Annotated in this window: 98 protein-coding genes and 3 pseudogenes (1 of these 101 only partly in view); 58 read left to right on the forward strand and 43 right to left on the reverse strand. The window is 58.4% G+C overall.

Annotation, left to right across the window (positions count from 1 at the left end):
• Window positions 1-63 precede the first annotated feature (63 nt).
• The 12 genes from ACODS3_RS10780 (at window position 64) to ACODS3_RS10835 (ending at window position 12590) form a co-directional block, all read left to right on the forward strand.
• Window positions 64-1035 carry an amino acid ABC transporter permease gene (locus ACODS3_RS10780; protein WP_489034203.1) on the forward strand — a complete coding sequence of 324 codons (972 nt, stop codon included), beginning with the start codon at window positions 64-66 and terminating at the stop codon, window positions 1033-1035.
• Window positions 1028-1813 carry an amino acid ABC transporter ATP-binding protein gene (locus ACODS3_RS10785; RefSeq protein ID WP_201019316.1) on the forward strand — a complete coding sequence of 262 codons (786 nt, stop codon included), beginning with the start codon at window positions 1028-1030 and terminating at the stop codon, window positions 1811-1813. The genes ACODS3_RS10780 and ACODS3_RS10785 overlap by 8 nt, the downstream gene beginning before the upstream one ends.
• A 30-nt stretch (window positions 1814-1843) precedes the next feature.
• Window positions 1844-2791 (forward strand): ABC transporter substrate-binding protein, encoded by a 948-nt coding sequence (locus ACODS3_RS10790; RefSeq protein WP_304574476.1) that lies wholly within the window; start codon window positions 1844-1846, stop codon window positions 2789-2791.
• Window positions 2792-2812: 21 nt separating this feature from the next.
• Window positions 2813-4396: a flavin monoamine oxidase family protein gene (locus ACODS3_RS10795; RefSeq protein WP_489034206.1), complete on the forward strand. Its 1584-nt coding sequence runs from the start codon at window positions 2813-2815 to the stop codon at window positions 4394-4396.
• Window positions 4397-4420: 24 nt separating this feature from the next.
• On the forward strand, window positions 4421-4855 hold the full coding sequence (locus tag ACODS3_RS10800) for a RidA family protein (protein ID WP_304574478.1): 435 nt from the start codon (window positions 4421-4423) through the stop codon (window positions 4853-4855).
• Between the two features lie 121 nt (window positions 4856-4976).
• A complete protein-coding gene (locus ACODS3_RS10805; RefSeq protein ID WP_489034207.1) occupies window positions 4977-7313 on the forward strand; it encodes a TonB-dependent receptor in 2337 nt (778 codons plus the stop codon).
• A gap of 3 nt (window positions 7314-7316) precedes the next feature.
• Entirely contained in the window at window positions 7317-8555 is a 1239-nt protein-coding gene (locus ACODS3_RS10810; protein ID WP_489034208.1) for a dipeptidase, read from the forward strand.
• Window positions 8556-8666: 111 nt separating this feature from the next.
• Window positions 8667-10067 carry a DUF4329 domain-containing protein gene (locus tag ACODS3_RS10815; protein ID WP_489034210.1) on the forward strand — a complete coding sequence of 467 codons (1401 nt, stop codon included), beginning with the start codon at window positions 8667-8669 and terminating at the stop codon, window positions 10065-10067.
• Between the two features lie 159 nt (window positions 10068-10226).
• Window positions 10227-10973: a BamJ family beta-barrel-assembly machinery protein gene (gene bamJ / locus ACODS3_RS10820; RefSeq protein WP_201019310.1), complete on the forward strand. Its 747-nt coding sequence runs from the start codon at window positions 10227-10229 to the stop codon at window positions 10971-10973.
• 357 nt (window positions 10974-11330) lie between these two features.
• Window positions 11331-11783 carry a YkvA family protein gene (locus ACODS3_RS10825; RefSeq protein WP_200999816.1) on the forward strand — a complete coding sequence of 151 codons (453 nt, stop codon included), beginning with the start codon at window positions 11331-11333 and terminating at the stop codon, window positions 11781-11783.
• Window positions 11784-11886: 103 nt separating this feature from the next.
• Complete coding sequence (locus ACODS3_RS10830; RefSeq protein WP_201019309.1) at window positions 11887-12228, forward strand: helix-turn-helix domain-containing protein; 342 nt, start codon at window positions 11887-11889, stop codon at window positions 12226-12228.
• Window positions 12225-12590, forward strand: coding sequence for a hypothetical protein (locus ACODS3_RS10835; protein WP_201019308.1), 366 nt, complete (start codon window positions 12225-12227; stop codon window positions 12588-12590). The genes ACODS3_RS10830 and ACODS3_RS10835 overlap by 4 nt, the downstream gene beginning before the upstream one ends.
• Window positions 12591-12614: 24 nt before the next feature.
• Here the strand turns inward: ACODS3_RS10835 and ACODS3_RS10840 are convergent, their stop codons facing one another.
• The 3 genes from ACODS3_RS10840 to ACODS3_RS10850 form a co-directional block, all read right to left on the reverse strand.
• A complete protein-coding gene (locus ACODS3_RS10840) occupies window positions 12615-14387 on the reverse strand; it encodes a bifunctional diguanylate cyclase/phosphodiesterase (protein ID WP_304574482.1) in 1773 nt (590 codons plus the stop codon).
• Between the two features lie 117 nt (window positions 14388-14504).
• Complete coding sequence (locus ACODS3_RS10845) at window positions 14505-16586, reverse strand: carboxy terminal-processing peptidase (RefSeq protein ID WP_201019306.1); 2082 nt, start codon at window positions 16584-16586, stop codon at window positions 14505-14507.
• Window positions 16587-17050: 464 nt separating this feature from the next.
• Complete coding sequence (locus ACODS3_RS10850) at window positions 17051-18901, reverse strand: hypothetical protein (RefSeq protein WP_489034215.1); 1851 nt, start codon at window positions 18899-18901, stop codon at window positions 17051-17053.
• Window positions 18902-19250: 349 nt separating this feature from the next.
• On the opposite strand from ACODS3_RS10850, the gene ACODS3_RS10855 reads away from it, so the two are divergent.
• Window positions 19251-20213, forward strand: coding sequence for an NAD(P)H-quinone oxidoreductase (locus ACODS3_RS10855; RefSeq protein ID WP_463530691.1), 963 nt, complete (start codon window positions 19251-19253; stop codon window positions 20211-20213).
• Window positions 20214-20318: 105 nt separating this feature from the next.
• On the opposite strand, the gene ACODS3_RS10860 is transcribed toward ACODS3_RS10855, so the two are convergent.
• The 6 genes from ACODS3_RS10860 to ACODS3_RS10885 all read right to left on the reverse strand — a co-directional run bounded on the left by ACODS3_RS10860 (window position 20319) and on the right by ACODS3_RS10885 (window position 25673).
• Window positions 20319-20972: an HAD family hydrolase gene (locus ACODS3_RS10860; protein ID WP_489034217.1), complete on the reverse strand. Its 654-nt coding sequence runs from the start codon at window positions 20970-20972 to the stop codon at window positions 20319-20321.
• Window positions 20973-21111: 139 nt separating this feature from the next.
• Window positions 21112-22101 (reverse strand): ABC transporter ATP-binding protein, encoded by a 990-nt coding sequence (locus ACODS3_RS10865; protein WP_201019302.1) that lies wholly within the window; start codon window positions 22099-22101, stop codon window positions 21112-21114.
• A gap of 1 nt (window position 22102) precedes the next feature.
• Window positions 22103-22900 carry an ABC transporter permease gene (locus ACODS3_RS10870; protein ID WP_201019301.1) on the reverse strand — a complete coding sequence of 266 codons (798 nt, stop codon included), beginning with the start codon at window positions 22898-22900 and terminating at the stop codon, window positions 22103-22105.
• Window positions 22887-23729: an ABC transporter permease gene (locus ACODS3_RS10875; RefSeq protein WP_304574487.1), complete on the reverse strand. Its 843-nt coding sequence runs from the start codon at window positions 23727-23729 to the stop codon at window positions 22887-22889. The genes ACODS3_RS10870 and ACODS3_RS10875 overlap by 14 nt, the downstream gene beginning before the upstream one ends.
• Window positions 23726-24532, reverse strand: a complete 807-nt coding sequence (locus ACODS3_RS10880; RefSeq protein ID WP_201019300.1) for an alkaline phosphatase family protein — start codon at window positions 24530-24532, stop codon at window positions 23726-23728. The genes ACODS3_RS10875 and ACODS3_RS10880 overlap by 4 nt, the downstream gene beginning before the upstream one ends.
• A gap of 73 nt (window positions 24533-24605) precedes the next feature.
• Entirely contained in the window at window positions 24606-25673 is a 1068-nt protein-coding gene (locus ACODS3_RS10885) for an ABC transporter substrate-binding protein (RefSeq protein WP_489034220.1), read from the reverse strand.
• Window positions 25674-26026: 353 nt separating this feature from the next.
• Here ACODS3_RS10885 and ACODS3_RS10890 point away from each other — a divergent pair, with 353 nt between their 5' ends.
• Window positions 26027-26788 (forward strand): UTRA domain-containing protein, encoded by a 762-nt coding sequence (locus ACODS3_RS10890; RefSeq protein WP_201019298.1) that lies wholly within the window; start codon window positions 26027-26029, stop codon window positions 26786-26788.
• An 8-nt stretch (window positions 26789-26796) separates the two neighbouring features.
• On the opposite strand, the gene ACODS3_RS10895 is transcribed toward ACODS3_RS10890, so the two are convergent.
• The 6 genes from ACODS3_RS10895 to minC form a co-directional block, all read right to left on the reverse strand.
• Window positions 26797-26961, reverse strand: coding sequence for a hypothetical protein (locus ACODS3_RS10895; protein WP_200999802.1), 165 nt, complete (start codon window positions 26959-26961; stop codon window positions 26797-26799).
• A 124-nt stretch (window positions 26962-27085) separates the two neighbouring features.
• Window positions 27086-28375, reverse strand: a complete 1290-nt coding sequence (locus tag ACODS3_RS10900) for a M18 family aminopeptidase (RefSeq protein ID WP_489034223.1) — start codon at window positions 28373-28375, stop codon at window positions 27086-27088.
• Between the two features lie 109 nt (window positions 28376-28484).
• Window positions 28485-29120 (reverse strand): RluA family pseudouridine synthase, encoded by a 636-nt coding sequence (locus ACODS3_RS10905; protein WP_117164164.1) that lies wholly within the window; start codon window positions 29118-29120, stop codon window positions 28485-28487.
• Between the two features lie 91 nt (window positions 29121-29211).
• Complete coding sequence (minE, locus tag ACODS3_RS10910) at window positions 29212-29472, reverse strand: cell division topological specificity factor MinE (protein ID WP_025261136.1); 261 nt, start codon at window positions 29470-29472, stop codon at window positions 29212-29214.
• Window positions 29473-30285, reverse strand: coding sequence for a septum site-determining protein MinD (gene minD / locus ACODS3_RS10915; protein ID WP_200999800.1), 813 nt, complete (start codon window positions 30283-30285; stop codon window positions 29473-29475).
• A 232-nt stretch (window positions 30286-30517) separates the two neighbouring features.
• Window positions 30518-31258: a septum site-determining protein MinC gene (minC, locus tag ACODS3_RS10920; RefSeq protein ID WP_200999799.1), complete on the reverse strand. Its 741-nt coding sequence runs from the start codon at window positions 31256-31258 to the stop codon at window positions 30518-30520.
• 121 nt (window positions 31259-31379) lie between these two features.
• Between minC and ACODS3_RS10925 the strand changes: the two genes are divergently transcribed.
• Window positions 31380-32309 (forward strand): lipid A biosynthesis lauroyl acyltransferase, encoded by a 930-nt coding sequence (locus tag ACODS3_RS10925; RefSeq protein WP_200999798.1) that lies wholly within the window; start codon window positions 31380-31382, stop codon window positions 32307-32309.
• 36 nt (window positions 32310-32345) lie between these two features.
• On the forward strand, window positions 32346-33530 hold the full coding sequence (locus tag ACODS3_RS10930; RefSeq protein WP_200999797.1) for a patatin-like phospholipase family protein: 1185 nt from the start codon (window positions 32346-32348) through the stop codon (window positions 33528-33530).
• Window positions 33531-33691: 161 nt separating this feature from the next.
• Here ACODS3_RS10930 and ACODS3_RS10935 read toward each other — a convergent pair whose 3' ends face one another.
• Window positions 33692-34546, reverse strand: a complete 855-nt coding sequence (locus tag ACODS3_RS10935) for a pirin family protein (protein WP_489034227.1) — start codon at window positions 34544-34546, stop codon at window positions 33692-33694.
• 266 nt (window positions 34547-34812) lie between these two features.
• Here ACODS3_RS10935 and ACODS3_RS10940 point away from each other — a divergent pair, with 266 nt between their 5' ends.
• Window positions 34813-37419 carry an autotransporter family protein gene (locus tag ACODS3_RS10940; RefSeq protein ID WP_489034229.1) on the forward strand — a complete coding sequence of 869 codons (2607 nt, stop codon included), beginning with the start codon at window positions 34813-34815 and terminating at the stop codon, window positions 37417-37419.
• Between the two features lie 232 nt (window positions 37420-37651).
• Here ACODS3_RS10940 and ACODS3_RS10945 read toward each other — a convergent pair whose 3' ends face one another.
• On the reverse strand, window positions 37652-38461 hold the full coding sequence (locus tag ACODS3_RS10945) for an alpha/beta fold hydrolase (RefSeq protein WP_489034231.1): 810 nt from the start codon (window positions 38459-38461) through the stop codon (window positions 37652-37654).
• A 360-nt stretch (window positions 38462-38821) separates the two neighbouring features.
• Here ACODS3_RS10945 and ACODS3_RS10950 point away from each other — a divergent pair, with 360 nt between their 5' ends.
• The gene (locus ACODS3_RS10950) at window positions 38822-39181 is read left to right on the forward strand and encodes a DUF805 domain-containing protein (protein ID WP_489034233.1); all 360 of its coding nucleotides are present in this window, start codon (window positions 38822-38824) and stop codon (window positions 39179-39181) included.
• 69 nt (window positions 39182-39250) lie between these two features.
• On the opposite strand, the gene ACODS3_RS10955 is transcribed toward ACODS3_RS10950, so the two are convergent.
• Both ACODS3_RS10955 and ACODS3_RS10960 read right to left on the reverse strand, forming a co-directional pair.
• Window positions 39251-40063 (reverse strand): MlaA family lipoprotein, encoded by an 813-nt coding sequence (locus tag ACODS3_RS10955; RefSeq protein ID WP_201019292.1) that lies wholly within the window; start codon window positions 40061-40063, stop codon window positions 39251-39253.
• On the reverse strand, window positions 40056-41354 hold the full coding sequence (locus ACODS3_RS10960; RefSeq protein WP_200999790.1) for a serine/threonine protein kinase: 1299 nt from the start codon (window positions 41352-41354) through the stop codon (window positions 40056-40058). The genes ACODS3_RS10955 and ACODS3_RS10960 overlap by 8 nt, the downstream gene beginning before the upstream one ends.
• 1134 nt (window positions 41355-42488) lie before the next feature.
• Between ACODS3_RS10960 and ACODS3_RS10965 the strand changes: the two genes are divergently transcribed.
• The 3 genes from ACODS3_RS10965 to ACODS3_RS10975 all read left to right on the forward strand — a co-directional run bounded on the left by ACODS3_RS10965 (window position 42489) and on the right by ACODS3_RS10975 (window position 45521).
• Window positions 42489-43343 (forward strand): glycine betaine ABC transporter substrate-binding protein, encoded by an 855-nt coding sequence (locus ACODS3_RS10965; RefSeq protein WP_201019291.1) that lies wholly within the window; start codon window positions 42489-42491, stop codon window positions 43341-43343.
• Window positions 43344-43554: 211 nt separating this feature from the next.
• Window positions 43555-43866 carry a DUF485 domain-containing protein gene (locus tag ACODS3_RS10970; protein WP_200999788.1) on the forward strand — a complete coding sequence of 104 codons (312 nt, stop codon included), beginning with the start codon at window positions 43555-43557 and terminating at the stop codon, window positions 43864-43866.
• Window positions 43863-45521: a cation acetate symporter gene (locus tag ACODS3_RS10975; protein ID WP_201019290.1), complete on the forward strand. Its 1659-nt coding sequence runs from the start codon at window positions 43863-43865 to the stop codon at window positions 45519-45521. Before ACODS3_RS10970 ends, ACODS3_RS10975 begins: the two co-directional genes overlap by 4 nt.
• 69 nt (window positions 45522-45590) lie before the next feature.
• On the opposite strand, the gene ACODS3_RS10980 is transcribed toward ACODS3_RS10975, so the two are convergent.
• A complete protein-coding gene (locus tag ACODS3_RS10980) occupies window positions 45591-45749 on the reverse strand; it encodes a DUF3309 family protein (protein ID WP_122314699.1) in 159 nt (52 codons plus the stop codon).
• 312 nt (window positions 45750-46061) lie between these two features.
• Between ACODS3_RS10980 and ACODS3_RS10985 the strand changes: the two genes are divergently transcribed.
• The 4 genes from ACODS3_RS10985 to csrA all read left to right on the forward strand — a co-directional run bounded on the left by ACODS3_RS10985 (window position 46062) and on the right by csrA (window position 48152).
• The gene (locus tag ACODS3_RS10985; protein ID WP_489034237.1) at window positions 46062-46439 is read left to right on the forward strand and encodes a DUF2784 domain-containing protein; all 378 of its coding nucleotides are present in this window, start codon (window positions 46062-46064) and stop codon (window positions 46437-46439) included.
• A 104-nt stretch (window positions 46440-46543) separates the two neighbouring features.
• Window positions 46544-47359, forward strand: a complete 816-nt coding sequence (locus tag ACODS3_RS10990; protein ID WP_489034239.1) for an SDR family oxidoreductase — start codon at window positions 46544-46546, stop codon at window positions 47357-47359.
• 89 nt (window positions 47360-47448) lie between these two features.
• On the forward strand, window positions 47449-47781 hold the full coding sequence (locus tag ACODS3_RS10995; protein WP_304574494.1) for a YnfA family protein: 333 nt from the start codon (window positions 47449-47451) through the stop codon (window positions 47779-47781).
• Between the two features lie 167 nt (window positions 47782-47948).
• Complete coding sequence (csrA, locus tag ACODS3_RS11000; RefSeq protein WP_201019286.1) at window positions 47949-48152, forward strand: carbon storage regulator CsrA; 204 nt, start codon at window positions 47949-47951, stop codon at window positions 48150-48152.
• 3 nt (window positions 48153-48155) lie between these two features.
• Here csrA and ACODS3_RS11005 read toward each other — a convergent pair whose 3' ends face one another.
• The 9 genes from ACODS3_RS11005 to ACODS3_RS11045 form a co-directional block, all read right to left on the reverse strand.
• Window positions 48156-48383, reverse strand: a complete 228-nt coding sequence (locus tag ACODS3_RS11005; protein ID WP_489034242.1) for a YheU family protein — start codon at window positions 48381-48383, stop codon at window positions 48156-48158.
• Window positions 48384-48489: 106 nt separating this feature from the next.
• Entirely contained in the window at window positions 48490-49686 is a 1197-nt protein-coding gene (locus tag ACODS3_RS11010) for an osmoprotectant NAGGN system M42 family peptidase (protein ID WP_201019284.1), read from the reverse strand.
• Between the two features lie 101 nt (window positions 49687-49787).
• Window positions 49788-51536, reverse strand: a complete 1749-nt coding sequence (gene ngg / locus ACODS3_RS11015) for an N-acetylglutaminylglutamine synthetase (protein ID WP_201019283.1) — start codon at window positions 51534-51536, stop codon at window positions 49788-49790.
• Window positions 51537-51539: 3 nt separating this feature from the next.
• Window positions 51540-53312, reverse strand: coding sequence for an N-acetylglutaminylglutamine amidotransferase (locus tag ACODS3_RS11020; RefSeq protein WP_489034244.1), 1773 nt, complete (start codon window positions 53310-53312; stop codon window positions 51540-51542).
• 204 nt (window positions 53313-53516) lie between these two features.
• Window positions 53517-54593 carry a lipocalin-like domain-containing protein gene (locus ACODS3_RS11025; RefSeq protein WP_489034246.1) on the reverse strand — a complete coding sequence of 359 codons (1077 nt, stop codon included), beginning with the start codon at window positions 54591-54593 and terminating at the stop codon, window positions 53517-53519.
• Window positions 54583-57063, reverse strand: a complete 2481-nt coding sequence (locus ACODS3_RS11030) for an ABC transporter permease (RefSeq protein WP_489034248.1) — start codon at window positions 57061-57063, stop codon at window positions 54583-54585. The genes ACODS3_RS11025 and ACODS3_RS11030 overlap by 11 nt, the downstream gene beginning before the upstream one ends.
• Before the next feature lies 1 nt (window position 57064).
• A complete protein-coding gene (locus ACODS3_RS11035; RefSeq protein WP_201019279.1) occupies window positions 57065-57733 on the reverse strand; it encodes an ABC transporter ATP-binding protein in 669 nt (222 codons plus the stop codon).
• A gap of 230 nt (window positions 57734-57963) precedes the next feature.
• Window positions 57964-59946, reverse strand: coding sequence for a bifunctional tRNA (5-methylaminomethyl-2-thiouridine)(34)-methyltransferase MnmC2/FAD-dependent 5-carboxymethylaminomethyl-2-thiouridine(34) oxidoreductase MnmC1 (mnmC, locus tag ACODS3_RS11040; protein WP_489034250.1), 1983 nt, complete (start codon window positions 59944-59946; stop codon window positions 57964-57966).
• Window positions 59947-60069: 123 nt separating this feature from the next.
• Entirely contained in the window at window positions 60070-61521 is a 1452-nt protein-coding gene (locus ACODS3_RS11045; RefSeq protein ID WP_201019277.1) for an NCS1 family nucleobase:cation symporter-1, read from the reverse strand.
• A 373-nt stretch (window positions 61522-61894) separates the two neighbouring features.
• On the opposite strand from ACODS3_RS11045, the gene ACODS3_RS11050 reads away from it, so the two are divergent.
• Window positions 61895-62626 (forward strand): aspartate/glutamate racemase family protein, encoded by a 732-nt coding sequence (locus ACODS3_RS11050; RefSeq protein WP_201019276.1) that lies wholly within the window; start codon window positions 61895-61897, stop codon window positions 62624-62626.
• Window positions 62627-62636: 10 nt separating this feature from the next.
• Here ACODS3_RS11050 and ACODS3_RS11055 read toward each other — a convergent pair whose 3' ends face one another.
• The 4 genes from ACODS3_RS11055 to ACODS3_RS11070 form a co-directional block, all read right to left on the reverse strand.
• Window positions 62637-63575: a DUF3829 domain-containing protein gene (locus ACODS3_RS11055; protein WP_201019275.1), complete on the reverse strand. Its 939-nt coding sequence runs from the start codon at window positions 63573-63575 to the stop codon at window positions 62637-62639.
• Entirely contained in the window at window positions 63572-65224 is a 1653-nt protein-coding gene (locus tag ACODS3_RS11060; RefSeq protein WP_236250233.1) for a J domain-containing protein, read from the reverse strand. Before ACODS3_RS11060 ends, ACODS3_RS11055 begins: the two co-directional genes overlap by 4 nt.
• 255 nt (window positions 65225-65479) lie before the next feature.
• Entirely contained in the window at window positions 65480-65704 is a 225-nt protein-coding gene (locus ACODS3_RS11065) for a hypothetical protein (RefSeq protein WP_489034254.1), read from the reverse strand.
• A 19-nt stretch (window positions 65705-65723) separates the two neighbouring features.
• Window positions 65724-66947 (reverse strand): zinc-dependent alcohol dehydrogenase, encoded by a 1224-nt coding sequence (locus tag ACODS3_RS11070; protein ID WP_489034256.1) that lies wholly within the window; start codon window positions 66945-66947, stop codon window positions 65724-65726.
• 247 nt (window positions 66948-67194) lie between these two features.
• On the opposite strand from ACODS3_RS11070, the pseudogene ACODS3_RS11075 reads away from it, so the two are divergent.
• A pseudogene (locus ACODS3_RS11075) lies at window positions 67195-67704 on the forward strand (YciE/YciF ferroxidase family protein); the annotation flags it as partial.
• A 358-nt stretch (window positions 67705-68062) separates the two neighbouring features.
• A complete protein-coding gene (pap, locus tag ACODS3_RS11080) occupies window positions 68063-69556 on the forward strand; it encodes a polyphosphate:AMP phosphotransferase (RefSeq protein ID WP_489034258.1) in 1494 nt (497 codons plus the stop codon).
• A 232-nt stretch (window positions 69557-69788) separates the two neighbouring features.
• On the opposite strand, the gene ACODS3_RS11085 is transcribed toward pap, so the two are convergent.
• A complete protein-coding gene (locus ACODS3_RS11085; RefSeq protein WP_489034259.1) occupies window positions 69789-71768 on the reverse strand; it encodes an AAA family ATPase in 1980 nt (659 codons plus the stop codon).
• Window positions 71769-72344: 576 nt separating this feature from the next.
• Here ACODS3_RS11085 and ACODS3_RS11090 point away from each other — a divergent pair.
• Entirely contained in the window at window positions 72345-72560 is a 216-nt protein-coding gene (locus ACODS3_RS11090; RefSeq protein WP_489034261.1) for a hypothetical protein, read from the forward strand.
• Window positions 72561-73174: 614 nt separating this feature from the next.
• Here the strand turns inward: ACODS3_RS11090 and ACODS3_RS11095 are convergent.
• From ACODS3_RS11095 to ACODS3_RS11105, 3 genes are all read right to left on the reverse strand, one after another.
• A complete protein-coding gene (locus tag ACODS3_RS11095; RefSeq protein WP_489034262.1) occupies window positions 73175-74515 on the reverse strand; it encodes an HlyD family type I secretion periplasmic adaptor subunit in 1341 nt (446 codons plus the stop codon).
• Between the two features lie 11 nt (window positions 74516-74526).
• A complete protein-coding gene (locus ACODS3_RS11100) occupies window positions 74527-76674 on the reverse strand; it encodes a type I secretion system permease/ATPase (protein ID WP_489034315.1) in 2148 nt (715 codons plus the stop codon).
• A 166-nt stretch (window positions 76675-76840) separates the two neighbouring features.
• Window positions 76841-78196, reverse strand: a complete 1356-nt coding sequence (locus tag ACODS3_RS11105) for a TolC family outer membrane protein (RefSeq protein ID WP_489034264.1) — start codon at window positions 78194-78196, stop codon at window positions 76841-76843.
• A gap of 420 nt (window positions 78197-78616) precedes the next feature.
• Between ACODS3_RS11105 and ACODS3_RS11110 the strand changes: the two are divergent.
• Both ACODS3_RS11110 and ACODS3_RS11115 read left to right on the forward strand, forming a co-directional pair.
• Window positions 78617-79030: pseudogene (locus tag ACODS3_RS11110) on the forward strand (retention module-containing protein); the annotation flags it as partial.
• Window positions 79031-80554: 1524 nt separating this feature from the next.
• A pseudogene (locus tag ACODS3_RS11115) lies at window positions 80555-81202 on the forward strand (type I secretion C-terminal target domain-containing protein); the annotation flags it as partial.
• Window positions 81203-81205: 3 nt separating this feature from the next.
• On the opposite strand, the gene ACODS3_RS11120 reads toward ACODS3_RS11115, so the two are convergent.
• Entirely contained in the window at window positions 81206-81607 is a 402-nt protein-coding gene (locus tag ACODS3_RS11120; protein WP_201019265.1) for a YbaN family protein, read from the reverse strand.
• 10 nt (window positions 81608-81617) lie between these two features.
• Complete coding sequence (locus ACODS3_RS11125) at window positions 81618-82205, reverse strand: UPF0149 family protein (RefSeq protein WP_200999758.1); 588 nt, start codon at window positions 82203-82205, stop codon at window positions 81618-81620.
• Window positions 82206-82382: 177 nt separating this feature from the next.
• On the opposite strand from ACODS3_RS11125, the gene recQ reads away from it, so the two are divergent.
• The 3 genes from recQ (at window position 82383) to ACODS3_RS11140 (ending at window position 87296) form a co-directional block, all read left to right on the forward strand.
• Entirely contained in the window at window positions 82383-84512 is a 2130-nt protein-coding gene (recQ, locus tag ACODS3_RS11130; protein ID WP_201019264.1) for a DNA helicase RecQ, read from the forward strand.
• A gap of 93 nt (window positions 84513-84605) precedes the next feature.
• Window positions 84606-85040, forward strand: coding sequence for a MarR family transcriptional regulator (locus ACODS3_RS11135; protein ID WP_200999756.1), 435 nt, complete (start codon window positions 84606-84608; stop codon window positions 85038-85040).
• Between the two features lie 84 nt (window positions 85041-85124).
• Window positions 85125-87296, forward strand: coding sequence for a FimV/HubP family polar landmark protein (locus ACODS3_RS11140; protein ID WP_489034317.1), 2172 nt, complete (start codon window positions 85125-85127; stop codon window positions 87294-87296).
• Between the two features lie 53 nt (window positions 87297-87349).
• Here the strand turns inward: ACODS3_RS11140 and ACODS3_RS11145 are convergent, their stop codons facing one another.
• Both ACODS3_RS11145 and ACODS3_RS11150 read right to left on the reverse strand, forming a co-directional pair.
• Window positions 87350-87760 (reverse strand): PA2817 family protein, encoded by a 411-nt coding sequence (locus ACODS3_RS11145; RefSeq protein WP_489034267.1) that lies wholly within the window; start codon window positions 87758-87760, stop codon window positions 87350-87352.
• A gap of 75 nt (window positions 87761-87835) precedes the next feature.
• Window positions 87836-90283 carry an acyl-CoA dehydrogenase gene (locus ACODS3_RS11150; protein WP_489034269.1) on the reverse strand — a complete coding sequence of 816 codons (2448 nt, stop codon included), beginning with the start codon at window positions 90281-90283 and terminating at the stop codon, window positions 87836-87838.
• Window positions 90284-90442: 159 nt separating this feature from the next.
• On the opposite strand from ACODS3_RS11150, the gene ACODS3_RS11155 reads away from it, so the two are divergent.
• The 10 genes from ACODS3_RS11155 to murB all read left to right on the forward strand — a co-directional run bounded on the left by ACODS3_RS11155 (window position 90443) and on the right by murB (window position 99529).
• Window positions 90443-91066 (forward strand): glutathione S-transferase family protein, encoded by a 624-nt coding sequence (locus tag ACODS3_RS11155; RefSeq protein WP_201019262.1) that lies wholly within the window; start codon window positions 90443-90445, stop codon window positions 91064-91066.
• Window positions 91067-91219: 153 nt separating this feature from the next.
• Window positions 91220-92152: an ABC transporter ATP-binding protein gene (locus ACODS3_RS11160; protein WP_304574508.1), complete on the forward strand. Its 933-nt coding sequence runs from the start codon at window positions 91220-91222 to the stop codon at window positions 92150-92152.
• Window positions 92149-92937 carry an ABC transporter permease gene (locus ACODS3_RS11165; RefSeq protein WP_117167378.1) on the forward strand — a complete coding sequence of 263 codons (789 nt, stop codon included), beginning with the start codon at window positions 92149-92151 and terminating at the stop codon, window positions 92935-92937. Before ACODS3_RS11160 ends, ACODS3_RS11165 begins: the two co-directional genes overlap by 4 nt.
• Before the next feature lie 178 nt (window positions 92938-93115).
• The gene (locus ACODS3_RS11170) at window positions 93116-95332 is read left to right on the forward strand and encodes a DNA internalization-related competence protein ComEC/Rec2 (RefSeq protein WP_489034272.1); all 2217 of its coding nucleotides are present in this window, start codon (window positions 93116-93118) and stop codon (window positions 95330-95332) included.
• A gap of 81 nt (window positions 95333-95413) precedes the next feature.
• Window positions 95414-96088 carry a MotA/TolQ/ExbB proton channel family protein gene (locus ACODS3_RS11175; protein WP_201019258.1) on the forward strand — a complete coding sequence of 225 codons (675 nt, stop codon included), beginning with the start codon at window positions 95414-95416 and terminating at the stop codon, window positions 96086-96088.
• Window positions 96085-96516, forward strand: coding sequence for an ExbD/TolR family protein (locus ACODS3_RS11180; protein ID WP_025261022.1), 432 nt, complete (start codon window positions 96085-96087; stop codon window positions 96514-96516). The genes ACODS3_RS11175 and ACODS3_RS11180 overlap by 4 nt, the downstream gene beginning before the upstream one ends.
• Window positions 96516-97511, forward strand: a complete 996-nt coding sequence (lpxK, locus tag ACODS3_RS11185) for a tetraacyldisaccharide 4'-kinase (protein WP_201019257.1) — start codon at window positions 96516-96518, stop codon at window positions 97509-97511. Before ACODS3_RS11180 ends, lpxK begins: the two co-directional genes overlap by 1 nt.
• Window positions 97512-97528: 17 nt before the next feature.
• Window positions 97529-97714, forward strand: coding sequence for a Trm112 family protein (locus tag ACODS3_RS11190; RefSeq protein ID WP_095067411.1), 186 nt, complete (start codon window positions 97529-97531; stop codon window positions 97712-97714).
• Window positions 97711-98475: a 3-deoxy-manno-octulosonate cytidylyltransferase gene (gene kdsB, locus ACODS3_RS11195; protein WP_489034275.1), complete on the forward strand. Its 765-nt coding sequence runs from the start codon at window positions 97711-97713 to the stop codon at window positions 98473-98475. Before ACODS3_RS11190 ends, kdsB begins: the two co-directional genes overlap by 4 nt.
• A gap of 34 nt (window positions 98476-98509) precedes the next feature.
• Window positions 98510-99529: a UDP-N-acetylmuramate dehydrogenase gene (gene murB / locus ACODS3_RS11200; RefSeq protein WP_489034277.1), complete on the forward strand. Its 1020-nt coding sequence runs from the start codon at window positions 98510-98512 to the stop codon at window positions 99527-99529.
• Between the two features lie 96 nt (window positions 99530-99625).
• On the opposite strand, the gene rne is transcribed toward murB, so the two are convergent.
• On the reverse strand, window positions 99626-102718 hold the full coding sequence (gene rne, locus ACODS3_RS11205) for a ribonuclease E (RefSeq protein ID WP_489034279.1): 3093 nt from the start codon (window positions 102716-102718) through the stop codon (window positions 99626-99628).
• A gap of 724 nt (window positions 102719-103442) precedes the next feature.
• On the opposite strand from rne, the gene rluC reads away from it, so the two are divergent.
• From rluC to sppA, 3 genes are read left to right on the forward strand one after another with little or no spacing between them, the layout of a single operon-like run.
• The gene (gene rluC / locus ACODS3_RS11210) at window positions 103443-104399 is read left to right on the forward strand and encodes a 23S rRNA pseudouridine(955/2504/2580) synthase RluC (RefSeq protein ID WP_200999746.1); all 957 of its coding nucleotides are present in this window, start codon (window positions 103443-103445) and stop codon (window positions 104397-104399) included.
• The gene (locus tag ACODS3_RS11215; protein WP_489034281.1) at window positions 104389-105051 is read left to right on the forward strand and encodes an HAD-IIIA family hydrolase; all 663 of its coding nucleotides are present in this window, start codon (window positions 104389-104391) and stop codon (window positions 105049-105051) included. The genes rluC and ACODS3_RS11215 overlap by 11 nt, the downstream gene beginning before the upstream one ends.
• Before the next feature lie 25 nt (window positions 105052-105076).
• Entirely contained in the window at window positions 105077-106081 is a 1005-nt protein-coding gene (sppA, locus tag ACODS3_RS11220) for a signal peptide peptidase SppA (RefSeq protein WP_201019252.1), read from the forward strand.
• 51 nt (window positions 106082-106132) lie between these two features.
• On the opposite strand, the gene ACODS3_RS11225 is transcribed toward sppA, so the two are convergent.
• The gene (locus ACODS3_RS11225; protein ID WP_489034283.1) at window positions 106133-106711 is read right to left on the reverse strand and encodes a Maf family protein; all 579 of its coding nucleotides are present in this window, start codon (window positions 106709-106711) and stop codon (window positions 106133-106135) included.
• 106 nt (window positions 106712-106817) lie between these two features.
• Here ACODS3_RS11225 and ACODS3_RS11230 point away from each other — a divergent pair, with 106 nt between their 5' ends.
• From ACODS3_RS11230 to ACODS3_RS11280, 11 genes are all read left to right on the forward strand, one after another.
• A complete protein-coding gene (locus ACODS3_RS11230; protein WP_095067405.1) occupies window positions 106818-107345 on the forward strand; it encodes a YceD family protein in 528 nt (175 codons plus the stop codon).
• Window positions 107346-107357: 12 nt separating this feature from the next.
• Window positions 107358-107540 (forward strand): 50S ribosomal protein L32, encoded by a 183-nt coding sequence (gene rpmF, locus ACODS3_RS11235; protein ID WP_003179396.1) that lies wholly within the window; start codon window positions 107358-107360, stop codon window positions 107538-107540.
• A 4-nt stretch (window positions 107541-107544) separates the two neighbouring features.
• Window positions 107545-108567, forward strand: a complete 1023-nt coding sequence (plsX, locus tag ACODS3_RS11240; RefSeq protein ID WP_201019250.1) for a phosphate acyltransferase PlsX — start codon at window positions 107545-107547, stop codon at window positions 108565-108567.
• 117 nt (window positions 108568-108684) lie between these two features.
• Window positions 108685-109623, forward strand: a complete 939-nt coding sequence (fabD, locus tag ACODS3_RS11245; RefSeq protein ID WP_200999740.1) for an ACP S-malonyltransferase — start codon at window positions 108685-108687, stop codon at window positions 109621-109623.
• A 15-nt stretch (window positions 109624-109638) separates the two neighbouring features.
• Window positions 109639-110382 (forward strand): 3-oxoacyl-ACP reductase FabG, encoded by a 744-nt coding sequence (gene fabG / locus ACODS3_RS11250; RefSeq protein WP_200999739.1) that lies wholly within the window; start codon window positions 109639-109641, stop codon window positions 110380-110382.
• Between the two features lie 191 nt (window positions 110383-110573).
• A complete protein-coding gene (gene acpP, locus ACODS3_RS11255; RefSeq protein WP_200999738.1) occupies window positions 110574-110810 on the forward strand; it encodes an acyl carrier protein in 237 nt (78 codons plus the stop codon).
• Window positions 110811-110919: 109 nt separating this feature from the next.
• Window positions 110920-112164: a beta-ketoacyl-ACP synthase II gene (gene fabF / locus ACODS3_RS11260; protein ID WP_489034288.1), complete on the forward strand. Its 1245-nt coding sequence runs from the start codon at window positions 110920-110922 to the stop codon at window positions 112162-112164.
• The gene (pabC, locus tag ACODS3_RS11265) at window positions 112164-112979 is read left to right on the forward strand and encodes an aminodeoxychorismate lyase (protein ID WP_489034290.1); all 816 of its coding nucleotides are present in this window, start codon (window positions 112164-112166) and stop codon (window positions 112977-112979) included. The genes fabF and pabC overlap by 1 nt, the downstream gene beginning before the upstream one ends.
• Before the next feature lie 3 nt (window positions 112980-112982).
• A complete protein-coding gene (mltG, locus tag ACODS3_RS11270) occupies window positions 112983-114110 on the forward strand; it encodes an endolytic transglycosylase MltG (RefSeq protein WP_201019247.1) in 1128 nt (375 codons plus the stop codon).
• Window positions 114111-114129: 19 nt separating this feature from the next.
• Entirely contained in the window at window positions 114130-114762 is a 633-nt protein-coding gene (gene tmk / locus ACODS3_RS11275) for a dTMP kinase (protein WP_200999734.1), read from the forward strand.
• Window positions 114755-115343: the 5' portion of a DNA polymerase III subunit delta' gene (locus ACODS3_RS11280; RefSeq protein ID WP_489034293.1), read on the forward strand. It continues 398 nt past the right edge of the window; 589 of the gene's 987 nt are visible here — the first part of the coding sequence; the start codon lies at window positions 114755-114757; its stop codon lies off the right edge, out of view. The genes tmk and ACODS3_RS11280 overlap by 8 nt, the downstream gene beginning before the upstream one ends.

Here is a 115343-nt window from a genome sequence, read left to right on the forward strand (position 1 = left end):
GCGCCCAGGCTGTTCGACATTAACAAGACGCGATCACGTGTCATTGCGTGCGAGGAACCCGAGATGCCCATTGTCGCCAAACCGTTCGACCTCCGAAGCGAGGAGACTCACTACAAGGTGCCCGAGGCTCAGGCAGCGGCTCCTGCCAGAACATTGCAGATTGTCCCGGCCCGTCATCCGTGGCGTTGGGTAGGCTCTGTCTTTGCCGCACTGGTGTTGTTTGGCATCGTCCATTCGCTGGCCACCAACCCGCGCTGGGAGTGGGATGTGTTTGCCAAGTGGTTCTTCTCGCCGTCGGTGTTGCGCGGGCTGGGGCAGACCTTGCTGCTCACGGTCCTGAGCACGGTGTTCAGTATCCTGCTCGGGACGGTGCTGGCACTGGCGCGCCTGTCGAAGTCGCCGCTGCTGGCGTCACTGGCCTGGGGCTACATCTGGTTTTTCCGTTCGATGCCAGCCTTGCTGGTACTGATCATCCTCTACAACTTTGCCTACCTCTACGATCACATCGTGCTGGGTGTGCCGTTCACCGAAATCGTGCTGGCCGAATGGTCCACAGTCGATGTGTTGAGCCAGTTCACCGTGGCGGTGCTGGGGCTGAGCCTGATGCAGGCGGCCTATACCGCGGAAATCATTCGTGGCGGCATCATCAGCGTCGACAACGGTCAGCATGAAGCGGCCGCAGCACTGGGCTTGCCGGCGCAGCGGCGGATTTTCCGCATCATCCTGCCCCAGGCCCTGCGTTCGATCCTGCCTTCGGGATTCAACGAAATCATTGGCCTGGTCAAGGGGACTTCCATCGTTTACGTGCTGGCCCTGCCGGACCTGTTCTACACCGTGCAGGTGATCTACAACCGCACCCAGGCCGTGATTCCGCTGCTGATCGTCGCCACGGTCTGGTACCTGATCATCACCACTTTACTGACCTGCGCCCAGTACTACATCGAGCGCCATTTTGCCCGGGGCACGGCGCGTGTCCTGCCGCCGACTCCCCTGCAACGCCTGCGTCACTGGTTCAAGGAGAAGACCCATGGCTGAGTCTGCAATGGCGGTACGCGCCGGTCGCATCCAGATACAGAACGTGGGCAAGCGTTTCGGCAATCAGGAAGTGCTCAAGAATATCGACCTGACCATCGAGCCGGGCAAGGTCACGGTGATCCTCGGGCCTTCCGGTTCCGGCAAGTCGACCTTGCTCAGGACCATCAATCATCTGGAGAAAATCGACAGCGGGCACATCACCATCGACGGTGAATATGTCGGCTACCGGCGCAAGGGCGATCTGCTCTATGAACTCAAGGAGAGCGAGATTCTCAAGCGTCGTATCGACGTGGGTTTCGTGTTCCAGAACTTCAATCTGTTCCCGCACCTCACGGCCTGGGAAAACATCGCCGAAGCCCCTCTGGCCCACAAGCGCTGGAGCAAATCCGAGGCCCGCGACCGGGCACTGGAACTGCTGGGCAAGGTAGGCCTGCAAGACAAGGCCGACGCTTATCCACGGCAGCTTTCCGGTGGTCAACAGCAGCGTGTAGCCATCGCCCGTGCCCTGGCGCTCGATCCCAAAGTGCTGCTGTTCGACGAGCCGACCTCCGCGCTGGACCCGGAGCTGGTCGGTGAGGTGCTGGACGTCATCAAGGGCCTGACCCGGCTTGGCGTGACGCTGGTGGTCGTGACCCATGAAATCGGGTTTGCCAGGGAAGTGGCCGACCATGTGGTGTTTCTCTGCGAAGGCCAGTTGATCGAAGAAGGGCCTCCCGAACAGATATTTCGCCAACCCCGCCATCCTCGCACCATCGCCTTCCTGGGCAAGGTGCTGTGAATTTTTCGAGTGTTAAAGGAGTGACTTCGCATGCTTGCAAATACCGCGCGCCTGGCGCTGCTGACGATAGCCATCGGCCTGGCTCAACCCGTGTTGGCCGCTGAGAGCGCTACGCCGCCGACCGTGCAAAAGATCAATCTGAGCCCTGACCAGCAGCGCATCCGTGCGCCGCGCAACGAGGAAGCCATTGCGCAGATTCCACAGGGCTTCAAGTTCGCCCAGCCGGGCAAATTCACGGTTGCCGTCTCTGGAACTGCCGGGCCGCCTCTGGCTCTGCTGGCCTCCGACGACAAGACCACCATCGGCAGCGAAGCCGACACCGCGCAACTGGTGGCTGACAGCCTTGGCCTGCAACTGAATGTGGTTCAGACCAGTTGGGAAGACTGGCCGCTGGGCGTCAGTTCGGGCAAATACGATGCGGTGATCAGCAACGTGACCGTTACCGAGGCGCGCAAGAAGCGTTTTGATTTCGCAACCTATCGGCAGGACGTGCTGGGCTTCTATGTGAAGGCCAACAGCAAGATTACCTCCATCAAACAGGCCAGCGATATTGCCGGGCTGAAGATCATCGTCGGCTCCGGCACCAATCAGGAGAAAGTCCTGCTGGCCTGGAACGAGGAAAACGAAAAGGCCGGTATCAAGCCCGCCTTGTTGCAGTACTACGACGACGTGGCGGCTGCGCAGTTGGCCGTTCAATCGGGTCGCGTCGATGCCACCTTTGGCCCCAATGCACTTTCGGCCTATTCGCAGGCGCTGACCAACGGCATCAAGCGGGTGGGCATCGTCAACGGTGGCTGGCCGCGTCGCGCCGATATCGCAGTGACCACGCGCAAGGACAACGGCCTGATCAAGCCGATCCACACTGCGCTCCAGGGCGTGATTGCCGGTGGGCAATATGACCAGGTGCTCAAGCGCTGGGGGCTGGATGTGGAGCGTATCGATCAATCGGAGATCAACCCGCCAGGCTTGCCGGATTGAGCCATTCAGGGAGGACATGAAATGGGACTGACACGACGTGAAGCGCTTTCCAGTATTGCGGCAGTAGGCGGCGAGCAAGCCGTCAAGGGGGCGCTGGCTGCGCTGGGGCTGGGGCCTTCGTCTCATCGGCGGCCACAACCCTTGAAGCTGAAAGCCGATACGGGGCAGGGCACCAGCGTGCTGGTACTCGGTGCCGGTATTGCCGGGCTGGTCACTGCACTGGAATTGAGCCGCGCCGGCTTCAAGGTACAAGTGCTGGAGGCTCGCAACCGCGTGGGCGGTCGCACCTGGACCCTGCGCAACGGCGATAAGGTCGATTACCTCGATGGCCGCACGCAAACCGCGCAGTTCGATCAGGGGGTGTATTTCAATGCCGGTCCTGCGCGGATTCCGAGTCAGCACCGGACCTTGCTCGACTATTGCAGCGAACTGGGTGTGCCTCTGGAAGTGCTGGTCAACACCAGCCATGGCGCGCAAGTGCGTCCAGACCTTGAGCAGCCTGCTTTTACGGTAGGCCAGGCGATCAACGATGCTCGCGGGCATCTTTCCGGGCTGTTGGCCACGGCGGTGCAACGTGATGCGCTGGACGATGTATTGAGCGCCGAAGAGCGCACTCGTCTGCTGGCGTTTTTGCAGGTCTATGGCGACCTGTCTCAGGAGCTGGCCTACGAAGGCAGCATTCGCTCCGGCCATCAGGATTCACCCAGCCATCCGGGTGCCCTGCCGGGGAGTCTGGCGCCAGTGGCGCTGGATCGGCTGCTACACCCCGAGTTGTGGGGCGCACTCCTGCATTCCGAGTTTCCCGAGTTCTCGGCCACGATGTTTCAGCCGGTGGGCGGGATGGACCGCATCACCGACGCCTTCTACAGCCGCCTGACCGATCAGGTGCAACTGGGCGCACAGGTGCGTCGCATCCGCCAGCTTGAGGACGGTGTGGCGGTCACTTATCACGATCAGCACAGCGGCCGCGAGCAAGTGGTACGTGCCGACTATCTGGTGTCCACCTTGCCGCTGCCACTGCTGGCCAGGCTCGACACGGATTTCAGCGATCCGGTCAAGGCCGCGCTGCTCAGCACCCATAACGGCCACGCAACCAAGGTGGCCTGGCAGTCGCCGCGATTCTGGGAAAGCGAGTACCGCACCTATGGCGGGATTTCCTGGATCGAGCATCCGGCGCGACTGCTCTGGTATCCGAGCAATGATCTCAATACCCGCGAAGGGCTGCTGGTGGCCGGGTATGTCACGGGCGAGGGCGCCGATACCTTCGGCACACAACCTTTCAATACCCAGTTTGCGACTTCCAGAGAGGCGGTTGAATTATTGCACCCCGGTTACTCGCAGCAGTTGCGCAATCCACTGGCAGTGTCCTGGGAGCAGATCCCCTACAGCGAAGGCCCGTGGCTGCAGCGCGAACTGTTTCCGGCACAGGCCAGCGCCTTGCTGGAAGAGGCCCATGGCCGGGTGTATTTCGCAGGCGACGGGCTTGTGCAAAGCGGAGTCGGCATCTGGCAGGAATCGGCAGCCAACTCTGCACGCCATGTCGTGGCGCAATTGGGCGAACGGGTTATCGAGCAGCGACACAAAGCCGCCATTGGCGCGCTATGACTATCCATTGAAGGAGTAACAACCATGAGCGACCAGATCAAACGCACCAGTGTCGGTGACTTTCCCATCTCGCAGACCGTGACCGTTCCGGCATCGGCCAGCCTGATATTCGTCAGCGGCACCTTGCCGGATGTCGCCGACCCGCAAGCCCCAAAGGGTACACCCGCGGCGTTCGGCAATACCGAAACCCAGACCGTTTCGGTGTTCAACAAGATACGCAATATCCTCAGGCAACAGGATCTGGATCTGGGCGATATCGTGCAATTGCGGGTGTTTCTGGTGGGAGCCGAGGAAACCGGTGGCAAGCTGGATTTCGCCGGTTTGCAGGCGGGCTACACGCAGTTCTTCGGCACGACTGAACAGCCCAACAAACCGGCGCGCACTGCGCTGCAAGTCGTAGCCCTGCCATTGCCGGGCGCACTGGTGGAAATCGAGGCCATCGCTGCCAGAACAGCGTAAGGCTTCAAGCTTTTTCCCAGACTTTTTCAAAACCAAGACATCGGATACCGGGGTTCGGGCGCGCAGCGCTCAAACCCTGGCGGGGCTTTGCGTGCCTGCGAAATGCCGACAAGGAAGAGCGATGACTCATCAGCGTGCAGCGTTACAGAGTGGCAGTGTGCAAAGGCAGTCATGGTTGAGTGGCTTGCTGATGATCGGGTTGGCGAGCGAATCGGCTCTGGCGCGGGAGGCCAGTACTCAGGTGTCACAGGATGCCCGTCTGGAAAAGGTCGAAGTGGTGGGGGCGCGAGTGACCCAGGCTGACGAGGCCATCGGCACCGATCAGATCAGCAATACCTTGTCCATTTCCCATCAGGCCTTGCTGTCGGCGCCAGCGGGAACTTCCGGTCTGAAAATGCTCGAAGCCTTGCCGGGCTTCAACGTGCAGGTCAACGATGCGCTGGGTTTATACGAGTTCGGCAACTCGGTGTTCGTAAGGGCCTTCAACTTTCAGCAGATCGGTTTTTCCATCGACGGCGTGCCGCTGGGGCGCAGCGACCAGTTTGGCGGCAGCCCGATCTATCGCTATGTCGATAACGAAAATACCCAGCGGGTGACCGCTTCCACCGGCGCGGGCGACGTCTCGCAGCCGGGCTATACCTCGCTTGGGCCTTACGTCGATTACGTCTCGTCCAACCCAGCTCGCGAAAGCGGGATCAGCACGTCCTACACGCTGGGCAGCGACAGCCTGCGACGCAGTTTCATCAAGCTGGAAACCGGCGAGTACCAAGGGCTTTCAGCTTATTTCAGCCGCTCGAAAATCGACGGTGATTTATGGCGTGGGCCTGGCACCATCGATCGTGAACACCTTGAAGGCAAGGTCCGGTACGAGTTTGGTGAAGGGCATGAACTGCTGTTTCGCGCCGTGCATAACGACTTTTTCGATTACGACTCGCCTTATGTGAATCTGGCGCAGTACAACGGCACCGCCAATGACGAGTTCGGTCGATCCGGCCGCGACTTCGCCTATCTGGGTGAGCTCCCTGATTTGCCGGAAACGGCCGCTGGCGTGCCTTACAGCAACGCCGGCTACAACCAGTATTACAAACAGGCGATCAACCAGCGCCGGGATACGCTCTACAGCCTGACCGGCAATTTCCAGCTCAACCCGGATCTGGAAAGCCGCACCAGCGTCTATTACGAAGCCAAGAAGGGCTATGGTGTTTCACCTGAAGCCTATGCGACATCATTGGCGCTGTATAACGCGCAGAGTGGCAGCGTCGCTGGACTGGTTGCGCCGCGTGGCGTGCAGTACGGGCTCTCCGCGCTCAGCGGTCATCGCTATGGCGCGCTCAGCAGCCTGACCTGGCATGTGGGCAACCATGCCATCGAGACGGGCGTCTGGGTTGAAAAGGATGTCTTCAACCGCTTGCAGGCGCGTTACAACCTGCTGGACGGAAGCCCGGCAGGTACGCCGCTGCGCAATGAGCCCGTGCATCTGCAAGGCGACTTCAGTTCGACCCGCGACTCTGTGCAGTTTCACCTCAAGGACACCTGGACCCTGCTCGATGACCGGCTGAGGCTGCAATACGGTTTCAAACGCCTGGACCTGGATTACCGCATCGAAGGCTATCGCAATGCAGGCGATTACATTGCCAACCGGCAACCGCGCCTGAGCACCTCATGGAACGATCATTTCCTGCCGCAGGTGGGGCTGGTCTATGACGTGACGGCCAACTCCCAGGTGTTCGCGTCCTACTCGGAAAACATGGCGCTGCCGCGTGGTGCCGATGACGTTTTCCGCTCCGCCAGCCCGAACGCTCCGGCACCGGAAGCGGAAACCTCGAAAAACTATGAGGTGGGTTATCGCCTCAACCGGCCGACGTTCAATGCGTCCTGGGCTTTCTATCGCACCGAGTTCGATAACCGCCTGCAGGCTTTCGCATCGCCGGTGGCGGGCAGCAGCACGGTGGAGACGTTCTTCCAGAATGTCGGCAAGGCAGAAGCGTATGGCACTGAACTCAGCGGGCAGTGGAAGCCACCCGTTCTGTCGAACAAGGTCGTGCTCAACGGCAACCTGACCTACAACATCGCCCGCTTCAAGGACGATGCCGCCGGTTTTGCCCTGCGTGACAACGACATTCCCGACAGTCCTCGCTGGCTGGCGCAAGCGGGCGTCACCTACGAGTTGCAGCCCTGGGCGGTGCTGAACTTTTCAGCCCGCCATATCGGCTCGCGCTACAGCAACTTCACCAATACCGAGTCGGTGCCGGGCTACACGCTCTACAACGCCTACCTGGATCTTGGCGGAGACAACCTGCGCTACGGGCCGCTCAAGAGCGTCAAGCTGCGTTTCAACATCGACAACCTGTTCGACAAGGATTACCTGGGCTACATCCTGACCAGCACCAGCGGGCCAGCCTTTTATCGACCCGGTTCGCCCCGCACCTTCCAGACCACCTTGAGTGCGGAGTTCTGAGCCATGACCTGCAAACGTCTTCTGCCTTGTCTGGCACCTCTGGCGCTGGTCATCGCTTCGCAAACCACACTGGCTGACAATGAAGTCCGCGACAGCACTCTGGCGCTGCACAATCGGCTGCTGGTGCTGGACAGCCACCTGGATACACCGATGCAGCTTTCGCGTCCCGGCTGGGACATTCTGGCCCGGCACACTTACCGTGAAGATGGCAGCCAGGTGGATCTGCCACGCATGATCGACGGTGGTCTGGATGGCGGCTTCTGGGTGATCTACACCGCTCCGGGCCCGAGAACCGAAGAGGGGCGGGCCTATGCCAGCAACTACGGCCTTGCCATGCTGGCGCGGATTCGCGACCTGGCCAATCGCTCCCCGGACAAGTTCGAGCTGGCCCTGACGGCCGCCGATGCCCGGCGCATTGCCGCGCAGGGTAAGCGCGTGGTGTTTATCAGCATGGAAAACGCCGACCCGCTAGGGTCGGATCCGCAACTGATCCATACCTATTACCGACAAGGTCTGCGCATGCTGGGCCTGGTGCATTTCAGCACCAATGAGATTGCCGATTCGGCCACGGCCTTGCCCGAGTGGAACGGCCTGAGCCCCAAGGGACGAGATCTGGTGGCGGCGGCCAATCGTCTGGGGATTCTGCTGGATGTTTCCCATGCGTCGGACGCGGTGTTCGATCAGGTATTGGCCACCTCGAAGGCGCCGGTCATCGCTTCCCACACCAGCAGCAAGGCGGTCAACGCGCATCCGCGCAACCTCGACGATGAGAGGCTGCGACAGCTTGCGGCCAAGGGCGGTGTGGTGCAGGTCAACAGTTACGGCGATTATCTGATACCCCAGAAGGTCGACCCCGAACGGCAGAAGGCACTGGCACCGCTCTATGCCCGTTATCGGAACCTGGCAGCCTTGTCGCCCGACCAGGTCAAGGAATTGCACAGCGAGGTCGCCGCGATCAAAAAGCGTTACGGGCCGGCCAAGCCCGATTTTGAAGTGTTCATGAAACACCTGCTGCATATCCTCGAAGTGGTGGGGCCTGAGCATGTGGGCATTGGCGCTGACTGGGATGGCGGCGGCGGTGTGGTGGGGCTGGAAGATGTCAGCCTGTTGCCGAAAATCAGTGAGCGCCTGTTGCGCGCGGGTTACACAGAAAAGGACCTGGCCAATATCTGGGGCGAGAACCTGTTGCGGGTCCTTCAGGCGGCGCAGGATGCGGCTCAGCCACAACAGGCCGGGCTGTGACGCCTGGGTGAGATGACAGGCGCGGATGTCATATCCGCATATGTCATGTTTCCCCTGAGAGCTCCTTACGCTTTGGACTCATTCAGTCCAATGCTATCAAGGAGCTTTCATATGCAACCCAGACTACGGCGTGCCAGGCGTTCTGTTGCTTCTCATCCGCGCATGCCCGCGCTCAGCGGTCCCTTCGATCATCCCGATGATGTGGCGCGTTATGTCCATGAAGTCATCGGCAACAGGCGTGATCGGGAATACGGCGGTTTCATCCTTGTGCGTAACGATGGCAAGTACGTCGCCACCGAACCCATGGCCGGCAATACCTTTGATTTCAATCCCAATGAGGTCTTTCCGAGTTACGGGCAGGATGGGTATGTCCTTTATCCGGCGGGGCATTCCGATTATGCGATCTATCACTCCCATCCTTCGCTGTTTGCCGGCCTCGATGAGTGGCCTGAAAGTGAAAAGGCCACCTACCCGAACAGCCTTTCCGTGGCCGATATCCATGCGGTGATCGACGATCATGAGTTTTGTTCGGTGACTTACCTGTCCGGGCCGGACGGCTCATTGATCAAGTACACCCTGTCGCATTCCGATGCTGAACAAGCCCTGTTCAGGCGAGTGTCCGGCCCTGCGGACAGGCCTCATCAGTACGTGCTCGGCGAAATACACAGGGCCTTGCAGGCGCGAACGCTCATGCCTAGCGATCTGGTCCGGTTGCTGGCCCAGGCCGGGGATTTGCAGGTCGTCGTCACCAGCCGGTTGTGGGGTAAACCCGGCAAGGTGGCGAATGACTGGCAGCCTTGTCCCAGGATACCGGCTCCCGCTACCTGCGAGACGGTCTGGCCGCCGAAGCCGTTGCGCCTGAGCCCGGAATTCTCCAGTGCCGATGACGCCGTACGCTATGTGCATGGTCGTATCGGCGCCCGGGATCATTTCCAGGCCATCGGTTTTCTTCTGGTCGATCCTCAGCGGGGCGTGTACCGGGCGGCGGAGCCGCGTCTGGAGGACGGGAACATGGTCTACGCGCCCTGTTCGGCATTTCATCCCGATGCCTATTACCGGCCACCGTTGCCTGAGGGATATCGCATCGACGGCATGTACTTTTCGCCCGATACCCTGATTGCCGAGGGCGAGCGGCTGGACGGGCGCAACTTCTTTCAGCCGGACGATCTGCATCTCATGTTCGAGTATCGCTACATTCCGGCCCGTCGCTCGAAATGGGTGCCTGTGCGCTATGGCTTCGCGATGTCCGAGGTTTACTTCTCGTCTCCCGATGGAGCGTTGCTGGGCTATACCCCCAGTCATTCGGCCGAGGAATATCAGTTGCTCAGGCGGGTTTCGCGGATTTATTCGGGAAGTGAGTCGGTACAGGCGCAACTGGCCGCAGGCACGCTCAGGTCGGCCGATTTCATACGCATGGTGGCGCAGGCGGGGCGGCTGCGAGTGATAAGCCGCAGTCGGAACTGGCCGCAAGCGGGTGTGATTGTCCCGTCTGCCACCGGACCTGAAAACTGAACTGCGACTGAACGGTGCCACGTAAACCAGAGAAAACCTTTATTTACCTGAACTTATCGAGCATTGGCGCCTCTCATGCCGGTAGCCATTGATCGCGGCGGCCTGATAAGCTCGCGGCTTTACTCGTTTGCCCTATTGGCGCATGGACAAGGAATTAGCATGAAACAGCATCGGTTGGCAGCGGCGATTGCCCTGGTCGGTCTGGTACTCGCAGGTTGTGACAAGCAAGCCAGCACTGTAGAGCTGAAAACCCCGGCACAAAAAGCGTCGTATGGTATTGGTCTGAACATGGGCAAAAGCCTGGCTCAGGAAGGTATGGACGATCTGGATTCCAAGGCCGTGGCCCTGGGTATCGAAGATGCCGTCGGCAAGAAAGATCAGAAACTGAAAGACGAAGAGCTGGTTGAAGCCTTTGCTGCGCTGCAAAAGCGTGCCGAAGAGCGTATGGCCAAGCTGAGCGAAGAGTCGGCGGCAGCCGGCAAGAAATTCCTCGAAGAAAACGGCAAGAAACCAGGTGTGGTCACCACCGCTTCCGGCCTGCAGTATGAAATCGTCAAGAAAGCCGATGGCCCTCAGCCAAAGCCGACTGATGTTGTAACCGTTCATTACGAAGGCAAGCTGACCGACGGCAAGGTGTTCGACAGCTCCGTCGAGCGCGGCAGCCCGATCGATCTGCCTGTTGGCGGCGTGATTCCTGGCTGGGTCGAAGGCCTGCAACTGATGCACGTTGGCGAGAAGGTCAAACTCTTCATCCCTAGCGATCTGGCCTACGGCGCACAGAGCCCGAGCCCTATGATCCCTGCCAACTCGGTACTGGTCTTCGACCTGGAACTGATCGGCATCAAGGACCCGGCTGCGGCACCTGAAGCTGAAGAAGAACCGGCTCCGGCCAAGGCCAAGAAGTAATACTTCGCCCGGTTGTCTGAAAACGCCCTGTCTCGACAGGGCGTTTTTGTATCTGCCGTATTTCCCGAACGCTTTGTTGTCCGTACAGTCCCACTATCAGGGGGCGGTGAGGATTGTCTGACAGTCCTGTGACGGCATTGCGGTAGCCGCGCTAAACATGTAAGTCAACGATTTCATGGGCTTTTTTTATGTGAGTAAAAAATGCCCGATTTAACCTGGACCCCCGTAGAACGGGGCGCACAGGCATGAAAACAGACGCTGTTCACAAGGTTATCCACAGCTTATGTGGATAACCTTTGAACGGAGCAGCAGGCTGGTACTTGTTTACTGACACCACCTTTTTAAACGGGAGTGAACATGAAAGCACCTTGGAACTTCATTCGTTACCTGCCCGGAGCCCGGCGCCTGCTCGCTGCGGGCCGGCTGCCGGGCCTTCTGTTTGCCGTGGCGCGCAAAGGGGCTACCGAAGGCAGCCGGCTGGGGCGTATCAAGGAAGACCTGCGCCTGCTGCAGTCCTTGTGCCTGGCCTACTGGCGCGGTGAGTACCGGGACATCAATCCCAAGGCCATATTGTCCATCGTGGCGGGTCTGATGTACTTCCTCAGCCCTCTGGATGCGATTCCCGACTGGATTCCTGGTCTGGGAATGTTCGATGACATTGCCGTCCTGGCCTGGATCATGAAGAACCTGACCGATGAGCTTGACGCCTTTCGCGCATGGCGCGAGCGTCAGTCGCCGGAGAAGCTCATCGTCGTCGAACGATTGCCTGAAACCCAGGCACTGCTGGAACGTGAAGGCGGTAAACGTTGAACGTTTCAGCGCTGTTACACAAGCTGGGTTAATCCGCTGTTAATATGGCCGCGTATGGAGCAAGCCTATACAAAATGTGTTTTTGTCCTACAGGAGGAAGCGTATGGATCTTCAAGTGATTTCTCGTGATGGAGAGCCGGAATATGCAGTCCTGCCGTGGGCTCAATATCAGGCACTCCTGAATGCAGCGGGCCTTGCGGGCAAGACACGTCCTGAGCCTGTCCAGGCATCTGGCCAAGCCTCAAGCGCCGACTACCCGGGTTTTGATCAGTTGGGTTCCCTGCGCGAGGCCAAGGGGCTTGAAGTCGCAAGCCTGGCGCGCTCCGTAGGCATCAGCCCGTCTTATCTGGAACTGATCGAGAATGGAACCCGTGAACCCGATGCTGCCATCAAGCGCAGCCTGGCATGGGAACTGGGGCTTCCAGGCTGGAGAAGCCAGCCATGAGTGTGCGCATCAGTCGTCAGCATTGGGATGGGCTGTTGAATGAACTGGAACATGCGCGCCGCCAGCGTCATCTGGTGACCTATCGGGCCTTGCTGGAGCGCCTGCAATTGCCCAGCCCGGCCATGCAGACCCTCACCGCAGCCCTTGAGCATCTGGCTGCTCTGGACGTACGTGCCGAACAGCCACTGCGCAGCTCGCTGGTCATCAGTCAGGGCGCGAGTCGTTTGCCGCGTCCCGGCTTCTTCGAGTGTGTAGAACGGCTGGGCAGGTTCTCCGGACCCTCCGATGGCGTCGCCGCTGCCGCCTGGCATGCCTCGGAAGTGGTGCGAGTGTTCGAGTTTTCCTACCCTGAACCGCTTTAGGAGCCAATTCATTCGCGAATCGATTCAGGCGTTGGACAACAAGTCCAGACGCAACGAATCGATCACATGCACGCTGGCACCCGCGACATCCTTGGCGAAGTGCTTGGCCTGCGAGGCCAGGTCGGCCAACTGACTGGCGTTCACTTGCGAGCAGCTTTCTTCGCGCAGATGCACTACACCGATCGATAGCGACAGCAGTGGAAACTCCTGACGCTGACCTTGGCGGTTCAAGGCAATGAAGCAACCCGATTGCAGGTGTTCCGCTCTGTAAAAGCGTCGGCACTGGTTCTGGAAATCATCGAGCAGAGCCTGCAGGCGCCTTTCCCAGTCCTCGAAACCCAGCACCATCAGGAAATCATCACCGCCAATATGGCCGACAAAGTCCCGGCTCGGGTCGATGCGGTCATTCAGGCATTGCGCCAGGCAAAGCAAGACTTCGTCGCCACGGGCGTAGCCGTAGATATCGTTGAAGGGCTTGAAACTGTCGATATCGACATAGCAGATCATCGATGCGCGCCCTTGCTGCAACAGGCGCGTCAGGCATTGCTGGATTGGCACATTGCCCGGCAGCAGGGTCAACGGGTTCGCGTAGCGTGCTTGCTGGATCTTCAGCTCGGTAATCAGCTTCAGGACATCAATCACCCGGCCCAACCCGATGTAGGTGCCGTTGCTGGTGATGATGAAGTCTTCTTCAATACGCTGGCGTGCCCGGCTGGTCAGCAGACGGCTGACCTGTTGGAGGGATTGATTCACTTCCACGGCCAGAAAGTCATCGCTCATCAAGCGGCTGATGGGCTTGCGGGCAAACAGCTCGGTCCCGAATGGCTTGAGCAACACTTCGGACAATGAGTGGCGATGCACGATGCCGCAGGGCCGGAAGTTTTCGTCCAGAACGGCCAGTGAGTTGAGGTTGGCCTGTTTGCGGAAGGCCTCCAGCACGTCGGCGGTCGGGGTTTCCTGGTTTACCGAGGGTTGCGGGTTGAGCAGGGCGCTCAGGTCCGAGGCTTCTTCGTTCAGGGACGTAGTCGCCACCTCGGTCTTGGGCAGCATGACGCGAATGTCGCGTGGCGGGCGTTCTTGCGGGCGGGCCAGGAGATAGCCTTGTACCAGGTCCACGCCCATATCGGTCAGCGCGGCGAGCTCTTCCGGCAATTCAATGCCTTCGGCGATTACGGTGGCCCGTGATGCCTTGGCCATTTGCAGCATGGAGCCGACGAACTCACGCTTGACCGCATCCTGATGAATGCCGTCGATGAAATGCCGGTCGATTTTCACGTAGTCGGGGCGTAGTTCCGACCAAAGCCGCAGGCTGGAGTAACCGGCACCCAGGTCATCCAGTGCGATGGAAAAACCCATATCGCGATAATGGTGCAGCGCGTTGTACAGCAGCTCGAAATCATCCGTGGGCATCTGCTCGGTCAGTTCTATCACCACATCTTTCGGGGCGATGCCGTAGCGTTGCAGCATTTCAAGGGTGCGGCCCGGTGGGTGGGAAATTTCCAGCAGGGATTCGGGGGAGACATTGAGAAACAGCTTGCCCGGCAGTTTTTGCTGGCTGAACCGACGGCAGGCTCCGTCGCGGCACATCAGTTCCAGTTCGCTGAGTCGACCGGCCTGGCGCGCTACGGAAAACAGGTTGATGGGGGAGTGCAACTTGCTGTTTGACGGGCCGCGGCTCAGGGCTTCATACCCCAGAATACTGCGCCCCGAGAGTGAGACGATGGGCTGGAACAGGCTGTGCAAATCACTACGAGCCAGAATAGAACTCAGTGCACTCAACTGCTCATTCATCGTCATGGCGGTCTCTGGATATAAAAAAGGGGCTGAACGCGCTTACGCTCAGCCCCTTATTACACTACAGATCAATGACTGTTTAATGACATATGCCATTAATTTGCCATTAATGAGTAACCGTCACTTCTTTGCTACCGAAGCGCTCAGCCCCAGATAGTCGATCAGAATGCGCCCGGTTTCTGCCAGGTAGGCATCATCCTCGGGTTTAGTCTTCTCGTTCTCTACTGGCAGGGCATCCTCGTCCTCTTTTTTCAGTTCCTTGAGCGGCTCTTCGCCCTTGGCTTTGCGGCGAGTGTTTTCAAGGGCCAGTTGCTTGCTTTCGATCGCGCTGTGTTCGGCACGACGATCCACTTCATTGAGGCTGACGGTTTTTTCGCTCATCAGCTTCTTGGCCAGTGCAAGGCGGTCTTCGATGAAGACAAACTCGGCGTTCTTGGCCGTGCGGGCTTCATGTCGCGACTGCAACTGCGCCAGGAATGGCTTGAACGGATCGATTGCAGGCTTGATCGCCGGTTTGATGCTGTCCCATGGCATGGCCTCGGGCAGGGCACTCTCACCGATTTCCTTGGTGTCGATCAGCGACGGGTAAGTGATGTCCGGTACTACACCCTGATGCTGGGTGCTCTGGCCGGATACCCGGTAGAACTTGGCCAGTGTCAGTTTCAGCTCGCCGTGGTTGAGCGGCTGAATGGTTTGTACGGTGCCTTTACCGAAGGTCTGGCCGCCAATCACCAGCGCGCGGTGATAGTCCTGCATGGCGCCTGCGAAAATCTCCGAGGCCGACGCTGACAGACGGTTCACCAGCAGTGCCATCGGGCCTTTGTAGAAGGCGCCTTTGGCTTCGTCTTCGAGTACATCGACCTTGCCGTCGGCATTGCGCACCAGAACCGTCGGGCCCTGTTCGATGAACAGGCTGGTCAGTTCGGTGGCTTCCTGCAGGGAGCCGCCGCCGTTGTTACGCAAGTCCAGCACGACGCCATCGACATTCTCTGCCTTGAGTTCGGTCAGCAGCTTCTTGACGTCGCGGGTGGTGCTCTTGTACTGCGGGTCGCCGGCACGATAGGCCTTGAAGTCCAGATAGAAGGCTGGGATCTCGATGACGCCGAGCTTGTAATCCTTGCCATCCTGATTCAGGTGCAGGATCGACTTTTTCGCCGCCTGTTCTTCGAGCTTGACCGCTTCACGAGTGATGGACACGATTTTGCTGGTCTGGTCGTTCGGCGCGTTGCTGGCAGGAATGACTTCCAGGCGTACGACCGAGCCTTTAGGCCCGCGAATCAGTTTGACCACTTCGTCCAGGCGCCAGCCGATGACATCGACCATTTCCTTGTCGCCCTGGGCAACACCGACGATCTTGTCGGCCGGAGCGACCTGCTTGGTCTTGGCTGCCGGGCCTGCCGGCACCAGACGCACGATCTTCACGTTGTCGTTGTCGCTCTGCAACACCGCGCCGATGCCTTCCAGCGACAGGCTCATGTTGATGTCGAAGTTTTCCGCGCTGTCAGGAGACAGGTAGTTGGTGTGCGGATCGTAGGACATGGCGAAGGTGTTGATGTACGCCTGGAAGATGTCCTCGGCGCGGGTCTGGCCCAGGCGCGCAAGTTGATTCTTGTAACGCTTGGTCAGGGTTTCCTGGATCTTCGAAGGATCCTTGCCGGCGATCTTCAGACGCAGGACTTCATCCTTGACGCGCTTGCGCCACAGTTCGTCCAGTTCGGCTTCATTCTTGGGCCATGCGGCGTCCTTGCGGTCGACCAGCAGGGTTTCCTTGGCATTGAAGTCGAGCTTGTCGACGCCTTTGTTCAACTCTGCCAGAACGAAATCCATACGCGCCTTGACGCGATCCAGATAACGTTTGTAGATGATGAAGCCAGGGTTCAGGTCGCCGCTCTTGAGGAAGTCGTCGAACTGGGTCTGCCACTTGTCGAACTCAGTGATATCGCTGGCTGTGAAATAGCTGCGAGACGGGTCCAGAAGCTTCAGGTAGCTCTGATAGATGATGACCGAGCGTTTGTCGTCCAGCGGTGGTTTGCTGTAGTGATGTCGCTTGAGCAGCTCAACCACGTTGAGACTGGCAACCACTTCGTCGCGGTCCGGCTGAAGATTGTCCCAGCTGTTGGCGGCAAAAGTGCTGGCTGACATCGGCAACAGGCTAAGACCGATAGACAGTGCAAGGGCGGTGCTTGGGAGTAAGTGCTTCATGCTGATTCGACGTGGTGACAATTGATAACGCATATTAGGCCGTCTTTGAGGTCGCCGGTTCCTTCGGACCCGGCCGCACAATGCAAAAGCCCGGCTAAACAGCTTCGGGCTCAGTCTTGACTCACTATGGCGGCACTGTGAAGGCATTGCAAGGCGTTGAAGCATATGTAGCGGGGCTGAAGCCATCAGGTTCGGTGATGAATGCAGAGTGCGTTCGTATCCGGATGGCTGCCCGTCACGGCACACGATGCAATATATGAGCCTCCGAGGGCTTGACGGGCATTGGAGCCAAGTAGAGTTGATTCAGCCAGCATTCAGCTTTTGCTCAACCCGTGCGCTTTGAAAGCAGGGGCAGGCGGGTCAGGTATATGCCATCAAAGTCCCGCCTGACTCTGGCCGCAGTCCGCCCCGGAATTCATCTGCAATTGCAATGCTGCGTCATAGACTCAGGGGCGGGTGCAGGCTCAAGGGACCCATTCCGTCCAGCGCAGGTTATCCAGGAGTACGGTGTTTTGTTGCTGACCTAGGTATACCTTGCAAGAAAAACACGCCTGGCCCAGGTGAATTTCCTGAGAAACGATCCCGGTGCCAGATTGTAGTGGTGCATCAACGATAAGTTTTTCACCAGTGTCGTAAAAGGCGATGTGATCCCGGGTGGGATCCGCACCAACATGAGACAGCTTCAGGGTCTTGATTAAACCGGAAAAGCGGAGCGTGAACTGGTTTTCTCCTATGGCCTCCAGTGTACGGTTACCGAGGGTTGGATGAACTGTGCTGACGTTTACAATCGAAAGTGGCCTTATATAGATGAAAAGAGTCATGTCATCCGAGCAGTGCACGGTTTTATTGATCGCTAACTGCTGGGTGGGGAAACTTTCCCAGTTCTCGGAACCGCTTACCGGGTAGTAATGGGTAATGCTCAGGTTGTCGACTGGAAACGGCGTCCGGGTCAGCCCTCCATCGAACGATACTTCCATGATCAATCGCATGTAGGTGTGGTGCTTGAGTTTTTGCAGTTCATTCAAGGCTACTTGGGTGCTTTGGGGCGTATCGCTGGTGATCGCGAAGTCCTGCCAGACCGGGTGATCCCACTTATAGGCCGAGCCATCGCGGGCGGTGCCTTCAAAACGCAGCCAGACACGCTGACCTGTTGCGATGAGAGGCCAGGCCTCGACGGTCAGGTCGGCATCACTGTTTAATGGGTTGATGTACAGCAACTTGCTGGGGTACGTGGCTTGTGTGATTTTCGGTGTAGGCAGAGACGAGCCGGGTAATGCCTGTACCTCCAGAGACAGCGCATCTGATTCCTGCTCGTTCGTGCCACGGGCCACGACATAGGTGACCTCCAGTGTTTTCCCTAGCGCGGAGGCAATGGTGGCGGGGGGCACGGTAAATTCGACACTCCCCGCAGGGTTACCGGGCTGGGAAACAGGGGCGGTGGCATCCTCGTTGCCGTCCCAGCGTACGCGGATACTATCGGTTTCAAGCATGCCAAGGTATGCGACCACCACGGTTGCACCTGCCACGGCCTGGAGTGGGTCCAGTACGCCTTCAGGTGCTTCGCTCACCGTCGGAGCGGGTGTGACGAAAATATCGACGGCGGTGAAGGCGGCGAGCGAATAGCCCGACCAGTTGCTTACCTGGTCGCGGATCTCGTAATAGACCGTCAGATTTTCACAGTTGCCAGCCGCTTTCTGCAGCGCGGCGCTCACGATGATGGTTTGCGGTTTGCCCGCCTGCTCTGCTGGCAGCGGCGGGTTCTCGACGAAGAATTCGTTGCTCGCCCAGAATAGGCGGAGGACGTCGCCTTCCTGCATGTTGTCCCAGGCGGGGATGGTCAGCGGCAGGTCTGTTGGCACCTCGATATTCGAGGGCAGATTTTCTACAGGTGCCAGAGTGTCATTGATGTAGGGCGTGTGGTTATCCGTATCAAGGCCACCAGGTACGCTGCGTTTGACCCGTACCTGGCGCACGGGAGAATCCTCGGGTGTACCGCCTGCAGCAGGTGTGATCCGGTAGAACACCTCGCAAACTTCCGGCTCATCGGGAATGTCCTGAGGCAGCGCCGAAAAGTCGATGGAGGCCCGATCAGGGTTTGCGAGCAGGCTCTGGATGACCTTGCCGTTCCACCACAATTCGATGAGGTCGCCTTTGGCCGTACCGACTGGCGTGAACGCAAACAGCGCTACGCCTTTTTGCGGATCCTTGAGTTGGACCCAGCCCAACCCATCGTTTCCGCCGAGGTCGATTGACGGGATCTGCAGAGCGGGCAATTGCCCGGGTTGTTGGCTGAGTGAGGTAAAGGATGTATTCATGAATGGCTCCTGCTATGTCATGACTTCCTTGAAGGTGGGTACACCGCAGCGATACCCGCCGATTGAGTAGCGGGCTGGAGATGGGAGCAGGCCGTGGCGATGCAATCGAACGCCGTGTGTTTCAGATGAGTGCTGGCCATGGCTTGAATCCTCCAAAATCCTTTCCGGAGTCCTGCGATGCGACAGTGTCGGGGGAGTATTTAACCGATGAATCTGCATGTCACTGTCAGAAATGACAGTGCCGGACAGTCGGGCAGATTAAAGGTCGCCCGTTCGTGGACACGGTCGCATAATGCAAAAGCCCGGGGTGGCTGCCTTGGGCTCAGTTCTGACTCACGACGGAGGCACTGTGAAGGTATTACAAGGCGTTGAAGGACGTGTGGAATGGGTCGAAGAGCCAAGTCCGGCTCTTGATGTGGGGCAGGTTCGTATCAAAGTGGCCGCTGCGGGCCTGAATCGGGCCGATTTGTTGCAGCGTGCCGGGCTGTATCCGCCACCCCCAGGCGTTAGCTCGGTTCTGGGGCTTGAGTGCTCGGGTGTGATCGACGAAGTCGGGCCGGGCACTTCCTGGCAGGTCGGAGACCGCGTCTGCGCGTTGTTGGCGGGCGGTGCCATGGCTGAAGAGGTGGTGGTCGACGCGCGTCATGTGCTGCCCGTGCCCGAGGGGCTGTCGCTGCATGAAGCCGCCGCGATCCCGGAAGTCTATGCCACGGCATGGCTGAATCTGTTTCAACTGGCAGGCCTGAAGCCTGGTGAAAAAGTCTTGCTGCACGCCGGAGCAAGTGGCGTCGGTTCTGCTGGCATTCAGCTCTGCAAGGCGTTTGGCAGCCCGGTATGGGTCAGCGTCGGCTCCACCGAGCGTCTGGCGTATTGTGTCGAACTGGGTGCCCAGGGTGGTGTCGTGCGCAGCGACAGTCTGGAAAGCCTGAATGACTTCGCCCCCTTCGATGTAATCCTCGACCCGGTCGGCGCCAATTACGCGGCCCTGAACGTCAAGCTGCTGGGGCTCGATGGCCGCTGGGTGCTGATCGGCTTGATGGGTGGGCGCGAGGCTCAACTGGACCTGGCTCAAGTATTGGGCAAGCGTATCCAGTTGCTCGGTTCGACCTTGCGCAGCCGTGACGAGCAGTTCAAGGCGGACCTGCTCAGTGACCTGGGCCAGCACGTCTGGCCGCTATTCACTGAAGGACGCCTCAAGCCGCAACTGGCCAGGGCCTTCCCGATCAAGGACGCCGAAGCCGCATTTGCTGAGCTGGCGACCAACCAGGTGTCGGGCAAGATTGTGCTGGTGATCGACGAGAGCCTCGTTTAGCGCCATTTCCGTAGGAGCGAATTCATTCGCGAAGGCCCTTCGCGAATGAGCGGAGCGCCGCCCGATTCGCTCCTACGGAAATGCGTTTTAATTCATGATGTTGAATTACTTCCAGGCATGCACCGGCCAGCCAGCCTTTTCGGCATGCTCGCGTAACACGGCATCCGGGTTGACCACATGGGGATAGTCAACCTTGAGCAGCAGCGGCAGGTCATTGCGGGAGTCGGAGTAGAAGCTGGCACCTTCGAGGTTTTCACCTTCGGCGTCCAGCCAGTCCATCAGGCGGGTGATCTTGCCTTCGCGGTAGGTCAGCACGCCGACTGTTGCACCGCTGTAGACACCGTTCTGCACATCCAGATCGATCCCTAGCACTTCATCGATGCCCAGACGCTCGGCAATGGGTTTGACCAGGTGTACGCCAGACGCAGAGATCACCAGAATGCGGTCGCCTTTGGCCCGATGCTGCGCGATGCATTTGCAGGCGTCGCTGTAGATGATGGGTTCAATGATGTCTTCCACCCAGGGGCCGACCAGATGATCGACTTCTTCTGGTGTACGGCCAGCCATGGGTTCCAGGCTGAACGCCATGTAATCTTCCATGGCCAGTTTGCCCGCGCTATAGGCGGCCATCAGTTCATTGTTGCGTTGCATGAACGACTCGGGATCGACCCAGCCCAGGCGGCCCATCTGCTCGCTCCACAAGCTGGCGCAGTCGCCACCGATCAGGGTTTCGTCCAGATCGAAAATTGCTAAAGGCATGCGTGCCTCCTTGGATTGTTGTTCGGTAGTGGGTAGGGCGTGGGCGCGGCAGCTTCAAGTTACAAGCTTCAAGCTGCAAGTGAAGAGCACGCAAAACTGCTTGAGCTTGCCGCTTGCGGCTTACAACTTGCCGCTGCCCCTAACCCACCTCACACAACGCCGAAAGTTCTATCTTGAGGCTCACTCGTCGCCCATCGGGGTGTAGATCTTCTGCGCTGCGGTTGAGTACGTCGACCACCAGTTCCACGTCTCGTGCCTGGACACGATAGCGGATCACGTTACCCAGCAGGCTGTGACTGAGAACTTCGCCTTCCAGTGCGCCGGTCACGCTGAGCTGGATGGCTTCGGGGCGGATCGCGACGCGGCTGTTGATCGGGCGTTGCATCAGGCGGGAGGCGTCATCGGGTTCCAGCAGGTTGTAGTTGCCGATGAAGCCCGCTGCAAAGACGTCTGCCGGCGCGGTGTAGAGGGTTTCGGCATCGCCGCTCTGGACGATTCGACCCTGGTTCATCAGGAAAATGCGGTCTGACATGGTCAGCGCTTCTTCCTGGTCGTGGGTGACGAAGATCGTGGTCAGGCCCAGTTCGCGCTGGATGGCGCGGATCTGTTCGCGCAGGTGTTTGCGAATCCGTGCATCCAGCGCCGACAGCGGCTCGTCGAGCAGCAGCAGGCGAGGGCGAGTGACCAGCGAGCGGGCCAGAGCAACGCGCTGGCACTGGCCGCCGGACATCTGGTGCGGGTAACGGCTGGCCAGGTCGGTCAGCTCGACCAGCTTCAGCACTTCGGCGACCCGCTTGTGAGTGTCGTCGGCGTTGACCTTCTGGATGCGCAGGCCGAACGCTACGTTCTGTTCCACAGTCATGTTGGGGAACAGCGCATAGCTCTGGAACACCATGCCGATGTTGCGCTTTTGCGGAGTAAGCGGCACCAGGTCCTGACCATCGAGCAGGATGCTACCGCTGTTCACTGACGTCAGCCCGGCGATGCAGCGCAGCAATGTTGACTTGCCGCAGCCCGACGGGCCGAGCAGGGTCACGAATTCACCGCGTTCGATCGTGCAGTTGATGTCGCTGAACACCGCTGTGCTTGCGTAGCTTTTCTGCAGGTTTTCGATACTGACAAAACTCATATCAGTCTTTGTCCTTGTTCAGTCGGTTGGCGGCCCAGGTCAGCACCAGCACGAAGAGGAAATAAGAGATCACCAGCGCACTGTTGAAGTGCCCGCTGCTGTTGCGCATGTTGTTGAGGTACACCTGCAGGGTTTCATAGCGGGTCCCGACCAGCAGGTTGGCGAACACGAACTCGCCGAACAGGAAGGAGAACGACAGCAGCAACGCGACCAGCAAGCCTTTGCGCAGGTTGGGCAGCACCACCATGAAAGCCGCCTGCCAGGTATTGGCGCCCAGCAGTTGGGCGGCGTCCATCAGGTCGGTGAGGTTGATCGCCTGCAAGTTGTTGCTGATGGCCCGATACATGAACGGCAGTGCGACGGTGAAGTAGCAGCCAATCAGAATCCAGGGCGTGCCGACCATGGCAAACGGCCCGGAGCCATAGAGTTGCAACAAGCCCACGGACGAGGCCACGGGCGGTACTGCGAAAGGCAGCAGGATCAGGATGTTCATCAGCGCATCCAGGCGTGGGAAGTGGTAATGCACCACGAACAGCAGTGGCAGGATCAACACCACGGACAGAATCAGGGCGCCCACACAGACCAGCAGCGACTGACCGAACGCAGTGAGAAAGCGCGGGTCGCTCCACAGTGCGATGTACCACTTGAAGGTCAGGCCGCTGGGCAGAATGCTCGCCGACCAACTGGTGGACAGTGAATACAGCAGCGTGCCAGCCAGTGGCAGCAGCAGGATCAGGAACAGGACATACACCACGAAGCGGTGGTAGATCCCGGCGGGACCTCTTTCAGCGCGAGACATGGTAGCTCCTCTTCAGCAACCATTGATGAACGACAGTGACCAGCGTCATCAGGCCGACCAGAATCATTGCCAGGGCACTGGCCATGTTCGGATCAAGGCTGATATCCCCGGAAACCATGGCTGCGATGCGGATGGGCAGCACGTTGAAGTTGCCGGTGGTCAAGGCGTAAACGGTGGCATAAGCCCCCAAGGCATTGGCCAGCAGAATCACGAAGGTCCCCAGCAGCGCAGGTGCCAGGACCGGCAGGCCGATATGGCGCCAGTACTGGAAGCTGCTGGCACCGAGCAAGGCCGAGGACTCGCGCCAGTCTTCGCGCAAGGCATCGAAGGCCGGGTAGAGCAGCAATACGCCCAGCGGGATCTGGAAATAGGTGTAGAGAATGATCAGGCCGGTCTTGGAATACAGGTTGAAGTCTTCAATGATCCCGGCCTTCTTGAGCATCAACGTCACGGCCCCGTTGAAGCCCAGCAGGATGATGAATGCAAAGGCCAGCGGCACGCCAGAGAAGTTGCTGGTCATGTTGGCGAAGGAATTGACGAAATCCCGTAGCCGCGAATCCACGTTGCGCAGCGAGTGGCTGCCCAGTACCGCGATCACGATGCCGAACAGGCTGGACCAGAAACTGATTTCCAGGCTGAACTGAATGGCCTGGCGATAGAAGCGGGAATTGAATGCCTTGGCGAAGTTGTCAAACCCCCAGCCTGTTTCGGAGTGCAGGCTGTTGATCGCAACCCAGGCCAGCGGCGCAATTTGAAACACGATGAAGAACAGGGCAAACGGCAGCAGGCATAGCAGCCCGAGCCATTTACCACGATTGTTGGTAGTCAATTGAGGATCTCCCGGCATACCGGTTTGTCGTGGGGCACGCCGAGCAGTTCGCAGACAGTGCCGCATAGCTCGGTTTGTCTGGGGGCTGCCTGGGCATCGAGGCTGAATGCATCGCCCAGCACGAACAGCGGTACTTCACGTTCTTCGGGGAGTAGCCCGTTATGTGATCGATCGTTGTTCATGCCGTGATCGGCGGTGACCAGTACCTGATAACCGGCATCGAGCCAGCGTTGCAGGTAATCGGCAATCAGGATGTCGGCGCTGCGTGCGCTGTTACGGTATTGGGGGCTGTCGAGGCCGTGCTTGTGCCCGGCGTCGTCGATATTCATGGGGTGGATCAACAGCAGATTCGGTGCGTGCCTGACTCGCAGGCTTTCGGCGTCGGCAAACAGGTGCGAATCGGGGTAATGGTCGGCGTAGTAAAAGTGCCCGTGCTGGATCGGCAGCGCCGGATCGTCGGTGTGACGGTCGCGGGCGGCGTCGAAGGGCGTGCGATTATACAGTTCGCTGACCCAGTGATAGGCCGCCGCTGCCGTGGTGAGCCCGGCATCGGTGGCGTAGTGGAACATGCTGCGCTGGTTGGACAGGCGTGAAACCTGGTTGTGCACAATGCCGCTTTCCAGGGGCGTGACCCCGGTCAGAATGCATTCGTACAAAGGGCGCGACAGCGCCGGCAACTCGGATTCAAGCTTGTACAGCACGGCCCGTCCTGCACTGCTGTAAGCCTGGAGATGACCCATCGCATGCCTTGCCACTTCGTAGTTGAGGCCATCGAGCACGATGAGGATGACATTGTGTTTCATGAGCGGGTCGCTCCAACTGCAATCGATACACAGGTAAGGGCGAGCAGGCATGCTGGCTCGCCCTTGGCCTTGATCAGTTCATTTCGACGATGACCTGCTCGTTCCACATCTGAGGCAGCTTCTTGGACGTCGCTTCCCACGCCGCCGCGCTCTTGATCGGGGTGACGCCTTTGTATTGCTCGTTTGGCAGCAGCTTGGCCTGGACCTCGGCGGGCAGGGTAAGGTGCTCGGCACGAATCGGACGTGCGTTGCCTTTTGCCAGGTTGATCTGGCCTGCGTCGCTGAAGATGTACTCACGCGCCAGTTTGGCCGCGTTCGGGTGTTTGGCGTATTTGTTGATGATGGTGGTGTAGCCGGAAATCACCGAACCATCGGACGGGATCAGCACCACGTAATCGTCCGGGTTGGTCATCTTGGCCTTGTAGCTCAGGCCGTTGAAGTCCCAGACGATGCCGACTTCGACTTCACCTTTCTCCATGCTCTGGATATTCGGGTTGTTGAGTGCCAGGCGTTTCTGCTTGGCCAGATCGGTGAACAGTTGCAGGCCTGGAGCAACGTTGCTCTCGTCGCCTTTCATGGCGATGGAGGCCGCCAGCACGCCGTTGGCCGCCTGGGCTGCGGTGCTCACGTCACCGATAGTGACCTTGTATTTGCCGCTCTTGAGGTCAGACCATTTGGTCGGGACTTCAGAACCATGCAACAGCTTCTTGTTGACGATGAAGGCGATGGTGCCGGTATAGGCCAGTGCCCAGTGACCTTCCTTGTCCTTGGCCCAGTCTGGGACTTGTTCCCAGGTGCTTGGCTTGTAAGGCTGGGTAACGCCCTTGGCGACAGCGATCGGGCCGAAGGCTGCACCCACGTCACCGATATCGGCGCTGGCGTTGTCTTTTTCCGCATCGAACTTGGCCACTTCCTGAGCCGAACTCATGTCGGTGTCCATGTGCTTGAGGCCGTATTTGCTTTCGAGGTCGGCCCAGGTGGCTTTCCAGTTAGCCCAGTCATCCGGCATGCCGACGCTATTGATCGCGCCTTCGGTCCTGGCTGCGGCTTCCAGCGTCTTGAGGTCTGTGTCCGCTGCCATGGCCGAGGTGCTCAAGGCAATGGCGGAACCGAGGAGTGATGCCAACAATAGGTGTTTCATTCAAATCTCCTTTTGCACTTCCTTTCGGAAGCGTTCTTTGCGGATAGTTTGGTCTAGATCAGCAATACCTGAGCCAAGTTAGGCTTCTTGCATGACATTTTTGTGTCGAGAGTTGTTTTCTGTTCTATGGTCAGAGCATGTGTGCTGCGTTGCGAGCTAAGCGTAGACCATCTTGAATAGCTTGCTTCCCAAGGGATTTCAGGGTGTTCAAGCGACCATTGGCATGGATCGTGATGCGATTTGTCACATGATGGTCATATAGGCGACCTAGGCTTGAAAACACTTTCAATGGGGGGCTCAAGTCTTGAATCGTGCCCTTTAATGGAGCTGGTCTAGTCCAGGCAGGTATCTCAATGCGCGAAGATGTACCACGAGCGGTAACAACTATTTGCAACGCCTTGCAGGAGCAGATCGAGCACGGTTTGTTACCGTCCGGTAGCAAGCTGCCTGCCGAGCGCAAGCTCAGTGAGGTATTTGATACGACTCGTATCACCCTGCGTGAAGCCCTGGTGCAACTGGAGGCTCAGGGGCTGATCTATCGCGAGGAGCGACGCGGCTGGTTTGTCTCGCCTCCGCGTCTGGCCTATGACCTGATCCGTCGCAGCCACTTTCATGCGATGGTCCAGGCACAAGGGCGCGTGGCTGAAACCCAGATCATTTCAGCGCGATTGCAACCGGCTTCAGCGAAAATCTGTGAAAAACTCCAGTTGCCAGCGCTTTCCAGCGTGATCCAGATCTGCCGGGCGCGGCGCATCGACCAGCGTCTGGTGCTGTATGTCGAGCATTACCTGAACCCTGAGTATTTCCCCGGCATCCTTGATTGCGATCTCAGCCAGTCGCTTACCGAGTTGTACGCCAGCCGTTATGACCTGTGCTATGGCCAGGTGCATTTCGAGATTGTGCCTACGGCGCTGCATGCCGATGCCTGCGCGGCGCTCAAGGTTTCAGTGGGCAGCCCGGGTTTGTGCATTGCGCGGGTCAACTACGATCAGCGCGGTCGCCTGATCGATTGCGACCTGGAATATTGGCGGCACGACGCTATTCATGTCAGTGCGGTGGCGGGGGATTTTCTGTCAAGCCTGCCCACTCTCGGCGAGGCTCAAGTGAGTGCCTAGCCTCATGATCAGGTCAGCTTTTCGAGAATCTTGAAGCCGACCGTGCCGATCACGAAGACCATGCCGATCCAGATCATGAACACACCAGCACCCCGATCCCGGTAACTGAAGCCGACGCTGAGCAACAGCATCCCGATCACGGTAATCATCAGCATTGAATGGAACGGATCCATGGCCCTGTACCTCACTGACTCGGCACCTATGAGTCTAGATGGGTTTGGGGCTGGCGTTTTGATGTAGCGCAATGCGCGAGTGAACGGACCGGGCGGCGAACCGCTCACTCGCGAAGACGGGGAGTTACGGCAACTCGTGGCTGGCGTAAAACGCACTGAGCACTTTCACCAGATGCGACAGGTCATGACTGCCGGCCAGTTCGCGGATCGAATGCATGGCAAAGGTCGGCAAACCGATATCCACGGTGCGAATGCCCAGATGGCTGGCTGTGATCGGGCCGATGGTCGAGCCGCAGGCCATGTCGCTGCGCACCACAAAGCTTTGCACCGGTACTTCTTCGGCCATGCACAGGTGGCGGAAGAACCCTGCGGTTTCGCTGTTGGTGGCGTAGCGCTGGTTGCTGTTGACCTTGATGACCGGCCCGGCATTGAGTTTCGGGCCATGGTTGGCGTCGTGCTTTTCGGCGTAGTTGGGGTGAACGCCATGGGCGTTGTCCGCCGAGATCAGCAGCGACTTCTGGATGGTGCGCACATAGTCTTCGCCGTTGGGCAGCAGGCGCTGGATGATCTGCTCCAGCATCGGGCCGTCTGCGCCGCAGGTCGATGAAGAACCGACTTCTTCGTGATCGGTACACACCAGCAGAGCGGTTTCATCGGTGTCGCTGTTGAGCAGCGCTTGCAAGCCTGCGAAGCAGGACAGCAGATTGTCCAGACGGGCACCGGCAATGAAGTCGCCATTGAGGCCGACCACGGCTGCGCTCTGGGTGTCGTAGAAACTCAACTCGTAATCGAGCACCACATCGGCGTTCAGGTCGTGCTCGCGGGCCAGTTGCTCGGTAAGCAGGGCGCGGAAGTCGGCGCGTTCGTCACCGGCTACTTGGGCCAGGATCGGCGGCAGTTCGTTCTGGGCATTGATCGCCCAGCCTTCATTGGCCGTACGATTGAGGTGGATGGCCAGGTTGGGAATGATCGCGATGGGCAACTTGAAATCGATCAACTGGCTTTCGACCTTGCCATCACGACGGAAGGTGACACGCCCGGCCAGCGACAGGTCACGGTCGAACCAGGGCGCCAGCAGCGCGCCGCCGTAGACTTCCACGCCCAGTTGCCAGAAACCCTGACGCTGTAGTTCCGGCTGCGGTTTGACCCGCAGGCACGGGCTGTCGGTATGGGCGCCGACCATGCGAATCCCGCCGGTCAGTGGCGATTGGCGGCCCATTCTGAAGGCGACGATAGAGGAGTCGTTGCGGGTGACGTAATAACGCCCGCCGGTTTCGACAGCCCAGGTTTCACGCTCGTCCAGACGCTGGAAACCGGCCGCTTCGAGGTGATTTACAAGGGTTGCAGTGGCGTGGAACGGGGTGGGGGAGGCCTTGAGAAAGTCGATCAGGCCTTTGTTCAGCTCTTCGCGCATAAGTAGCTCCAGACAGCAGTGGCGCGAGTTTACCGTATTGGCCTCAGTCGTGCTTTTTCGCGAATGAATTCGCTACGCGGGCGTAGCAGCGAATTCATTCGCGAACACATCAAAACGGTGCCGCACACTCGAACTTCAACCGCTCACCACTGACCGGATGAGTGAAGCTCAGCATGCTGGCGTGCAGGCACAGGCGTGGATAGGCCGCCAATGCCTCGGGATGGGCATACAAGCCATCACCCAGCAGTGGATGCCCGATGGACAGCATATGCACCCGCAATTGATGCGAGCGTCCGGTGATCGGGGTGAGTTCCACGCGGCAGTGAGTGTCGTAGCGCTCCACGATCTTCCAGAAGGTCAGCGCATGTTTCCCGGACTCATGATCCACCACATGCCGGGGTTTGGTCGGCGGGTCGTAGCGCAGAGGCAGGTCAATGCTGCCGCTGTCCAGCGTCGGCTGACCCCAGCACAGGGCGGTGTAGGCCTTTTCTGTTTCGCGGTCATGGAACTGGCGAGACAGTTCGCGATGGGTATCGGCGTCGCGGGCAAGCAGGATGATGCCGGAGGTTTCCCAGTCCAGTCGGTGAACGATACGGGCTTCGGGATAGCCGTTTTCCTGCAGGCGGGTAATCAGGCAGTCCTTGTTGTCGTCGGCGCGACCTGGGACTGAAAGCAGCAATGTGGGTTTATCGATGACCAGAACGGCGGCGTCCTGATGGATGATGCGGATGTTCGACAACGGCATGCAACGGCCTCGAAACGCTGTAAACGCCAACGGCGGCATGGACGGCACTCCGAGGGAAGTGTCGCTCATGCCGCCGTGGGCAACCGCCGGATCAGCGATCTGGCAGGGTGATGTTGAGTTCCAGAATCGAACAGCTGCCCTGGTTTTCCAGAGCGACCTGTACCTGATCGGACTCGATGTTGACGTATTTGCGGATCACTTCCACCAGCTCTTTCTGCAGGGCAGGAAGATAGTCAGGCGTAGGAGTGCTTCGCTGGCCGCGTTCGTGCGCCACGATGATCTGTAGACGCTCTTTCGCTACCGAGGCCGTGCTTTCTTTTTTGCGGTCACGAAAGAAGTCAAAAATATTCATTTAGCGGCCTCCAAAAAGACGCTCAAACCATCCTTTCTTCTGCACATCGACGAAACGATGAGCAACGTCCTTGCCCAGCAAACGATCGACCGCATCGCTGTACGCCTGACCGGCGTCGCTCTGGTCGTCGAGAATGACCGGGATACCCTGGTTGGAAGCCTTCAGGACTGCCTGAGACTCTGGAATCACGCCCAGCAGGCGGATCGAGAGGATTTCCTCGACGTCTTCGACGCCCAGCATTTCACCCTTGGTGACGCGCTCCGGATTGTAGCGGGTCAGCAGCAGGTGTTCCTTGATCGGATCTTCGTTGCGCTCTGCGCGGCGGGACTTGCTGGCCAGCAGGCCCAGCATGCGGTCCGAGTCACGTACCGAAGAGACTTCCGGGTTGGTCACGACAATCGCTTCATCAGCGAAGTACATGGCCAGGTGAGCACCTTTTTCGATACCGGCCGGGGAGTCGCAGATCACGAACTCGAAGTTTTCCTTGAGTTCGTCGAGGATCTTCTCGACGCCTTCGACGGTCAGCGCATCCTTGTCGCGGGTCTGGCTTGCCGCAAGCACGTAGAGGTTTTCCAGGCGCTTGTCTTTGATCAGGGCCTGAGTGAGTGTCGCTTCGTTGTTGACGACGTTGACGAAGTCGTACACCACGCGGCGCTCGCAACCCATGATCAGGTCCAGGTTACGCAAGCCGACGTCAAAGTCGACAATCACTGTTTTATGGCCACGCAGAGCGAGGCCTGTGCCGATGGCGGCGCTGGTGGTGGTCTTGCCCACACCACCCTTGCCGGATGTAACCACGAGAATCTTGGCCAAGGTGTATCACCCCTAGAGGAAAAGGACAGTTAGTCCCTGAAGAGCATCCCTTGAAGCGACGTTAATCGAAGAATGATGGAAATCACGGAAGCTCGGCCATGAAAGATAGCTCTACGCTACTGCTTTCGGTTGATGCAACAGTCGAGAAACAGGTGTTTCTCAGGATTTCCTACAACCTTTACTACGTTTTCGCGACGAGTCAGAGATGCTTTGAAAATTGCGGCAGTATCCGTTAAAGACGAATGATGTTCAACACGTCGCCGGACAGGCTGACTTGTACCGGAGCCCCCCAGAGAGGATCCCTGCGCAAGTCTTCGGAAACCTTGTATTGCCCGGCGATTGAAATCAGTTCGGCGCCCAGTTGCTGGCAAAAGATCCGTGCCTTGGTGTCGCCCTTGATGCCTGCCAGTGCCCTGCCGCGCATTGGGCCGTAAACATGGATGTTGCCATCGGCCAGAAGTTCCGCACCGGGGCTGACTGGAGCCACGACAACCAGATCGCCACCCTGGGCATAAATCTGCTGTCCGCCGCGCACTGGAGCGGTTATCACGCGCGTTGGCTTGACGGTTGGCTCGGGCGGCTTCTCGGGAATCTTTTTCGGCGCCTCTGCTTCGACAGGCTCCAGCACACGTTCCCGGGCGCCGGATGGCGGCAGCACGGGAAGATCGACGGCGATGGCGGCGGCAATGTCTTCAATGCGGTTGGCCCGTATCGCCAGGGTGCGCAGGCCATGCTGACGGCAGACGCGCATCAGACCGGGCAGATCCACGGTTCCTTCATTGGGCGAGAGTTTGTCCAGTGCCAGGATCAGCGGTGTATTGCTGAAAAAATTGGGGGCCTGGGCAACCTTGGCCGCCAATTGACGGTCCAGGGCGTCGAGGTTGTTCCGGGCCAGCTCCATGACGGTGATGGCAAGCATGCTGCCTTTGAGCTGAAACACTGGGTCCGGGTTTTGCGATTCGATCTGGCTCATGGTCGGGATACACAACAGCTTGTCGCTAAAAGTGCCGAGACTTATAACGAGAACGCCCTCGGGCCGCAAGCCGGGTCGAACCGATGTAGAATGCGCAGCCTTTGTCCTGACGGAAGCTTAAATGGATCGCCCGCGTTTTAAAGCCAGTTTTCTTCACCCCCGTTTCTGGCCGTTATGGCTGGGGTTGGGGCTCTTGTGGCTGATTGTCCAGTTACCGTTTCGAGTACTGCTGGTGATCGGTCGGCTGCTGGGCGCGGCGATGTATTGCGTGGCCACTGATCGAAAATATATCGCCTCGCGTAATCTGGAGCTGTGTTTCCCGCATTTGTCTGCTGCCCAGCGCAAGCAGTTGCTCAAGGAAAACTTCGCTTCGACCGGCATTGCCTTCTTCGAGATGGCCATGAGCTGGTGGTGGTCCAGGCGTCGCCTGGCCGGGCTTGCCCGCATCGAAGGGCTTGAGCATTTGCAGCGTGCGCAACAGCAGGGGGAAGGGGTGATTCTCATGGCCCTGCACTTCACCACCCTGGAGGTCGGTGCAGCATTATTGGGCCAGCAGCACACCATCGATGGCATGTACCGCGAGCACAAGAACCCGTTGTTCGATTTCGTCCAGCGTCGCGGTCGTGAGCGGCATAACCTCGACTCCCTGGCCGTCGAGCGCGAAGACGTGCGTGGCATGCTCAAGCTGCTGCGTGCCGGCCGTGCGATCTGGTATGCACCGGATCAGGATTATGGCGCCAAGCAGAGCGTATTCGTGCCGCTGTTCGGCATTCAGGCTGCGACAGTGACGGCGACCAGCAAGTTTGCCAAGCTGGGCCGCGCTCAGGTCGTGCCCTTCACCCAGCAGCGGCTGGCGGACGGTAGCGGTTACAGGCTGGTGATTCATCCGCCGCTGCAGGATTTCCCCGGTCAGAGCGATGAAGAGGATTGCCTGCGAATAAATCAGTGGATTGAAATTGCCATCACTGAATGTCCGGAGCAATATCTCTGGGCGCACCGACGTTTTAAAAGTCGACCGGAGGGCGAACCGAAGCTATACAAAAAAACATAAATAAAAAGAATGGTTGTTCACTGAGGTTCGTTGTAGATGCCAGAACGTGCAGTAGTGACAAATGCAGTGAACGAGAAAGAGTCGGTTACCGGTTTGATTCTGTCTGGAGGTGGCGCCCGTGCCGCCTATCAGGTCGGTGTACTGGCGGGGATTGCCGACCTCCTGCCCGCAGGGGCGGCCAACCCGTTTCCCGTGATTGTCGGCACCTCGGCCGGCGCTATCAATGCGGTGAAACTGGCCAGTGGCGCGCTGCACTTTCGCATCGCCATCCGCCAGTTGACCGAGTTCTGGCAGGCGTTTCGCAGCCATCAGGTACTGCGCAGCGACTGGCCCGGCGTCATTCGTCAGGCGGGGCGTTTTTTCGGACGCAGCCTGACCGGGCTGGGCCGCGACATTCCTGTCGCGCTGCTCAACAGTTCTCCCTTGCGTGACCTGCTCAGTGACCGGCTGGACCTGTCAGGTATCGATGCGGCCATCGACAGCAATCATCTGCGGGCCGTGGCGGTCACGGCCTTTGGCTACGAGTCCGGGCAAGCGGTGACCTTCTATCAGGGCGGAGGCACCATCGAGCCCTGGTTGCGCCATCGGCGCATTGGCCTGCCGACTCAATTGACCGTGGATCATTTGCTGGCAAGCTCGGCGATTCCGCTGCTGTTCGAGCCCGTAAAGATCGATCATGAATATTTCGGCGATGGCGCGGTGCGGCAGTCGGCACCCATCAGCCCGGCATTGCATCTGGGGGCCAACCGGGTGCTGGTGGTGGGCGTCAGTGGCAATCCTCGCGGTGTACAGCCCAATAAACAGATCCATCGGGCTACCAGTGGTATTCAGCCGAGTCTGGCGCAAATCAGTGGCCATATGCTCAACAGCACCTTCATCGACAATCTGGAAAGCGATATTGAATTGCTTGAACGTTTGAACCTGATGAGTTCGTTGCTGGCCGATGAACAGGCCAGACGGCAACCTGGCATGGCTCCCGTGGAGGTGCTGGTGATTTCCCCGAGCCAGCCACTGGATGAAATCGCTGCCCGCCACCGCCACGAACTGCCACCGGCCCTGCGCACTTTCCTGCGCGGCCCTGGTGCGACCAAGACCAGCGGTGCCAGCGTATTGAGCTATCTGCTGTTCGAGGCGGGGTATTGCAGCGAACTGATCGACCTCGGTCGTCGCGATGCCATGGCCCAGCGGGACGAGTTGAAACGGTTCTTGCGGTTGGAGTAATCGTTTTTAAGGCATACCAGTCACTTGTGGGAGGGGCCTTGGCCGCGACGACTTGCTTACCAGCGCCTGAATGAAGTCGCGGCCAAGGCCCCTCCCACGGAGCATGACCTGACTGATCGGAATTACCATCTAAGCGAATTCATTCGCGATGCTTCTTGCTGTCAGGCCGTCAAGCGGTCATCCCTGAAATCCCGTAAGGCCTGTTCGATCTCTTCGCGGGTATTCATCACGAATGGCCCGTATTGCACCACAGGCTCACGCAACGGCTTGCCGGCAATCAACAGCACTCGCGCACCGCTTGAGCTGTTGATCTGCAACTCACCTTCATCGGCCAGCCGCACCAGACGGCTTGCACCAACGGCCTGCGGGCAACCTTCAACTTCGATACTGCCTTCATACACATAGAGCAACGCCCGATGTCCTTCGGGAATGCGCGGGCTGATGCTGCGGCCTGCGGGCAGGTGAAAGTCGAAATACTGCGGCTCGGTATCCGGCCGTTGTACGGCACCGTCCTGTTGAACCTGCCCATCGTCAAACCGGCCTGCAATGACCACCACCTCAACACCGGCTTCGGTGGTCAGGCGGGGAATGTCTTGCGGCTGGATGTCCTGATAACTGGCGTCCATCAACTTGTTCTTGCCCGGCAGATTCAGCCACAACTGGAAGCCGCGCATCACGCCTTCTTCCTGCTCCGGCATCTCACTGTGAATGATGCCGCGTGCCGCCGTCATCCACTGCACGCCGCCGCTCTGCAACAGGCCGACATTGCCCATGTGATCTTCATGGCGCATGCGACCTTCAAGCATATAAGTCACGGTTTCAAAGCCGCGATGCGGATGAGGCGGAAACCCGGCGATATAGTCGTCCGGCTTGTCCGAACCAAACTCGTCGAGCATCAGGAACGGATCGAACTGCTCGACACCCTGGCCGCCAAACACCCGCGTCAGGCGCACACCGGCCCCGTCTGAAGTCGGCTGGCCAGCTTGGATCGACAGCACTTTACGAAATTGAGCCATGAAAAGGGCACTCCTGGTCAGTTGGCAATGGCGACCATGGTATGCCTGTTTGATCGATGGATGGGTTTGAATTTCCCAGCTTAACTATCGGTTTTGTTGATTGGTCTGGCGAATATTTGTATCGGCTATTTTAAAGCTTTGTATCAAACCGCCGACAACGCCGCGTAGGACTCTGACTCGCCAAACGATCGGAGTGCGAAACGCATTCACGGTGGAATGCAAGCTGAGCAGGGCTGCTGCTGAAGTAAATCGATGGACCACAGGCTTTGAACCGGAATTTTCAGAAAACGCTATTGGCACTGATCGTGGGTGCCTGTGCTTGTCAGGCTTTTGCGCTGGATTACGACGTCAGTCAGGGGCGTAATGCGCTGAACAATCAGACCTTGAGTGGCGGGTTCAACCTGATTGGGCAGGTTTCGCTGCAATCGTCCGCGAATGAAAGCGTCTTTCAGTTCAGGCGCTCTGCACTGAGCGGTTCGTTCATCAACGCCGCGGACATTACCATCGATACAGGTGGTTTTGCTGTCAGGGCGCTGGAGTTCGGCGCAATGTTCGATCCTGTCACCGCTGGCGTCAATAACGGTCCCGGTGGCGGCGGTTCGATTGACGGTGATCTGCGCAACGAGGGCTCTATTACGCTCCAGCGAGCCGATAGGGGCGCAGGCATCGATATCAGTAACATCAGTGTCACAGGTTCTGTCGTCAATGCCGGAAAGGTCCTGGTCGTTGAAGACAGCGCATCAAGCCTGTTCCGCGGAGCAGAAGGCATTTACCTGCATGGCTCACAAATCGCCGGTGACTTTATCAACTCGGGCTCCATTGAAATGCACGGAGAGTATGCTACTGGCCTGATCTTTGATTGGCATGGTTCTGCAATGTTGAGCGTGGGAGGGAAACTGCTTAACTCGGGTTCCATCCTGGCCGTGGGTGACAACTCCATCGGTATGGATCTAGAGGCCCCATCAACGCCGCTGCACGTCGAAAACAGCGGTTCGATCATTGCTCGGGGTAATGCTTCCGAAGGTGTCGCCTTGTGGGATGGCACGCTCGATGTCCTGCACAACAGCGGTCGTATCAGCGCCTCCGGGGACGATAATGCACACGCCATCATGATCCAAGGTACCGATTTCACGACCACCAATGCTTCCGGTTCAAGAGGCATCGTAAACACCGGAACCATTACCTCCCAAGGTGATGCGATTGTGGTGACGAGAGATGCCTTGCCCGTCGGTTTTGAAATCAATCAGAAAGCAGGGCTGATCGCCAGTGATTCCGGTGCTGCTATCCGTGGGCGTAACCTGGCCACGCTGAACTGGAGCGGCGGCGAGATTCGCGGTGACCTGCTTAGAATGGCGGCGGTGAATGTTCAGGGCCAGGCGGCTTTCACGGGGACGACCATCGACAGCGATGTTGTTGTCCAGCGGGGCGGCTCCCTGAACCTGGATCGTGCCGGCAGCGCCATTACCGGCAATCTGCAACTTGCCAATCAGGGCGCACTGGATATGCGGCTGTCCGATAGCACTGTAAATACCACGCCTTATCTGAGCGTTGCAGGTGCCGCGAGTTTTGCATCGGGTTCGCGTATCACCCTGAGTGCCAACCCCGGTGATTTCAACCCGACCGCTGAGGGCAAGACTTACGCCTTGCTGTCCGCGGCCAGTGTGCAGAACAGCGGTTTGACCGTGAGTAGCGTATCCACCTTGCTCGATGTTGCCAGCTATAGCGTTGATGCCGATTCGGTTGAGGCCGTGGTCAGGCTCAAGTCCGACCAGCAAGTGAGTCAGGAGTTGGGCAGCGCAGGCAGCGATCAACGTACACAAGGCCTGATCAACCGCTTCAAGAACAACGTGATTGGCCAGCTCGACAGTAATGACCGGGTATTCCAGTCGTTCGCCAACGCCAGCACCGCTCAAGAACTGGATGAGCTTGGCAAGCGGTTATCACCCGATGTCAGTCGTGGTGGAGTGGACGCAGCTTTGGCCGGGCAGGGAGCCAGCAGTTCGGCAATCGATACCCGTATGACGGGCTTGCGCAGTGGGCTTTCCTCAGGCGATGAAGTGGCTGAGAACGGCGTGTGGATGCAGGTGTTGAACAGCAATATGGATCAGGACAGCCGTGGCGGTGTGGAAGGCTACTCGGCCAATGCCAGCGGTGTGGCTGTGGGGATTGATGGTCGTCTTGCTTCCGGGGCTACTCTGGGTTTTGCCTATTCCTATGTGAATGCCAACTCGACCTCCGACATTGGTTACAAGACCGATGTGCAGGGCAATGCGCTGTCGCTGTACGGAAGCTGGGAGAAGGGCAACTGGTTTACTCAAGGCAGCGTTTCCTATGGCCGCAATGATAACGACAGCCGCCGCAATGTGGCGGGCACGCTGGCCAAAGGCAACTTCGACAGTGACGTACTGAGCATCAATACGCTTGTTGGCTATGGCTTGCGGTTCAGCGACCAACTGTTGATCGAACCGCGTGTGGCGGCTCGTTATTCCAAGGTGCAGGTCGACGGGTACACCGAGCGAGGCTCATCCGCAGCTTTGCGCAACAGTGACCAGCGCTTTGAAACCGGAGAGATCGGGGCCGGTTTACGGGTTGCCAGCGAAGCCCCTTTGCTTGGTGGCACGCTCACGCCTGAACTGACACTAATGACCTATCACAACCTGATCGGTGACCGTATCAGCCAGACGTCGGCATTTGCTCAGGGCGGTTCGAGTTTCGTGGTCACGGGGGCAAAATCGGCCCGCGACAGCTACGAAAGTTCTGTTGGCGTGAGTTATGCCATCAGCGCACTGACTCTGGGTACCAGCTACACCTATCAGGGCCGTTCGGGCTACGACGCTGAAACCCTGATGTTCAAGGCGCGCTATGCGTTCTGATATTCGCGTTCGGGTAGGAGCAGAGCAGCTTTTGCAGTGTGTTGAAGGCTGCTCTGCTCAATCCGGTCTTACGGACTAATGCTGGTCAGTCAGGCCATAAATCACTTTGTTGGAGTCAGCTTGCTGGCGAATTCAGCGTACAAACGCAGAATATCTGCCGTTTTTCAGGCCTTTGTCGCCAGCAAGCTGCCTCCCACAAGTTTTGTTGTGCCTTGACTGATCGGCATCAGCCTTACTGACACTGAATCGGGCGGGAAAGCATTTGTCCATCAACGGCCTCCATGAGCGTTGCATGGGAACCTGGCAGGCTGATGACTTCACTGCAATCAGGCCGGGTTCTGGCGAGAAAGCCTGTCAGCAGTACGGGCGGCACAACGGTATCGGTTGTTCCAGCGAAGTGCCGTTGCGCAATCTTTTTGAGTCGCAGGCTGTTTTCCAGCGGATCCAGCGAGCCCTTCAAAGGCGAAAGCTGATGCAGTGCGACCCAGGCGTGAGGATCGACATTTCCGGCGATGGTCTGGATCTGCGAAATGTCGTCTCGCTCTTCAGCGATCAGCAACGCGACCGCAGCCCCTCCCGAATAGCCTATCAACTCGATTGACGAGGCGTTGTAGCGAGTTTTCAGGCGGTCGATCACATCGTTGAACGCTTCAATGACGCGACGGCTGAACCTTGCATCTGTCCACACCTCACTGACACACGCCTTGGACATCACGAACTGGCAGGGCCTGGCAACGTAGACGCCGGCGTGATCCGGGTCCAGAGCCAGGCGAGCCATGTCCGGTTGCCGTGGCGAAGGGTCAAGGCTTGGCTGGCTGCCCGTTGCCCAGGCGCGGCCATCCCCTTCAATGAAAATGCTCAATCGGCCACCTTTGGGTAGAGATCGAGGTGTAACGATTTGCAGCGCAAAGGTGCGGGTTTCAACCACGCTGGCTTCTGCGTCCTTGGCTTGAGCCCATGAATAGAGGTTTTCCTGTTGGCTGGCGCAGCCTGACAAGGTCAAGCTGATTGCCAGAGCCGTTACCCTGATTAACTGCTGCATGGCGCTTCAACGCAAAAGAAAAGGAAGCGATCCTGCGCCTGAATGGAGGCGAAGTCGAGGGCGGTTCTTGCCTGGCTTTTGACCCGCAATTTTCAACCCGGACAGGTTGAACTGGTGGGAGCTGGCTATGGAACATTGCTTATGACCGCACGCTGTCGGGGCTTAACCCCCTGATCTTCTTCCTGCTCCGGCACCGTCCGAAGAATGGAGCATCTTGGTTCTGTTGATTTTTCCTACGGATGTTTCGGAGGGTGACTGCATCCCTATTTTTTTAAATCGCTAGATTGGTCGCCGCCAGGAAGGGGCGTGCTCAGTCATTGACTGGGTATGCCAATACAGCCATCAAGAAGAGAAGCAGGAATGAATCATCTGTATAACGGGTTTGCAAAAACATTCGATTTCAGTGGCCGGGCGTCAAGGATGGAGTTATTCGTCTTCGCCCTGCTTTGTAGCGTGCTTTTCGCGGTGGCAGTGGCGATTGATCACAGTACCGACTGGCTTTATCCGGAGACAGGTATAGGGGGCACGACCGTTCTCCTGTCATTGGCCATGTTCATGACCAATCTCTCTTTGACCGTCAGAAGGCTGCACGACATCAATCTCAGCGGCTGGTGCGTGCTGGTTGGCCTTATTCCAATCCTGGGCCCGCTGGCCCAGATATCCTTGCTGTTCTTGCCGGGCACCGACGGTGCGAACGACTACGGTCCGGCACCGCACTGAAGTTTGAAGGTGTTATGAAAAACGCCCGACCCGGTAACCCGGGCCGGGCGTTTTTGATTGCCGCATTCGTTACTCGGCAATCTGCAACTTGCGCGATTCGGTGTAGACGTAACGCACCTTTTCGTACTCGAACGGTGAGTTCAGCTGTCCGTAACGGAAACTGGTGACATAGCGGCGGTCAATGGCGCGCAGCAGGGTGATTTCCGGGTGGTCGCTGCTGACTTCGGCCACGTTCAGGAAGTTGATCTGGGTTTCTGCGGCATAGTCGAATACCAGGCCGCCGGTGTCACGCAGGTTCGACGGGCCGAACAGCGGCAGCACCAGATAAGGACCAGAAGGCACGCCATAGAAGCCCAATGTCTGGCCGAAGTCTTCGGTCTGGCGCGGCAGGCCCATCATGGTGGCCGGGTCCCACAGGCCGGCGATGCCGATTGTGGTATTGAGCAGCAGACGCCCCGTGGTTTGCATGGAACGCTGGCCTTTGAACTGCAACAGGCTGTTCAGCAGGTTGGACACATCGCCCAGGTTGCTGAAGAAGTTACTTACGCCGCTGCGCACGAAGCCCGGTGTGATGTAGCGGTAACCGTTGACCGTCGGCAGGAAGACCCACTCATCGAAACGGTAGTTGAAGTGGTAGACCCTGCGGTTCCAGGATTCCAGCGGGTCGTAGACTTCCAGGGCATTGATGGAGGCGCGCTCGAATTCGCGCTGGTCCAGGCCGGGGTTGAACTGCAGCGATTTCAACGGCTGGGTAAAACCATCGGCATCGAGCTGGCGTGTCACGGTGGCCGGATGCTGTGCTTTATTGCTGGTGCCCACGTCAGCGGCCTGGGCAGTACCTGCACACAATACGGCAGCAAGGAGTAAAAGACGTTTAGCCACGGAAGAACTCCAGCATGGCGTCACTGTTGACGCGGTAATTGATGTTGCCGCAATGGCCGCCGTATGGATAAACGGTCAGGCGATCACCGAAAGTCTTGCGCAGGAAGCCCAGGTCACCCGAGCCCAGAATCACGTCGTCGGCGTTATGCATGACCGATATCTTGGTGCTGCTGTGCAGGTAATCCTTGAGTGCATACAGGCTGACTTGATCCACGAGCTGCAACAGGCTGCCACCATCGGTACGGGCACGCCACATGGGGATGACCTGTTCGGTCAGGTAACAGTCGAAGTCGCATTGCATGGCGCGCTTGAGGAATGGCGTCAGGCTGGTGCCTTCGGTAATCGGGAACTTGGGCGGTGTGATCAGACCGCGACGGTTGATCAGGTCGGAGGTGAATGCAATGTCGGCCGACGAAAAGCGGAACGAGGTGCCGATCAGCATTGCCATCTGTTCATTGGTCAGGTGCTGCTTGGACTGCTGGAAGTCATAGAGCAGTGCATCGTTGAGATCGATATAGCCTTTCTGCCGGAAGTAGCGCGTCAGTTTGGCCAGCACCAGCTCATAGAACGTGGTGGTGTCGTTGATGCCCTTGACGTTGGTCTGTACCAGCTTGTCCAGATTGGTGATGGACGTATAAAGGTTGACTGGCGGGTTGAGCAGCAGGACTTTCTTGAAGTTGAAGCTGCGGCGGGTTTCGTCCAGTTGGCTGACGAAAGCGGCATTGAGTGCTCCAAGGCTGTAACCGGTCAGGTAATACTCGGTCACCGGCAGTTGCGCCTGTTGGGCGCGGATGGCTTGCATCACCCGGTACAGGTCTTCGGCATCCTCTTTGGATATCCCCGGCGTGGCAAAACGCGAAGCGGAACTCATGAAGTCGTAGCTGGTAGGCGAGGACAGCTGTACGACGTGATAGCCCGCGCCGTAATACAGCTTTTTCAGGAACTCATTGAGCGTGCTGTTATAGGGCGCGCCGGTACCGGCAATCAGGAAGATCAACGGTGCTGCATGGTCTTGCCTGGCCAGGCGATAGCTCAGCTTTTTTACGGCCCAGAAATTGTCCGGCAGCGTGAACTCGCGCTCCGGGTGCAGATTGAGCGTGTAGACGTCCTGATCGATATCTTCGTCGTCAGGCAGGTCGGGACGCATGTCCGGTGGCGTGGTCGCAATCGTTGCTTCAAACGGATTAGTCAGCGGGTAGCCATAGGTGGCGGGATCAATGTTGGTCGCCAGAGCGGACGCACTCAAACATAAGCCACCAAGAACGGTAGCAAAGCGCAGAAAACGGAGCATGACTAAATCCCTTGGGAAAGAAGTGCTGGTGAGATACGCAGGCTATGACCACCGGTGTAGTGCCAAAGTGCCGTATAAACATGCGAACCTTTGTAAACCCTGCGAAACAATACACGTTCTATGGAGCCTGGAATGTGCGTCCGTGCTTTTTTGTTATTTTTATGTCGGAAAGGGGGGAATGGCGTGTGTCTGTCTTGCAGCTTGCAGCTGAGAAGCCAAAAACACGAAAGGAGAGCCTAAGCTCTCCTCCAATGTATTTTTGCCTGCTCTTTTTATTTTTATAGGGCGGCCTGTTCTTGTTTTTGGCGACCTGTCCCTTTACTGCGTTCTTGTGTGATCCCCATTCGGGATCAAGAGCAAACGTATTTTTTTGAGCGCTGATTTGCTTTAACCATGGGTCTGCACAACGTCATGGTCCATCCGGTACGGGAAGCTACCTGAAGGTAGTTTTATTGTTCTCTGTCCGGTTGCGAGGCCTCTCGTTCAAGAGGTCCCTGTAAAGCCGATCCACTCCAAAAAAATCTGTTAGCTGCGCCTCTGTCCGTGTTGTTCTTGTTATGTCAGAGCCGTTTCGTCTTGTTCTTGTTGGTTTGCTACTTGTTTTTATTCTTGTTGTACCGAAGAGATAGCAGAAGCTGTGCCAACTTTTTAAAGTCCTTTAAAAACAAAGGCTTGAAAAAATCAGTCACGAGGGGAAGGCGAGAAGGGCAGTGCGGTTGTTTCCGTGTTACCCGTCTTGAGCAATGTGCGGTAACACATCCTGTTTCCTTGTTCGCAGTGAACCAGAACAGGGCAGTGGCAGGTTGATGGCTTGCGGTCCTGCAACAGGACGATGGACGTTGCATTTTCTGTTTCATGCAAAAACCGGACGGCTTTTCAGGTTTTTTTCGTGGGCATTGTCGCTGATGGCTGGGTGATGTCGTTTCCCGGTTCCTCCGTGTCGCTGACAGAGCATGTCTGATCATTGAGCCGGTTGATTATCGAGAGGTCGATGTGATGCCTGTCATGGCGGGCGAGCACGACTTAAACGTGTAGGGCGCAGCTTGCCCCAAAGCCGGGCATGAAGGGCGATCCTGAAAAACAACGTTAATGCAGCCCGACACCCGTCGGTGCGCAACTTCCGGGGAAGTGATGATGAATATGCGAAAAATTCTGGGGGCAGGTGCCGCTCTGGTACTGGCCGTCAGCTCCACGCTGGCCATTGCTGAAACCAAGACATTGACCATCGGCTACGTCGAAGGCTGGTCCGACAGTGTCGCTACGACTCATGTAGCCGCCGAAGTGCTCAAGGCAAAACTGGGGTATGACGTCAAGTTGCAATCCGTTGCGGCCGGGATCATGTGGCAGGCGGTTGCCACCGACAAACTGGACATGATGCTGTCGGCCTGGTTGCCTGGCACCCATGGTGAGTACTACACCAAATACAAGGATCAGGTCGTGAACTACGGCCCGAACTTCAAGGACGCCAAGATCGGCCTGATCGTGCCGGAGTACGTCAAGGCCAAGACCATCGAAGACCTCAAGACCGATGAGTCCTTCAAGAAAAAGATCACCGGTATCGATGCTGGCTCAGGTGTGATGCTCAAGACCGATCAAGCCATCAAGGACTATGGCCTGGAGGGTTACAAGCTGCAGGCCAGTTCGGGAGCCGGGATGATTGCCGAACTGACCCGTGCCGAGAAACGCAAGGATTCCATCGCCGTGACCGGTTGGGTACCGCACTGGATGTTTGCCAAATGGAAGCTGCGCTTTCTTGAAGACCCTAAAGGCGTATACGGCGCGGCAGAAACGGTCGACAACGTTGCCAGCCTGAACCTGGAGAAGAAAGCACCTGACGTCGTTGCCTTCCTGAAAAAATTCCAGTGGGAATCCAAGGATGAGATCGGTGAAGTGATGCTGGCGATTCAGGATGGTGCCAAACCTGATGCTGCGGCGAAGGAGTGGGTGGCCAAGCACCCTGAGCGTGTGGCTGCATGGACCGCTAAATAACGCCAAAGCGTCTGTATCAGGTCTATCAAGGCCATCTGTCGTTCTCGGCAGATGGCCTTTTGTTTGTCCGGGGTTGATTGGCTCCTGCGAAAGTCTCTTGAAGTGCTTCAATGATTAATGTCGTTCTAATACTAAGGTCGTCTGGAGTACGTGCCGGACCTGACTAAAGTTGATGGCGTGACAACTCATCTGTGCTGCGAGGACAAAAACAATGAACGACAGCATTTACCTCTCGATTCAAAACAGCCCGCGCTTCAAGGAGCTGGTTTCCAAAAGAGAGCGTTTCGCCTGGATTCTCTCGGCGATCATGCTCGGGCTCTATGCCGCATTCATTCTCATGATTGCGTATGGGCCTCATATTCTGGGAGCCAAGATCAGCGCGACTTCGACCATTACGTGGGGCATGCCGATAGGGGTCGGCCTGATCATCTCGGCTTTCATTCTGACGGGAATCTACGTACGCCGCGCCAACGGTGAGTTCGACGAACTGAACAATGCAATTCTCAAGGAGATTCAGCAATGATCCGTCGTCTCTCCGCGGCCTTGGGCCTTGCAGCATTCGCACCCGCTCTCATGGCAGCAGACGCCCTTACCGGGGCGGTGCAGAAGCAGCCTTTGAACGTACCGGCGATCATCATGTTCGTCATGTTCGTGGCGTTCACCCTCTACATCACCTACTGGGCATCCAAGAAAAACAACTCGGCGTCCGACTACTACGCGGCAGGCGGCAAGATCACCGGTTTCCAGAACGGTCTTGCGATTGCAGGCGACTACATGTCGGCGGCGTCCTTCCTGGGTATTTCCGCACTGGTTTACACCTCCGGCTACGATGGCCTGATCTACTCGATCGGCTTCCTGGTGGGCTGGCCGATCATTCTGTTCCTGATCGCCGAACGCCTGCGTAACCTGGGCAAGTACACCTTCGCCGACGTAGCGTCCTATCGCCTGAAGCAAAAAGAGATTCGCACCCTGTCCGCCTGCGGTTCGCTGGTGGTGGTGGCGTTCTACCTGATTGCCCAGATGGTGGGTGCCGGTAAACTGATCCAGCTGTTGTTCGGTCTGGATTACACCGTGGCGGTGATTCTGGTCGGTATCCTGATGTGCCTGTATGTGCTGTTCGGCGGCATGCTGGCGACCACCTGGGTACAGATCATCAAGGCAGTGATGCTGCTGTCGGGTGCCTCGTTCATGGCGCTGATGGTCATGAAGCACGTCAACTTCGACTTCAACCAACTGTTCGCCCAGGCGGTCGCCGTTCACCCTAAAGGTGAAGCGATCATGAGCCCTGGCGGTCTGGTGAAAGACCCGATCTCGGCGTTCTCCCTCGGTCTGGCACTGATGTTCGGTACTGCTGGTCTGCCACACATCCTGATGCGCTTCTTCACCGTGAGCGATGCCAAGGAAGCCCGCAAGTCGGTGTTCTACGCCACCGGTTTCATCGGCTACTTCTACATCCTGACTTTCATCATCGGTTTCGGCGCTATCTTGCTGGTCAGCACCAACCCTGCGTTCAAGGATGCAGCAGGTGCCTTGATCGGTGGTAACAACATGGCGGCGGTGCATCTGTCCAACGCGGTAGGTGGCAGTCTGTTCCTGGGCTTCATCTCGGCGGTGGCGTTCGCCACAATCCTGGCTGTGGTTGCAGGCTTGACCCTGGCCGGTGCGTCGGCAGTGTCCCATGACCTGTATGCCAGCGTGATCAAGAAAGGCAAGGCCAACGAGAAGGATGAGATCCGCGTTTCCAAGATGACGACTATCGCCCTGGCGGTCGTGGCCATCCTGTTGGGTATCGCCTTTGAAAGCCAGAACATCGCGTTCATGGTAGGCCTGGCGTTCTCCATCGCCGCAAGCTGCAACTTCCCGGTCCTGCTGCTCTCCATGTACTGGAAGAACCTGACCACCCGTGGCGCCATGATTGGCGGCTGGATGGGCCTTGTCAGCGCTGTGGTGCTGATGGTGCTGGGTCCGACCATCTGGGTGCAGATCCTGCACAACCCGAAAGCCATTTTCCCGTACGAGTACCCGGCGCTGTTCTCCATCATCATCGCCTTCGTCGGTATCTGGTTCTTCTCCATCACCGACAAGTCCAAGGCAGCAGACGACGAACGTGCCCTGTTCTATCCGCAATTCGTCCGCTCGCAGACTGGCCTGGGTGCCAGCGGTGCGTCGTCACACTAAGCCCACGTTTCATCGGCAATAAAAAAAGCAGCCCGTTCGGGCTGCTTTTTCATTGGGTGACCGATAAGGTCATATCCTGCCAAGCAATACCAGAACCAGCAGAATGATCAGGATCGTACCGACAACACCCGACGGGCCATAACCCCAGTTACGGGAGTGCGGGAAGACCGGCAGACCACCGATCAGTATCAGAATCAGAACGATGATAAGAATCGTGCTTATGCCCATGATGAGTTCCTTCTTTCCGTGAGTGTTGAATGACGTGTGCAGTTAAAACGCTTACCAGTCGGTATGAAATTTTCACTGCTTGAATTATCCGACTGTTGCGATTCTTGAAAGGTTCTGAATATTTCAAGGAATTTTTAATTATTAAAAAATGCTATGTATTTCAATGTGTTGAGTGTTTTTTGTAGAAGGTGTTTTACCCTGTTTAAAGGGGTGATTATTATTGAACTTTTCAGGTTTTATATGACGCACGTCCTGTTTTATGGATAAATGGTCAGCCTGAAAATAATTGAACTTTTATACGGTACGATTCTCATGCTTTATCGATTCGCGGCCGATGCCGTTGTCGTTTTTCATCTGTTGTTCATTGTCTTCGTTCTGTTTGGCGGCCTGCTCGTATTGCGCAGGCCCTGGATAGGGTTTCTTCATGTCCCGGCCATGGTGTGGGGAGCTTCGGTGGAGTTCTTTCACCTGTATTGCCCGTTGACGCCTCTGGAAAACGCCCTGCGTCAAAAGGCCGGTATGCAGGGGTATGACGGCGGCTTTATCGAGCATTATCTGATTCCTCTCATCTACCCGGCGGCGCTGACGCCTCAGATCCAGTTGTGGCTGGGTGCTGTTGTGGTGTCGATCAATGCTGCGATCTATGGCTGGCTGCTGATCCGCTTCTTGCGTCGTCTCAGGCAGACATGAGCCTCAGGTTTGCCTTGGGCATTCAGCGTCTTGATGGTGGCATTACAGACCGTCAGCTGTGATTACACTCCAGCCAACGTCCTGCAAACCACAAGGCACTCTCTATGCAAAATCGCATCATGATTACTGGCGCGGGCTCAGGTCTGGGCCGTGAAATTGCACTGCGCTGGGCTCGCGAAGGCTGGCGTCTGGCATTGTCCGACGTCAACGATAGCGGTTTGCAGGAAACCCTGGCGTTGGTACGCGAAGCCGGTGGCAATGGATTTACCCAGCGCTGCGATGTGCGCGACTACAGCCAGCTCATGGCGCTGGCGCAAGCCTGCGAAGAACGCTTCGACGGCATCGATATCATCGTCAACAACGCCGGTGTGGCGTCTGGCGGTTTCTTCAGTGAGTTGTCCCTGGAAGATTGGGACTGGCAGATCGCGATCAACCTTATGGGGGTGGTCAAGGGCTGCAAGGCATTCCTGCCGATGCTGGAAGCCAGCAAGGGCAGGATCATCAATATCGCCTCCATGGCGGCCTTGATGCAGGGGCCGGCCATGAGCAATTACAACGTCGCCAAGGCGGGCGTAGTGGCGCTGTCGGAAAGCCTGCTGGTGGAATTGAAGGAGCAGGAAGTCGGCGTACATGTGGTGTGCCCGTCGTTCTTTCAGACCAACCTGCTGGACTCCTTCCGTGGCCCGACACCTGCGATGAAAGCCCAGGTTGGCAAGCTGCTGGAAAGCTCGCCGATCACCGCCAGCGATATTGCCGATTACATCTTCGAGGAAGTGGCCAAGGGCGAGTTCATGATCCTGCCCCATGAGCAGGGCCGTGATGCCTGGACACTGAAGCGCAAGCATCCCCAGGCGCTCTATGACGAAATGACGACCATGTGCGCCAAGATGCGCGCCAAGGCCCGACAGACGAAGACCTGATTCTTTGTCAGCCAGGGCTTCATGGCCGATCAGGAACGCCTTTTTCTGATAGGGTGCCGCCATTCAAGCCCTGACTGACGAGACTTCCCGTGCTCAATTACTTCTGGTTTTTCCTTGCGGCCCTGTTCGAGATCTTCGGTTGTTATGCGTTCTGGATGTGGTTGCGCCAGGGCAAGACGGCCTTGTGGGTGATACCGGCCCTGATCAGCCTGACGGTGTTCGCGCTGTTGCTGACCCGTATTGAAGCGGCCTATGCCGGACGTGCCTATGCGGCTTATGGCGGGATCTACATCATTGCTTCCATAGCGTGGCTGGGAGTGATCGAGCGGATTCGGCCCTTGAGTACCGACTGGCTCGGTGCTGCGTTGTGCGTCATCGGTGCGACGATCATCCTGCTGGGGCCACGCTGGTCGGCGTCCTGAGCGTCTGCAACCAGCATTTTTCCTACTCGTCAGGTCTGCAAGTAAGACGTTTCCGACAGCGTGATCTGTTGGCATTGAAGGACGTTACTGATTTACCGCAGCCTCATTGAAGCGGCCTTTTCAGGGGCGCACTCTGCACTCTTTGCAATAACAAGAGAGTCGGAAAAATGCTGGTATTGACGCGGGAAATTGGCGAGTCATTCTCCATCGGTGACAACATCACCGTGCAAATCCTCGGTGTGAACGGCAATCAGGTCAGGCTCGGAATCGACGCCCCCAAAGACATCAAGATCCACCGTGCCGAAGTGTTTCGACGCATAGCCAGAAAGCTCTCGCAGCAGGAGGCCGCTCCCGAGTCGCCAGCGGCCTGAGCCTCAGTCGAAGTATTCCTTGGGCACATCATGCCTGGGCATCAGTTGGCACTGCTGGCTTTCGAGATCAAAGAAAATCACCGCCTGACCTTTGCTCAAGGCATGACGTACGCGCAGCACGCGGGTTTGCAGAGGTGTTTCATCGCCATTGTCCGTACCGTCGCGGGTCACGAAGTCTTCGATCAGGCGGGTGAGGGTGTCGGGTTCAAGTTGGTCGTAAGGGATCAGCATGCTGGTTCTCGTATCGGTAGCCCGCGATGATAGGCCTCTTCGCGACTGAAGTCGCTCCTACGCATACCGTGGTAGGAGCGAATTCATTCGCGAAAGGCCAGGAACCTCAAACCTCTTCGCGATTCTGCCCGATCAGGCTATCCACCGGTGGCACACGGGTGTCGGACTCCATCTGTGCATCGTGTTCGATCTGATGACTGAAACGCTCCAGTGAAGTCTGTGCCGGTTTGGCGTCGCTGGCGAATACCGGTGGGCTGAGCATGTAGGCACCCAGCAGTTTGCTCAGGGCCGCGAGGCTGTCGATATGCGTGCGCTCGTAACCGTGGGTGGCATCGCAGCCAAAAGCCAGCAACGCGGTACGAATGTCATGCCCCGAAGTCACGGCCGAATGGGCATCGCTGTAGTAATAGCGAAACAGGTCGCGGCGCACAGGCAATTCGTTCTCCACGCCCAGATGCAGCAGATGCCGCGACAGGTGATAGTCGTAAGGCCCGCCCGAATCCTGCATCGCCACGCTCACGGCATGTTCGCTGGAGTGCTGGCCGGGTGCGACCGGCGCGATATCGATGCCGACAAACTCGCTGACATCCCAGGGCAGGACGCCCGCTGCACCGGTACCGGTTTCCTCGGTAATGGTGAACAGTGGGTGGCAATCGATCAGTGGTTCCTCACCGCTGTCGACAATCGACTTGAGTGCCGCCAGCAATGCGGCCACGCCTGCCTTGTCGTCCAGGTGGCGGGCACTGATATGGCCGCTTTCGGTGAATTCCGGCAGCGGATCGAAGGCCACGAAGTCACCGATATTGATCCCCAGCGATTCGCAGTCGGCGCGGGTCGTGCAATAGGCATCCAGGCGCAGCTCGATATGTTCCCAGCTGATGGGCATTTCATCCACGGCGGTATTGAACGCATGACCGGACGCCATCAGCGGCAATACGCTGCCACGGATCACGCCGGTATCGGTGAACACGCTGACCCGGCTGCCTTCGGCAAAGCGGCTTGACCAGCAGCCGACCGCCGCCAGTGCCAGACGTCCGTTGTCCTTGACCTCGCGAACGGTCGCACCAATGGTGTCCAGATGCGCAGAAACCGCGCGGTCGGGGCTGTTCTGCTTACCTTTGAGCGTGGCGCGGATGGTGCCGCGCCGTGTCAGTTCAAACGGGATGCCCAGTTCTTCCAGGCGTTCGGCGACATAGCGCACGATAGTGTCGGTAAAACCCGTAGGGCTCGGAATGGCGAGCATTTCCAGCAGTACTTTCTGCAGGTAGTTCAGATCCGGATCGGGGATTTTCTCAACAGGCATGGAGGGAGCTCCTTAAAGCAGTTGCAAGCTTCAAGATGCAAGCTGCAAGTGGGGTAGCTGCCCTTACTTGTAGCTTGACGCTTGAAACTTGCAGCTATGGTTCAACCATGCACAGGCAGGCTGTGCGGAAACAATAGGTCGACAAAACGTTCGGCGGTGGGTTGTGGTTCGTGGTTGGCGAGTCCGACGCGCTCGTTGGCTTCAATGAAAACGTATTCGGGCTGGTCGGCGGCAGGCACCATCAGGTCCAGGCCCACTACCGGGATGTCCAGCGCCCGTGCGGCACGCACTGCGGCGTCGCTCAGCACCGGATGCAGGATTGCAGTGACATCCTCAAGGCAGCCGCCGGTGTGAAGGTTGGCGGTGCGACGTACGGCCAGGCGCTGGTCCATTGGCAGGATGCTGGAGTAGTCATGGCCTGCGTCGCGTACCGTGCGTTCGGTTTCCTCATCCATCGGGATCTTGCTTTCGCCACTGGTTGCGGCAGAGCGACGGCGGCTTTGAGCTTCGATCAATTGCTTGATGGTGTCGCGACCGTTGCCAATGATTTCCGCAGGACGGCGAATCGCAGCGGCCACCACTTCAAAACCGATGACCACGATGCGCAAGTCCAGACCTTCATGGAAGCTTTCCAGAATCACGCGGGTGTCGAACTGACGGGCGCGCTCGATGGCTTCCTGCACTTCATCGAAGGTGCGCAGGTCCACGGCAACCCCTTGACCTTGCTCGCCATCCAGCGGCTTGACCACGATCCGCCCGTGTTCTTCAAGGAACGCCAGATTGTCATCGGCGCTGTCTGCCCGCTGTTGAGCAGGCAGGCGCAGGCCGGCTGCCTTGAGGGCCCGGTGGGTCAGGCTCTTGTCCTGACACAGCGTCATGCTGACCGCGCTGGTCAGATCGCTCAGCGATTCACGGCAGCGAATGCGGCGTCCGCCGTAACTCAAGGTAAACAGCCCGGCATCGGCATCATCGACCTGCACATCGATACCGCGCCGGTGCGCCTCTTCGACGATGATCCGTGCGTAGGGATTGAAATCCGCCTGAGGGCCAGGGCCCAGGAACAGCGATTCGTTGATGCCGTTCTTGCGCTTGATGGCAAAGGTCGGCAGGTTGCGAAACCCCAGCTTGGCATACAGCGCCTTGGCCTGATTGTTGTCGTGCAGTACCGACAGATCGAGATAGCTCAAGCCACGGCTCATGAAATGCTCGATCAGATGACGCACCAGCACTTCGCCCACGCCGGGACGTGTGCATTGCGGATCGACTGCCAGGCACCACAGGCTGCTGCCGTTTTCCGGGTCGTTGAATGCCTTCTGATGATTCAGGCCCATGACACTGCCGATCACCGAGTTGCTGCTTTCATCCTCGGCCAGCCAGTAGACGGGGCCGCCCAGGTGGCGTGGTGTCAGCAGGGCAGGATCGATGGGCAGCATGCCGCGCGCGATGTACAGGTTATTGATGGCCTGCCAGTCGGCCTCGTTCTGCGCCCGACGGATGCGAAAGCCCCGAAAGACACGCTGCGCCGGGCGATAGTCACTGAACCACAGCCGCAGCGTATCGGACGGGTCGAGGAACAACTGCTGCGGCGACTGTGCCAGCACTTGCTGGGGCGCCGCCACATACAGCGCGATATCGCGTTCGCCGGGTTTTTCGTTGAGCAGTTCCTGGGCCAGCGCGGTCGCGTCGGGGTAGGTATGGCCAATCAACAAGCGGCCCCAGCCGCAGTGCAGCGCCAGTGGTTCGTTATCCGGCTGGCTGCCGTCTTCGGCGAAGCGTGCTTGCAGGCGTTCATAGGAGGGCGACTGTGTGCGCAACAATCGTTGGCTGTAAGCCGTCGCATTGTGTTTCATCGATCAGAGTCCTTGTTCGCTGAGCCACAGATTCAGCGCAGCCAATTGCCACAGCTTGGAGCCGCGTAACGGCGTGAGTTGGCCCTGAGGGTTGGTCAACAGCGTGTCGATCATCGCCGGGTTGAACAGGCCTCGATCCTGGCTGGAGTCCAGCAGCAGCTCGCGCACCCAGTTGAGGGTGTCGCCCTGCAAATGCTTGAGGCCCGGCACCGGGAAGTAACCTTTCTTGCGATCGATCACCTCGGAAGGGATGACCAGTCGCGCCGCTTCCTTCAGGACATGTTTGCCGCCATCCGGCAGTTTGAACTTGCCGGGGATGCGTGCAGACAGCTCAACCAGACGATAGTCGAGAAACGGTGTCCGTGCTTCCAGGCCCCAGGCCATGGTCATGTTGTCCACCCGTTTGACCGGGTCTTCAACCAGCATCACGGTGCTGTCCAGACGCAGAGCCTTGTCCACGGCAGCCGTTGCGCCAGGCTGGGCAAAGTGATCGCGTACGAAATCACCTGCCGCGTCAGTGGCGGTCAGCCATTTGGTTTGTACGGTGGCGGTGTATTCGTCGTAGCTGCGGTCCACGAACGCTGCACGATAAGCGGCCACCGGGTCGCTCGCGCCATCGACCTGCGGATACCAGTGATAACCGGCAAACAGCTCGTCCGCGCCCTGACCGCTCTGCACAACCTTGCAGTGCTTGGCCACTTCCCGTGACAACAGATAGAACGCGATGCAGTCGTGACTCACCATCGGCTCGCTCATGGCCCGGAAGGCCGCAGGCAATTGCTCGATGATCTCGCTTTCCTGAATACGCAACTGATGGTGACGAGTGCCATAGTGTCTGGCGATCAGGTCCGAATACTGGAACTCATCCCCGCGCTCGCCACCGGCATCCTGGAAACCGATGGAAAAGGTCGACAGGTCTTCGACGCCGACTTCACGCAACAGACCCACCAGCATGCTTGAATCGACGCCGCCGGAAAGCAGCACGCCCACATCCACCGCCGCACGCTGACGAATCGCTACCGCTTCGCGGGTGCTGTCCAGTACGCGGTCGCGCCAGTCTTCCAGGGTCAGATTCTGCTCGTCGTCATGGGGGCCGTAAGGCAGACGCCACCAGGTTTGCTGCTCGATCTTGCCGTTGGCCTGAATGCGCATCCAGCTGGCTGGGGGCAGTTTCTCGACGCCGGCCAGCAGCGTGCGTGGTGCAGGCACCACGGCATGGAAATTCAGATAGTGATTGAGGGCGATCGGGTCGAGCATCGGGCTGATATCGCCACCCTTGAGCAGGGCCGGCAGCGTCGATGCAAAACGCAGGCGCTTGTCGGTATGCGACAGATACAGCGGCTTGACGCCCAGACGGTCGCGGGCAATGAACAACTGCTGGGTGTCGCGCTCCCAAATGGCGAACGCAAACATGCCATTGATCTTGGGCAGCATATCAACGCCCCAGGCGTGATAGCCCTTGAGCAACACCTCGGTGTCGCCACCGGAATGGAACTGATAACCCAGCCCTTCCAGCTCGTCCCGCAGTTCGGGGAAGTTGTAGATGGCGCCGTTGAAGGCCATGGACAGGCCCAACTGACTATCGATCATGGGCTGTGCCGAACCGTCGGACAGGTCCATGATCTTCAGCCGCCGATGGCCCAGGGCAATCGGCCCCTGACTATGAAAGCCCCAGGCATCCGGGCCGCGTGGCGCCAGATCATGGGTAATGCGTTCAACAGCGGCAAGATCCGCTGGTTGTTGGTCGAAACGTAATTCACCTGCTAATCCGCACATAATTCCTTACCGGGTTTCCGTTGGGGAGGTGACCGAAAAGTGCAGTCACCCAGAAACTGACCCGTAGGCGTTGTGGGAGTTTTAGATCAATAGGTTATAAGCAGGCCGTGTAGGAGCGGATTTATCCGCGAGACATCATTGAAGTCGATGCATTTCCTCAATGGGTTTCTCGCGAAGAAATTCGCTTCGGCAAAAAGAAAACGCCTAATACCCCGTCATCTCCAGATAGCCGACCCCGCTCTGACTCCCGCTGACTTTCACCGGCCCTTCCCAGTAAGGAATGCTCAACCCCATCCATGACCCGGGGTTCAGGGCATCGGTGGTGATATCCAGATTCCTGCCGGGGATCCTGATCGACCAGCGAGTCGGCAAGCGTCGCCCGGCGACTTCGGTTTCGTTCAGGGGCTTCATGTCGATGTCACGGGCATGCAGGCTTTGGGTTGTGCCGTCTGCGCCGATCCAGGTGCCGCTCAGGTAAGGCTCGCCGTTTTTGTGGCGCATGCGATACAGCATCACGTGTTCGTCGCCGTCCAGATGCAGGGATAGCCAGTCCCAGCCAGACTGGTTGGCGGTCAAGGGCTGGCTGCTCCATTCCCGGTCAAGCCAGGCGTGACCGCTGACCTGATAGGTCTTGCCATCCATCGTCAGGCTGCCGCTGGCCTCGAAAAAGGGCTGGCTGTAATAGTACGAGCCCTGGCCCTGATCGGACTTCTGGCTATATCCCTGTTCCCCCTGCAGCACCAGGGGTTTGCTGGAGGTGAGTTGCAGGTCGTATTGAAAGTCCTTCCCGGCTGCCTGCAATTGCATCTTCGCCAGCGGGTCTTGCGCCTGCGATTCGCTGTTCAGCGACCAGTCGTCGATCCAGGCCGAGAAGGGCGTGAGCTTGACGCCTGCCTGCCCGACGCCGCCGCGGGCGTAGCGCTCGGCCACATGATGCTGGCTGGCAGAGGTTGCGGCGGCATGGCCCAGCCAGATCGTGTTGTCATTCCAGCCGGTGCCGGTTGGTTCAGGGCGCAGGGCGTTGCGGAACAGCGTCCATTGCACGCCGAAGTCCTGGCCCTTTTCGTCCTTGAGGGTGGCGGTGATGTACCACCACTCGATACGAAATCCGGGATGCGGGCCGTGATCCTCAGGGAATGAAAACACCCGGCCTGGTTTGACCTGAGCATATTCGTCGGCCTGGTTGCCCATCCCGGCGAAGCCGGTTTCTGGAGGTGGTTGCTGGTCGCATGCGGTGAGCAACAGCGTTAAGCATGCCAGCCGCAGCCAGTCAGTTTTCATTGGCGAATGTCCTGAGCAGGTCGGCTGGCCGGGTGCGGTGCAGCTTCAGCAGTGGCCAGGCCGATGCCAGCAAGGTGGCCAGTAACGCCAGCCCCATCAATTGCAGCAGTTGCAGGGGGAAAACCTGTAAAGGCAAGCGCCAGCCGAATGCCTGGACATTGATCACGGTATTCAGGCACCAGGTCAGCATGAGCCCAAGAGGGAGGGCGAGCAGGAGTGTCAGCACAGCCAATAACCAGGTTTGGCCCAGATTGAGCAACATCAACTGGCGACGGGTAACGCCCAGCGCCCAGAGCGGGGCCAGTTGTCCGAGTCGGCTTTGGCTTTGCGTCAGCAGACCGATGAACAGCGCCACACCCGCCACAGCCAGCGTCAGGCTGTTGAGTGCGGCAGTGGCGGCGAAAGTGCGCTCGAACACCTGATTCGACCAGTACTTGAGCTGGCTTTGATCGATGATGCGATTGTCGTCGAGTGCAAACCGGTTTTGCAGTTCACTCACCAGTGGCGGTGTGGCGGCATGATCGATGCGCAGGTTGAAACGAATGGGCGCCAGGTGCGGCCAGTGCTCAAGCAGGTGCCTGGCATTGACCAGCAGGTGGCCTTTGGGATTACCGTAGTCGGCGTAGATAGCCACGATACGTGGCGACCACTTACCGGCAGGGACAGGAATGTTCAGGGTATCGCCCAGCCCGAGCTTGAGCCGCCTGGCCAGTTGCTCGCTGAGCATCAGGGTGTCTTGATGGGCGAGTTGGTTCCAGGGATCTTCTGTCGTCGACTCCAGTAATACCCAGTGCTGGCGATAAGTCTCATGCTCGATGATGCCGAACAGGTCCGCAGGCCAGCCTTGCAACTGGATCGGCACCTGCCAGTTGGGCAGTACTGCCGTGATGGCGGGTTGCTTGCCCAGCCAGGCCTGCATCTCTCGGGATTGATCCGGGGTTTGCGGCGTGACGTACAGCTCTGCGCTCAGACGTTGCTCCAGCCAGTGACTGAAGGTCTGGCGAAAACCTGAAGTCATGCTGCCGGCCCCGACATTGGCTGCCATCGCCAGAAGCAGGGCCATCAACGCCAGGCTCAAGGCTGGCAGTTGTTGTCTGCAATCGGCCAGAAACCACTGCCCCAGGACCGAACGGCTGCGTTTCAGCAATCCACTCAGCAACGCATCGAGCAATACCGGTAACCCCAGCGCCGCACTCAATAACAAGGCAGATATCAATACAAAACCCCAGCCCAGGCTGTTGCCGAAAAGCCAGGCCGCCAGAGCCCCGGCTGCACTGGCAGCGGCAACCCAGGCTTGACGCCGCAACCAGCGTGCATGGGCCTGTTGCCAGGCTTGTGCATTGGCCAAAGCCAGCAGTGGCAGGCGCGCGGCACGCAACAGGCTGTTGGCCCCGGCCAGAAATGCGCCGAGCAGGCTCAAGGCAATGCCGCTGAGCCACCACCCGATATTCAGGTTCAACTGCCCGTCCACCTCGGCCCCGTACAGGCCACGCAGGCTAGCCGCGACATCCGGTAGCAGCAGGCTGGCCAGCCAGTAACCACTGACGACGCCCAGGAGCCCGCCGAGCAAAGCCATTGCCCCAAGCTCCAGAGCCAGCGCAGCGATCAGCAGGCGGGCACTGACGCCTGACGCCCGCAGGTTGCGCAGCAGACCCCGACGTTGTTCCAGTGCCAGACCAATCGCGGCATGAACGATAAACAGCCCGACCACGAAGGACAGCACCCCCAGCGCATTCAGGTTCAGGTGAAAGCTTTCGGTCAGGCGTTGCAGATTATTTTCTTCGCCACTCTTTTTGATCACCAATTGCTCGCTGAGGGCTGGAGGCAGAGCCGGATTGTCAGCGGCAAACTCCTTGGGCAGCAGCAGGCGGGTCAATTGACCGGGCAGGTGCAGCAGCGGTTGAGCAAAGCCGATATCGGTCAGCAAGACTCCCGGGGCCATATCTTTTTTGATGTGCAGAGGCGGCAGGGTCAGACCGTCATGGGTTTCCGGGTGCTGCCCCTCTTGCAGGCCAAGTGCCTGAAGGGTCTGAGGAGCAATCCAGGTCGCGCCCGGCGGAGCGAGAAAGTCGAGGACTTGCCGGGTATCCAGCGTCTGCCCGGCCACTGCTGAACCACTGGGCAACGTCACCGGTTCGATCCCGATCAGTTGCAGGCGTTGATCCTCCAGCCCCTTCAGTGTGATGCGACTCTGCACCATCGGCGATACCGGCCAACCGGCTCGCCGCAGCTCGATGAATAGATCCTGCGAGAAAGCCGCGCCGTTTGGCGCTGTCAGGCTGGTTTGCGGTTCGCCACCAATCATCTGACTGGCCCGCTGGTAGCTTTCCCGTGCCTGGCTGTTCAAGGCCTGAACACCGGTCAACAGGCTGGTAGCCAGCCATAGCCCGGTGAGCAGACTGAAAAACTGCACCGGATGGCGACGCCAATGGCTGAGCAGGGCGCGCACTGTCCAATAAAACACTCGCATATCAGCCTTCGCCCGTTACGACCAGGCGCCCCCTGTGCAATGTGACCTTGTGGGCCAATCGTTCTGCGACACGGGAGCTGTGAGTGACCATCAGCAGGCTGGTGCTGCTGTCATTCAGCAGGTCCAGCAGCAATTGCAGCACTTCATCGCTGGTGGCTTCATCGAGGTTGCCGGTGGGCTCGTCGGCCAGCAGCAGGGCAGGGCGCGAAGCGAGTGCGCGTCCGATGGCAACCCGCTGCTGTTGACCGCCGGACAATTGCTCTGGATAGCGATGGAGCAGATCACCCAGGCCGAGGCGTTCAATCAGTTGCGCCTGCCAGAGCGGGTCATGGCGTCCGGCCAGGCGTGCCTGGAACGCCAGATTGTCTTCGGTCTTGAGGCTTTCGATCAGGTTGAACTGCTGGAACACCAGACCGATTTCGGTTCGCCGCCAGTTGGCCAACCGGGCTTCGCTCATGCTGTTCAGTTGCTGATTGGCGACGGTGATGGTGCCGCTGTCGATCTGATCCAGCCCCGCCACCAGATGCAGCAAGGTGCTTTTGCCACTGCCCGACTCGCCCATCAGCGCCAGACTGCTACCACGTTCCAGATGCAAATCGACGCCACGCAAGACCTCTACCGGGCCTTGGGCCGAGGGATAGCTCTTGAACACGTTTTGCACATTCAACATCGGGGTGCCCGGTTGGAAGTGGTCATACCTTGAGGATAACGGCTATCGCCTATGGGTGTGTGAATGAATTCATTCGTGAAGGCGGCGTTTCATACGATGCATTTCTATTGGGTGTAGCAGAAACTTGTGTGAGGCAGCTTGCTGGCGAAAAGGCTCTGAAAACTGGCAGATATTCTGCGTCTGTACGAGAAGTCGCCAGCAAGCTGCCTCCCCAAAAGTGAAAAACCAGGTCATTTCCCCTGTCTGCGAATCAACCCCCGCAAGGCAAACCGGTTGGGATGGCAGGCCTCTGCCACGCTGCGGGGCAGCGGCAGCGGTTCGTTATCCAGCCAGGCGGCGATCAGCTCGGCGGACAATGGCGCAGTAATCAGGCCGCGTGAACCATGGCCACTGTTGACGTACAGCCCGTCCAGCCAAGGGCAGGCAATGTCCGGCACCTGTCGGGCATCTTTGCCAAGCGCCGCATAAGCCTGAATAAACGATTCCCTGTCTGCCAGCGGCCCGACGATTGGCAGGTAATCCGGGCTGGTGCAACGGAAGGCTGCACGTCCCTGTAACTGCTCCGGCAACAACTCCGACGCGCCGAGACGCTCGGTCAGGTCTTCGGATATTTCCTGCAACAATTGCAGATTGCTCAGGTGATCGGCGGTATTGGTATTCAGGTCATCACTGTTGAAATCGAAGCTGGCACCCAAGGTGTGCTCACCCAGTCGCGTCGGCGCGACATAACCTTCCGCGCAGACCACAGTGCGCAACACCTGGCTGTTGTCGGTCTGCGGCAGGCGGGTGATCTGCCCGCGAATGCGCTTGAGCGGCAGGTCGGCGCTTTGCGCAAAGTGTTTGATATCTGCGGCACCTGCGAGCACCACCACCGGCGCGCTGTCGATCAACTGCTCCTGATTCCAGGCCTGCCATTGCCCATCGACGCGACGCAATTCCAGTGCTTCGTGATGCGCAATCAGTTTGATATTCGGGTGCGCAACCTGCGAATGACACAGCGCTGGCGGATGAACCCAGCCGCCTTCGGGAAAGAACAGCCCGCCCCAACGCAGGTTTACACCGCTGCGCGCCTCGGCAGAAGGCTGATCCAGCCGATGCAGCAGCTCTTCGGGGAAGGCGTCGGCCAGTTGCTGCTGGCGCTGGGCTTCCTTGTCGTCGAAAGCCAGTTGCAGCACGCCGCAGTTGTCCCAGTCGACACCCCTTTGCAGGCGCTCAAGCAGCCGTCGCGTGTGGCCGAAACCACTGAGGATCAACTGCGACAAGGCCGTGCCGTGTGCCGACAGCTTCAAATAAAGCACGCCCTGCGGATTGCCCGAGGCCTCTTGCGCCGGTTGGGCGTGACGCTCCAGCAGGCTTACCTGCCAGCCGCGCTTCGCCAGGCTGTCTGCCGTGGCACAACCCGCCAGCCCGGCACCGATCACCAGCGCCTTGCGTTCACCCTGAAGGGCAGCGGGTCGGGCAAACCATGGCTTGATGGGCGAGGGCAGTGGAGCCTCTTCAGGCCAGGCGATGAACTTGCCGCGCAGCACTTCCCATTTATGGCCGATGCCCGGTACACGCTTCATCTTGAAGCCCGCCGCGTTCAGGGCGCGTCGAACCCAGCCGGTGCTGGTAAAGGTGCCAATACTCGCCTCGGGCGCCGACAGTCGCGCCAGTTCAGCGAACAGCTCCGGTGTCCACATTTCCGGATTCTTGGCCGGTGCAAAACCGTCGAGAAACCAGGCATCGATCTGCCCGTCCAGTTGCGGCAGCATCTCCAGAGCATCGCCGATCAGCAGCGTCAGGGTGATTCGCCCGTCGTCGAAGACCAGCCGCTGAAAGCCTTCATGCAAGGCGATGTATTGATCAAGCAATGGCTCGGCAAAAGCTGCCAGTTCCGGCCACAAGGCCAGGGCGCGTTGCAGGTCTACGCGGTTGAGAGGGAATTTCTCGACGCTGACAAAATGCAGCCGTGCCTCGGGGTGAGCGCACTCCTGAAACAACTGCCAGGCGCAGAGAAAGTTCAGACCGGTGCCGAAACCTGTTTCACCGATGACCAGTCGCTCGCCCGCAGACAAGGCCGTGAAACGCTCGCGCAGATCGTTCTGTACCAGAAACACATGGCGGGTTTCTTCCAGGCCGGATTCGGTGGAGAAATAGACATCGGAAAAGGCGCGGGAATGCGGGTTGCCTTGTTCATCCCAGTCGATCTGGGCGTGGCGGGTAATGGTCATGTTCGGCTCGGCGGTGGCAGAGGCGGCATTTTACCCGTGTATGCAGACAAAAGCGGTTCAGATTGACCCACGGTGAGGATTACAGCCGGACAAGCCCTGTGCAGGACCTGTCCGGCAGGTTTTTCAGTGCTGTGCGACCGGGCTGCTCACATTGTCCGGTTGCTTGCGTGGCCACAGAGTCAGGCCGTAGTACAAGACGCCGCCCAGGAAGCAGCCGGTGAACCAGGCGAAGTTGGCAATCGGCTTGAACCATGGGATGAAGGTAAAGCACAGGCCCACCAGTGCGCTCAGCAGCAGGGCGGTGACCGCGACACGGTTCACGCCGTTGGTGTACCAGTAACGACCGCTGGGTGTGTCATTGAACAGGGCATCGACATCGATCTGTTGTTTCTTCACCAGGTAGTAGTCCACCAGCAGGATGCCGAACAGCGGGCCGATGCAGGCGGCCAGGATATCCAGGGTGTAGTGAATCACTTCCGGGTTATTGAACAGGTTCCATGGGGTGATGAAGATGGAAGCGACTGCCGCGATCATCCCGCCTGCACGCCAGCTGATACGGCTGGGTGCCACGTTGGCGAAATCGAAGGCCGGCGAAACGAAGTTGGCGACAATGTTGATGCCGATGGTGGCGGTGACAAAAGTGAACGCGCCCAGCAGCACGGCAGTGGTGTTGTCGATACGGGCGACGGTCGCAATCGGGTCATGGATCATTTCCCCGAAAATTGGCAGCGTGCCGGAAACGATCACCACCGTTACCAGGGAAAACGCCAGGAAGTTCACCGGCAGGCCCCAGAAGTTGCCGCGTCGTACGTCTTCCATGCTCCGGCAGTAACGGCTGAAATCGCCGAAGTTCAGGGTCGGGCCTGAGAAATACGACACCACCAGCGCGATGGCCATGATCACCTGACCAAAGGCCGCCCAGCCGGACAGCTCCTTTTCAGCCAGAGTGAAACTGATGTTGTCCCAGCCCGCACGCCAGACGATCCAGCCCGCGAGAACGAACATGACGGCATAGACCGCAGGGCCAGCCCAGTCGATGAAGCGACGGATCGACTCCATGCCTGACCAGAACACAATCGCCTGCACCACCCAGAGCGTCAGGAAGCCGAACCAGCCCAGGTATGAAAGCCCCAGGAAACTCACGTCTTGATAAGCGGCCAGTTCCGGGAAGAAACGCAGCACCACAATCACCAGCGCGCTGGACGCCAGATAAGTCTGAATGCCATACCAGGCCACCGCGATCAGGCCACGGATGATGGCTGGAATATTGGCCCCGAAGACCCCGAAGGCGAGGCGACAGATGACCGGGTAGGGCACCGCAGCCTGCTGGCTGGGCTTGGCCACCAGATTGGCAATCACCTGAATGATGCAAATGCCCACCAACAGCGCGATCAGCACCTGCCAGCTCGCCAGCCCGAGAGCGAACAGGCTGGCGGCGAATACATAACCGCCGACGCTGTGAACATCGCTCATCCAGAAGGCAAAAATGTTGTACCAGGTCCACTTCTGGGGGATCGGCCCCAGATCATGATTGTGCAGGCGCGGGCTGTATTCGGCCGGGCGTTGGTCTGTCATGGCATTCCCTCCCTCGTTGGGCCATCGCTGTAGCTGGGTACGAGTGATGGCGTTTTTGTATACGATCTTGTACGCAAGACGTATGCCATGGCCCGGATTCTCAGGGAAAAAGCCTCCAGAGTATTGCCGGGCGGGAGTTCAAGGAGGGAACACCGGTGCGTGGGATCATCCACAAATGGTGCTTTCAGTGCGCGAAAACAGGGCGGTTTTGCTCGATAGAAGTGCATTCATGCCCTGAGGAAGCTGCTTGCCTGCGCAAATGGGATGGGGTGCGGGCTATCTGAGCGATAACCCAACATGGCACTATTTCTGTATACAATCGTGAGTGCCAATAACTTTCATGGCATTTTCAAGCAGCGCTGAAGGAGGCCCTGTGCGTATTCAAGTGATCAACCCCAACACCAGCGATGCCATGACCCACAAGATCGGGCTGGCCGCCCAGGCGATAGCGCGACCGGGCACGCAAATCATCGCGTGCAGCCCCGAGGACGGGCCGGTGTCCATCGAAGGGCATTTTGACGAAGCCATTGCCACGCTGGGCGTGCTGGAGGAAATACGCAAAGGACGAGATCAACAGGTCGATGCCCACATCATCGCCTGCTTCGGCGACCCAGGCCTGCTGGCCGCCCGCGAGTACGCCACTGCACCGGTCATCGGTATCGCCGAAGCCGCCTTTCACATGGCAGGCCTGATTGCCACACGCTTTGCCGTTGTCACCACCCTGAGCCGCACCCGGATCATTGCCGAGCACCTGCTGCAACGTTATGGCTTCAGCGAACTCTGCACTTCGGTGCGTTGTATAGATTTGCCAGTCCTGGCCCTGGAAGAAGGCGGCCCGGAACTGATCGAACGCATGGTCGAACAGGCCCGCCGCGCCCGTGACGAGGAGGGCGCCGGTGCCATCGTGCTGGGTTGCGGCGGCATGGCTGACCTGCCTCGACAACTGAGCGAAGCCATCGGCCTGCCCGTAGTGGAAGGCGTCAGCGCCGCCGTGAAACTGGCCGAATCGCTGGTGGACCTGGGCCTGACCACCAGCAAGCATGGTGATCTGGCCGACCCGATCGGCAAACCGTTCAAGGGGCGTTTTGCGTATTTGAGTCGCTGAAAGGCAGCGCTCAATACTTGCCAAATGCAGCCAGGTTATACAGCGTCCACATCCGGTCATAGCCGTTGTCTACGGCGATGAAATCGTTACTCAATTGCTCGGGTTCTGCCCGAGCGGTCCAGTGTTGTTGCAGGGTAGCCAAGGCGTCGATCCAGGTCTTGGCCGGCTCGCTGATCTCGCGCCACACAGGTTTGCCGCCTCCGGCTGAGGTCAGACGTGGCAAGGTCTTGAAGTAGTCTTCAGCATCGGTCCAGGCTGCCAGCAATGAGCGGTGCAAGGCCTGAACCTGCTCGGGAGTCAGGCGCTGACTGCCCGCCTGCTCATCCAGTTGATTGATTGCCAGGCGCGCCATCAGCATGAAATTGAGCGTGTGCCAGTGCTGATCGCGTCCGAGGCGTTGTTCGATTTGCTTGAGTTGTTTGCTGCGCAATTGCAGCATTGGCTGTTCGAGCGCCTGATTGAAGGCGGGCGCACGTTCGTACAACTCGTCCATTCTTTGGGTGAGCAACTCATTGAGCTGGCGCGCAACCGGTATCTCGGGGTATCGCTCAACGTACAGTTGTTCGACCTTACGGGCTTCAGGGCGCAGATTGTCATAGGCCTGGATGTAATCATAAGCGGCAATGTCCAGAAGGCTGTTCCATTTGTGCCCGCCGCTCACATGAAAGGAGCAGGGACTTGTAGAGTCCTTCTCGGCAGAGCCCATGCCGAAGCCGCTGAACGTCCGGCTTGGAGAGGGATTGCGAGCGATCACATCGTCAAAACGGGTCTGGTAAAAGTGATAACGAATGCGCAGCAACGTATCGCTGTAAGCCAGGCATTTGTTCATCTTCAGCAACTGGGTTGATACAGACTCTGGTTTTTCGCGAGACGGCACGAGTATCTGGTGCAACCAGGCAATCCCCAGAAACACGCATACGGCGACAACAAAGGCGCGACTACTGATCATGGTCGGCCTCCTTGCGTGGAAGGTGCGTACCATTGCTGACGTGTCACCTGTACCTGACAGGGCGGTGAAGTGTCGTCCAGGGTTGCGCACAGGCGCAGTGGCCAGGGGTGCATGCCCTGATCTTCGCCCAGCGGGCGATAGTTGATGATGGCGACGGCTACCCAGAGCGAAGACGCCAGCAGTCCGAAGGCTATGCCGATTCTCATTTCCCGTAGCCATGAGCCGGGCGGTGATTCTGTAAATGCCTGCTTACGACGGTCTGGCCTGGACGTGCGGCTCAGCAGGGCCAGGCCCAGCAGGACTGCCGTGTAGACCAGCAGTGCGCCAATGCCACCTGCCAGAAAGGCCGGTATCGCAAGCAACCACCCCGGCAGACTTTCATGTAGCGGCAATGGCGTGGGACGTCGCAGGCTCAGCCAGTGACCGCAGCGTTCTCTCAGAGCCTTGTCCGTGCGCCAGGCATTCAGGGCAACGGCTCGACACACCCAGCTCACGCACCACGCCAACAAGCCGAACAGTGCGGCCATCTCCAGCATTGTGCTCAGTGTTTCAAGCAGGCTGCTGCCCAGACGAAAATAATCGTTGAAGGCTATTTCCCCGGTTGAACCGAGGATTGCAAGGGGCAGTGCCCATACTGCTGGGCTGCGCTGCAGCGGACGCCAGAAGTAAGGGTCCATGCCCGGCATTTCGCTTGCCAGTTGTGGATAGCGGTGCTGTACGGTATTGGCCAGGTGTTCGCACATCTGCCAGTCGGCCTTGTTGAATGCAGCCGTGAGCTGCACTCGGGCATCCTCTTGCATGGGCTGAAACAACAGGCGGGCTGCTCTGGAATCAGGACTTTCGCTTTTCTGGGCTGCGAGACGCTGTTGCTCCTCAAGAAAAGCGGTGCTGTGGCTGCGCTGCAGCAGCTCGCTCCAATAGCGCCAAGGCGTAAGGTTTCCTGTCTGTTTCCAGCCTTGGCTTGCGCATAGCGCGTCGAACAACGGGTTGGACCAGAACGTGGCGTTGAGCAGCAGCCGGGCCAGACACTCATTGAGCCACTGGCGACGGTCGAGTGTCTGTAGCCAGGCTTTTTGTTCAAGGTTGCGGCACAGATCCAGCAAGCGCTGGATGTTTCCTGTGTCCAGCGCGCTATGCAGCTGGTGTTCGGTATGGCTCAGCAGATAGTTCAATACGGGTTCGGTGGCCGCATAAGAAATATCCTGACGCTGCCATGGAGTCAGCCAGTAAAGGTGCTGCACGACAGGCTCTGCCATCTCCTTCATGACTTCAGGGCTCGATAGACAGAGGAGCAGCAAGCGCCCTTCAAACTCCGCTTCGCAATAACTCGTGCGAGCCTGTTCCATGCGCTCGACCAGGTTATCTGCCGTGATGCCTTCAAGCAGTTGCTCCGCCAGCTTCCAGGCTGGGGTCGAACCGTCGTTCAGCGGCAGGACATCAAGCGGGGCAAATGTCGGGGCCGGATCGAAGGCCTGCACCTCTTGCCATTCGGCAGACCAGTTCAGAGCCTGTTCATAGGCATCGCGCAGACGTTGAAACCCCTCAGGATCCTCGTCTGGTCGGTGTTGTTTGAGCAGGGCTGCGTATTGACGCTTGATACTGCGGGTATCGGCATCGGGTTCCAGCCCCAGCACAGACCAGCAATTCATTCCTGCACATCCAGCACAAGCAGTAGGCTGAGGGGTATGCCGACAGTCATGGGGTGTGGGACTCCTGGGACACAGTACGAATCTTGAAGGTGACTCGCTGTATCGGCAGGTATTGCACAAACTTGCGTGTACTCAGGTGGTGCGCATCAATGCATTCCGTAGGAGCGAATTCATTCGCGAAGGTATTTCAAACGACCTATCTCTGTCGGATGTACTGACCTCTCGCGAATGAATTCGCTCCTACTGCCGGCGGCTTTACCCCTTGCTATGCTCCGACGACGTAGGCCCTTCAACCACGCCGCGTGGGCCGGCGACTCCCCAGATACCGGCACCGATCACTGGCAGGACCACCACCAGAGCACTCCAGCCTGCCTTGGTCGCCAGGCTTTTGCGTGAACGCCAGACGCTGTTGATGACCCAGGCGTCGAGCAGCACGACCATGACCGCCACGGCGATCCAGAACACGGTAGACATTTCCATTCCGGCACCTCCGTACCTGTCATGTTGCAGGAAGCACGATCGTGGAATCGGGTTCCGGCACGCTGATGGAGTTGTTGCCTGGCGTCAGGATCACCTTGCGGCAGTCTTCCTGGCCCTTGTCGAAAATCTTGTAGCCCGTGGCGGCATCTTCCAGAGACATCCGATGGGTAATGATCGCTTCAGGGGCCAGTCGACCGGTTTCGATATGCTCCAGCAGTTCGGGCATGAAGCGTTGGACGTGGGTCTGGCCCATCTTGAACGTCAGGCCCTTGTCGAACGCATCGCCAAACATGAAACCGTGGATAAAACCGGAATAAACCCCCGGCACACTCACTACGCCGCCGCGCCGCACAGTGGCGATGCACTGGCGCAAGGCTTTGCCGCTGCTGCCTTCCAGCTTGAGAGTCGCTAGCACGGTTTCCGTGGTGCTGCCCTTGGCCTCGAAACCGACCGCATCCACCACGGCATCGACACCGCGCATGCCGGGTGTCTGGCGAATGATGGTATCGGCCGGGTCATCGTCTTCATCGAAATTGATCGGGATGGCGCCGTAGGTCTTTTGTGCATAGGCCAGCCGATAGGGGTAATGATCGACGATGAAAATCCGTTCGGCCCCCAGCATCCGCGCGCACGCGGCGCAGAGCAGGCCGACCGGGCCAGCGCCGTAAATGGCGATGCTTGAACCCTTGCCGATGCCTGCATTGAGCACCGCCTGCCAAGCGGTGGGCAGGATGTCGGAGAGAAACAGAACCTTCTCGTCCGCCAGAGTGCCCGGCACCTTGAACGGGCCGACATTGGCTTTCGGCACTCGCACATACTCGGCTTGCCCGCCGGGAATGCCGCCATACAAATGGCTGTAGCCGAACAGCGCGGCGCCGGGCGGGATGGATTTCTTGTTGAGGATCGCGCCGCGTCCGGTATTGGTCGTTTCACAGGCGGAAAACAGATCCAGCTGGCAGAAAAAACATTCCCCGCAGGCAATCACGAATGGAATGACAACCCTGTCGCCCCGCTGTACAGCGGTCACCGCAGGCCCGGCTTCTTCGACGATCCCCATGAACTCATGGCCCAGGATATCGCCATGCTCCGTGGCCGGGATCTTGCCGTGATAGAGGTGCAGGTCAGAGCCACAGATGGCGGTGGCCGTGACCCGCAGGATGATGTCGTCGGCTTCCTGTATCTGCGGGTCGGGCACGGTATCGACTTTTACATTGTGCGCCCCGTGATAGGTCAGTGCTCTCATGGTCAGCCCTCGGCTTTGCCAGAAGGAGTCTGGACTTGCCTTAGATGAACGAGGGTTGTCGTGTTTGGTTCATGGCAATGGACTAACGGTTGCTGGCCATTGATAAGCCACCGTGACTGCTCGTCGGCTTATTTCTCATCGGCCTGAACGGCTGTTATTCCCCCTCAGTCGACTCCAGTGACGGGTAAGCAGTCGGAACCCTTCAAGGCAGTCAACCTGAAGCAGGACTCACTCCACGAGGTTCCCGATGAACAAAGCATCAAGCAAGAGCAGAACAACGATTGAGGATCTGTTCATTCACGAGCTTTCCGATATCTACAGCGCTGAAAAACAGATCTCCAAAGCACTGCCAAAACTGGCTCGGGCTTCGACCAACCCCAAGCTGGCCGAGGCATTCAATGCTCATCTGGAGGAAACACAAGGGCAGATCCAGCGTATCGATCAACTGGTCGAGCAGTTCGAGATCAAACTCAAGCGCGTCAAGTGCATCGCCATGGAAGGGTTGATCGAAGAAAGCAAGGAACTGCTGGAAGAAATCGAAAAAGGTCCTGTACTCGATGCGGGACTTATCGCTGCTTGTCAGAAGATCGAGCACTATGAAATATCCGGCTACGGAACGCTGATTGCCATGGCCAAACACCTGGGCCTGGACAATGCCGCGAGTGTGCTGGGCGAAACCCTGGCAGAGGAAAAATCCGCCGATGAGAAACTCACAGCGATTGCCGAAGAGGGCGGTACCCAGGCCGCTACGCTGGATCTGGAGGAAGGACAAGAGGTAGAGGGCGATCAAGAGGAAGATCAGGAGCAGGAAAAACAACCCCGCAAGAAAAGACAGGCCTGAGTGGTTAAGGCATACACGTGAGAGGGGGCTTGGCTCCTCTCAAACCGCAACCTCATGAATTAAATGGAATTTCCGTAGGAGCGAATTCATTCGCGAAGAGCCAGTACACCCGACAGAGTAATGTCGTTAGCCTGATGTGTTGCCATGTGAGAAAGCCGGGTTTTGTGACTGACGCCAGCGCACAAGGTTTTCTCACACCTTTATTGATCCAGAAGGATAGCTGAATGATATGAGTGGTCTACATTAGCCGCAGATCATTTGAAGGATGCCGCTAATGTTTGAGTCCGCTGAAATAGGTCATGCCATCTCCAATGAAACCTACGAGGCTGAAGTCCCTGCGCTGCGCGAAGCCTTGCTGGAAGCCCAGTACGACTTACACGAGCAGGCCGGACGTCAGATCATCGTGTTGATCAACGGTATTGAAGGGGCTGGCAAAGGCGAAACCGTCAAACTGCTCAACGAGTGGATGGACCCGCGCCTGATCGAAGTCCGCACCTTCGACCGACAGACCGACGAAGAACTCGCCCACCCAACAGCCTGGCGCTATTGGCGACAACTGCCTGCCAAGGGCCGTATGGGCATCTTCTTCGGCAACTGGTACAGCCAGATGCTGCAAGGCCGTGTGCATGGTCTGTTCAAGGATGCGGTACTCGATCAGGCAATCAGCGGGGCCGAGCGCCTGGAAAAAATGCTCTGTGACGAAGGCGCACTCATCTTCAAATTCTGGTTTCATCTGTCCCGAAAACAGATGAAATCACGCCTCAAGACCCTCAAGGACGACCCGCTGCATAGCTGGCGCATCAGCCCGCTGGACTGGCAGCAATCGAAAACCTACGGCAAGTTCGTGCGCTTCGGCGAACGAGTACTGCGCCGCACCAGCCGCGAATACGCGCCTTGGCACGTCATCGAAGGCGTGGATGCCAACTACCGCAGCCTCACCGTAGGCCGCCTGCTGCTCGAAGGCATGCAAGCCGCATTGAACACACCCAAGGCCGAGCCCAAGCCATTGACCTTCGGCCCCTTGCCCGCGAACCACGGCGAACTGACCCTGCTCGACAGCCTCGACCTGAGCCGCAGCCTGAGCAAGGACGAATACCAGGAAGCACTGATTACCGAACAGGCACGCCTGTCCGTCAACCTGCGCGACAAACGCATGAAAAAACACGCCCTGGTGGCCGTGTTTGAAGGCAACGATGCCGCAGGCAAAGGCGGCGCCATCCGCCGAGTCGCCGCAGCACTCGACCCACGCCAATACAGCATCGTCCCCATCGCCGCCCCCACCCAGGACGAACGCGCCCAACCCTACCTCTGGCGCTTCTGGCGACAGATCCCCGCACGCGGCAAATTCACCATCTTCGACCGCTCCTGGTATGGCCGGGTACTGGTGGAGCGCGTCGAAGGCTTCTGCAGCGACTCCGACTGGGCCAGAGCCTACGGCGAAATCAACGACTTCGAAGAACAACTCACCGACGCCGGCATCGTCGTCGTGAAATTCTGGCTCGCCATCGACGAACAGACCCAACTGGAACGCTTCCAGGAACGAGAAAAAATCCCCTTCAAACGCTACAAAATCACCGAAGACGACTGGCGCAACCGCGAAAAATGGCCGCAGTATCGCCAGGCTGTGGGGGATATGGTGGATCGCACGAGTACCGAGATTGCGCCTTGGACGTTGGTTGAGGCGAATGATAAGCGGTGGGCGCGGGTTAAGGTTTTGCGGGTGATTAATGAGGCGTTGGAGGGGGCGTTTGGGAGGGGGAGGAAATAGGTGGATGGGCACCTTGCAGGGCAGTTTGCTTCCTGCAAGGTGTTTGCTTATCGCAGTGGGTAGGTTGCAACCTGTCGTAGCAGGTTAAAACAATCCCAAGTGACGGATTAGTATCAGAAAAAGGTTAGAGAAAAACTTCTTAACAGTTTCATTCATTTTGCGGATGTGTAGTTGTTAGGGCTTGGAAAGTGTGGAACTGTCAAGCTGTCTATCCTGTCTTAGTGTTATCTAGTCAATTTGGCTGTTCTTCTAAAGTCCGAGATGTACGTCGTACTGGTTTTGTTGTTTTTAGTTTGGGTGTTAATAAAAATGCTTCTATCTCTTGCACCCATTTTAGCTTTCTCGATGCATCATCTAGCTCAATATATCGAAGTGCAAACTTGATTTTGAATCCTTCTGAATCAAATAGGCGCTCCATTGCTTTGCGATCTGTAAAGTTTAAACCTAGAGATAGGCTGGATGGCCAGTCGTTATTTGCTGATTTCAGTGGAGTTGTTAGCTCTGAAATTAAAGGACCGTAGACTGTGTGGGTCTTAAAACTGTCAATTGTAGCAATATAGCTATCAGTGAATAATGTGTCCTCTATGACTGTGGGAGGCGATGCATTGTTGTCGCTTGTTTTAAGAAGTTGAGTGGTACAGGTGTCTTCATCATTTTTTAATCTACGTATCTGCACTCCAGGTAAGGAGTCTTTGCCATCAAAGGCTTCAAATCTTTTGTCTGTATCGATTAGGCAAAAAACCTTTCCTTGAATATCGCTTCTAGCATCTTCAAGTGCCAGATATAAGTAGTTGTAGATTTTTTTAACTGTTGGTGAACCTCCGACCGGCACTATGAATAGTTTTGAGTCCTTTATGTAGTGATTTAAGTAAATGCTGTCTGTTGATCCTTCGCAAATAATCCATTTATAGTCGGCGCTAGTTATTGATGCGATAATGGACTGTATTAGGTCGTTAATGCCTTTTAACTCAAGCTCAATAGGTAGTTCTCCCAGGGTTGCTGTTTTGAGCTTTTTTATATCCTCTCTAAAACATCTTAGATCTAATAGTAGTGGAGGTTGTTCGTTCTTGGGGCAGTACACCGCTACTCCATTTGAAATTATCGGCATAAATCCATACCAGTGAGTAGTGATAAGGACTTGGATTTTAGAGTCAGCTATTTCTCGGAGTTTCTCAAATTGGCCAAAACATGCCGACACATGTAAGGATAATTCGGGCTCATCAATGGCCAGTACTATCTGTTGATGAGTTGGTGCTGCATTTGCTAATAAAAAAGCTTTGGCAACATCAACCAACGCTTGTCTTTTTTCGCCTGAGCTCAGATCACTAACGGGTGTGCGCTCTCGACCGTCTTTCCTGTTAAGGACCTTTGACTCAAAAAAAGCTTCAATAACTTTTTCTGTCAAGTGTGATTGATTTACTAAGTTTTGTTTTTGCGCAGGTTTTCTATATTCATATACGCTTAATTTGTCCGATATGGATCCTAGGAATTCGTTAAGCTTAGAGTTAATGGTTCTGATGTCCTCTCGCTTAATAAATGACCTGACAATGGTGTCAAGCTTTTGTCCCAGCAAGGCTTGAATGGTTTTGCCCTCGATTCTAGTGTATTCTTTAAAATCAATATCGGCGGGTAGGTAGATGAATTTATAACATTCAAGTATGCGCTGCTGTAAGATTGTTATAGCTCCTACAGAGCTGCCATAGTTATTTATTAACGAACTGTAAGCTGGCAAAGTTTCAAACATTGAGAAAAATACAGTGGGCAGAGCGTTTTTCTGATCTTTTTTCAAACCGAATGGGATTAGATAGTAATTGTTGATGTCGTAGCCTTCTGCTGCTACTGTACCTCTATGCGAGCAAAATAATTCTGCATGAACTTTGTGGGCGGGATTAAAGTCGCTTACACTTGCAGACCATGCTAGCTCGCTGACCTTTTCAACAAACCATTGAAACTCACCGAGGCTCGGAAGAATATCCTTTTTGATCAAAAAAATCGGACATATAAATGGCTCGCGCTCGGTGTACCCCTTATTTAGAGAGTGATGATGATTCCAGTCGGCTCCATTAAAGAAGCTGTTCAATGCCTCTAGTACAGAACTTTTTCCAGCACCATTTTCTCCGACTAGTGCGCTGAAATACTTTCCGTTTGAAAGCTTTATATAATTAATGGCTTGGTAGGTTTTAAAGTTTCTAACTAACAATCCAACGATCATACTCAATCCCTTGCATGATGGCACATAGGCAGATACCTGGAATGTAACATTGGATTGCGATCGTGGCGCATTTTTTTTGTAATTTGGTTAAGGTTTCGTACGTAGCCATTCCAATAACCGCAGTACCCCGTCTGATATTCACTTATGAACTGCGGCAACCTATACCACAGCACCGCAGGAAAATTCCGGAACTGGACAAGATCTAGCCACCGCAAGCCCTTTTCTACATAGCTCATGAACGACTGTGGCCGGTCAAGCACCCGCGAGCATTCTGTGTTCTCGTCGATAAAGTGCTCTTGCCATGACGCCGCTCTCGTTGAACCGCCTCATACGATATAACTGATTTTCAGATATTTGATATGCATAGATATTCTTGGCCATGACCCCCGAGCAAAGCCACCGCCTTGCCCGGCCCCAGGAAATCCGGAAGCCCTATCTGAAAGGACACAACCCATGAAAACGCGAACCCACCCTCGCAACCCCAGGCAATCATCCCGCACTGCGCGTCCACGCTTCCCCAGCCGCGCAGGATCTACCCCGAAGCCCCCAGCGACTCAACTGCAAATCGTCAGCTCCATGTACGCCTACCTGATGACAAGCTGGGAGGCGTTGCCCGAGGAGAACAAGCGTGCCCTGGGTTTCGATTTTGTAGCGGGTAGTGAAGGGGAGGAGAAGGTGCTCAACCATCTTGCGCGGCTTTTTCTGGACTATGCCGATTTGTCATTTCGTCGGGCGTTGGTTGCTCGGCGCAGGCGGCTTGGGATTGATGAGACGAGCCGGGCTGTTGAGTGAGTGATGCCGCGAAGGCTCAAGCGCATGGCTGAAGTCGAGGCGCGTTTATGGCCAGCCATCGGCCTGTGGTGTTGAAACGTCATGTCATGCAGCGCAGTGCTGCCTGCACATCAATGACTGGCGACGATTTGGCCGGACTGCCTTTCACCGCTTGCAAAACCATGCACTCGCGCGCTCGATGCAATGGCTAGGTTTAGCAGTAACAGCACCAATAAGGCTCAGGGAAAAGAACTCACCCTCCATTGACCGAGCAAGAGCAGGTAGGAGCGGATTTATCCGCGAGACGTCATTGAAGGCGATACATTTTCTTCGGATGTACGGGCCTCTCGCGAATAAATTCGCTCCTACGGAAACTTCATTTAATTCATGATGTTGCGTTTTTTGATGAGGCTGGTAAAGAGTCTGAAGTGGCTTGCTCGTTTTCAAACAGAATCTATGTGGTATTTAAATATGGGTCCAAAAACCGAAGAGCTGATCTGATTCTTGGGCAGAGTTCTAAAGATGGCGTTTTCTGCTGGAAAGCCGGGTATTTCGAGTTGAACGAAAAGCTTGAAGAACTCAGAGGCGATGCTGTCCGGCTTGCGAATGAGATCAAGCGGTCACAGTGATTTCCCCTACCTCTCCCTCAACGCCTCACTCCCCCCCTTCAGCACAGGCTTCAACAAATAATCCATCACACTCTTCTCCCCGGTAATAATATCCACCGTCGCCACCATCCCCGGAATAATCAGCAGCGGCCGATCATCCCCGCCCAGATGATTCCTGTCGGTCCGTACCTGTATCAGATAAAAACTGTTCCCCTTGTCATCCGTAACCGTATCCGCGCCGATCATCTCCAGCCGCGCCGGCAACCCTCCATAAATCGTGTAGTCATACGCGCTGAATTTGACCATCGCTTTCTGCCCCGGATGCAGGAAGGCGACGTCCTGCGGACGGACTCTGGCTTCGATCAGCAGGTTGTCTTCCAGTGGCACGATTTCCAGCAGGTCGCTGCCGGGTTGGACGACGCCGCCGATGGTGTTGACCTTGAGGGTCTTGACGATGCCGCGTACCGGGGAGGTGACGGTGGTGCGGGTCATGCGGTCGTCGATGGCGATGCGGTTGGCGCTGATTTTGGCGAGGTCGGAGCGTTTTTCGTTGAGTTCGCGGGAGGCTTCGCTGCGGAAGGTCAGTTCCGATTCCTGGGTTCTGCTTTTGATCTCGTTGATGGCGGCTTCGGCGCGGGGGATGGCGAGGGTGTTGGCGTTCATCGAGCCGCGCATTTCCACGGCGTTGCGTTTGAGGCGCAGGATTTCCACGGGTGAAACAGCGCCTGAGCCCACCAGTGGCACTGACATGTCGAGTTCCTGCTGCACCAGCGCAAGGCTGTTGCGGAACTGTTCCTGGCGGGAGCGAAACTCGGCCAGTTCCTGGGTCTTTTGCCTGAGTTGTTCGTTGAGGGTGCGTTGTTCCCCGCTCAGACGCCGCTGTCGCGACTCATAAAACGCACGCTCATCGGCGGCGACTTGCGGGGCTTTGTCGATCACTTCTTGTGGCAGGAGCAAGGGCCGTCCTTCGGCTTCGGCGGCCAGGCGTTCGACCTGGGCGGTGAGGGTCAGGCGGTCGACTTCGCTTTCGCCACGGTTGGACAGAAAGCGCGTGTCGTCCAGGCGCAGCAGCGTATCGCCCTTGTTCACGACCTGGCCTTCGCGGACGAAAATCTCGGTGACGATGCCGCCTTCCAGGTTCTGGATCACCTGTACCTTGCTGGACGGAATGGCTTTGCCTTCCCCTGTGGTGACTTCCTGGAGCACGGCATATTTCGCCCAGATCAGCGCGGTCAGGATCAGCGCCGTGGCCACCCAGACCGTGAGGCGTTGCGAGTCTGATGAGTCTTGCTGCATGGCGCTGTTGCGTTCGTTCATGAACCCGGCTTCGGGTTTCAAGCGGCGGCGCAGCCCGTAAGTGACTGACATGGTGATGCTCCTCAAACAGGTGGCGGGCCGACCTGGCCCTTGCGCAGCGCGTCGATCACGGCAGTCTTCGGGCCGTCGGCCACCAGCTTGCCGTTGTCCAGAACCAGCAGGCGATCCACCAGGTTCAGCATCGACATGCGATGGGTGACCAGCAGCAATGTCTTGCCGGGCATCAACTGATGCAGGTGCTGGCGCAGGATGTCTTCGCTGGCGTTGTCCATGTGGCTGGTGGGTTCGTCCAGCAGCATGATCGGCGGATCACGCAACAGTGCCCGCGCCAGCAACACGGCCTGACGCTGCCCACCGGACAGCAACTGGCCGCGCTCGCCCACAGGCCGGTCGAACCCTTGGGGATGCTTGAGGGCCAGTTCATCGACGCCGGTAATGCGGGCGACTTCCAGCATGCGGGCATCGCTGGTGTGGCGAGCGCCGAGGGTCAGGTTGTCGCGCAGGCTGCCGGCCAGCAGCGGCAAGTCATGGGCGACGTAGCCGATCTGTTGGCGCAGTGCGGTGATTTCCAGTTGCCGCAGGTCGAGCTTATCCAGCAGCAACTGGCCTTCGTCGGGTGCGTAGAAGCCCATCAGCAGGCGTGCCAAGGTGCTTTTGCCGGAGCCGCTGCGACCAATGATGCCGATCCGTTCGCCCGGTTCGACGCTGAAGCTGATGTTGTTCAGTGCAGGTGCGCTTTGCTGGCCATACGCAAAGCTGACATTACTGACGCTCAATGCGCCCTTGAGTGGCGGGCATTGCAGTGGACGCTGGCGGGTGTCTCGCTCCTGAGGCAAGGCCATCAGGGTGTCGGTGCTTTTCATGGTCAGTTGCGCTTGCTGATAGCGGGTGATCAGCCCGGCGATCTGGCCCAATGGCGCGAGCACGCGGCTGCCCAGCATGTAAGTGGCCACCAGCGCGCCGACGCTCAGGTTGCCCGCGATGATGCTGTAGACCCCGGCGACGATGGTTGCCATGCCGCAGAACTGCTGGATGAATAACGTACTGTTGCTGGCCAGTGCGGCCAGATGCCGGGCGTGGTTGTCCAGGCGGGTGAGGGCGCCGTGGGTGTTTTCCCATTGGTGCTGACGCTCGCCTTCGGCATTGCAGGCCTTGAGGGTTTCCAGGCCGCCGAGGGTTTCGACCAGCAAGGCTTGTCGTGCTGCGCCCAGGCTCAGGCTCTTTTGTACGGTGTCGCGCAGCAGCACCTGAATAGTCCAGGCAAAGGCAACGGTCAGGGGGAAGGCCAGAAGCGGGATCAACACCAGCCAGCCGCCCAGCAAACCGATAACGCCCAGCATCAGCAAGGCGAATGGCAGGTCGATCAGGCTGGTGAGGGTGACGGCGGTCAGAAATTCCCGAAGCCCCTGGAAGTCATGAATGCTCTGGGCAAAACCACCCACCGTGGCGGGGCGGTTTTGCATGTGCATGCCGATGATGCGTTCAAACAGGGTGGCCGAGAGAATCAGGTCGGTCTTGCTGCCGGCCTGATCCAGCAAGCGGGCGCGAATCAGGCGTAATCCCAGCTCGAACAGGGTGCCGATCAGCAGTCCGATAGCCAGCACCCACAAGGTCGCGGTTGCCTGATTGGGCACTACGCGGTCGTAGGTCTGCATGACGAACAAGGGCACCATCAGGCCCAGCAGGTTGATCAACAGGCTGGCGAGGATGGCATCGCTGTAGAGCCCGCGAGACAGTTTCAACGTGTCACGAAACCATGTCTTGACCCTCGGCAGCAACGGGGCGCGCAGTTGTTCCAGTTCATGCTGCGGACGGGCGAACAAGGCCTGGCCGGTGTAGCGACGGGCCAGTTCCTCGCGGCTGATCCATTGCTCGCCACCTTCGTTTTCACTGGGCAGGATCAGCGCCCGACCGTCTTTGCCCCAGCGACTCAGGACGGCACAGCTCTGCTGGTCGAGCAACAGCAAGACCGGCAGATTCAGGCTGTCGATGGCGTTCAGGTCTCGGCGCAGCCAACGGGCCTGCAATCCGGCACTGGCGGCGGCCCGTGGCAGCAGCGTACTGCTCAAGCGCTGTCGGTCCAGCGGCAGACCGGCACTCAGGCTGGCGCGACTGGTGTTGCAGCCGTGCAGGTTGCAGAGGATCAGCAGGCCATCGAGCAAGGGATCGTCGTCGTTCGGCACTGGGTCGAGGGCGGCGGACAGTTCCATACGATTCACAGGTGGACTCCCATAGAACAGATGATTCAACGTGTGGGAGGCAGCTTGCTGGCGAAAGGGCCAGTAAAACCGGCACATATGTAGTGCCTGCACATCTGACGTCGCCAGCAAGCTGCCTCCCACAAAACGGATCGGTTTTAATCCGGGGTGGTTTTATTTACTTCAGCGAGGGCAAGCGAGCCTGGTTTTCAACTTCGTTCAGCGCCACCGCTTCGGAAGGCAGCACCACGCGCTGTTTGCGCAGCAACTCTCCTTCGCTGGCCAGTACGCGATACATGGCCAGTTCTTCGGTGTAACGCACTTCGGTGTAACGTCGGCTGGCGTTGTACAGTTCGTTTTCGCTGTCCAGCAGGTCGAGCAGGGTGCGTTGGCCCAGACCGAACTGGTCCTGATACGCGGCGCGCACGCGGGTGGTGGAGGTCACGTAGTCACGGGCAATCGGGGTTTGCTGGCGGGCGTTGTTCATGGCGTTCCAGGCCAGCGACATGTTTTCGTTGAGCATGCGCAAGGCGTTGTTGCGGATATCCAGAGCCTGGCCAGTCTTGTAGGCGTTGGAACTCAGGCGTGCCTTGTCCCGGTTGCCGTTGAACAGGTTGTAATTCATCATCACGGCGGCTCGCCATTCCTTGTCATGGCCTTCCTCGCCTTGCAGGTTGTCATTGGCGCCCACGGCCAGTTCGGCATCGAAGCGTGGATAAAAGGGCGCCTTGGCGATTTCATATTGCTTCTCGGCGGCCTGCACATCGGCCTGCGCCGACTTCAGGTAGGGATTGTTGAGCAGCATGCTCTGCTGGGCATCGGACAGGCTCAGTGGAACCTCGCCCTTGATCGATGGCGGCGTCTCCAGTTCGTCCGGCAGGCGACCTACTGCGCTGGCAAAGCTGGCTTCGGCGTCGGCCAGTTCCACTTGTGCGGTATAGAAGTTGTTCTGCGCCAGCGCACGACGAGCCAGGGACTGGTCGCGATCCGCTGTGCTGCCCACGCCGCGTTCGCTGCGCAGGGTGATCTGGTCATTGATGCGCAGGTGAGCTTGCAGGTTGTTGCGGGCCAGGGTCAGCAGCTCACGGCACTTGAGCACTTCCAGGTAAACCTCGATGGCGCGCAGGGCCAGGCTCTGGGAAGTGCCTTGCACGTAATAGGCGCGGGAGTTGACCACGGCCTGGGTGCGGCCCACTTCGTTGGGGGTATTGAAGCCATCGAACAGTAACTGGCGCAGGCGCAGTTCGGACTGGGTGTAGTTCAGGATTTGCGAGTCATGGCCGTAGAGGGCACGGGTGCTGGGGCTGTCGGTCTTTTGCCGACCGTAGGTGGCCACCAGATCCACTGTCGGCAGATAGCCGCCCCTGGCAACTTTCAGTTCTTCACCGGCAGACAGCCTTTCGTTCTTGCTGGCCTTGATTTCCGGGTGATGGTCGATGGTGTTCTGGATCGCTTCGGTCAATGTGATGGCTTGCGCTTGCGCACAGGCCACCGCAAGCACGACGGCGCTGTAAAGCGGTGTCAAATCGCGCATGAATACGTCTCCCTTCGTAATAGTGTTCTGCTGGTCAATAAAATGACTTTTTCGTGCGGTCAGCCGTGTCAGGCTTGTAACAACACAGCTAAGAACAACTTTTGGGAGAACTCAGACGTTTTTTTCATATGCCTTATGCCGAAAAAAACTTATGCCATTTTCGGAATACAGACGATGGTTGTTTTTATCAGGCTCATTTATTCAGCCACTTAAGTGAAGAGTTTTAGAGTTTATTGGCTTTCGACGGAATTATGTCAGCATGTGAAGGGCGTGAAATTACATGCAAAAACAACCTGTTGGTCAGGCGACGATATTTTGTCGTTAAAAGGTTGTCAGGGCTTTATCTGTTACGCAGGTGAGTCGGTTCAAGAACGGAGCCGAAGGTTTTCGGGTTCGATCATTACGAAAAATGGAGGGAATATGGCCAGGGTGATCGGTACGGTACGACAAGCGGTAGGCGATGTTGTAGCAGTGTCGAGCGGTGGAACTCAGCGTGTGTTGCTGGAGGGGGATCGGGTATTTGCAGGCGAGCAGCTACAGACAGGCGCAACCGGTGGAGTTGCCGTGCAGCTTGAGGGCGGTGGTGAACTGACGCTGGGCCGCGACAGCCGCTTGCTGCTGGATACATCGATTCTGGACGGCCAGCCTGTCCATGTGGAAACCCTCGACCCGCTGACCCCGACACTCGGGCTGTTGGTGAGCGTCGAGCAGGTCACAGGGCAGGACGCGGAGCCTGTGCAGAGCGCTGATGAAGCCGTTGGCTCAGAAGGCGGTGGGCATACCGCCGTGATCCTCAGTGAAACGGGAGCAGAGGTGACGCCTGTCATCGGCTTCCCGACTCAGGGGCTAACCATGGTGCCGCTGTTTCCCGAGGGGCAGGCCGAGTTCCTGCGCGGCCTGACGAGCGATCCTCCCGTCACGGTGGTGATACCGCCGCTGGTGGAGCCACCCGTCGTCGTTCCGCCCGTAGAACCACCGGTCGAGCCACCGATTGATCCGCCAGTCGAGCCTCCTGTCGATCACTGCGTCAAGGTGTCGTGCAGTGCGCTGACACTCAATGAAGCCAACCTGTGTGGCGGTTCGCAGCCCGATGCCGGGAAGCTGACCCAGTACGGCACTTTCACGGTCAGTGCGCCGGACGGGCTGCAATCCCTGACGGTCGGCGGTATCGAGGTGATTGTTGCCGGGGTCGTGGCGGGCTTTCCTTTGTCGACACTCACCGCGCTGGGCAACAGCTTGAGCATTACGGGGTACGACCCGCTGAGCGGGCAGGTCAGCTATAGCTATACCTTGCTCAATCCCCAGGGACATCCTGAAGGCGAGGGCACCAATAGCATCGGTGAGCAGATCGAAGTGATCGCCACCGATCTGGACGGTGACTCGGGTTCGGCCCATCTGGACATTTCGATCGTTGACGATGTGCCGCTGGCCGCCGATATCGAGCTGGCAGTGCCGTGTCTGCCGCCAGGCTGCGATGACATGGATACCCGAGTGGCCAATGGCAGCCTGCTTGCGGGCGGTACGTTCGGCGCCGATGGCGGGTTCGTCAAATCCATCACTCTTGAGGGCGTGACTTATCTCTATGACCGCTGCGGTATCAGCGTCGCGGATGACACAGGCTGTGGCGGTTCCACTCTGCTCGGTTTCGATCCCGTTACTCACGAACTCACGCTGGTCAGCAGCACGGGCGGCACACTGCTGGTGAACATGGAGAGCGGCGCTTTCAGTTACACGCCGGGCGCTGTCGGGACCTCCATGACCGAACAGATCGGTTTTGTGCTCAGCGACAACGATGGCGATCTGGCCGGAGCCGACCTGCTGATCCATGTCCCGGTGCCCCAAGGGCCTGAGGCCGTGGCGGACAACATCATCACCAACATTCTGGCCCCTTGCATCGAGGTGCCCGGCGCAGTGTTGCTGGCCAATGATCGTTCACCCAATGGTGACCCGCTGAGCGCGACGCCAACGGTTTTCAATACAGGCTGGCGTGCGCCCGGTGCGGATTTCACGGCCTGCATGCCAGGCACTATCGAGTTCAAGGGGGCTCGGGACAAGGTCGAGAACCAGGTGCGGGACCTTGGCCGCAGCGACTTTTATTCCAACAGCGCCGTGACCGCGATGGTGTTGCTCAACGGCTATCTGGGTGCCTGGCAGATCGATACCTATAACCATCAGGACATCTTCAATATCGAGCTCAAGGCCGGTGAAACCCTGACGGTCGACACCCGTCATGTGTCCGATCAGGTGGGGCTGGCCTGGAAAATGGATAACGGCGAGTATCAGCCGCTGGGCGAGGGCGGAACGATCACCGCCACTGAGGACAATGTCTATCGCCTGATCCTGATTCATCAGCCTGATCCGGGCGTGATCAATAAAGGGCTCACTTACCAGATTGGCCTGACCATCGACTACAGCGCCGTCGATACCACGCCCACTTATCACGGCACTTACACCGCCAGCGATGCCCATGGCGGCAGTGATGTCGCGCCGGTCAGCATCAGTTATCAGCAAGGGCATTCTCTGGTCGGTACTGATGGCGATGATGTGTTGCTGGCAGGCGGAGGAAATGACTGTCTGTATGGCGGCGATGGCAACGATCTGCTGATTGGCGGGGCTGGCAATGACACGCTGACCGGCGGTGCAGGTCAGGACACCTTCATGTGGCTGGCCGGCGATACCGGGCATGACCGGGTTGTCGATTTCACGTTCGGTGCCGACAAGCTCGACCTGTCTCAGCTATTGCAGGGCGCAGGCGTGCAGGGTGATTCGCTGGATGACTATCTGCACTTCAAGGTTTCGGGCAGTGGCACAAACCTGGTATCGAGCATTGAAGTCGGTGCCAGCGGCAGCGCGGCAAGCCAGACCATCGATCTGGCGGGCGTTGATCTGGCCGGGCATTACGGTGTGACGACAGGCGCGGGCGGCTGGGTCGCCAGTGGTGCGGACACGGCTTCGATCATCAACGGCATGCTGGGCGATCATTCCCTGAAGGTCGATACGGTGTGATGTTCAAGCCTTGTGCAGGGTTTTCTGGCGAAGGATATAGATCGTCACCAGCACTGCACTGGCCAGCATGAAGCCGCGAGCCCAGGGTTGTGCTACCAGATAGCAGGACAGGCTGATGCTGGCCCACATCAGGGCAATGGCGTAGACCTTGCCCTTCAGGGGAATGCCGTTGCCGGCCAGATAATCACGAATCCACGGCCCGAGCCGTTTGTGATTGACCAGCCAGTTGTAGAAGCGTGGTGAACTGCGGGCGAAACAGGCAGCAGCCAGCAGCAGGAAAGGCGTGGTGGGCAGCACCGGCAGGAAGATCCCGATGACACCCAGGCCTACGCTTGCCCAGCCGACAGCCACCAGCAGATAGCGCACTAGCCGGTGACGGCTGGTGCGCGGCAAGTCCTGCGCCATAGGCGCCGACTCAGTGGTGACGGGGCTTGAGGATCGCCGGTTTTTCGTCCGGGGCCTGGCACAGCAGGTACAGGGCGGTGAGGGCTTCGGGGATCTGGACGATCATGTCGTCCATCAGGTTGGCATCCGAGGCAATGTCGGAGAACTCCGGCTGTTCGTCGAACAGGCCCGAACCGACCATGATCGGCAACAGCATTTCGCTGACTTCTTCCTCGGCGCTCTCGAACCAGGCGTTTTCACGCAGGAACACGCCTTCCATGAAGCCGATGCACCAGCCACGCAGGTCGGAGTCGTCTGGTTCGTCGCCCAGGTCCAGGTCGCATGGCAGCTCGAATTCTTCGTCGGAAGCCAGCTGGCGGGCGATATGCGCCTGCAACAGGCTCAGGGTGGTTTCGATTTCTGCGCGCTGGGCTTCGCTGGAGTAGTGCGGTGGCTCGGAGAACAGAGCGTCGATCCACTCACGCTCCGGAACCTGCTCGGAACAGATGGAAATGGCTGTCAGATAACCATGAGCGGCCACGTAGTCCAGCGCCTCTTCGTGCAGTTCATCTGCATCGAGGAAGACTTGCAGGCGGGTAAGTTGCTCAGCGAAGGACATGGACGGACTACCTTGGAAAGAAAACAATGCTGAATTCTAGGCCCTGCGCGTCCGGGGCGCCAGCGCAGAGGTCGATCACAGTTAATTTTGACCACTCATGTCCCGGTCATCCTTTGCCTTTGATCGCTCGGGTATACTGCCGCGCTTTGCAGTGCAGCAGGACAATCTGGGGTTTTTATGCTCGAACAGGCACAACACGTACTTAAAGACATCTTCGGCTACGACAGTTTTCGTGGTCGTCAGGGTGCCATTATTGAGCGCGTGGCCAGCGGTGGCGATGCATTGGTTCTGATGCCTACCGGTGGTGGCAAGTCCTTGTGTTTTCAGGTCCCTGGCCTGTTGCGCGATGGTTTGTGCGTGGTGGTCTCGCCACTGATTGCCCTGATGGAAGATCAGGTCTCGACGCTGGACGAACTGGGGGTTTCGGCCGCCTCGCTGAACTCGACCCTGAGCCCCGAGCAGCAGCGCGAGCTGGCCAACCGGATTCGCCAGGGCGAGGTCAAGATGCTCTATCTCGCGCCTGAACGTCTTGTTCAGCCGCGCATGCTGGCTTTTCTGCAAAACCTGAAAATCGCCTTGTTCGCCATCGACGAGGCGCACTGCGTTTCGCAATGGGGTCACGACTTCCGGCCTGAATACCTGCAACTGGGGCAACTGGCCGAGCTGTTCCCGGATGTACCGCGCATCGCCCTGACCGCCACCGCCGACAAGCGGACCCGGGAAGAAATCGTCACGCGCCTGCATCTGCAGAACGCTGAGCGCTTCCTGTCCAGCTTCGACCGTCCGAACATTTTCTACCGCATCGTGCCCAAGGAGCAGCCACGCAAGCAGTTGCTGGCGTTTCTGTCCGAGCGGCGCAGCGATGCCGGTATCGTCTACTGCCTGTCGCGCAAGAAAGTCGACGAAGTAGCGGTCTTTCTCAGTGACAACGGCTACCCGGCGTTGCCTTACCATGCCGGTCTGCCTGCCGAGACTCGCGCCCACAACCAGAAGCGCTTCCTTAATGAGGAAGGCTTGATCATGGTTGCCACCATTGCTTTCGGCATGGGCATCGACAAACCCAACGTACGTTTTGTCGCGCACATGGACCTGCCCAAGTCTCTTGAGGCGTATTACCAGGAAACCGGTCGCGCTGGACGTGACGGCCTGCCCGCCGATGCCTGGATGGCTTACGGCCTGCAAGATGTGCTGATGCTCAAGCAGATGTTGCAGAACTCCGAAGGCGATGAGCGTCACAAGCGTCTGGAGCATCACAAGCTCGATGCGATGCTGGCGCTGTGTGAGGAAACCCGCTGCCGTCGTCAGACGCTGCTGGCCTATTTCGACGAAGACATGCCCAATCCGTGCGGTCATTGCGACAACTGTGTCGATGGCGTGCAGACCTGGGATGCCACCGAGCCTGCACGTCAGGCCCTGTCGGCGATCTACCGCACCGGGCAGCGTTATGGCGTGGGCCATCTGGTGGACGTTCTGCTGGGCAAGTCCAACGACAAGGTCGAGAGTTTCGGCCATCAGCATCTTTCGGTGTTCGGCGTCGGCAAGGCGCGCTCCGAAGGCGAGTGGCGCTCATTGTTCCGGCAGCTGGTGGCCCGCGGGCTGGCGGATATCGATCTGGAGGGTTACGGCGGTCTGCGTCTGAGCGACACCTGCCGCCCGCTGCTGCGAGGCGAGGTCACGCTGGAACTGCGTCGTGACCTGAAACCGCAAACCACCTCCAAGGGCAGTTCCGGCAGCCCGGCCAGTCAACTGGTGCGTGGCGAAGAGCGCGAGCAATGGGAAGCCTTGCGTGCCTTGCGTCGCAAGCTGGCCGAAGAACATGGCGTGCCGCCTTATGTCATCTTCCCCGATTCGACCTTGCTGGAAATGCTGCGCAGCAAGCCTGAAACCATGTCGCAGATGGCTCGGGTCAGCGGCGTCGGTGCGCGCAAGCTTGAGCGTTATGGCGAGGCGTTCCTTGAGGTGCTGGGCGGTGCGGCAGAAGCGCCTCGCGTGGTGGCCGATGTGCGTCACGAACTGATCAGCCTGGCTCGCGCCGGCATGACGCCCGCGCAGATCGCCGGGCAATTGCAGTGCTCTGAAAAGAACGTTTACACCATGCTTGCCGAAGCCATCGGCAAGCAGCAGTTGTCACTGGAGCAGGCTCTGGATCTGCCCGAAGACTTGCTGGGTGAAGTTCAGGATGCCTTCCTCGATGGCGAAGGCGAACTGCCCGCCGTTGCGGAAATCGCCGGGATGTTCACCGGGCGAGTCCCCGAAGGTGTCCTTTATTGTGTTCGGGCGGCCTTGCAGTCCGAGTTCGAGATGTAAGCCGGACGCGACGAAACATCAGGGTGTCAGGCTTGCCTGAATACTGTGGGCATGATTAGCTCGCTAATAATTAGTTTCAACCATGAGTTTTCTATGCCATTGACTGATGAACACCGTTTCGGGTTGCAACTTGCGCATCTCACCCGAGGCTGGCGAGCCGAGCTGGACCGCCGTCTGGCCGGTCTGGGCCTTTCCCAGGCCCGCTGGCTGGTCCTGTTGCATCTGGCGCGCTACGAAGAGCCGCCGACCCAGCGTGAACTGGCCCAGAGCATCGGCGTTGAAGGCCCGACCCTGGCGCGTCTGCTCGACAGCCTTGAAGCTCAGGAACTGGTGCAGCGTCAGGCTGTTGTCGAAGACCGGCGCGCCAAGAAAATTGTCCTCAGTGAAGCGGCACGTCCCCTGATCGAGAAGATCGAAACCATCGCCAATGCGTTGCGCGTCGAACTGTTCGAAGGGCTGAGCGAAGAAGATCTGCGAGTGTGCATGAATGTACACGCACGGATTCTGGCCAATCTGGAAAGATCCTGAGGCGAGGCCACGGGTTCTCGCTCATACTGCTGACGGACAGTGAAGTCCATGACTGATTACGCCAAGATTTCCATAAGGGTTCGCATGCTCAAGAGTTCTCAGGCTGCTGTCGAGAGTGACGGTCGCACGCAGCGCAAGGTTGTAACCAGTGTTCACAAGAGTGTGGTGGCAGCCTCTTTCGTGCTGTCATCGCTGTTTTATTCGACACTGGCGTCAGCCCTGGGGCTGGGCGATATCACCCTGCATTCGGCCTTGAACCAGCCATTCGACGCCGAGATCGCGCTGCTGGAAACCGGCGGTCTGGGCCCGGAGGATGTCATCGCTAAGCTGGCCTCGCCCGAGGCTTTCGCCAGGGCGGATATCGAACGTTCGTTCTTCCTCAATGACCTGCGCTTTACCCCGATCATTAACGGTAATCGCGGCGTGATCCGCGTGGTTTCGAGCAAGCCTGTCACTGAGCCCTACTTGAATTTCATGGTGCAACTGACCCGGCCCAACGGCGACCAGTTGCGCACCTATACCCTGTTGCTCGACCCGGCCACCACCCCGGAAGGGCAGGCTGCGATACGTAACAGAAAACAGGAACGTGCAGCCCAGCCAGCGGCCGAGAGGCGCATGCCGGTTGCACCGCCTGCGGCTCAGGAGGGCAAGCGTTACACCGTTGTCGAGGGCGATACGCTCAACGCGCTTGCCCAGCGTCTGCAAGGGCAAGGCAAAACGTCTGCCAGCCAGTTGGCCGAGGGCATTCGCGCACTCAACCCACAGGCTTTTGCCAGTGGCGCCAACTCCTCCCTGAAAGTCGGTCAGGTATTGCTGTTGCCTGATGCGGCGGTATTGCCGAGTGGCTCACCTGCTCCGGCTGCAAAGACCGCCGCGACCGAGACCCAGGCCGCTGAGGCGCAGCGGACTGCCGATCAACTGGCTGCCGCCGCCATTGAGAGCCAGCAGTTGATCAGGGCAGTGGAAGACCTCAAGGTCACGACCCAGGAATTGCAGGAACAGTTGGCGGGCAAGGACAAACAGATTATTGCCTTGCGCACCGAACTGGCTCAGGTCCAGGCCAACCCTGTGGTCAACCCGGCTGTTGCTCCGGCTGCACCTGCCCCTGTGGCAGCGCAACCGGTGCAGAGCGATTCTTTCATCAGCTGGCCCGTTTTGCTGGGCGCGGTACTGATCGTCTTGCTCCTGCTGGCGTTTGCTTATTCAAGACGTCGTCATCAGCCGCGCAAAAACCTGGAGCCTATTGTTGCGTCGGAAGAGCCGCTGATCAAACCTGCCCAGTCGACAATCCTCCCGGTTTTCGAGGTGCCTGCCGTGGCCGAGCCGCAACCGGTCGCCGCCGCTGCTGCCCCGTCCCCGGTCAGGGCGCCCGTTGCGCAACGTCTGGCTGGCGCGGCCCCGGATGCACTTGATGGCGTAAGCATCTATATCGCCTATGGCCGGTTCAGCGAGGCATTGGGGATCTTGCGCGGTGCTCTGGAAAAACAGCCTGAGCGTGAAGATATTCGTATCAGAATGCTTGAACTGCTGGCCGAGCAGGGCGATGTCGCCGGCTTTGCCAAGGAAGAAGAGGCTGCACTGGAATATGGCGTCGATGCCGGGAAAATCCAGGAGATCCGCGCACGTTATCCGCAGATGAACGTTTCCGTGCAGGCACCTGCCGCGGCCGCGGTTGTGGCAGCAGTGGCGACATCCCCGAGCCTTGAAAAAGCGTCGCCGCCCGAACCCGCTGCTCAGCTCGACGAAACGGCCGCCGCTGCGCTCAACCCTGAGCATATCGACGAGTTCCAGTTGAATCTGGACGACCTGTCGATGGATGCCAACTGGGATCTGGTCGATCCTTTCGACTCTCCGCCGACCCGCAGCAAACCGGCGGCTCCAGCAGTACCGGCCGTCCCGGAAGTGGACCCTGCGTTCTCCTCGAACCTTACCCAGTTGCCTGAAGTATTCGAGCTGCCCGACGATCAGTTCCTCAGCGATTTTTCCGAACCTGAAGTCATCGAGCCGGTTGAAGTCATTGAACCGGTCGATAGCGACTCGTTGAGCGACGACTTTCTCGACAGCTTCATGGATGACGATTCGGAATTCGACCTGCTGGATCTGGACGAAGCACCTCTGACCCGCATCAACGAGGCTCAGGTCCTGATCGATGACGGCGAGATCGAAGCAGCACGGGAAATCTTGCTGCAAGTGATCGAAGAGTCCGACGAGCAGCACAAACAGATGGCGCGGGAGTTGTTGGCGGGGATCAGCTGATCGTTATATGAATTCGCTCCTACGGTAGGAGCGAATTCATTCGCGAAAAGCACTCAATGCTTGCTGCTTTGCTCTGACATGGCCAGCAGTTGTTTTTCCTGGTTCCAGTCAAAAGGCTCGTCATTCTGTTCGGCTTCGTAACGGCGCTCTTCGAGTGCCTGATACATGTCGATTTCGTCGTCCGGCATGAAATGCAGGCAGTCACCGGCAAAGAACCAGAGCAGGTCGCGAGGTACCAGGTGGGCGATTTGCGGGTAGCGCTGGATCACCTGGCAGATGATGTCCTGGCCCAGGTACTGGCTTTCGATAGGGTCTTGCGGCAGAAGCGTGATCAGTTCGTCGAAGCGCTCCAGGAACAGCGCATGGCTTTCCTCGGGAACCTGATCGGCCTCGCCCAGCGCGACCAGAATGCTGCGCAGGTGCGTCAGCAGGCTGAGATGGTGGTCGAGAGTGACGTCGGCCATGGTGTGATCCTCAAAGACAAAAACGAGCGCGAGAGTATAAGGCTCTGCGCGCTCGCTGTGGTAATGCACTGACAGTTATCGAGTCTTGCCCGGTGTCAGGGTCAATTGCTCCTTGTCGAAATCATCCACGTCGATCACCTTGCGACGTGCCGCTTCTGCCGTTTTCAGGTTTTGCGCTTCGGTGGGCATCAGGACCCCGAGACGCAGAGCGGCATCGATGACATGTTCGCCCGGTGTGGGCTGGACCTGTCCGCTTTTGAGCACCTGTTGCAGTTTCTTGTGCAGTGGCTGGGCTGCGCTCAGCAAGTCGCAGGCCTTCTGCAGTGCGGCGACCGGATCTCCTTCCGCTTGCGGGCGGTAGCAACCGGCCAGGAGTTCTTCCAGCGTCGGGTCACCTTTGGCGCGGCCCAGCACTTGCGCCACTTCGGCCCCCAGTTTGTCCGACGGGCCTTTATGGCGACGGCCGAACGGGAAGACCACCACTCGCAACAAACCACCCAGCAGACGGTTGGGGAAGTTGCTCAGCAACTCGTCCAGCGCTCGCTCGGATTGCCCCAGACTTTCTTCCATGGCCCAGCGCAGCAGCGGTCGCAGATGCTCGGGGGAGTTGAGGTCGTGATAGCGCTTGAGCGCCGCCGAGCCCAGATACAGATGGCTCAGGACATCTCCCAGCCTTGCCGACAGGCGCTCGCGGCGTTTCAGCTCGCCGCCCAGCAGCATCATGCTCAAGTCGGCCAGCAGGGCGAAGGCTGCTGCCTGACGATTCAATGCCCGGAAATAGCCCTGGCTCAAGCTGTCGCCCGGTGCCCGCTCGAAATGGCCCAGGCCAAGGTTGAGCACCAGGGTGCTGGCCGCGTTGCTCACTGCAAAACCAATGTGCTTGAGCAGCAGGGTGTCGAACTCGGCAACGGCGTTGTCCTTGTCTTCACGTCCGGCCAGAGCCATTTCCTTGAGGACGAACGGGTGGCAGCGAATCGCGCCCTGGCCGAAGATCATCAGGTTGCGGGAAAGAATGTTGGCGCCTTCCACGGTGATGAAAATCGGCGCGCCTTGCCAGTTGCGTCCCAGGTAGTTGTTCGGCCCCATGATGATGCCCTTGCCACCATGGACATCCATGGCGTGGCTGATGCATTCGCGGCCGCGTTCGGTCAGGTGGTACTTGAGGATCGCCGAGAGTACTGAAGGTTTTTCCCCCAGATCCACGGCATTGGCGGTCAGTATCCGTGCGCTGTCCATCAGCCATGCATTGCCGCCGATACGCGCCAGCGCTTCCTGAATACCCTCGAAGGCTGACAACGGAACATTGAACTGTTCACGAACCTGCGCGTACTGGCCTGTTACCAGGCTGGTGTATTTGGCTGCACCCGTGCCGACAGCGGGCAACGAGATCGAGCGGCCCACCGACAGGCAGTTCATCAGCATCATCCAGCCTTTGCCGAGCATTTCCTGGCCGCCGATCAGGTAACTCAGGGGAATGAACACATCCTTGCCGGAGTTGGGGCCGTTCATGAAGGCGGCGCCCAGTGGCAAGTGACGACGACCGATTTCCACGCCGGGCGTGTCGGTCGGAATCAGCGCCAGGCTGATGCCCAGGTCCTCTTCCTCACCCAGCAGGTGTTCCGGGTCATGGGCCTTGAAGGCCAGACCCAGCAGGGTCGCCACCGGGCCGAGCGTGATGTAGCGCTTTTCCCAGTTCAGGCGCAGGCCGATCACTTCTTCACCTTGCCACTGGCCTTTGCAGATGATGCCGGTGTCGGGCATCGCGCCTGCATCGGAACCCGCCAGCGGGCCGGTCAGGGCGAAGCAGGGGATATCGTCGCCACGGGCCAGACGTGGCAGGTAATGATTGCGCTGTTCGTCGGTGCCGTAGTGCAGCAGCAATTCAGCCGGGCCGAGTGAGTTGGGCACCATGACCGTGGAAGCCAGGTCGCCGCTGCGGGTGGCCAGTTTCATTGCGACTTGCGAGTGGGCATAGGCCGAGAAGCCCTTGCCGCCGTATTCCTTGGGGATAATCAGCGCGAAGAAACCGTGTTCCTTTATATGCGCCCAGGCTTCTGGCGGCAGGTCCATGGCCTGGCCGATTTCCCAGTCGCTGACCATTGCACACAGCTCTTCGGCAGGGCCGTCGAGAAAGGCTTGTTCTTCTTCGGTCAGGCTGGCTTTCGGGTAGGCCAGCAGTTTGTCCCAGTCCGGGCGACCGCTGAACAGTTCGCCGTCCCACCAGACGGTCCCGGCGTCGATGGCATCGCGCTCGGTATCGGACATGGGTGGCAATACTTTCTGGAACCAGGCGAACATCGGTGCCGTGAAGAACCTGCGACGCAGGTCCGGCAGAGCCAATGGCAGGAGAACCGCCAGCCAGAGTACCCAGAAAACTGTCAGCAACCAGCCCGGAGCGTGGCTGAAAATGCCCATCGCCAGCAGGTAGACCGCAATAATGCCCAATGCAGGCAGCGGGTCGGTACGTCGATGGGCCAGCCAGGCAATGCCGACCACCAGAACAACAATCCACAACAACAGCATAAACTTTCCTCCGTGGTGACATTGGCCTCTGACAAGGACTGTTTGCCCGACAGATCTGCGCCGACATCGTTAGTGACCCTTCATGGTCAAGGAAGTTGCGGTGTTCTCAGGTTAGACTGGCATGCGAACATTTTTCAGAACAATTGCCGAGGGAATGCAATGCTCAAGATCTGGGGCCGCAAGAATTCCAGCAACGTGCGCAAGGCACTGTGGATTGCCGAAGAAGTGGGTGTGCCCTATGAAACCCGGGATGCCGGTGGTGCGTTCGGGTTGGTGGACGGGGCTGAATATCGGGCCAAGAACCCCAACGGCCGTATCCCCATGATCGAAGACGGCGACTTCGTGCTCTGGGAGTCCAACGTCATCGTGCGCTACCTGGCTGCACTGCATGCGCCAGATACCCCTTTGTATCCTGCCGACCCGAAAGCCCGCGCTCAGGCCGATAAATGGATGGACTGGACCACGTCGACCATTGCAGCACCTTTCAGTCTGGTGTTCTGGGGTGTCGTTCGCACGCCTGCCGAAAAGCAGGACTGGGTCAAGATCAACGAGGGTATCCAGACCCTGCACGGCTTGTTGCGAGTGGCTGACGAAGCGTTGTCCCGCCAGCCTTATCTGTCTGGCGAAGTGTTCGGCATGGGCGATATCCCGTTGGGCTGTTTTGCCTATGGCTGGTTTGAAATGCCGATTGAACGTCCCGAGTTGCCCCATCTCAAAGCCTGGTATGAGCGCCTGAAGACGCGCCCGGCTTATCAGAAGGCGGTCATGACGCCTTTGACCTGAGTATCTGGCCCCGCCATTAATACTTACTATCAATAGATGTATCTGTACTTGTGTGACGCAGCCAAGCAACATGGCCGGGCTGCGTTAACTTGTAAGTAGCTATTTCAAACTACAATCATTTTCTTTTTTCCCCAGATTGGTGTGTTTTTCGATATGAGTTCTGCTCTGTCCATCCGGCAGCTAACCAAAACCTACGGCAACGGTTTCCAGGCCCTGAGTGGTATTGATCTGGACGTCGCCGAAGGTGATTTCTTCGCCTTGCTCGGCCCCAACGGTGCCGGCAAATCCACAACCATCGGGATCATCTCGACCCTGGTCAACAAGACCAGCGGCACCGTTAATATTTTCGGTCATGATCTGGACCGCGAGCCTGCCGCTCTCAAGCGCTCCATCGGTGTGGTGCCTCAGGAATTCAACTTCAACCAGTTTGAAAAGACTTTCGATATCGTCGTGACCCAGGCCGGTTATTACGGCATCCCGATGAAAGTTGCCAAGGAACGTGCCGAGAAATACCTGACTCAGTTGGGGTTGTGGGACAAGCGTGATGTGCCTTCGCGCTCGCTCTCCGGTGGCATGAAACGCCGACTGATGATTGCCCGTGCGCTGATTCACGAGCCGCGCCTGTTGATCCTCGACGAGCCGACGGCTGGTGTGGATATCGAGCTGCGCCGTTCGATGTGGAGCTTTCTGACTGAACTGAACCAGAAAGGCATCACCATCATCCTCACCACTCACTATCTGGAAGAGGCTGAGCAACTGTGCCGCAACATCGGCATCATCGACCATGGGGTGATTGTCCAGAACATGGGCATGAAGCAATTGCTCAACACCCTGACTGTCGAGACGTTCGTGCTGGACCTGAAAAACGCCTACCAGAGCGCGCCGAAACTGATCGGTTATCCCTGCAAGCTGCTGGACAGCCACACCCTGGAAGTCCAGGTCGACAAGAGCGTTGGCATCACCGCCTTGTTCAGCCAATTGGCTCTGCAGAATATTGACGTGCTGAGCCTGCGTAACAAATCCAACCGACTTGAGGAGCTGTTTGTGTCTCTGGTGGAAAAAAATCTGGCGAAGGTGGCTCTATGACCGGCCAGAGCGGTGAATTCCGTCCCAACATGGTTGCACTGAACACCATCGTCTATCGCGAAGTCCGGCGCTTCATGCGGATCTGGCCGCAGACGTTGCTGCCGCCAGCGATCACCATGGTTCTGTACTTCGTGATCTTCGGTAACCTGATCGGCCGGCAAATCGGCGATATGGGCGGTTTCACGTACATGCAGTACATCGTGCCGGGTTTGATCATGATGTCTGTGATCACCAACTCTTATGGCAACGTGGTATCGAGCTTCTTTGGTGCCAAGTTCCAGCATTCCATTGAAGAGCTGATGGTCTCGCCTGTTTCGCCGCATACGATTCTGGTGGGTTACACCCTTGGCGGTGTATTGCGCGGTCTGATGGTCGGGCTGATCGTGACGTTGCTGTCGATGTTCTTTACCGACCTGCAAGTGCATCACCTGGGCGTGACGATTGTTGTGGTGGTACTGACAGCGACCATTTTCTCGCTGCTGGGCTTCATCAACGCGGTTTTTGCACGTAACTTCGACGATATCTCGATTATCCCGACTTTCGTGCTGACGCCTTTGACCTATCTGGGCGGGGTGTTCTACTCCATCAGCCTGCTGCCGCCGTTCTGGCAGACCGTCTCACTGGCCAACCCGGTCCTGCACATGGTCAATGCCTTCCGTTACGGCATCCTGGGGGTTTCCGATATCAGGATCAGCATCGCGCTGGCCTTCATGGTCGTGGCAACCGTGGTGCTGTATATCGGCTGTGCCCGCCTGCTGGTGAGCGGGCGCGGGATGCGGCAGTAACCTTTTCTCGTATGTGTATTCCCTCTGTGGGAGCGGATTCATCCGCGAAGGCCTTCGCGAATGAATTCGCTCCTACGCAGGCGTGGCGCAGTTAAAGAACAAAACCGGTAACACTCCATCCCGCCCATTTTTCTCTGTAGCGCTCATCCTTGACGCCTCACCGCTTTGAGGGATGTTCATGCGCACAGGGATGATCGCGCTTGCTCTGGGTCTGTTGGCCCTGCGTTTTTTGCCCGCGTTGCCGCCGGTCTGGCTATTGCTGTTGATGCCGGTGGTCGCGTTGATGCTGTTGCCGTTTCGCACTTATCCACTGGCACTTTTTCTGTTCGGACTCACCTGGGCCTGTGTGTCGGCGCAGTCGGCGCTGGATGATCGTCTGTCGCCACGGCTCGACGGGCAGACGTTATGGCTGCAAGGCCAGGTGGTCGGCTTGCCGGGTTCTGCCGAAGGTGTGGTGCGTTTCGAACTGGAGGAGGCCCGGTCGCGACGGGCGAAGTTGCCGCAGTTGATTCGTGTGGCCTGGTATGGCGGCCCCGAGGTGCGTAGCGGCGAGCGCTGGAAGCTGGCTGTCAAACTCAAGCGGCCGGCCGGGCTGGTCAACCCCGATGCTTTCGATTACCAGGCCTGGCTGCTGTCCCAGCGCATTGGTGCGACCGGAACGGTGGTGGACGGGGAGTTGCTGGTGCCAGCACGTACCGCCTGGCGTGACGGGATTCGCCAGCGCTTGCTGGCTGTCGAGGCTCATGGGCGTGAAGGCGGGCTGGCGGCTCTGGTGCTGGGCGATGGCTCCGGTCTGTCGACGTCCGACTGGCAAGTGTTGCAGGACACCGGCACCGTGCATCTGCTGGTGATTTCCGGTCAGCACATCGGGCTGTTGGCGGGCGTGGTCTATCTGCTGGTCGCGGGGCTGGCTCGCTGGGGATTATGGCCGCGCTTCCTGCCCTGGTTGCCATCGGCCTGCGGTCTGGCATTCGGTGCGGCGCTGGGGTATGGCTTGCTGGCCGGGTTCGATGTGCCGGTGCGTCGGGCTTGTGTGATGGTCGGCATGGTTCTGCTCTGGCGTTTGCGCTTTAGGCATCTTGGGCTTCTCTGGCCACTGCTTGTGTCGCTCAATCTGGTCTTGATCTTCGAGCCTCTGGTCAGTTTGCAACCGGGCTTCTGGTTGTCGTTTTCGGCGGTGGCAATTCTGATCCTGATCTTTGGCGGGCGTCTCGGCGCATGGGGCTGGTGGCAGAGCTGGACGCGCGCCCAATGGTTGATCGCCATTGGTCTTCTGCCGATGCTGCTGGCCCTGAACCTGCCGGTCAGTATCAGTGGTCCGCTCGCCAATCTGCTGGCGGTGCCCTGGGTCAGCCTGATCGTGTTGCCTCCTGCCTTGGTGGGGACGCTTTTGCTGCCCGTGCCTGTGATGGGCGAAGGTTTGCTCTGGCTGGCCGGGGCTGCGCTGGAGGGGTTGTTCGTTTTTCTGGGGGCCGTTGCCGATATCCGGCCCGCCTGGCTGCCAGGCAAGGTGCCCGCCTGGGCGTGGGCGATGAGCCTGCTGGGCGCTCTGCTTCTATTGATGCCGAATGGTATGCCCATGCGTTTGCTGGGTTGGCCGCTGTTATTGCTGTGTGTTTTCCCGCCGATCAAGTCGGTGCCTCATGGGCAGGTCGACGTGCTGCAACTGGATGTCGGGCAGGGGTTGGCGATTCTCTTGCGTACCCGCCATCACACGCTGCTGTATGACGCCGGGCCGCGCTTTGGTGAGTTCGATATCGGTCAGCGGGTGGTGCTGCCTGCCATCCGCAAGGCCGGTGTGCGCAACCTGGACCTGATGATACTCAGCCATGCCGACACCGATCATGCGGGAGGCGCGCTTGCTGTCCATCGGGCGCTGCCGGTTCAGCGGGTAATAGGCGGTGAACTGACCAGGCTTGATCCTCAATTGAATGCCCAACGGTGCCGCAACGATGAAACATGGGAATGGGATGGTGTACGTTTTGCGACCTGGCGCTGGGAGCAGGCCGAGGAGGGCAATCAGTCCTCCTGCATGCTGAGTGTCGAGGCCAATGGTGAGCGATTGCTGCTGACCGGGGATATCGATGCACAGGCCGAGCAGGCTGCGCTGAACAGCGATTTCGATCTGCGCGCCCATTGGTTGCAGGCGCCGCACCATGGCAGTCGGACCTCTTCCTCAAAACTGTTTCTGCGTGCAGTGGCACCGGTTGGCGTGCTGATCTCCCGTGGACGCAACAATGCGTTCGGGCATCCTCATCCACTGGTCATGGCGCGTTATCGATGGCAGGGGGTTCGCAGCCATGACAGTGCCGTGCTGGGAGCCATCGGCCTGCAACTGGGGACTTTCGGCCAACCCCGGGCAGAGCGGGGCGAACAGCGCTTCTGGCGTGACTGAATGCGCGGATGTTTATCTCGGGCTTCGGACAGTCGCCGAGCCTATGTTAGAGTGGCGCCAATTTTTCAGGGAGTGGTCATTGTGTGGGAACTGGTCAAATCTGGCGGCTGGATGATGTTGCCGATCATTTTGAGTTCCATCGCCGCTGCCGGCATCATCATTGAGCGTCTATGGACGTTGCGTGCCAGCCGCATAACGCCTCCGCACCTGCTGGGACAGGTCTGGCAGTGGATCCAGGAAAAGAAACTGGACAACGAAAAGCTCAAGCTGCTGCGCGCCGACTCGCCGTTGGGTGAAATCCTCGCTGCGGGGCTGGCCAACTCCAAGCATGGTCGCGAGATCATGAAAGAGTGCATAGAAGAGGCCGCAGCACGGGTCATTCATGACCTGGAGCGCTATCTCAGTGCCCTGGGTTCCATCGCTGCCATGGCACCCCTGTTGGGTCTGCTGGGTACGGTGCTGGGCATGATCGATATCTTCGGCTCGTTCAACAGTTCGGGAGCCACGGCCAATGCCGGTGCTCTGGCAGGCGGTATTTCCAAGGCGCTGATCTGTACCGCGTCGGGCCTGATCGTCGCGATCCCCGCGATATTCTTCCATCGTTTCCTGCAAGGCCGCGTCGATGAACTGGTGGTCGGCATGGAGCAACAGGCGATTCGTCTGGTGGAAGTGGTGCAGGGTGACCGTGATGTGGATCTGGTCGATGCGCCGGTCGATCTGAAATCCCTGGCCCGTACCGGGGGCAAGAAGAAGTGAAATTTCGCCGTCGCAAGCCGCGAGAGAACATCGACATCAACCTTGTGTCGTTGATCGACGTGGTGTTTATCCTGCTGCTGTTTTTCATCGTCACCACGACATTCACCCGTGAAACTCAGTTGCGCGTGGATCTGCCGCAGGCGGTGACCGGCACCCCGGATACCGAGGCCAACCTCAAGCATCTGGATATCGCCATCAATGCCGACGGTCTGTTTTCCCTGAACAACCAGTTGCTGCCGAAAAACGATCTGGCGACCCTGATCGAAGCACTGCAACGCGAGTCGGCGGGCGATACCAGCCTGCCGCTGTCGATCAGTGCCGATGGCAAGACTCCCCACCAATCGGTCATTACTGCCATGGACGCTGCAGGCAAGCTGGGTTTCAGCCATCTGCGCATGACCACTGTCGAGGCCAACCAGGCTAACTGATGGCACTTACCGATCGCTTGCTTGATGCCTGGTACAACGGCCATCCGGCGCTTGCACTGCTGCGTCCCCTTGAGAGCCTTTACCGGCGCGTCGTGAATGGCAAGCGTAAGCGTTTTCTGGCGGGTGAGGGTGATATCTACCGGGCGCCAGTACCAGTCGTGGTGGTGGGTAACATTACGGTGGGCGGCACCGGCAAGACGCCGCTGATTCTGTGGATGATCGAACACTGTCGCAGCCGTGGGCTGCGGGTGGGGGTTGTCAGTCGTGGTTATGGCGCAAAGCCGCCAAGCCTGCCGTGGCGAGTCCTGCCAGATCAGAGCGCTGACGAGGCGGGCGACGAGCCGCTGCTGATCGTGCAGCGTTGTGGTGTGCCGTTGATGATCGACCCGGATCGCAGCCGTGCCGTGCGCGCCTTGCTGGCTGCCGAACCGCTTGATCTGATCCTCAGCGACGACGGTTTGCAGCACTATCGGCTGGCCCGTGATCTCGAACTGGTGCTGATCGATGCCGCACGTGGGCTGGGCAACCGCCGCTGTCTGCCGGCCGGCCCGTTGCGCGAGCCGGTTGAGCGGCTGAACAGTGTCGATGCCTTGCTCTATAACGGTGCCCTTGAAGATCGTGACGACGGCTATGCCTTTGTGCTCAAGCCCGCGGCACTGATCAATCTGCGCAGTGGCGAGCGTCAGCCGGTGGATCATTTCCCGGCTGGCCAGGCGCTGCATGCCGTGGCGGGTATCGGCAATCCGCAACGTTTCTTCAATACCCTCGAAGGATTACACTGGCGGCCTGTGCCTCACGCTTTTGCCGACCATGCGGTCTACAGCGCTCAAACGCTCACCTTCACACCATCGTTGCCAGTGATCATGACCGAGAAGGATGCTGTGAAATGCCGTTCCTTTGCGGCCGATGACTGGTGGTATCTGGCAGTGGATGCGGTGCCTGGCGCTGCCTTCGTCAACTGGTTCGATGAGCAGCTGACACGTCTTTTTCCATGATTGCCTCAGGAGTCCCCATGGACACCAAACTACTCGATATCCTCGCTTGCCCGATCAGCAAGGGGCCGCTGAAGCTCAGTGCCGACAAGACCGAACTGATCAGCAAAGGCGCAGGCCTTGCCTACCCGATTCGCGACGGCATCCCCGTCATGCTGGAAACCGAAGCGCGCACCCTGACTGCCGAAGAGCGTCTGGATAAATGACAGCGGCTTTCACGGTTGTCATTCCGGCACGATTCGGTTCCAGCCGCTTTCCCGGCAAGCCGCTGAAAACCATCGCGGGCAAGCCGATGATCCAGCATGTCTGGGAGCAGGCCTGTAAAAGCGGTGCCGAACGTGTCGTGGTTGCCACCGACGATGCGCGGATTGTCGAAGCCTGTCAGGCATTCGGTGCTCAGGTACTGATGACACGTGACGATCACAACTCGGGCACTGACCGTCTGGCTGAAGTGGCCGAACAGTTGGGGCTGGCGGCTGATGCCATTGTGGTCAATGTCCAGGGTGACGAGCCGATGATCCCGCCTGTGGTGATCGATCAGGTGGCAGCCAATCTCGCTGCGCATCCTGAAGCCGGTATTTCGACCCTGGCCGAGCCCATCGATGATGTCACTGCGCTGTTCAATCCGAATGTGGTCAAGGTGGTGGCGGACGTAAACGGCCTGGCTTTGACTTTCAGCCGGGCGCCATTGCCGTGGGCGCTGGATGCTCTGGCCGCAAGTCGGGACGTGTTGCCTGAGGGCGTGCCTTATCGTCGTCATATCGGCATCTATGCCTACCGTGCCGGTTTCCTGCATGACTTCGTCAGTTGGGGACCTTGCTGGCTGGAGAACACCGAAAGCCTGGAGCAATTGCGAGCGCTCTGGAACGGCGTGCGCATTCATGTGGCGGATGCTCTGGAGGCACCGCCTGCCGGTGTCGATACGCCTGAAGACCTTGAGCGTGTAAGGCGCTTGCTGGAGATTTGATGTCGGTTTGTCTTGTTCAACTGAAGGTAAGCGCATGACCTTGCAGGTGCAGTCCGGGGTTTCACTCAAACCCTTCAATACCTTTGGCGTGGATGTGCAGGCGCAACTGTTCGCTGAGGCTCGTGATGATCAGGAAGTGCGTCAGGCTCTGGCGTATAGCGCCGAACATGCTGTGCCCTTGCTGGTGATCGGTGGTGGCAGCAATCTGTTACTGACCGATGACGTCCGGGCACTGGTGCTGCGCATGGCCAGTCGCGGGATTCGTGTCATCAAGGAGGATTGCGCTCAGGGTATTGTCGAAGCCGAGGCGGGCGAGCCCTGGCATCCGTTCGTGCAGTCCTGCCTGGAGCTGGGTTTTGCCGGGCTGGAAAACCTGAGCCTGATCCCCGGAACGGTGGGTGCTGCCCCGATGCAGAACATCGGTGCTTATGGCGTCGAGATCAAGGATGTTTTCCACAGCCTGACGGCGCTCGATCGCCAGACCGGCGAGTTGCGTGAGTTTTCCCTGGAAGATTGCCGGTTCGCTTACCGCGACAGCGTATTCAAGCAGCAACCTGGTCGCTGGTTGATCCTGCGTGTGCGTTTTACCTTGCGTCGTACGCCTTCTCTTCATCTGGAATATGGCCCGGTTCGCCAGCGTCTTGACGAGATGGGGATCAAGGAGCCGAGCCCCTTTGATGTCAGTCGTGTCATCTGTGCGATCCGCAGCGAGAAACTGCCAGACCCGGCCGTGCTGGGTAATGCCGGGAGCTTCTTCAAGAATCCATTGGTGACGGCCGAACAGAGCGAAACCATCAAGCGCAACTATCCGGGCGTAGTGGGTTATCCCCAGGCCGATGGTCGCGTGAAACTGGCAGCCGGATGGTTGATCGAGCAGGCTGGCTGGAAGGGCTTTCGTGAGGGGGATGCAGGCGTGCATGCGCTTCAGTCTTTGGTGCTGGTCAATCATGGTCAGGCCACGGGCCTGCAACTGTTGAGCCTTGCCCGTCGAATCCAGGCTGACATTACCGAGCGTTTTGGTGTGGAGCTGGAGATGGAGCCCAATCTGTATTGAGGCTGTGCCTTCACGCTTGCTGATGCCGAACTGAAACGCCAGACACAAAAAAGCCCTACCTGCTCACACAGGTAGGGCTTTTTCATGGGCCGGGGATCAGGCGAGTGGTTTAGGCTCGGTCTCTTCCTGGGCTTGCGGTGCAGCAACTACTTCAGTTTCAGCGGCAGCAGCCTGCTCGGCTTCCTGGCGACGACGCTCTTCTTCTTCGCGCTTGCGGCGACGAACTTCGCGTGGATCGTTCGGGGCGCGACCATTGGTGCTGACCGGCGCAGGTGCTTCGGCCACTACAACTGGCTCTGCTTGCGGTGCCGGCTCAGGCTCGACGGCTTGTGGCGCTGCATAAGGAGCGGGCTCCTCCTGAACGAGTACAGGCTCGGCGACTGGTGCAGGCACTGGCAGCTCGGCGGATTCGGTAGCCGGCACGTCAGCCTGAACCGGAGCTTCGACCGCAACTTCCGGAGTTGGCTCTGGCGTTGGCTTGAACGGTACGATGTTTTCAGCCTTTGGCGCGTTTTCAGCCTGTGGTGCTTCAAACAGTTCTGCCTGAGCTGCACGTACTGGCGCTTCGACTGCTGCTGGCTGCACTTCGACTTCAGGTGCGGCTTGCGCTTCTGGAGCGGTTTCGGCAACTGGCGCTTCGATGGCTGGTGTCTCTACAACCGGGGCTTCTACAGCCGGTGCTTCGACTGGCTGGGCTTCGGCAACGGGAGCTTCGACGACAGGCGCCGCTGCTTCGGCAGGTATTTCGGCCGATGCGTTGGCAATTTCTGCCTGGCGGTTGGCTTGCGCCTCGGCCGGGGCACTGATTACGGCTTCAGCGACAGCTGCGGTAACAGCCTGACCTGCTTCCTGGTCTTCACTGCCTTCGTTCTCTTCGGAGCCTTCGATCACATTGCCGTTGGCGTCACGCTGACGCTCGCGACGGTTGCTGCGACGACGCTGGCCACGGGAGCGACGACGAGGGCGTTCGCCTTCGCTGCCTTCCTGGTTGTCTTCGCTGGTCAGCTCTTCATTGTTCAGCAGTTCTTCTTCGCTGGTCGCGGCGGCGGCCTGCTCTGCACGTGGCTGACGCTCTTCACGAGGAGGGCGTGGCTGGCGTTCTTCGCGTGGAGCGCGCTCAGGGCGTTCTTCACGGGCTGCGGCTGGCGCTGCATCCAGAGGTTCGCGCAGTTCGCGCACAGGACGCTCTTCGCGTGGCTTGCGCTCACGTGGTGCGCGAGCCGGACGCTCTTCGCGTGGCGCAGCATCGTCACGGACTTCGCGAGGTTCGCGTGGAGCACGTTCTTCACGAGGGGCACGTTCTTCGCGTGGAGCGCGTTCGGCACGCTCTTCACGTGGCGCACGTTCTTCACGCGGCTTGCGCTCTTCGTCGCGACGGTTGTTGCGGCCACGGCTCTGTTGACGACCGTTGCGGCGCTCTTCGTTGCGGGCAGGGCGTTCGCTGGCTGGTTTTTCCACGACCACCGGTGCAACCGGCTCTTCCTTGGTGGCGAACAGGCTCACCAGGGATTTCACCAGACCCTTGAACAGGCTTGGCTCGTGAGCAGCAGGAGCTGCAACCGGAGCAGCGGCCTGGGCTGGAACCGGTGCGTTGGTACGCGGCGGTGCAGTCTTGACTGCGGCTTCCTGGCGAACCAGGGTGCGGGTGGCTGCGGCTTGCGGCGCAACTTCTTCCACTTCGGCAGCGGCAGCAGCGATTTCGTAGCTGGACTGATTGTTGTGGGCTTCCGGGCTGTCATCGCGCAAACGCTGAACTTCGAAGTGCGGCGTTTCCAGATGATCGTTCGGCAGGATGATGATGCGGGCGCGGGTGCGCAGTTCGATCTTGGTGATCGAGTTGCGTTTTTCGTTCAGCAGGAACGCGGCGACCGGGATCGGCACCTGAGCGCGTACTTCGGCAGTACGGTCTTTCAGGGCTTCTTCTTCGATCAGGCGCAGGATGGCCAGCGACAGGGACTCGACGTCACGGATGATGCCGGTGCCGTTGCAACGCGGGCAGACGATGCCGCTGCTTTCACCCAGGGAAGGGCGCAGGCGTTGGCGGGACATTTCCAGCAGGCCGAAGCGCGAGATACGACCGACCTGAACGCGGGCGCGGTCGGCTTCCAGGCTTTCGCGGACTTTCTCTTCCACGGCGCGCTGGTTCTTGGCAGGGGTCATGTCGATGAAGTCGATGACGATCAGGCCGCCGATGTCGCGCAGGCGCAACTGACGGGCGATTTCTTCGGCGGCTTCAAGGTTGGTCTGCAGTGCGGTTTCTTCGATGTCGCTGCCTTTGGTGGCGCGCGCCGAGTTGATGTCGATGGATACCAGGGCTTCGGTCGGATCGATGACGATGGAGCCGCCGGAAGGCAGTTCGACGACGCGCTGGAAGGCGGTTTCGATCTGGCTTTCGATCTGGAAGCGGTTGAACAGCGGAACGCTGTCTTCGTACAGCTTGATCTTGCTGGCGTACTGCGGCATCACCTGACGGATGAAGGTCAGGGCTTCTTCCTGGGCTTCGATGCTGTCGATCAGGACTTCACCGATGTCCTGGCGCAGGTAATCGCGGATGGCGCGGATGATGACGTTGCTTTCCTGGTAGATCAGGAATGGCGCGGCACGATCCAGGGATGCTTCCTTGATGGCGGTCCAGAGTTGCAGCAGGTAATCGAGGTCCCACTGCATTTCTTCGCTGCTGCGGCCAAGGCCGGCGGTGCGAACGATCAGGCCCATGTCGGCAGGAGCGATCAGGCCGTTCAGGGCTTCGCGCAGTTCGTTGCGCTCTTCGCCTTCGATGCGGCGCGAAATGCCACCGGCGCGCGGGTTGTTGGGCATCAGGACCAGATAGCGGCCAGCCAGGCTGATGAAGGTGGTCAGGGCTGCGCCCTTGTTGCCACGTTCTTCTTTCTCGACCTGAACGATGACTTCCTGGCCTTCGCTCAGGACGTCCTTGATGTTCACGCGGCCTTCAGGAGACTTCTTGAAGTATTCGCGGGAGATTTCCTTGAGGGGCAGGAAGCCATGGCGCTCAGAGCCGAAATCGACAAAGGCAGCCTCCAGGCTTGGCTCGATGCGGGTGATCCGGCCTTTGTAGATGTTGGCCTTCTTCTGCTCGCGAGCACCGGACTCGATGTCCAGATCGTAGAGGCGCTGGCCGTCTACCAGAGCAACACGCAACTCTTCGGGTTGAGTTGCGTTAATCAGCATTCTTTTCATGTAGTACCGTCGGTTTCCGGGCTGCCGGAAACGGCGTTCGGCACACACGACTTCTCACGGTCGGTGTCAGGGCACGTCAAGAGTGTATGGACACTCCATTGTCTAGCGATGTTCTCGATCAGAAGGATCGAGGCGTCGCGACGACGTTTCCTGTTTGCTGTGGTGACAAAAGGCACCCTTTACAGCAAAAGCTTTGTCAGGAGGAGGAATCGACCATCGGTAGCGGACGAGATGAAGCGTCTAGAACAAGCCTTGTGCTACACAGTCCGATGGTTGTGCATCTCCACCCTACACGTATCCCTGATAATTCGGGTGCTGCCGCGCGCAGAATCCGCAGCGGGTTGGCATTTACCGCGAGCTTCCATGGGAAGTTCGCGCATCATTGCTTGAGGCGTTGTTCCCGAAACATTCGCTCGTAGCGTCTGGAAGCGACTGCACTTTGTGAACTGGCCGTGAATTGTGCGCGCTGAAGGCGAGTGGTTACTCTGCGATCCGGCGTGTTTCAGGCCTCATGTCACCTGCGCTCGTTACGTTTCCAGCGTGCTCCGTTGTCACCGAACACCTCGTAGGACGGCCTCCCGTCCTCGTGAATTGCGCTGGTCAGGGCCGGTTGTCAACCGTTTGTCCGCTGTCCGGCCGCTTTTGGCGGCGTTCGCGACTATAGCAGCAATCATTAAGTGCTTCAAATCCATAAAAAATTGTTATGATTTGTCGCATGACGAATATTGCCCCCCCAACCCCCGGCGTTCAGCTGGTAGAGGTTGCCCCGGAACTTGCCGGTCAACGCATCGATAACTTTCTGATCACTTATCTCAAGGGTGTGCCCAAGACCTTGATTTACCGCATCTTGCGCAAAGGCGAAGTGCGTGTGAACAAGGGGCGGATCAAGCCCGAGTACAAGTTGCAGGCGGGCGACATCGTGCGCGTTCCGCCTGTGCGTGTGCCTGAGCGCGATGAGCCTGTGCCGGTCGCACAGGGTTTGTTGCAGCGCCTTGAGGCGGCCATTGTCTACGAGGACAAGGCCTTGATCGTGCTCAACAAGCCGGCAGGAATCGCCGTGCATGGCGGCAGCGGTCTGAGTTTCGGTGTCATCGAAGCCTTTCGCCAGTTGCGACCTGATGCCAAGGAGCTGGAGCTTGTACACCGGCTGGACCGGGATACCTCTGGTCTGTTGATGATCGCCAAGAAGCGCAGCATGTTGCGCCACCTGCATGCTGCCTTGCGCGGCGACGGTGTGGACAAGCGCTATATGGCGCTGGTTCGCGGGCACTGGGCGACGGCTCAGAAGCAGGTCAATGCGCCGCTGCTCAAGAGCAACCTGCGCTCCGGCGAGCGTATGGTCGAGGTCAATGACGAAGGCAAGGAGGCCCTGACGATTTTCAAGGTCCTGCGTCGCTTCGGTGATTTCGCGACCATGGTCGAGGCCAAGCCTGTAACGGGTCGTACCCACCAGATTCGTGTCCACACATTGCATGCCGGGCACTCGATTGCCGGCGATACCAAGTACGGCGATGAGGATTTCAGTCGCGAGATTCGAGAGTTGGGTGGCAAGCGCCTGTTCCTGCATGCCTATATGCTGACCGTGCCATTGCCTGACGGGGGCGAGTTGAAGTTGCAGGCCCCGGTCGATGAGATGTGGGCCAAGACTGTGGAGCGTTTGAGTGCGTCGTGACTATGATCTGTTGATTTTCGATTGGGACGGTACGTTGGCCGACTCGGTCGGTCGTATCGTCGAGGCCATGCGTACGGCGGCATTGAAAGGCGGGATGGAAGCCCGCGACGATCTGGCGATCAAGGGCATTATCGGCCTCGGGTTGCCAGAGGCGATTCGCACGCTGTACCCGCACATTACGCCCAGTGACCTGCTTGAATTCCGTCAGCGCTATGCCGACAGCTATATGGAAATGGACAAGGTGCCATCGCCTCTGTTTGCAGGTGTGCGCGAAGCCATTCAGGCGTTTCGCGATGAGGGTTATCGCATCGCTGTCGCCACGGGCAAGGCGCGCCGTGGTCTTGACCGTGTTCTGAAGTCCAATGACTGGCAGGGCTATTTCGATATCACCCGGGCTGCCGACGAAACCGCCAGCAAGCCGGACCCGTTGATGTTGCATGAAATCATGGCCCATTGTGGTGTTGCGCCCGAGCGTTCGCTGATGGTGGGTGATTCATCCTTCGATCTGCTGATGGCGCGTAACGCTGGCATGGATTCGGTTGCGGTCGGCTACGGTGCGCAATCCCTGGATTCGTTGCGTGAGTATCAGCCGCGTCTGTCCATTGAGAGTTTTCCTGAATTGCGCACCTGGTTGGGTGAGCGTGGCGTTTAGTCTTCGCGGTTGGAGTGAGTGAAATATGTCTGACGAATGGAAAGCGCCTGCCTCGCAAAAAACGGATGACACCGTTGCTGGCAAGGAAGATGCAAAAAGCTGGAAGCTGTTGGAGAAAACCCTGCTGGCCGGTGTTCAGGAGCAGCGTCGTGCGCGCCGCTGGGGCATCTTTTTCAAATTTCTGACCTTTGCCTATCTGTTCACCATGTTGCTGTTGTTCACGCCGCTCATGGATATGGAAAAGAGCGCTTCACGCGGGGCAAGCCACACCGCTTTGATCGAAGTGCAGGGCATGATTGCGGACAAGGAGTCGGCCAGTGCCGACAATATTGTCGGCAGCCTGCGCACCGCTTTCGAGGATGCCAAGACCAAGGGTGTGATCCTGCGTATCAATAGTCCTGGCGGCAGCCCTGTCCAGTCGGGCTATGTCTACGATGAAATCCGTCGCCTGCGTGCCGAGAAGCCGAATATCAAGGTGTACGCGGTCATCACCGATCTTGGTGCTTCGGGTGCCTATTACATTGCCAGCGCTGCTGACCAGATTTACGCCGACAAGGCCAGTCTGGTGGGCTCCATTGGTGTGACGGCTGCCGGTTTCGGTTTTGTCGGGATCATGGAGAAGCTGGGTGTGGATCGCCGGACCTATACCTCGGGCGAGCACAAGGCTTTCCTTGACCCGTTCCAGCCGCAGAAGGCTGACGAGACGCAGTTCTGGCAAAGCGTGCTGGACACGACGCATCGCCAGTTCATTGCCAGCGTCAAGCAGGGGCGCGGTGATCGCTTGAAGGATAAAGAGCATCCCGAGCTGTTCTCGGGGCTGGTCTGGACCGGTGAGCAGGCTGTTTCGCTGGGTCTGGTCGATGGTCTGGGCAGTGCGAGCTATGTGGCTCGTGAAGTGATCGGCGAGAAAGAGATCGTCGATTACACCATTCAGGAGTCGCCTTTTGACCGGTTCTCCAAAAAGCTGGGCGCCAGTATCGCGGAGCGGATTGCGATGTGGGCCGGCTTTAGCGGGCCAGTGTTGCGCTGATCTTTGATTGAGCAAACAACCCGACCATTGGTCGGGTTGTTTGTTTCTGGCTCAGGGAATAGTGATCCCTTCATTTATAAGCATGTCCACCAGACGAATCAGTGGCAGGCCGATCAGGCTTGTGGCGTCGCTGCCTTCGGTGCTGCGGAACAGGCTTACGCCAAGTCCTTCGGCCTTGAAGCTGCCGGCGCAGTCAAAAGGCTGCTCTGCATGCAGGTAGCGCTCGATGCTGGCTTTGTCCAGGTTGCGCATGTGGACGCTGAATGGCACGTAGTCGACCTGGCAGTGGTCGGTCTTGCTGTTTAGCAGCGCCAGGCTGGTAAGGAAGGTGACGGTTGTGCCGCTGGCCGCTGACAGTTGTTCCAGGGCGCGCTCGAAGGTGTGGGGTTTGCCGAGAATCTGTCCGCCAAGCACGGCAACCTGATCGGAGCCGATGATCAGGTGGTCCGGATATTCGTGGGCAAGTGCCTGGGCTTTTTCCCGTGCAAGGCGCTGCACAAGGTCGATTGCGCTCTCGTCGGCATGGCGGCTTTCGTCGATATCGGGCGATTTGCAGGCAAATGGCAGGCGCAAACGGGCAAGCAGTTCGCGACGATAAGGTGAGCTGGAGGCGAGAAGCAGGGATGGCATACGGTTCTCCGTGGGCTGAGCGTCGATTCTAATGAGAGGTCGTAGTTGCGAACAGGCCTGAATTTCCTTTGACATGCCAAGGGGGCATCCCTAGAATGCTGCGCCTATGTTGAATGACCCGATTCCACCTCACGTTGACCCGCGCAAATTGGCTGATCGTGGCACTACCCTTCAAGGTGAAGTGCTGCTTGCCGATTTGGAGAGACTCTGCGACCCGCTTTCCGACAATGTCGGTACGGTGCAGGCTAAATTCGTTTTCGAGCGTGACGAGCGCCGGTCTGTGGTTATCCACAGTTCCATCGACGTCTCGGTCAAGATGGTTTGCCAGCGTTGTCTTGAGCTGGTCACCCTGCCGATCCACAGCGAGTGCAGTTACGCGGTGGTGAAGGAGGGTGCGAATACCCAGTCGTTACCGAAAGGTTATGACGTGCTGGAACTGGGCGAAGATCCATTGGATCTGCTGGCATTGATCGAGGAGGAGCTTTTGCTCGCCTTGCCGATTGTGCCTGCTCATCATCCGGAAGAATGCCAGCAACCGGCGGGTCTCGATGAGCCCGAACCGAGCGTGGACGAGGTAACGCGGTCCAACCCGTTCAGTGTATTGGCGCAGTTAAAGCGTGACCCAAACGTTTAGGAGTTAATCATTATGGCTGTTCAGCAGAACAAAAAATCCCGCTCTGCCCGTGACATGCGTCGTTCGCACGACGCTCTTGAGGCAAGCACTCTGTCCGTAGAAAAGACCACTGGTGAAGTTCACCTGCGTCACCACGTATCGCCAGAAGGCGTATACCGTGGCCGTAAAGTGATCGACAAGGGCGCTGACGAGTAATTTCTTGTCCGCTCCGATCATTGCGATCGACGCAATGGGCGGGGACTTCGGTCCCCGCAACATTGTTCAGGCAAGCCTCGCGTGCCTGACTGCTACGCCCTCGCTTCATCTGGCCCTTGTCGGCCAAGCTCCCTTACTTGAAGAACTGATTACCCGCCATCCTGGTGTGGATCGCTCGCGCCTGCATATTGTTCATGCAAGCGAAGTGGTCACCATGGACGAGCGTCCGTCCCAGGCGTTGCGCGGCAAGCCTGATTCTTCGATGCGTGTTGCCTTGGGGCTTGTGGCTGATGGTCAGGCTCAGGCCTGTGTCAGTGCGGGCAATACCGGTGCGTTGATGGCGTTGTCGCGCTTCGTGCTCAAGACCCTGCCGGGTATCGACAGGCCGGCGATGATTGCCGCCATTCCTACCCGCAACGGCTATTGCCAGTTGCTGGACCTGGGGGCCAATGTCGATTGCTCTGCCGAGGCTCTTTACCAGTTTGCGGTCATGGGGGCGGTCACGGCCGAGGCGCTTGGGGTTGTGAGCCCGAGGGTTGCCTTGCTCAATGTCGGCACCGAGGACATCAAGGGTAATCAGCAGGTGAAGCAGGCGGCCGCGTTGTTGCAGGCGGCCAAAGGGCTCAACTACATCGGTTTCGTCGAGGGCGATGGTTTGTATCGCGGCGAGGCGGATGTAGTGGTCTGTGACGGCTTTGTCGGCAATGTGCTGCTCAAGTCCAGCGAAGGGCTGGCGACCATGATTGCTGCACGAATGGATGAGCTGTTCAGGCGCAACCTGATGGCGAAGGCGGTCGGGGTTCTGGCAATGCCTCTGTTGAAGCGTCTGCAGGCTGAACTTGCGCCTGCAAGGCATAACGGTGCGAGTCTGTTGGGCTTGCAGGGGATTGTGGTCAAAAGTCATGGTTCGGCCAGTGCCCAGGGGTTCGAGAGTGCGATTCAGCGGGCGCTGATCGAGGTTCGGGAAAACCTGCCGCAACGCCTGCGCGGGCGGCTGGAAGTGTTACTGCAAAGCAGTGACTCCTGAAAATGTGACGCAATCGACTGGCCAGTCATCCAAACGTGCAGTCATGCAAATTTGAATTCCTGCGTTCGGCATTGCCGGACGCCTATTTTCGACGACAACAATTCAGGGGCCTGTTACATGTCTGCATCCCTCGCATTCGTCTTTCCGGGGCAAGGATCGCAATCGCTCGGCATGCTCGCCGAGCAGGGCGCACAGCATCCGTTGATCCTCGATACTTTTGAGCAGGCATCCGATGCTCTGGGCTATGACCTCTGGGCGTTGACCCAGCAAGGTCCGGTCGAGTCGCTTAACCAGACCGACAAGACCCAGCCTGCAATCCTGACGGCCTCCGTTGCCCTTTGGCATGTATGGCTGGCCGAGGGCGGTGCCGTTCCTGCGTTCGTCGCCGGTCATAGCCTGGGCGAATACAGTGCGCTGGTCGCTGCCCAGAGCCTCAGCCTTGCCGATGCGGTCAAGCTGGTCGAGCGCCGTGGCCAGTTGATGCAGGAAGCTGTTCCGGCCGGTCAGGGCGGTATGGCTGCAATCCTGGGGCTGGACGATGCCGATGTCATCGCAGCCTGCGCCGAAGCCGCTCAGGGTGAAGTGGTCAGCGCCGTGAACTTCAACTCGCCGGGCCAGGTGGTTATTGCGGGTGCCGCCGAGGCGGTGAAGCGTGCGATGGAGCTGTGCAAGGCCCGTGGCGCAAAACGTGCATTGCCATTGCCGGTCAGTGTGCCGTCCCATTGTGAGCTGATGCGTCCGGCAGCCGAGCGTTTTGCCGAGTCCATCGAAGCCATCGAATGGCAGGCACCTGTCATCCCTCTGGTGCAGAATGTCAGTGCTGCTGCCGTGAATGATCTGGTCACGCTCAAGCGTGATCTGCTGGAGCAGTTGTACAAGCCGGTACGCTGGGTGGAATCCATCCAGAGCCTGGCAAGCCATGGTGCGACCCAGTTGGTGGAATGTGGGCCGGGCAAGGTGTTGGCTGGTCTGAACAAGCGTTGCGCCGAAGGCGTGATTACCTACAACCTGGATACCCCGGACGCCTTTGCCGCCGCACGCGCGGCACTGGCCTGATTAGGAGAAGCTTGCATGAGCCTGCAAGGTAAAGTTGCACTGGTGACTGGCGCCAGTCGTGGTATTGGTCAAGCCATTGCCCTGGAATTGGGGCGCAATGGCGCAGTCGTCGTGGGTACTGCGACCTCTGAGTCGGGTGCCGAGCGCATCTCTGCGACATTCAAGGAAAACGGCATCGAAGGCTTCGGCCTGGCGCTGGACGTTTGCAATGCCGAGTCCGTGGATTCGGTGCTGGCAACGATTCAGGAGCGTGTCGGCGCGCCGCTGATTCTGGTCAATAATGCCGGTATCACCCGCGATAACCTGATGATGCGCATGAAAGATGACGAGTGGCATGATGTCGTCAATACCAACCTGAACAGTCTGTTCCGCCTGTCCAAGGGCGTTCTGCGTGGCATGACCAAGGCTCGTTGGGGTCGTATCATCAGCATTGGCTCTGTTGTCGGTGCCATGGGCAACGCAGGTCAAGTAAACTATGCATCCGCCAAGGCGGGGCTTGAAGGTTTCAGTCGTGCGCTGGCTCGTGAAGTCGGTTCGCGTGCCGTTACCGTCAACTCGGTGGCACCAGGTTTCATCGATACAGACATGACGCGCGAGCTGCCTGAAGCTCAGCGTCAATCCCTGATCACCCAGATCCCGCTGGGACGTCTGGGTCAGGCTGAAGAGATTGCGCATGTTGTCGCTTTTCTTGCGTCCGAAGGCGCAGGTTACGTTACCGGAGCTACAATCCCGGTTAACGGCGGGATGTACATGAGCTAAAAGTGGATGTTCGTTTCAAAAAGTGTCATACGAGCTGTCTAAAATCCGTTGTAAAACTGCAATCTACAAATAGGCAAAGGGCGGGTGAGGTTCGGTGGAGGAGCGTTAAGCTTGAAATCAGCAAAACCTCTTCTATACACTTACCCTCTGGCCAGATGCCTGAACATTTCCACTAGGAGTTAAAACTAGGTATGAGCACCATCGAAGAGCGCGTCAAGAAAATCGTTGCCGAGCAACTTGGCGTCAAGGAAGAAGAAGTCGTTAACAACGCTTCCTTTGTTGAAGACCTGGGTGCTGACTCCCTGGACACCGTTGAGCTGGTAATGGCTCTGGAAGAGGAATTCGAGACCGAAATCCCTGACGAAGAAGCGGAAAAGATCACCACCGTTCAAGCTGCTATCGATTACGTCAACAGCCACCAGGGCTAAGACTTTGTAATCGTTGTTGCTGTGATGTGAAAACCGCACTGCTCTTACCGGCGTGCGGTTTTTTCTTTGAAAAAGCGATGTCTTGTCAATAATAGAGAAGGAGAGTCCTGTGTCGCGTAGACGCGTCGTGGTCACCGGGATGGGCATGCTTTCGCCATTGGGTAACGATGTACCCAGCAGTTGGCAAGGTATTCTGGCGGGCCGCAGTGGCATTGGCCTTATCGAGCACACGGACCTTTCGGCCTTCACCACCCGCTTCGGTGGTTCGGTCAAAGGCTTCAATGTCGAAGAATACCTGGCGCCGAAGGAAGCGCGTCGGCTCGATCTCTTTATTCAATACGGCCTGGCCGCCAGCTTTCAGGCTGTGCGCAATGCGGGTCTTGAGGTCACGGATGCCAACCGCGAACGCATTGGCGTTGCCATGGGGTCGGGTATCGGTGGTCTGACCAACATCGAAAACAGCAGTCGTCTGCTGCATGATCAGGGGCCGGGGCGGATTTCTCCGTTTTTTGTACCGGGCTCGATCATCAATATGATTTCCGGATTCCTGTCCATCCATTTGGGGGCACAGGGTCCTAACTACGCCATTGCCACAGCCTGTACCACGGCTACGCACTGTATCGGCATGGCGGCGCGCAATATCGCTTACGACGAAGCTGACGTCATGATCGCCGGCGGCGCCGAAATGGCTGCCTGCGGTCTGGGCATGGGCGGTTTCGGTGCGGCGCGTGCATTGTCTACCCGCAACGACGACCCGGCGCGTGCCAGCCGTCCGTGGGACAAGGGGCGCGACGGTTTCGTCCTCTCCGATGGTGCGGGCGCACTGGTGCTCGAAGAGCTTGAGCACGCCAAGGCGCGTGGCGCGACCATCTATGCCGAGCTGGTTGGTTTCGGCATGAGCGGTGATGCCTATCACATGACTTCGCCACCCGATGACGGTGCCGGTGCTGCACGTTGTATCGTCAATGCGCTGCGCGATGCGAAGCTCAATACCGATCAGGTCCACTACATCAATGCTCACGGTACTTCGACACCTGCTGGCGACCTGGCTGAAGCCTCGGCGATCAAGTCGGTGTTCGGTGATCACGCCTACAAGCTGGCAGTCAGCTCCACCAAGTCCATGACCGGTCACCTGTTGGGTGCTGCAGGCGCGGTCGAGGCGATTTTCAGTGTGCTGGCGATTGCCGATCAGGTCGCTCCTCCAACCATCAACCTGGATGAGCCGGACGAAGGCTGTGATCTGGACTTCGTGCCTCATGAGGCGCGTCGCATGCCGATCGATGTTGCAGTCTCCAACTCCTTCGGATTTGGCGGTACCAACGGCTCGCTGGTGTTCCGTCGGTTCAGCGAGTGATGCTCGCCTGGGTTGATGGCTGTCCCGAAGACTCTCTGTCCCTCAAGGACAGAGGTCTTGCCTATGGCGATGGTGTATTTGAAACCATCGCCGTCAGGAAGGGGCAGCCGTTGCTCTTCGAGCGTCATATACAGCGCCTTGGAACGTCCTGTGAGCGTTTGGCCATTCCGGCCGATCAGGCGCTGCTTCGTACTGAAATGACCCGCTTCGCTGCGCAACTGGGCGACGGGGTCATGAAGCTGATTCTGACCCGTGGCGATAGCCAGCGCGGTTATGCTCCAGCCGCTGATACCCGTTCGCGCCGCATCCTTCAGGGGGCTGCGGCGCCTGCTTATCCGCCAGCTCATGCCGAGCAGGGTGTACGTCTTTTTCCTTGCAAGACCCGACTGGCCGAGCAGCCGTTGCTGGCTGGCATCAAGCACCTGAACCGTCTGGAGCAAGTGCTGGCCCGCTCCGAGTGGCAAGACAGCGAGCATGCCGAAGGCCTGATGTGCGATACCTCCGGTCGCGTGATCGAGGGGGTCTACAGCAATCTGTTTCTGGTTCGCGAGGGTGGCTTGCTGACCGCTGACCTGAGTCGCTGTGGCGTGGCGGGCGTGATGCGTGCCGAGTTGCTGGATCAGGCACGAAATCAGGGTATTGCTGTCGATATCCGTGACCTGCACTTGTCCGACCTTGAACAGGCGGATGAGCTGTTTCTGTGCAATAGCGTTTATGGGGTGTGGCCGGTGCGTGGCTTTTCAAGGCTGAACTGGCCGGTTGGTCCGCTCACCCGTAAACTGCAAGACATTGCTCGAGCACTTCTGGATAACTGATTCGTGATCCGAAAAATACTGGTATTGCTGGAAATCGCTGTAGTCCTGGCAGGTCTGGCGCTGGGCTTTGCCTGGTGGCAGCAACGGGAAGCGTTGAGGCAACCTCTGAATGTCACCCAGGAACAACTGCTGGACGTACCTGTCGGCTCTTCACCGTCCCTGGTGTTGAATCGCCTGCAGGCCGACGGCGTGATCAAGGATGCCTTCTGGCTGCGTCTTTACTGGCGTTTCAATCTGGCCGAGCAGCCGCTGCACAGTGGCGAATATCGCATGACGCCGGGCATGGACGTACAGGCGCTGTTTGGTGTCTGGAAGCGCAAGGAAGTCGTGCAGTACAGCCTGACGCTGGTGGAAGGCTGGAACTTCCGGCAGGTACGCGCTGCATTGGCCAAACAGCCCAAACTTGAACAGACCCTGAGCGGATTGAGCGACAGCCAGTTGATGGCCAGGCTTGGGCATTCCGATGTCTTCCCTGAAGGGCGTTTCTTTCCCGACACCTACCGCTATGTGCGTGGCATGACCGATGCCGAATTGCTCAAGCAGGCCTACAACCGTCTGGAAGATGTGCTGGAGGAGGAGTGGAGCAAGCGGGCGGCGGATTTGCCGTACAAGGACCCGTACCAGGCCTTGATCATGGCCTCGCTGGTTGAAAAGGAAACCGGCGTGCCTCGCGAGCGCGGTGAAATTGCCGGGGTGTTTGTCCGTCGCCTGGCGCTGGGCATGCTGCTGCAAACCGATCCGACGGTGATCTACGGCATGGGTGAGCGCTACAACGGCAAGCTGACCCGGGCCAACCTGAAAGAGGCGACGCCTTACAACACGTACGTCATTTCCGGCTTGCCGCCGACACCGATTGCTCTGGCCGGGCGAGAAGCCATTAATGCTGCCCTCAATCCCGTATCAGGCACCAGCCTGTACTTTGTAGCCAAAGGGGATGGCAGCCATGTGTTCTCCGACGACCTGGATGCCCACAACGCAGCGGTACGCGAATACCAGCTCAAGCGTCGTGCGGATTACCGATCCAGCCCGGCACCCATTCCGGTAGCACCTGCCGGGTCCGGTTCGACTTCCCCGGAGTCTCAACCTGCGGCTACGCCCGATGCACCGCCAACAGATTCGGCCTCGCAATGAAAATAACTAAGGATTGCCTGTGACTGGCTTGTTCATCACCCTTGAAGGCCCGGAAGGCGCCGGCAAAAGCACCAACCGTGATTATCTGGCAGCGCAATTGCGCGCCCAGGGTGTCGAGGTACTGCTGACCCGTGAACCCGGTGGCACGCCACTGGCCGAGCGTATTCGTGAGTTGCTGTTGGCACCCAGCGACGAAGCCATGTCTGCCGATACCGAGCTGCTGCTGGTGTTCGCCGCCCGCGCCCAGCATCTGGCCGAAGTCATTCGTCCTGCACTGGCGCGTGGTGAGGTGGTCCTGTGTGACCGTTTCACGGATGCCACCTATGCCTATCAAGGCGGCGGACGCGGTTTGTCCCATGAGCGCATCGCGGCGCTGGAAACTTTTGTCCAGGGTGCCTTGCGTCCAGACCTGACGCTGGTGTTCGACTTGCCGGTTGAAGTGGGCCTGGCGCGTGCCGCTGCCCGAGGCCGGCTGGATCGTTTCGAGCAGGAAGGCCGGGCGTTTTTTGATGCGGTGCGCAGTACCTATCTGGCGCGGGCGCAAGCCGAGCCTGCCCGTTACCGTTTGGTGGATGCGGCGCAGACACTGGCTCAGGTTCAGTCGTCTCTGGATGCGTTGCTGCCCGAGTTGCTGGAGCGGCAACGTGGCTGAAGCCTACCCGTGGCAGACGTCTCTGTGGCAACAGATGGCCGGTCGTTCCCAGCACGCTCATGCCTACCTGTTGCATGGTCCTGTGGGGATCGGCAAGCGAGCGCTGGCCGAGCGTCTGATGCACACCTTGTTGTGCCAGCGCCCTGAAGGGCTCGATGCCTGTGGGCAGTGCAAGTCCTGTCTGTTGCTGGCGGCGGGTAGCCATCCTGATAATTACGTGCTGGAGCCTGAAGAGGCAGACAAGCCCATCAAGGTCGATCAGGTTCGCGATCTGGTGAGTTTCGTCGTGCAGACCGCGCAGATGGGCGGGCGCAAGGTGGTGCTGATCGAGCCTGTCGAGGCGATGAACATCAACGCTGCCAACGCGCTGCTTAAAAGCCTTGAAGAACCTTCGGGCAATACTGTTCTGCTGTTGGTCAGCCATCAGCCCAGCCGGTTGCTGCCAACGATCAAAAGCCGTTGCGTGCAGCAGGCTTGTCCATTGCCCAGCGAGCAGGCCAGCCTGGAATGGCTGGCAACAGCCTTGCCGGACAGCACGGATGATGAGCGTCTGGAGCTGCTGACCCTGGCTGCCGGTTCGC

The sequence above is a fragment of the Pseudomonas sp. FG43 genome (genome assembly GCF_057809175.1).

Bases quoted from the DNA above. Each gene is read 5' to 3' on its own strand.
- ACODS3_RS10975 (WP_201019290.1), top strand. From the start codon at position 43,863: ATGATCCGTCGTCTCTCCGCGGCCTTGGGCCTTGCAGCATTCGCACCC.
- ACODS3_RS11010 (WP_201019284.1), bottom strand. From the start codon at position 49,686: ATGCCTGTTGAGAAAATCCCCGATCCGGATCTGAACTACCTGCAGAAA.
- ACODS3_RS10870 (WP_201019301.1), bottom strand. From the start codon at position 22,900: ATGTCTCGCGCTGAAAGAGGTCCCGCCGGGATCTACCACCGCTTCGTG.
- ACODS3_RS10895 (WP_200999802.1), bottom strand. From the start codon at position 26,961: ATGGATCCGTTCCATTCAATGCTGATGATTACCGTGATCGGGATGCTG.
- csrA (WP_201019286.1), top strand. From the start codon at position 47,949: ATGCTGGTATTGACGCGGGAAATTGGCGAGTCATTCTCCATCGGTGAC.
- ngg (WP_201019283.1), bottom strand. From the start codon at position 51,536: ATGAAACACAATGCGACGGCTTACAGCCAACGATTGTTGCGCACACAG.
- ACODS3_RS10945 (WP_489034231.1), bottom strand. From the start codon at position 38,461: ATGCAGCAGTTAATCAGGGTAACGGCTCTGGCAATCAGCTTGACCTTG.
- ACODS3_RS10815 (WP_489034210.1), top strand. From the start codon at position 8,667: ATGCAACCCAGACTACGGCGTGCCAGGCGTTCTGTTGCTTCTCATCCG.
- rpmF (WP_003179396.1), top strand. From the start codon at position 107,358: ATGGCTGTTCAGCAGAACAAAAAATCCCGCTCTGCCCGTGACATGCGT.
- ACODS3_RS10960 (WP_200999790.1), bottom strand. From the start codon at position 41,354: ATGCTCCGTTTTCTGCGCTTTGCTACCGTTCTTGGTGGCTTATGTTTG.
- ACODS3_RS10845 (WP_201019306.1), bottom strand. From the start codon at position 16,586: ATGAAGCACTTACTCCCAAGCACCGCCCTTGCACTGTCTATCGGTCTT.
- ACODS3_RS10950 (WP_489034233.1), top strand. From the start codon at position 38,822: ATGAATCATCTGTATAACGGGTTTGCAAAAACATTCGATTTCAGTGGC.
- ACODS3_RS11145 (WP_489034267.1), bottom strand. From the start codon at position 87,760: ATGGCCGACGTCACTCTCGACCACCATCTCAGCCTGCTGACGCACCTG.
- ACODS3_RS11105 (WP_489034264.1), bottom strand. From the start codon at position 78,196: ATGCGCGATTTGACACCGCTTTACAGCGCCGTCGTGCTTGCGGTGGCC.
- ACODS3_RS11095 (WP_489034262.1), bottom strand. From the start codon at position 74,515: ATGTCAGTCACTTACGGGCTGCGCCGCCGCTTGAAACCCGAAGCCGGG.
- mnmC (WP_489034250.1), bottom strand. From the start codon at position 59,946: ATGACCATTACCCGCCACGCCCAGATCGACTGGGATGAACAAGGCAAC.
- ACODS3_RS10850 (WP_489034215.1), bottom strand. From the start codon at position 18,901: ATGAATACATCCTTTACCTCACTCAGCCAACAACCCGGGCAATTGCCC.
- ACODS3_RS10980 (WP_122314699.1), bottom strand. From the start codon at position 45,749: ATGGGCATAAGCACGATTCTTATCATCGTTCTGATTCTGATACTGATC.
- ACODS3_RS11165 (WP_117167378.1), top strand. From the start codon at position 92,149: ATGACCGGCCAGAGCGGTGAATTCCGTCCCAACATGGTTGCACTGAAC.
- ACODS3_RS10810 (WP_489034208.1), top strand. From the start codon at position 7,317: ATGACCTGCAAACGTCTTCTGCCTTGTCTGGCACCTCTGGCGCTGGTC.
- ACODS3_RS11035 (WP_201019279.1), bottom strand. From the start codon at position 57,733: ATGTTGAATGTGCAAAACGTGTTCAAGAGCTATCCCTCGGCCCAAGGC.
- ACODS3_RS11135 (WP_200999756.1), top strand. From the start codon at position 84,606: ATGCCATTGACTGATGAACACCGTTTCGGGTTGCAACTTGCGCATCTC.
- ACODS3_RS11190 (WP_095067411.1), top strand. From the start codon at position 97,529: ATGGACACCAAACTACTCGATATCCTCGCTTGCCCGATCAGCAAGGGG.
- ACODS3_RS11170 (WP_489034272.1), top strand. From the start codon at position 93,116: ATGCGCACAGGGATGATCGCGCTTGCTCTGGGTCTGTTGGCCCTGCGT.
- ACODS3_RS10840 (WP_304574482.1), bottom strand. From the start codon at position 14,387: ATGACGATGAATGAGCAGTTGAGTGCACTGAGTTCTATTCTGGCTCGT.
- ACODS3_RS10835 (WP_201019308.1), top strand. From the start codon at position 12,225: ATGAGTGTGCGCATCAGTCGTCAGCATTGGGATGGGCTGTTGAATGAA.
- ACODS3_RS11125 (WP_200999758.1), bottom strand. From the start codon at position 82,205: ATGTCCTTCGCTGAGCAACTTACCCGCCTGCAAGTCTTCCTCGATGCA.
- ACODS3_RS10795 (WP_489034206.1), top strand. From the start codon at position 2,813: ATGGGACTGACACGACGTGAAGCGCTTTCCAGTATTGCGGCAGTAGGC.
- ACODS3_RS11085 (WP_489034259.1), bottom strand. From the start codon at position 71,768: ATGATCGTTGGATTGTTAGTTAGAAACTTTAAAACCTACCAAGCCATT.
- ACODS3_RS11160 (WP_304574508.1), top strand. From the start codon at position 91,220: ATGAGTTCTGCTCTGTCCATCCGGCAGCTAACCAAAACCTACGGCAAC.
- minE (WP_025261136.1), bottom strand. From the start codon at position 29,472: ATGAATATTTTTGACTTCTTTCGTGACCGCAAAAAAGAAAGCACGGCC.
- ACODS3_RS10905 (WP_117164164.1), bottom strand. From the start codon at position 29,120: ATGCCGTTGTCGAACATCCGCATCATCCATCAGGACGCCGCCGTTCTG.
- ACODS3_RS11140 (WP_489034317.1), top strand. From the start codon at position 85,125: ATGCTCAAGAGTTCTCAGGCTGCTGTCGAGAGTGACGGTCGCACGCAG.
- ACODS3_RS11055 (WP_201019275.1), bottom strand. From the start codon at position 63,575: ATGATCAGTAGTCGCGCCTTTGTTGTCGCCGTATGCGTGTTTCTGGGG.
- ACODS3_RS10880 (WP_201019300.1), bottom strand. From the start codon at position 24,532: ATGAAACACAATGTCATCCTCATCGTGCTCGATGGCCTCAACTACGAA.
- ACODS3_RS11120 (WP_201019265.1), bottom strand. From the start codon at position 81,607: ATGGCGCAGGACTTGCCGCGCACCAGCCGTCACCGGCTAGTGCGCTAT.
- rluC (WP_200999746.1), top strand. From the start codon at position 103,443: ATGACGAATATTGCCCCCCCAACCCCCGGCGTTCAGCTGGTAGAGGTT.
- ACODS3_RS11225 (WP_489034283.1), bottom strand. From the start codon at position 106,711: ATGCCATCCCTGCTTCTCGCCTCCAGCTCACCTTATCGTCGCGAACTG.
- ACODS3_RS10805 (WP_489034207.1), top strand. From the start codon at position 4,977: ATGACTCATCAGCGTGCAGCGTTACAGAGTGGCAGTGTGCAAAGGCAG.
- kdsB (WP_489034275.1), top strand. From the start codon at position 97,711: ATGACAGCGGCTTTCACGGTTGTCATTCCGGCACGATTCGGTTCCAGC.
- ACODS3_RS10825 (WP_200999816.1), top strand. From the start codon at position 11,331: ATGAAAGCACCTTGGAACTTCATTCGTTACCTGCCCGGAGCCCGGCGC.
- ACODS3_RS10865 (WP_201019302.1), bottom strand. From the start codon at position 22,101: ATGAGTTTTGTCAGTATCGAAAACCTGCAGAAAAGCTACGCAAGCACA.
- ACODS3_RS10885 (WP_489034220.1), bottom strand. From the start codon at position 25,673: ATGAAACACCTATTGTTGGCATCACTCCTCGGTTCCGCCATTGCCTTG.
- ACODS3_RS10930 (WP_200999797.1), top strand. From the start codon at position 32,346: ATGCCAGAACGTGCAGTAGTGACAAATGCAGTGAACGAGAAAGAGTCG.
- ACODS3_RS10900 (WP_489034223.1), bottom strand. From the start codon at position 28,375: ATGCGCGAAGAGCTGAACAAAGGCCTGATCGACTTTCTCAAGGCCTCC.
- ACODS3_RS11025 (WP_489034246.1), bottom strand. From the start codon at position 54,593: ATGAAAACTGACTGGCTGCGGCTGGCATGCTTAACGCTGTTGCTCACC.
- ACODS3_RS11030 (WP_489034248.1), bottom strand. From the start codon at position 57,063: ATGCGAGTGTTTTATTGGACAGTGCGCGCCCTGCTCAGCCATTGGCGT.
- murB (WP_489034277.1), top strand. From the start codon at position 98,510: ATGACCTTGCAGGTGCAGTCCGGGGTTTCACTCAAACCCTTCAATACC.
- ACODS3_RS10785 (WP_201019316.1), top strand. From the start codon at position 1,028: ATGGCTGAGTCTGCAATGGCGGTACGCGCCGGTCGCATCCAGATACAG.
- ACODS3_RS10935 (WP_489034227.1), bottom strand. From the start codon at position 34,546: ATGGCTCAATTTCGTAAAGTGCTGTCGATCCAAGCTGGCCAGCCGACT.
- ACODS3_RS11005 (WP_489034242.1), bottom strand. From the start codon at position 48,383: ATGCTGATCCCTTACGACCAACTTGAACCCGACACCCTCACCCGCCTG.
- ACODS3_RS10860 (WP_489034217.1), bottom strand. From the start codon at position 20,972: ATGCCTTTAGCAATTTTCGATCTGGACGAAACCCTGATCGGTGGCGAC.
- ACODS3_RS11090 (WP_489034261.1), top strand. From the start codon at position 72,345: ATGTACGCCTACCTGATGACAAGCTGGGAGGCGTTGCCCGAGGAGAAC.
- pap (WP_489034258.1), top strand. From the start codon at position 68,063: ATGTTTGAGTCCGCTGAAATAGGTCATGCCATCTCCAATGAAACCTAC.
- fabD (WP_200999740.1), top strand. From the start codon at position 108,685: ATGTCTGCATCCCTCGCATTCGTCTTTCCGGGGCAAGGATCGCAATCG.
- sppA (WP_201019252.1), top strand. From the start codon at position 105,077: ATGTCTGACGAATGGAAAGCGCCTGCCTCGCAAAAAACGGATGACACC.
- ACODS3_RS10780 (WP_489034203.1), top strand. From the start codon at position 64: ATGCCCATTGTCGCCAAACCGTTCGACCTCCGAAGCGAGGAGACTCAC.
- ACODS3_RS11100 (WP_489034315.1), bottom strand. From the start codon at position 76,674: ATGGAACTGTCCGCCGCCCTCGACCCAGTGCCGAACGACGACGATCCC.
- acpP (WP_200999738.1), top strand. From the start codon at position 110,574: ATGAGCACCATCGAAGAGCGCGTCAAGAAAATCGTTGCCGAGCAACTT.
- pabC (WP_489034290.1), top strand. From the start codon at position 112,164: ATGCTCGCCTGGGTTGATGGCTGTCCCGAAGACTCTCTGTCCCTCAAG.
- ACODS3_RS10970 (WP_200999788.1), top strand. From the start codon at position 43,555: ATGAACGACAGCATTTACCTCTCGATTCAAAACAGCCCGCGCTTCAAG.
- ACODS3_RS11045 (WP_201019277.1), bottom strand. From the start codon at position 61,521: ATGACAGACCAACGCCCGGCCGAATACAGCCCGCGCCTGCACAATCAT.
- minC (WP_200999799.1), bottom strand. From the start codon at position 31,258: ATGAGCCAGATCGAATCGCAAAACCCGGACCCAGTGTTTCAGCTCAAA.
- ACODS3_RS11020 (WP_489034244.1), bottom strand. From the start codon at position 53,312: ATGTGCGGATTAGCAGGTGAATTACGTTTCGACCAACAACCAGCGGAT.
- ACODS3_RS10800 (WP_304574478.1), top strand. From the start codon at position 4,421: ATGAGCGACCAGATCAAACGCACCAGTGTCGGTGACTTTCCCATCTCG.
- ACODS3_RS11150 (WP_489034269.1), bottom strand. From the start codon at position 90,283: ATGCTGTTGTTGTGGATTGTTGTTCTGGTGGTCGGCATTGCCTGGCTG.
- recQ (WP_201019264.1), top strand. From the start codon at position 82,383: ATGCTCGAACAGGCACAACACGTACTTAAAGACATCTTCGGCTACGAC.
- ACODS3_RS10985 (WP_489034237.1), top strand. From the start codon at position 46,062: ATGCTTTATCGATTCGCGGCCGATGCCGTTGTCGTTTTTCATCTGTTG.
- ACODS3_RS11070 (WP_489034256.1), bottom strand. From the start codon at position 66,947: ATGAGAGCACTGACCTATCACGGGGCGCACAATGTAAAAGTCGATACC.
- lpxK (WP_201019257.1), top strand. From the start codon at position 96,516: ATGGCACTTACCGATCGCTTGCTTGATGCCTGGTACAACGGCCATCCG.
- rne (WP_489034279.1), bottom strand. From the start codon at position 102,718: ATGCTGATTAACGCAACTCAACCCGAAGAGTTGCGTGTTGCTCTGGTA.
- ACODS3_RS10830 (WP_201019309.1), top strand. From the start codon at position 11,887: ATGGATCTTCAAGTGATTTCTCGTGATGGAGAGCCGGAATATGCAGTC.
- ACODS3_RS10925 (WP_200999798.1), top strand. From the start codon at position 31,380: ATGGATCGCCCGCGTTTTAAAGCCAGTTTTCTTCACCCCCGTTTCTGG.
- ACODS3_RS10990 (WP_489034239.1), top strand. From the start codon at position 46,544: ATGCAAAATCGCATCATGATTACTGGCGCGGGCTCAGGTCTGGGCCGT.
- ACODS3_RS10890 (WP_201019298.1), top strand. From the start codon at position 26,027: ATGCGCGAAGATGTACCACGAGCGGTAACAACTATTTGCAACGCCTTG.
- ACODS3_RS11230 (WP_095067405.1), top strand. From the start codon at position 106,818: ATGTTGAATGACCCGATTCCACCTCACGTTGACCCGCGCAAATTGGCT.
- ACODS3_RS10965 (WP_201019291.1), top strand. From the start codon at position 42,489: ATGAATATGCGAAAAATTCTGGGGGCAGGTGCCGCTCTGGTACTGGCC.
- ACODS3_RS10790 (WP_304574476.1), top strand. From the start codon at position 1,844: ATGCTTGCAAATACCGCGCGCCTGGCGCTGCTGACGATAGCCATCGGC.
- ACODS3_RS11065 (WP_489034254.1), bottom strand. From the start codon at position 65,704: ATGGAAATGTCTACCGTGTTCTGGATCGCCGTGGCGGTCATGGTCGTG.
- ACODS3_RS11155 (WP_201019262.1), top strand. From the start codon at position 90,443: ATGCTCAAGATCTGGGGCCGCAAGAATTCCAGCAACGTGCGCAAGGCA.
- fabG (WP_200999739.1), top strand. From the start codon at position 109,639: ATGAGCCTGCAAGGTAAAGTTGCACTGGTGACTGGCGCCAGTCGTGGT.
- bamJ (WP_201019310.1), top strand. From the start codon at position 10,227: ATGAAACAGCATCGGTTGGCAGCGGCGATTGCCCTGGTCGGTCTGGTA.
- ACODS3_RS11060 (WP_236250233.1), bottom strand. From the start codon at position 65,224: ATGAATTGCTGGTCTGTGCTGGGGCTGGAACCCGATGCCGATACCCGC.